This window comes from Dysgonomonas sp. ZJ279 (genome assembly GCF_011039205.1).
Taxonomy (GTDB): Bacteria; Bacteroidota; Bacteroidia; order Bacteroidales; family Dysgonomonadaceae; genus Dysgonomonas.
In genome coordinates this window covers 1-115343 of record NZ_JAAKEL010000007.1, presented here as the reverse complement: position 1 = coordinate 115343, position 115343 = coordinate 1, and the positions used below count along the sequence as shown (strand labels likewise).

General features: G+C 37.3%; 89 protein-coding genes (1 of these 89 running past the window's edge). 39 read left to right on the top strand and 50 right to left on the bottom strand.

The window, feature by feature from the left end:
* The 5 genes from G7Y57_RS10475 to G7Y57_RS10455 form a co-directional block, all read left to right on the top strand.
* Positions 1 to 726 carry the 3' portion of a DUF3316 domain-containing protein gene (locus G7Y57_RS10475; protein ID WP_165023552.1) on the top strand. The gene continues 114 nt to the left of window position 1, outside the view, so 726 of the gene's 840 nt are visible here — the last part of the coding sequence; the start codon falls outside the window, past its left edge; the stop codon is at positions 724 to 726.
* Positions 727 to 736: 10 nt separating this feature from the next.
* The gene (locus G7Y57_RS10470; protein ID WP_165023549.1) at positions 737 to 1219 is read left to right on the top strand and encodes a pyridoxamine 5'-phosphate oxidase family protein; all 483 of its coding nucleotides are present in this window, start codon (positions 737 to 739) and stop codon (positions 1217 to 1219) included.
* Between the two features lie 258 nt (positions 1220 to 1477).
* Positions 1478 to 2869: a GDSL-type esterase/lipase family protein gene (locus tag G7Y57_RS10465; protein ID WP_255491412.1), complete on the top strand. Its 1392-nt coding sequence runs from the start codon at positions 1478 to 1480 to the stop codon at positions 2867 to 2869.
* A gap of 7 nt (positions 2870 to 2876) precedes the next feature.
* Entirely contained in the window at positions 2877 to 4304 is a 1428-nt protein-coding gene (locus G7Y57_RS10460; RefSeq protein ID WP_165023543.1) for a LysM peptidoglycan-binding domain-containing protein, read from the top strand.
* A gap of 53 nt (positions 4305 to 4357) precedes the next feature.
* Positions 4358 to 5875: an MBOAT family O-acyltransferase gene (locus tag G7Y57_RS10455; protein WP_255491418.1), complete on the top strand. Its 1518-nt coding sequence runs from the start codon at positions 4358 to 4360 to the stop codon at positions 5873 to 5875.
* A 59-nt stretch (positions 5876 to 5934) separates the two neighbouring features.
* On the opposite strand, the gene G7Y57_RS10450 is transcribed toward G7Y57_RS10455, so the two are convergent.
* The gene (locus tag G7Y57_RS10450; protein ID WP_165023537.1) at positions 5935 to 6285 is read right to left on the bottom strand and encodes a MerR family transcriptional regulator; all 351 of its coding nucleotides are present in this window, start codon (positions 6283 to 6285) and stop codon (positions 5935 to 5937) included.
* A gap of 4 nt (positions 6286 to 6289) precedes the next feature.
* Positions 6290 to 7261 (bottom strand): M23 family metallopeptidase, encoded by a 972-nt coding sequence (locus tag G7Y57_RS10445; protein WP_165023534.1) that lies wholly within the window; start codon positions 7259 to 7261, stop codon positions 6290 to 6292.
* Between the two features lie 211 nt (positions 7262 to 7472).
* Here G7Y57_RS10445 and alaS point away from each other — a divergent pair, with 211 nt between their 5' ends.
* On the top strand, positions 7473 to 10088 hold the full coding sequence (gene alaS / locus G7Y57_RS10440; protein ID WP_165023589.1) for an alanine--tRNA ligase: 2616 nt from the start codon (positions 7473 to 7475) through the stop codon (positions 10086 to 10088).
* 143 nt (positions 10089 to 10231) lie between these two features.
* Here the strand turns inward: alaS and rsgA are convergent, their stop codons facing one another.
* Complete coding sequence (rsgA, locus tag G7Y57_RS10435) at positions 10232 to 11287, bottom strand: ribosome small subunit-dependent GTPase A (protein WP_165023531.1); 1056 nt, start codon at positions 11285 to 11287, stop codon at positions 10232 to 10234.
* Positions 11284 to 12063: a class I SAM-dependent methyltransferase gene (locus tag G7Y57_RS10430; RefSeq protein WP_165023528.1), complete on the bottom strand. Its 780-nt coding sequence runs from the start codon at positions 12061 to 12063 to the stop codon at positions 11284 to 11286. The genes rsgA and G7Y57_RS10430 overlap by 4 nt, the downstream gene beginning before the upstream one ends.
* 366 nt (positions 12064 to 12429) lie before the next feature.
* Here G7Y57_RS10430 and G7Y57_RS10425 point away from each other — a divergent pair, with 366 nt between their 5' ends.
* The 3 genes from G7Y57_RS10425 (at position 12430) to G7Y57_RS10415 (ending at position 15652) form a co-directional block, all read left to right on the top strand.
* Positions 12430 to 13710, top strand: a complete 1281-nt coding sequence (locus G7Y57_RS10425; RefSeq protein ID WP_185153933.1) for a M20 family metallopeptidase — start codon at positions 12430 to 12432, stop codon at positions 13708 to 13710.
* 198 nt (positions 13711 to 13908) lie between these two features.
* Positions 13909 to 14946: a sensor histidine kinase gene (locus G7Y57_RS10420; RefSeq protein WP_165023524.1), complete on the top strand. Its 1038-nt coding sequence runs from the start codon at positions 13909 to 13911 to the stop codon at positions 14944 to 14946.
* A gap of 1 nt (position 14947) precedes the next feature.
* Positions 14948 to 15652 carry a LytR/AlgR family response regulator transcription factor gene (locus G7Y57_RS10415; protein WP_165023521.1) on the top strand — a complete coding sequence of 235 codons (705 nt, stop codon included), beginning with the start codon at positions 14948 to 14950 and terminating at the stop codon, positions 15650 to 15652.
* Positions 15653 to 15697: 45 nt separating this feature from the next.
* Here the strand turns inward: G7Y57_RS10415 and G7Y57_RS10410 are convergent, their stop codons facing one another.
* From G7Y57_RS10410 to G7Y57_RS10395, 4 genes are all read right to left on the bottom strand, one after another.
* On the bottom strand, positions 15698 to 16156 hold the full coding sequence (locus G7Y57_RS10410) for a hypothetical protein (RefSeq protein WP_165023518.1): 459 nt from the start codon (positions 16154 to 16156) through the stop codon (positions 15698 to 15700).
* 91 nt (positions 16157 to 16247) lie between these two features.
* Positions 16248 to 17345: an LptF/LptG family permease gene (locus G7Y57_RS10405; RefSeq protein WP_165023516.1), complete on the bottom strand. Its 1098-nt coding sequence runs from the start codon at positions 17343 to 17345 to the stop codon at positions 16248 to 16250.
* Between the two features lie 61 nt (positions 17346 to 17406).
* Positions 17407 to 18540 carry a tRNA guanosine(34) transglycosylase Tgt gene (gene tgt, locus G7Y57_RS10400; RefSeq protein ID WP_165023513.1) on the bottom strand — a complete coding sequence of 378 codons (1134 nt, stop codon included), beginning with the start codon at positions 18538 to 18540 and terminating at the stop codon, positions 17407 to 17409.
* Positions 18541 to 18551: 11 nt separating this feature from the next.
* A complete protein-coding gene (locus G7Y57_RS10395; protein WP_165023510.1) occupies positions 18552 to 19895 on the bottom strand; it encodes a hemolysin family protein in 1344 nt (447 codons plus the stop codon).
* A 674-nt stretch (positions 19896 to 20569) separates the two neighbouring features.
* On the opposite strand from G7Y57_RS10395, the gene G7Y57_RS10390 reads away from it, so the two are divergent.
* Positions 20570 to 23626, top strand: coding sequence for a SusC/RagA family TonB-linked outer membrane protein (locus tag G7Y57_RS10390; protein WP_255491411.1), 3057 nt, complete (start codon positions 20570 to 20572; stop codon positions 23624 to 23626).
* A 33-nt stretch (positions 23627 to 23659) separates the two neighbouring features.
* Positions 23660 to 25270, top strand: a complete 1611-nt coding sequence (locus G7Y57_RS10385; protein ID WP_165023504.1) for a RagB/SusD family nutrient uptake outer membrane protein — start codon at positions 23660 to 23662, stop codon at positions 25268 to 25270.
* 75 nt (positions 25271 to 25345) lie between these two features.
* Here the strand turns inward: G7Y57_RS10385 and G7Y57_RS10380 are convergent, their stop codons facing one another.
* The 3 genes from G7Y57_RS10380 to G7Y57_RS10370 are packed head-to-tail and all read right to left on the bottom strand — an operon-like array spanning position 25346 to position 27942.
* Positions 25346 to 25723 (bottom strand): VOC family protein, encoded by a 378-nt coding sequence (locus tag G7Y57_RS10380; RefSeq protein WP_165023501.1) that lies wholly within the window; start codon positions 25721 to 25723, stop codon positions 25346 to 25348.
* An 11-nt stretch (positions 25724 to 25734) separates the two neighbouring features.
* On the bottom strand, positions 25735 to 26457 hold the full coding sequence (locus G7Y57_RS10375) for an MBL fold metallo-hydrolase (RefSeq protein WP_165023498.1): 723 nt from the start codon (positions 26455 to 26457) through the stop codon (positions 25735 to 25737).
* Positions 26458 to 26490: 33 nt separating this feature from the next.
* The gene (locus tag G7Y57_RS10370; protein ID WP_165023583.1) at positions 26491 to 27942 is read right to left on the bottom strand and encodes an amino acid permease; all 1452 of its coding nucleotides are present in this window, start codon (positions 27940 to 27942) and stop codon (positions 26491 to 26493) included.
* Positions 27943 to 28259: 317 nt separating this feature from the next.
* Here G7Y57_RS10370 and G7Y57_RS10365 point away from each other — a divergent pair, with 317 nt between their 5' ends.
* The 6 genes from G7Y57_RS10365 (at position 28260) to G7Y57_RS10340 (ending at position 37397) form a co-directional block, all read left to right on the top strand.
* Entirely contained in the window at positions 28260 to 29669 is a 1410-nt protein-coding gene (locus tag G7Y57_RS10365) for a Gfo/Idh/MocA family oxidoreductase (protein WP_165023495.1), read from the top strand.
* An 11-nt stretch (positions 29670 to 29680) separates the two neighbouring features.
* Positions 29681 to 31033, top strand: coding sequence for a DUF1080 domain-containing protein (locus G7Y57_RS10360; protein ID WP_165023493.1), 1353 nt, complete (start codon positions 29681 to 29683; stop codon positions 31031 to 31033).
* A 149-nt stretch (positions 31034 to 31182) separates the two neighbouring features.
* Positions 31183 to 31968: a pyrroline-5-carboxylate reductase gene (gene proC / locus G7Y57_RS10355; RefSeq protein WP_165023490.1), complete on the top strand. Its 786-nt coding sequence runs from the start codon at positions 31183 to 31185 to the stop codon at positions 31966 to 31968.
* 832 nt (positions 31969 to 32800) lie between these two features.
* Positions 32801 to 34534, top strand: a complete 1734-nt coding sequence (gene recJ / locus G7Y57_RS10350; RefSeq protein ID WP_165023487.1) for a single-stranded-DNA-specific exonuclease RecJ — start codon at positions 32801 to 32803, stop codon at positions 34532 to 34534.
* Positions 34535 to 34554: 20 nt separating this feature from the next.
* On the top strand, positions 34555 to 35364 hold the full coding sequence (locus G7Y57_RS10345) for an MBL fold metallo-hydrolase (protein WP_165023484.1): 810 nt from the start codon (positions 34555 to 34557) through the stop codon (positions 35362 to 35364).
* A gap of 128 nt (positions 35365 to 35492) precedes the next feature.
* Positions 35493 to 37397, top strand: a complete 1905-nt coding sequence (locus G7Y57_RS10340; RefSeq protein WP_165023481.1) for an ATP-dependent DNA helicase RecQ — start codon at positions 35493 to 35495, stop codon at positions 37395 to 37397.
* Here the strand turns inward: G7Y57_RS10340 and G7Y57_RS10335 are convergent.
* The 15 genes from G7Y57_RS10335 to G7Y57_RS10265 all read right to left on the bottom strand — a co-directional run bounded on the left by G7Y57_RS10335 (position 37394) and on the right by G7Y57_RS10265 (position 54076).
* Complete coding sequence (locus G7Y57_RS10335; RefSeq protein WP_165023478.1) at positions 37394 to 37867, bottom strand: GNAT family N-acetyltransferase; 474 nt, start codon at positions 37865 to 37867, stop codon at positions 37394 to 37396. The two genes, G7Y57_RS10340 and G7Y57_RS10335, sit on opposite strands and share 4 nt — an antisense overlap.
* Before the next feature lie 19 nt (positions 37868 to 37886).
* Positions 37887 to 38951 carry a 3-dehydroquinate synthase gene (aroB, locus tag G7Y57_RS10330; protein WP_255491417.1) on the bottom strand — a complete coding sequence of 355 codons (1065 nt, stop codon included), beginning with the start codon at positions 38949 to 38951 and terminating at the stop codon, positions 37887 to 37889.
* 9 nt (positions 38952 to 38960) lie between these two features.
* On the bottom strand, positions 38961 to 39929 hold the full coding sequence (fmt, locus tag G7Y57_RS10325) for a methionyl-tRNA formyltransferase (RefSeq protein ID WP_165023428.1): 969 nt from the start codon (positions 39927 to 39929) through the stop codon (positions 38961 to 38963).
* A gap of 3 nt (positions 39930 to 39932) precedes the next feature.
* Entirely contained in the window at positions 39933 to 40169 is a 237-nt protein-coding gene (locus G7Y57_RS10320) for a hypothetical protein (RefSeq protein WP_165023425.1), read from the bottom strand.
* A 112-nt stretch (positions 40170 to 40281) separates the two neighbouring features.
* Positions 40282 to 42078, bottom strand: a complete 1797-nt coding sequence (locus tag G7Y57_RS10315; RefSeq protein ID WP_165023580.1) for a chloride channel protein — start codon at positions 42076 to 42078, stop codon at positions 40282 to 40284.
* A gap of 354 nt (positions 42079 to 42432) precedes the next feature.
* The gene (locus tag G7Y57_RS10310) at positions 42433 to 43011 is read right to left on the bottom strand and encodes an outer membrane beta-barrel protein (RefSeq protein ID WP_165023422.1); all 579 of its coding nucleotides are present in this window, start codon (positions 43009 to 43011) and stop codon (positions 42433 to 42435) included.
* Between the two features lie 386 nt (positions 43012 to 43397).
* Positions 43398 to 44384 (bottom strand): acyl-ACP desaturase, encoded by a 987-nt coding sequence (locus tag G7Y57_RS10305; RefSeq protein WP_165023420.1) that lies wholly within the window; start codon positions 44382 to 44384, stop codon positions 43398 to 43400.
* 218 nt (positions 44385 to 44602) lie between these two features.
* Positions 44603 to 45670: a 3-isopropylmalate dehydrogenase gene (gene leuB / locus G7Y57_RS10300; protein ID WP_165023416.1), complete on the bottom strand. Its 1068-nt coding sequence runs from the start codon at positions 45668 to 45670 to the stop codon at positions 44603 to 44605.
* 65 nt (positions 45671 to 45735) lie between these two features.
* The gene (locus G7Y57_RS10295; RefSeq protein ID WP_165023577.1) at positions 45736 to 47250 is read right to left on the bottom strand and encodes an alpha-isopropylmalate synthase regulatory domain-containing protein; all 1515 of its coding nucleotides are present in this window, start codon (positions 47248 to 47250) and stop codon (positions 45736 to 45738) included.
* A gap of 93 nt (positions 47251 to 47343) precedes the next feature.
* Entirely contained in the window at positions 47344 to 47934 is a 591-nt protein-coding gene (gene leuD, locus G7Y57_RS10290; RefSeq protein WP_165023413.1) for a 3-isopropylmalate dehydratase small subunit, read from the bottom strand.
* 20 nt (positions 47935 to 47954) lie between these two features.
* Positions 47955 to 49349 carry a 3-isopropylmalate dehydratase large subunit gene (leuC, locus tag G7Y57_RS10285; protein ID WP_165023410.1) on the bottom strand — a complete coding sequence of 465 codons (1395 nt, stop codon included), beginning with the start codon at positions 49347 to 49349 and terminating at the stop codon, positions 47955 to 47957.
* A gap of 31 nt (positions 49350 to 49380) precedes the next feature.
* Positions 49381 to 50871: a 2-isopropylmalate synthase gene (locus tag G7Y57_RS10280; protein WP_165023407.1), complete on the bottom strand. Its 1491-nt coding sequence runs from the start codon at positions 50869 to 50871 to the stop codon at positions 49381 to 49383.
* Between the two features lie 289 nt (positions 50872 to 51160).
* Positions 51161 to 52111 carry a helix-turn-helix transcriptional regulator gene (locus G7Y57_RS10275; RefSeq protein ID WP_165023404.1) on the bottom strand — a complete coding sequence of 317 codons (951 nt, stop codon included), beginning with the start codon at positions 52109 to 52111 and terminating at the stop codon, positions 51161 to 51163.
* A 181-nt stretch (positions 52112 to 52292) separates the two neighbouring features.
* Positions 52293 to 52712, bottom strand: a complete 420-nt coding sequence (locus tag G7Y57_RS10270; RefSeq protein ID WP_165023401.1) for a VOC family protein — start codon at positions 52710 to 52712, stop codon at positions 52293 to 52295.
* Positions 52713 to 52855: 143 nt separating this feature from the next.
* Positions 52856 to 54076 (bottom strand): FISUMP domain-containing protein, encoded by a 1221-nt coding sequence (locus tag G7Y57_RS10265; RefSeq protein ID WP_165023398.1) that lies wholly within the window; start codon positions 54074 to 54076, stop codon positions 52856 to 52858.
* A 401-nt stretch (positions 54077 to 54477) separates the two neighbouring features.
* On the opposite strand from G7Y57_RS10265, the gene G7Y57_RS10260 reads away from it, so the two are divergent.
* Complete coding sequence (locus G7Y57_RS10260) at positions 54478 to 55209, top strand: HAD family hydrolase (RefSeq protein ID WP_165023395.1); 732 nt, start codon at positions 54478 to 54480, stop codon at positions 55207 to 55209.
* 7 nt (positions 55210 to 55216) lie between these two features.
* Here the strand turns inward: G7Y57_RS10260 and G7Y57_RS10255 are convergent, their stop codons facing one another.
* From G7Y57_RS10255 to G7Y57_RS10225, 7 genes are all read right to left on the bottom strand, one after another.
* The gene (locus G7Y57_RS10255; RefSeq protein ID WP_165023392.1) at positions 55217 to 55738 is read right to left on the bottom strand and encodes a KdsC family phosphatase; all 522 of its coding nucleotides are present in this window, start codon (positions 55736 to 55738) and stop codon (positions 55217 to 55219) included.
* Positions 55735 to 56511, bottom strand: coding sequence for a Rossmann-like and DUF2520 domain-containing protein (locus G7Y57_RS10250; protein WP_165023389.1), 777 nt, complete (start codon positions 56509 to 56511; stop codon positions 55735 to 55737). Before G7Y57_RS10250 ends, G7Y57_RS10255 begins: the two co-directional genes overlap by 4 nt.
* Before the next feature lie 3 nt (positions 56512 to 56514).
* Entirely contained in the window at positions 56515 to 56850 is a 336-nt protein-coding gene (locus tag G7Y57_RS10245) for a LiaF transmembrane domain-containing protein (RefSeq protein ID WP_165023386.1), read from the bottom strand.
* Between the two features lie 5 nt (positions 56851 to 56855).
* Positions 56856 to 57389: a nitroreductase family protein gene (locus G7Y57_RS10240; RefSeq protein WP_165023384.1), complete on the bottom strand. Its 534-nt coding sequence runs from the start codon at positions 57387 to 57389 to the stop codon at positions 56856 to 56858.
* A gap of 47 nt (positions 57390 to 57436) precedes the next feature.
* Positions 57437 to 58804, bottom strand: a complete 1368-nt coding sequence (locus G7Y57_RS10235; RefSeq protein ID WP_165023381.1) for a sugar transferase — start codon at positions 58802 to 58804, stop codon at positions 57437 to 57439.
* 134 nt (positions 58805 to 58938) lie between these two features.
* Positions 58939 to 61275: a type I DNA topoisomerase gene (gene topA / locus G7Y57_RS10230; protein WP_165023378.1), complete on the bottom strand. Its 2337-nt coding sequence runs from the start codon at positions 61273 to 61275 to the stop codon at positions 58939 to 58941.
* A 125-nt stretch (positions 61276 to 61400) separates the two neighbouring features.
* Entirely contained in the window at positions 61401 to 62570 is a 1170-nt protein-coding gene (locus tag G7Y57_RS10225) for a hypothetical protein (protein ID WP_255491410.1), read from the bottom strand.
* 44 nt (positions 62571 to 62614) lie between these two features.
* Here G7Y57_RS10225 and ileS point away from each other — a divergent pair, with 44 nt between their 5' ends.
* From ileS to G7Y57_RS10200, 5 genes are all read left to right on the top strand, one after another.
* A complete protein-coding gene (gene ileS / locus G7Y57_RS10220; RefSeq protein ID WP_165023375.1) occupies positions 62615 to 66031 on the top strand; it encodes an isoleucine--tRNA ligase in 3417 nt (1138 codons plus the stop codon).
* Between the two features lie 50 nt (positions 66032 to 66081).
* Entirely contained in the window at positions 66082 to 66462 is a 381-nt protein-coding gene (locus tag G7Y57_RS10215; protein WP_165023372.1) for a TraR/DksA family transcriptional regulator, read from the top strand.
* 100 nt (positions 66463 to 66562) lie between these two features.
* The gene (locus G7Y57_RS10210) at positions 66563 to 67183 is read left to right on the top strand and encodes a lipoprotein signal peptidase (protein ID WP_165023370.1); all 621 of its coding nucleotides are present in this window, start codon (positions 66563 to 66565) and stop codon (positions 67181 to 67183) included.
* Between the two features lie 3 nt (positions 67184 to 67186).
* Positions 67187 to 68020 (top strand): DUF4296 domain-containing protein, encoded by an 834-nt coding sequence (locus G7Y57_RS10205; protein WP_165023367.1) that lies wholly within the window; start codon positions 67187 to 67189, stop codon positions 68018 to 68020.
* A gap of 8 nt (positions 68021 to 68028) precedes the next feature.
* The gene (locus G7Y57_RS10200; RefSeq protein WP_165023365.1) at positions 68029 to 68331 is read left to right on the top strand and encodes a hypothetical protein; all 303 of its coding nucleotides are present in this window, start codon (positions 68029 to 68031) and stop codon (positions 68329 to 68331) included.
* A gap of 2 nt (positions 68332 to 68333) precedes the next feature.
* On the opposite strand, the gene G7Y57_RS10195 is transcribed toward G7Y57_RS10200, so the two are convergent.
* Positions 68334 to 69194 carry a hypothetical protein gene (locus tag G7Y57_RS10195; protein WP_165023362.1) on the bottom strand — a complete coding sequence of 287 codons (861 nt, stop codon included), beginning with the start codon at positions 69192 to 69194 and terminating at the stop codon, positions 68334 to 68336.
* A 194-nt stretch (positions 69195 to 69388) separates the two neighbouring features.
* On the opposite strand from G7Y57_RS10195, the gene G7Y57_RS10190 reads away from it, so the two are divergent.
* Genes G7Y57_RS10190 through G7Y57_RS10180 form a run of 3 tightly spaced genes read left to right on the top strand, consistent with a single transcriptional unit; the run spans position 69389 to position 71951 of the window.
* The gene (locus G7Y57_RS10190) at positions 69389 to 70432 is read left to right on the top strand and encodes a glycosyltransferase family 4 protein (RefSeq protein WP_165023360.1); all 1044 of its coding nucleotides are present in this window, start codon (positions 69389 to 69391) and stop codon (positions 70430 to 70432) included.
* Positions 70433 to 70439: 7 nt separating this feature from the next.
* Positions 70440 to 71243 (top strand): DUF5672 family protein, encoded by an 804-nt coding sequence (locus tag G7Y57_RS10185; RefSeq protein WP_165023357.1) that lies wholly within the window; start codon positions 70440 to 70442, stop codon positions 71241 to 71243.
* A complete protein-coding gene (locus tag G7Y57_RS10180) occupies positions 71244 to 71951 on the top strand; it encodes a glycosyltransferase (RefSeq protein ID WP_165023355.1) in 708 nt (235 codons plus the stop codon).
* Here G7Y57_RS10180 and G7Y57_RS10175 read toward each other — a convergent pair.
* The 6 genes from G7Y57_RS10175 to fabD all read right to left on the bottom strand — a co-directional run bounded on the left by G7Y57_RS10175 (position 71948) and on the right by fabD (position 78057).
* Positions 71948 to 73069 carry a glycosyltransferase family 4 protein gene (locus G7Y57_RS10175; RefSeq protein WP_165023352.1) on the bottom strand — a complete coding sequence of 374 codons (1122 nt, stop codon included), beginning with the start codon at positions 73067 to 73069 and terminating at the stop codon, positions 71948 to 71950. The two genes, G7Y57_RS10180 and G7Y57_RS10175, sit on opposite strands and share 4 nt — an antisense overlap.
* 13 nt (positions 73070 to 73082) lie before the next feature.
* Complete coding sequence (locus tag G7Y57_RS10170) at positions 73083 to 73838, bottom strand: lipopolysaccharide kinase InaA family protein (RefSeq protein WP_165023349.1); 756 nt, start codon at positions 73836 to 73838, stop codon at positions 73083 to 73085.
* Positions 73839 to 73850: 12 nt separating this feature from the next.
* On the bottom strand, positions 73851 to 75431 hold the full coding sequence (locus G7Y57_RS10165; protein ID WP_165023345.1) for a peptide chain release factor 3: 1581 nt from the start codon (positions 75429 to 75431) through the stop codon (positions 73851 to 73853).
* Positions 75432 to 75538: 107 nt separating this feature from the next.
* The gene (locus G7Y57_RS10160) at positions 75539 to 76087 is read right to left on the bottom strand and encodes a hypothetical protein (RefSeq protein WP_165023342.1); all 549 of its coding nucleotides are present in this window, start codon (positions 76085 to 76087) and stop codon (positions 75539 to 75541) included.
* A gap of 44 nt (positions 76088 to 76131) precedes the next feature.
* Positions 76132 to 77019: a dTDP-4-dehydrorhamnose reductase gene (gene rfbD, locus G7Y57_RS10155; protein WP_255491416.1), complete on the bottom strand. Its 888-nt coding sequence runs from the start codon at positions 77017 to 77019 to the stop codon at positions 76132 to 76134.
* 156 nt (positions 77020 to 77175) lie between these two features.
* Complete coding sequence (gene fabD, locus G7Y57_RS10150) at positions 77176 to 78057, bottom strand: ACP S-malonyltransferase (protein ID WP_165023336.1); 882 nt, start codon at positions 78055 to 78057, stop codon at positions 77176 to 77178.
* Positions 78058 to 78485: 428 nt separating this feature from the next.
* On the opposite strand from fabD, the gene G7Y57_RS10145 reads away from it, so the two are divergent.
* Genes G7Y57_RS10145 through G7Y57_RS10135 form a run of 3 tightly spaced genes read left to right on the top strand, consistent with a single transcriptional unit; the run spans position 78486 to position 81645 of the window.
* Positions 78486 to 79403 (top strand): RluA family pseudouridine synthase, encoded by a 918-nt coding sequence (locus G7Y57_RS10145; protein ID WP_165023333.1) that lies wholly within the window; start codon positions 78486 to 78488, stop codon positions 79401 to 79403.
* Positions 79396 to 79950, top strand: a complete 555-nt coding sequence (locus tag G7Y57_RS10140) for a helix-turn-helix domain-containing protein (RefSeq protein ID WP_165023330.1) — start codon at positions 79396 to 79398, stop codon at positions 79948 to 79950. Before G7Y57_RS10145 ends, G7Y57_RS10140 begins: the two co-directional genes overlap by 8 nt.
* A gap of 48 nt (positions 79951 to 79998) precedes the next feature.
* Complete coding sequence (locus tag G7Y57_RS10135; protein ID WP_165023326.1) at positions 79999 to 81645, top strand: AMP-binding protein; 1647 nt, start codon at positions 79999 to 80001, stop codon at positions 81643 to 81645.
* A gap of 74 nt (positions 81646 to 81719) precedes the next feature.
* Here G7Y57_RS10135 and G7Y57_RS10130 read toward each other — a convergent pair whose 3' ends face one another.
* A complete protein-coding gene (locus G7Y57_RS10130; RefSeq protein WP_165023323.1) occupies positions 81720 to 82913 on the bottom strand; it encodes a hypothetical protein in 1194 nt (397 codons plus the stop codon).
* Positions 82914 to 83434: 521 nt separating this feature from the next.
* Between G7Y57_RS10130 and secDF the strand changes: the two genes are divergently transcribed.
* Together secDF and ygiD are read left to right on the top strand one after the other, a co-directional pair.
* Positions 83435 to 86365, top strand: a complete 2931-nt coding sequence (gene secDF / locus G7Y57_RS10125; RefSeq protein WP_165023320.1) for a protein translocase subunit SecDF — start codon at positions 83435 to 83437, stop codon at positions 86363 to 86365.
* A gap of 581 nt (positions 86366 to 86946) precedes the next feature.
* Positions 86947 to 87771 carry a 4,5-DOPA dioxygenase extradiol gene (gene ygiD, locus G7Y57_RS10120; RefSeq protein ID WP_165023317.1) on the top strand — a complete coding sequence of 275 codons (825 nt, stop codon included), beginning with the start codon at positions 86947 to 86949 and terminating at the stop codon, positions 87769 to 87771.
* A gap of 109 nt (positions 87772 to 87880) precedes the next feature.
* On the opposite strand, the gene G7Y57_RS10115 is transcribed toward ygiD, so the two are convergent.
* The 8 genes from G7Y57_RS10115 to G7Y57_RS10080 form a co-directional block, all read right to left on the bottom strand.
* On the bottom strand, positions 87881 to 89017 hold the full coding sequence (locus tag G7Y57_RS10115; protein WP_165023314.1) for a glycoside hydrolase family 76 protein: 1137 nt from the start codon (positions 89015 to 89017) through the stop codon (positions 87881 to 87883).
* A gap of 82 nt (positions 89018 to 89099) precedes the next feature.
* Positions 89100 to 91037, bottom strand: coding sequence for a RagB/SusD family nutrient uptake outer membrane protein (locus G7Y57_RS10110; RefSeq protein ID WP_165023312.1), 1938 nt, complete (start codon positions 91035 to 91037; stop codon positions 89100 to 89102).
* Positions 91038 to 91048: 11 nt separating this feature from the next.
* Positions 91049 to 94447, bottom strand: a complete 3399-nt coding sequence (locus tag G7Y57_RS10105) for a SusC/RagA family TonB-linked outer membrane protein (protein WP_255491406.1) — start codon at positions 94445 to 94447, stop codon at positions 91049 to 91051.
* Positions 94448 to 94533: 86 nt separating this feature from the next.
* A complete protein-coding gene (locus tag G7Y57_RS10100) occupies positions 94534 to 95502 on the bottom strand; it encodes a FecR family protein (RefSeq protein WP_165023309.1) in 969 nt (322 codons plus the stop codon).
* Between the two features lie 54 nt (positions 95503 to 95556).
* A complete protein-coding gene (locus tag G7Y57_RS10095; RefSeq protein ID WP_255491405.1) occupies positions 95557 to 96117 on the bottom strand; it encodes an RNA polymerase sigma-70 factor in 561 nt (186 codons plus the stop codon).
* A gap of 383 nt (positions 96118 to 96500) precedes the next feature.
* Entirely contained in the window at positions 96501 to 98237 is a 1737-nt protein-coding gene (locus G7Y57_RS10090; RefSeq protein ID WP_165023306.1) for a thiamine pyrophosphate-dependent enzyme, read from the bottom strand.
* Between the two features lie 250 nt (positions 98238 to 98487).
* Positions 98488 to 99303 carry an alpha/beta hydrolase gene (locus G7Y57_RS10085; protein WP_165023303.1) on the bottom strand — a complete coding sequence of 272 codons (816 nt, stop codon included), beginning with the start codon at positions 99301 to 99303 and terminating at the stop codon, positions 98488 to 98490.
* 99 nt (positions 99304 to 99402) lie between these two features.
* Positions 99403 to 103425 carry a hybrid sensor histidine kinase/response regulator transcription factor gene (locus G7Y57_RS10080; RefSeq protein ID WP_165023300.1) on the bottom strand — a complete coding sequence of 1341 codons (4023 nt, stop codon included), beginning with the start codon at positions 103423 to 103425 and terminating at the stop codon, positions 99403 to 99405.
* A 284-nt stretch (positions 103426 to 103709) separates the two neighbouring features.
* On the opposite strand from G7Y57_RS10080, the gene G7Y57_RS10075 reads away from it, so the two are divergent.
* From G7Y57_RS10075 to G7Y57_RS10065, 3 genes are all read left to right on the top strand, one after another.
* The gene (locus G7Y57_RS10075) at positions 103710 to 106127 is read left to right on the top strand and encodes a TonB-dependent receptor domain-containing protein (protein WP_165023296.1); all 2418 of its coding nucleotides are present in this window, start codon (positions 103710 to 103712) and stop codon (positions 106125 to 106127) included.
* 371 nt (positions 106128 to 106498) lie between these two features.
* Positions 106499 to 107083, top strand: a complete 585-nt coding sequence (locus G7Y57_RS10070; protein WP_165023293.1) for a DUF3575 domain-containing protein — start codon at positions 106499 to 106501, stop codon at positions 107081 to 107083.
* Between the two features lie 15 nt (positions 107084 to 107098).
* On the top strand, positions 107099 to 108550 hold the full coding sequence (locus G7Y57_RS10065) for a DUF3868 domain-containing protein (RefSeq protein ID WP_165023290.1): 1452 nt from the start codon (positions 107099 to 107101) through the stop codon (positions 108548 to 108550).
* A gap of 91 nt (positions 108551 to 108641) precedes the next feature.
* On the opposite strand, the gene G7Y57_RS10060 is transcribed toward G7Y57_RS10065, so the two are convergent.
* Positions 108642 to 110963, bottom strand: a complete 2322-nt coding sequence (locus G7Y57_RS10060; RefSeq protein WP_165023287.1) for a DUF5686 family protein — start codon at positions 110961 to 110963, stop codon at positions 108642 to 108644.
* 413 nt (positions 110964 to 111376) lie between these two features.
* Here G7Y57_RS10060 and G7Y57_RS10055 point away from each other — a divergent pair, with 413 nt between their 5' ends.
* The 5 genes from G7Y57_RS10055 to G7Y57_RS10035 form a co-directional block, all read left to right on the top strand.
* Positions 111377 to 111937, top strand: coding sequence for a helix-turn-helix domain-containing protein (locus tag G7Y57_RS10055; RefSeq protein ID WP_185153932.1), 561 nt, complete (start codon positions 111377 to 111379; stop codon positions 111935 to 111937).
* A 98-nt stretch (positions 111938 to 112035) separates the two neighbouring features.
* Positions 112036 to 114240, top strand: a complete 2205-nt coding sequence (locus tag G7Y57_RS10050) for a heavy metal translocating P-type ATPase (protein WP_165023284.1) — start codon at positions 112036 to 112038, stop codon at positions 114238 to 114240.
* Between the two features lie 141 nt (positions 114241 to 114381).
* Positions 114382 to 114609, top strand: a complete 228-nt coding sequence (locus G7Y57_RS10045) for a heavy-metal-associated domain-containing protein (RefSeq protein WP_165023281.1) — start codon at positions 114382 to 114384, stop codon at positions 114607 to 114609.
* A 14-nt stretch (positions 114610 to 114623) separates the two neighbouring features.
* Complete coding sequence (locus G7Y57_RS10040; protein WP_165023278.1) at positions 114624 to 115082, top strand: DUF3347 domain-containing protein; 459 nt, start codon at positions 114624 to 114626, stop codon at positions 115080 to 115082.
* A 2-nt stretch (positions 115083 to 115084) separates the two neighbouring features.
* Positions 115085 to 115343: multicopper oxidase domain-containing protein (locus G7Y57_RS10035; RefSeq protein ID WP_255491403.1), on the top strand; the 259-nt coding region annotated here is incomplete at its 3' end.

The window sequence follows — 115343 nt, the reverse complement described above, 5'->3', positions numbered from 1 at the left end:
AATAATTCGTATCTGGTTGGTATTGGTTCTGCCAATATGTACGACACTTATCTATCGCCACTCGAATATAAAGGTACATCCATTCGTGTAATGAATGAGCGAATGCGCCGCACTACATGGTTCGACTATCGTTTTTATAAACAGCAAATCATAGACCTGGAAGTGGCTAAGGGCGATAACCCGGCTAAGAACGCATCAGAATATTGGGTATTAGGTAACTACCGCTTGGGTGGTCATTATCAGTTCTACCAGACTAATAGATTGCGACTTGGGGCAGGTGGGTTGTGGGATATTGCCGGAGGTGTTCTTTACAACGAACGTAATGGCAATAATCCGGCATCAGCCAGAGCATATACCAATCTTAATTTATCAGCTATTGCTTCTTATCGTTTCGATAAATTTGCTGTTCGTTGGCAAATAGATACACCCGTTGCAGGTGTGCTATTTTCTCCACGGTACGGACAATCTTATTATGAAATGTCATTGGGCAATTCGGTCGATGTCGTTAATTTTTCGTCCTTTCACAATCAACGTGCACTGCGTAATTATATAACTGCAGATATTCCTCTTAATAAGTATATTATTAGGGTAGGCTATTTAGGTTCATACTATCAGACAAAAATAAATAGTATCCATACACATCACTATACGCATAGTTTCGTTATCGGATTCCCCATGGAAGGCGTGAAAACACCAAGGAAGAAAACCGAAAATTTATATTGGTAAATAAAGAATTATGTTTAGAGAAGTAAGACGACAAAATAGAATATTGGAAGATCAGGCACGTATCACCGAGCTGCTTCGGACTTCCGAATATGGTTTCCTAAGTCTTGGCACAACTGAGAACGGTTATGCCTATGGTATTCCTCTCAGTTATGCTTTCGATGAGGAAACAAACAGTCTTTATTTTCACTGTGCACCCGATGGGCAAAAGCTCGACGTAATGAAGCAAAATGATAAAGTATCGTTTTGTGTGGTGGGAGTTACTAAGCCGATTGCAAATCAATTTACGACTTTGTACGAGAGCGTGATCTCTTTTGGTAAAGTAATATCGGATTTGTCGGACGACGAAAAGAGAAAAGCATTGCGTCTATTAGTCTGTAAATATTCACCCGGATTTGAAGAATTAGGCGAGAAATATATGGATAAATCATGGGGGAGGACAACTGTATTCAAAATCGAAATAGAGCATATTACTGCTAAAGCAAAATATAATTAGGAATTAATAATCTCTGTCATCTTGGTATGTAGTGACAAATAGATTTCTCCTTTCAGTTTGAAATGACAGCAATGAAAGCAGTAGGTATTCAGAGCCTTCCTTTGGAAGAATGAGAGATCCAAAAATGGACATAGATATATTCTTTTACTTAATTTCACAATCAATATCTTTAAATTTAAAAGAAAGTAATTAGCTTTGCACACCTTAAATGAACTTACTTTTTTTACAAATTAAATTCAATAGATTAAATTGCTGACAGTGAATACATCAGAAGATTCCTATTTTGGGAAAATAATTATATTAATTCTATTAGCCATTGCTGCGTTCTATGGCTTCAAAACGGCATTACCTCCTCGTTTGTTTCCCGATCAGGTAACATCCAATTCTAATATAGTAATGGATAGCATGATGCTCGAAGCAGTATCAGATACAACTGAAATGGCTATTGCTGATACAACAGAAGTGGCTGTGCGGGATACTCTCAATAATAATCAAACAGAAGCGGTCGATGAGACTTTAGACCCTTCTATCCGTGCCCAAGGATATAATAATCTCAAACATTTCTATGCTAAATTACATGTCTTGGAGCAAGACAAAACAGGCAAAGTGCGTGTTGCATATTTCGGTGACTCGATGAACGATGGAGACTATATTGTTCAGGATGTCCGCAGCGAATTTCAAGATAACTATGGGGGGCAAGGTGTTGGTTTTGTTGCAATAACATCACTTTCAGCCAATGCTCGTGGTTCTGTTTCGCATCAGCATTCTAAGACATGGACTACCCAGTCGTTCGTAAAAGTGAAGAAGCCGGCAAGACCTTTCGGAATCGACGGACAGGTTTTCTTTGCTCATGGTGAAGGTAATTGGGTGAAATATAGGGCACAAAGTCAGCGCCATTCAACGTCGTTATTCAGACCGACATTATTCTATGGTCGTTCTGCCAATAATCAGGCTTATGTAACTATTCAATCGGGTAAAGATTCAATCGTAACAAAGGAATTGAATCCGACTAAACTGCTGAATACTCTCCCTGTCGCTTCTACAACAAAATCGCTACAAGTCAATTTCCATAAAACAGATTCTATTCCCATTTATGGATTCAATTTCGATGACGGGCAAGGGGTTCATGTCGATAATTATTCTATGAGGGGAAATTCAGGTCTGCCGCTTTCCATATTGAATGTAAATCTGATGAATGCTTTTGACGATGTGCTGAATTACGATCTCGTCGTACTGCATTATGGAGCTAATGTATTGGGATATGGAACACTCAATTATAGTTGGTATGAGAAGAATATGACCAAAGTTGTTGAGAATCTGCGTGCTTGTTTCCCGAATGCTGATATTCTGATTATATCCACAGCCGATAAGGCGACTAAAATAGATGGTGTGATGCAGACAGATCCTGCTGTTGTGCCTTTAGCCAATGCTCAGAAAAACTACGCACGCAAAACAGGAGCAGGGTTTATCAGTCTTTATAGTCTGATGGGTGGCGAAGGTTCTATGGCTAAGTGGGTAGATGAGAAAAATCTGGCAGGAAAAGATTATACTCACTTCAATGCTACGGGATCTAAAAAGGTAGCTAAACTTATTTACGACGAAATAGGCAAAGGATTTAGCAAGTATAAAGAAGAACATCTAAACGAATAACATTTTGATGGGGCAATTTAAAAAAATATTATCAATATATATATTACTTTCATTTTTTTGTTTGTACACCACTGTTCTGTGGGCAAGCAATCCTGATGAGAAGAAGGAATCTAAGAACGTATATATTGCTAATCAAGGGTTGCTCGATGGTGTTTTTAATAAATTGTATAATCTCGAAAAAAATAAAAGTGGCAAAGTAAATATTGTGCATATTGGTGATTCTCATATTCAAGCCGATATTTTCACGAATACCATCCGCGAATCGTTGCAGCAGATATTTGGAAATGGCGGATATGGTTTTACCTTTCCATATAGTTTGTTGAGAACCAATGGAACACGCAGTGTGCGTTACATAAGCGATGCTACATGGAAAAGTTTGTTGAATGTTTATCCTGTGGCAGATGTTGGGATAGGGCTTAGTGGAATTGCTCTATATACATCTTCTTCAGAATTTGTGGTACAATTGACAGCCGAGGAAAAATATAAATTCAACACAGTAAAGATAATTTATCCGTCCGAAGAACCTAATTTTAAAATGTCGGTATCAGCCGAATTAGCAGAGGTTGCTGCTACGCCTACGATGGTTACAGCGGAAGGGGCTATGAAATCGCACACAATCAAAAAAGGGGAGAGTTTATCAGCTATTAGTCGCAAATATGGAGTTACGGTAGCTCAGATAAAAAAGACTAATAACATGAAGTCGGATATGATTCATCCAGGTAAAAGTCTTAAAATACCGACCAAAGGAACACGGGTTGCAGTACCGACAAAGAAGTTGAAAGTGGAAGATGATGTTGAGTTTGTAATGTTAAAAACCCAGCCATTTTGTTCGTCTTACACTAGTGATTCGCTTATGGATCGTATTATGATCCTCCCTGACGGGCAGCAAACAATGTACAATCTCAATGGTTTTGTAATAGAGAACAATGAGCCCGGTATTATTTACCATACTATAGGAGTAAATGGGGCAAAGATGTCCGATTACAATAAATACCCTTTATTCTTTAAACAATTACCGCTCCTCGCTCCCGATCTTATTATTCTTTCGTTTGGTACTAATGAGTCGTTCGGTAGGCTTTCTGTAACCGAATATATGTATCAGCTGAAAGAATTTGTAGCTAATATAAAGAAATTAAATATCAATGCCACTATTCTGGTAATGACTCCTCCACCTTCGATGTTTCGTCGCCGCCGTCCTAATTCATTCGTTACCAATTATAGCGTTGCGCTTATGGGACTGAATGATATGCCTATATGGGATCTCTATACACGTATGGGGGGGCTGTCGGGCATAAAACCCAAAGGGGAGTATTCAGGCTTAATTGCCAGAGATAATGTGCATTATACATCTAAAGGATATCAAGTGCAGGGAGAAATGTTTTCTTCCGACTTTATCAAAGCATACAATAACTTTAAGGAAACTAAGAAAAATTGAAAACGATTCTAAATATCACCGATATATATTTGCCGGATTATATTGATAAATTGGTGGGCGGTACAGATACTCTTTCGTCATGGTTTAAATACGATCCGACTCATCCTTTACTTTTCAACTCTGGATTATTCTTGGGTCTATTTTTATTCTTCTATGCAGGATATGTTTTGGTCAAATCAGACAGGCACGAATTATTTCGCAAAATATACCTGATTGTTTTCTCCCTCTTCTTTTATTATAAAGCTGGAGGAAATACAATGGATATAGATCTCGGATTTTATACTGTCAAGCTGAATTATTTCTTATTGCTGCTCATCTGTGCTATTGTTACACATATCCTTTCACGGATAATGTATCATCAGGAGGATAAGAAAAAGCAAAAGCTATTATTGGCGACTATTATCGTAGCTAATTTATCGATGTTGGCTTACTTCAAATATACCAACTTCCTGATCGATAATATAAATTCGATGTTTAACGGTGACTTCTCGTTTCAGACCATCATACTACCTATCGGTATCTCATTCTTCGTATTCGAAGCCATAAGTTATGCGATGGATCTCTATCGTAAGGAGATGGAGCCTGCTAAATCGACACTCGATTTTTGCTTTTATATAGCATTCTTCCCTAAATTAGTAGCCGGGCCTATTATCAGGGCGAAAGACTTCTTGCCACAGATGTATAAGAAACTACATCTTACAAAGGAAGATGCAAATAAAGCATTGTTCCTTATACTTATTGGTCTGATTAAGAAAGCTGTTATATCCGACTATATATCGACTAACTTTGTCGATCGTATATTCGACGCACCTCAACTCTACTCTTCGTTCGAAAACCTAATGGCCGTTTATGGCTATACATTGCAGATATATTGCGACTTTTCGGGTTATTCCGATATCGCAATCGGGTTGTCGTTACTGATGGGCTTCACTATTCCTGCCAACTTCCTAACTCCCTATAAGTCACAGTCGATTACCGAGTTTTGGCGTCGCTGGCATATATCACTATCGTCGTGGCTGAGAGATTATCTCTATATATCATTGGGCGGTAACAGAAAAGGAAAAATAAGAACCTACGTCAATCTGTTCCTTACGATGCTTATCGGTGGATTATGGCATGGTGCATCATGGAAATTCGTAATATGGGGAGGGCTTCACGGCGGATTATTGGCAGTCGAAAGATTTACTAAACAATATATACCATTGTCGGGTACAAATGTTTTTGGTCGTTTTATCCGCATCCTTATCACGTTTCATTTAGTGGCTTTTTGTTGGATATTCTTTAGAGCCAGCAGCTTCGAGAACGCAAGCAATGTGATAGCTAATATAGCTAAGCTAACATTTATACCGTCTGAATGGTGGGCTGTAATAGATGGATATAAGAATGTATTTATTCTTGTCGCGATAGGATATATCTTACACTTCCTTCCCGAAAACTTTGTAAATATGATCAAAGCAGGATTCGGCAGAATGCCTTTAGTGCTGAAAGCTGTATGTCTCGGATTGGTTATGTGGCTGATTTATGCTACGATGTCTAGCGGACCACAACCATTTATATACTTCCAATTCTAAAAAGGTTGGTATTCTTTTGATGTTTGATTTTTGTCGTGAGTTACGAATGGGGCATAAAATTATTCCAATCCCTCGAACTCACGCTCAAGGTCTTTCAGTTCATTTCTGATACTTTCCAGTTTATGAATAACTTGTATTTTTCGGCTCTCCTCGTCTTTCTTGTGCTTCAGTGTTTGGCGAGCTCCTTCGAGCGTTAAGCCTTTTTCTCTGACAAGTTGAAATACAACGGCAATATTTTCAATATCATTCTTTGTGTATTGGCGAGTACCGCCCGGAGTTTTGCGGGGATTGATTATATCGAACTCTGTCTCCCAGAACCGAAGGAGCGATTCGTTCACGTCAAAGTGTTGTGCTACATCTCTGAGCGCAAAATATAAACGTTTATCTTTTTCAAAATCGATTCTTGCCATATAATTAGTCCATTACTTGTCCGTGGTTAGCAGCAATCTGTAGCATCTTATCGTATTCGGCAGGAGTAAGATCCATAAAGTAATATTTGGCCGGATTGTCGGGCTGTCCTTTTACATGCACTTCGTAATGTAGATGTGAACCTGTCGATTTTCCTGTATTTCCCACTTCGCCTATCTTTTCACCCCGTGTTACTTTTTGTCCAGCGTGAACACTGTATTCGTTAAGATGGCCATACAATGTTTTGTAACCATATCCGTGGTCTATCATAATACACTTTCCATACCCTTGCTTCCAGTCTGCTAGGATAACAGTACCGTTACCTGTTGCATAGATAGGCGTACCTGTTTGTGCAACAAAGTCCATCCCTGCATGAAAGCGTGGTGTACCATATATAGGGTCGATGCGTGTACCATATCCCGATGCCACTTGTTTCAAACTTTTATCGGATACAGGCTGAATACTCGGAATATGTAGCAAACGATCCTTTTGGTTTTTAGCCATGTTTACAATTTCGTCAAAAGAATTGGATTGTACATATAATTGTTTGGAAATTAAATCCATTTTCTTTGTTGTTTGCACTATTAGATCAGGATTTGATAATTCCATCAAGTAATCATATCTGCCAAGACCGCCTACACCCGAATTACGTATCGAAGAAGAAATAGGATCGGAATGAAAGATAGCTCTATACAGATTGTCATCCCGTTGTTGAATGTCTCTCAATACGTTGGAGACTTCATCCATCCGTTTCGATAGTATCTTATATTGCGCCTGCACCAGTTGATTTTCTTTCTTTAGCTCTTTTTCTCTCGGCGAATCGAGAAAGTATATTGTGACCCAGAAAACCCCGAATCCAATGAGGATTCCCGACAAAAGATGTCGGAGTACAGTAAAGAATCGATCCTTTATACTAGGATATATTCTGTCGTAGGTTAGTGTTTGTGGATTGTATTTATAATATACTTTTCGCTTCATTTTATATTAATCTTGCATATTTATATATGCGAGTTCGGCAAAAGTAAAGTTTTTGAGCTATTTTTGCAAATCGAATATATTAAGAAACTGAAAAACGAATTTAACAGGCTAGTGTTCAATGTTCTATCATATTCATCCGTTTGAGAATTAATTTTAGACATCTATATTTACATTTGCCGGTTTAAATATCGCTTATAATTTATAATTATTGATCATGACTTCTAAAGAAATTAGAGATTCGTTCAAAACCTTTTTCCAATCGAAAGGTCACCAGATTGTACCATCAGCTCCGATGGTTATTAAAGATGATCCTACACTGATGTTTACCAATGCCGGTATGAATCAGTTCAAAGATATTATCTTGGGTAATGTGCCTATCAAATATTCACGTATTGCCGATTCACAAAAATGCCTTCGTGTAAGTGGAAAGCATAACGATTTGGAAGAAGTTGGGCACGATACATATCACCATACCATGTTCGAGATGCTTGGTAACTGGTCGTTTGGCGATTATTTCAAAAAAGAAGCGATTGAATGGGCATGGGAATATCTGACCGAAGTTATAAAACTCGATAAAGACAGATTATATGTAACCGTATTCGAAGGCAGTGCCGAAGATGGCTTGGCTCGTGACGACGAAGCCGCAGGATATTGGGAGAAATACCTTCCTGCCGATAAAATTATCAATGGAAGCAAAAAAGATAATTTCTGGGAGATGGGAGACACTGGTCCTTGTGGTCCTTGTTCCGAAATACATGTGGATATTCGTCCTGATGCCGATAGAGCAAAAGTAAGCGGTGTGTCTCTTGTAAATAACGATCATCCGCAAGTGGTAGAGATATGGAATCTTGTATTCATGCAATTCAATCGTAAGGCTGATAAATCGCTGGAGTCTCTTCCTGCCAAAGTGATCGATACAGGTATGGGATTTGAGCGTCTTTGCATGGCTGTGCAGGGCAAGATATCGAATTATGATACGGATGTATTCCAGATTATAATAAAGGCGATTGCCGAACTTACAAATAGTGAATATGGCAAGGATGAGAAGAAAGATATTGCAATGCGCGTTATTGCCGATCATATTCGTACTATCGCATTCTCGATAACAGATGGTCAGTTGCCATCGAATGCCAAGGCTGGATATGTTATTCGCCGTATTCTTCGTCGTGCAGTGCGTTATGGTTATACATTCCTCGATCAGCATAAATCGTTTATGCACAAGTTGATCCCTGCATTGATAGAAACAATGGGTGATGCTTATCCGGAACTTATAAAACAACAAACACTTATCGAGAAAGTAATAAAGGAGGAGGAAGAATCGTTCCTTCGTACGCTCGAAACAGGTATTAAATTACTCGATAAACAAATAACTGAAACAAAAGCGAAAAACTCTACCGTATTGAACGGTGCAGATGCTTTCGTTTTATATGATACATATGGATTCCCGCTTGACCTTACAGAACTTATCCTTCGCGAGAATAACATGTCGGTAGATAATGCAGGTTTCGATGTGGAAATGCAAAAACAAAAAGAGCGCGCACGTAATGCTGCTGTTGTAGAAACCGGCGACTGGACAGTTCTTAAAGAAGGTGATCCAGAGTTTGTAGGCTATGACTTTACCGAATGCGAAGCCGAAATATTGCGTTATCGTAAGGTAAAGCAGAAGAATAACGAGTTCTATCAGATAGTACTTAACCGCACACCGTTTTATGCAGAAATGGGAGGGCAAGTAGGAGATAGCGGCTGGCTGATAAATGATGATGAGAAAATTGAAATAATTGATACAAAACGCGAAAATAATCTGGCTGTACACTTAGCAAAGAAACTTCCGGGCGATCTGACTGCTACTTTTGTTGCACGTATCAATACAGAAAATCGTACGGCATCAGAATGTAATCATACAGCTACTCACTTGATGCATGAAGCATTACGTGAAATATTGGGTAATCATGTAGAGCAGAAAGGTTCATTTGTATCCCCTTCGGTTTTGCGTTTCGACTTTTCTCACTTTCAAAAGCTGACAGATGAGGAAATCCGAAAAATAGAGCGTTATGTAACAAGTAAGATTCGCGAAAACATTACACTCGACGAAAAACGTTGTGTGCCTATTTCCGAAGCAAAAGCGATGGGTGCAATGGCTCTCTTCGGCGAGAAGTATGGTGACGAGGTACGTGTAGTGCGTTTTGGTGATTCGGTGGAGTTATGCGGAGGTACACATATATCGTCTACTGGTCGTATAGGGTCATTCCGTATAATTAACGAAAGCTCTATTGCTGCGGGTATTCGTCGTATTGAGGCTATTACAGCGGATGTGTGCGAAGATTATTTCTATACACAACAAGATATTCTGACAGAGATAAAGTCATTATTTAATAATGCTCCTAATCTGACACAGGCTCTTCATAAATTCTTCGACGAAAATCTGGAGATGAAAAAGAAGATGGAGGAATATGTGAAAGAAAAGACAGCTCAGCTTAAAGATCTTGTCATCAGTAAAAAACAGTCTATTAACGGGATGGATCTATTTATTCTCAAAGGTTCTTTCCCTGCTGAAGTAGCTAAAGATATTGCATTCCAATTGAGAGGTGAATTCACTCAAAATTCTGTGTTTATAGGTGCTACCGATTCGGAAAATAAACCGATGCTGACCCTTATGATCAGTGACGATTTAGTTGCTGGTGGATTAAATGCATCGCAAATAATTCGTGATGCTGCTAAGCATATCCAAGGTGGGGGTGGGGGACAGCCTCATTTCGCTACAGCCGGCGGTAAAGATGCGGATGGATTGGCTAAGGCAATGGATGAGATAATAGAGAAGATAAAATAAAAACAGTTATAATGTTATATATAAAGCCGATAGAGTTGTTCTATCGGCTTTATTATTTCTTGTAATCTTTATGCTTGACTTTTTACACAAATATAAAGTGCGGGTATTCTAATCAAAGAATACCCGCACTTCTTAAATAGAGATTAGAGATTCGCTTTGCGTTTTTTTACTTCGTCTACAAGTTTAGAAAAGGATTTATCCCTTTTACGCTTTTCGTGTTCCGAAGTAGAAAAATGCCATGCTTCCTTCCGAAGCTTAAGATAACTCTCATAAACTTTAGGGTCTAATATACCACAGTTTACTGCTTCTAAAACGGCACAACCGGGCTCGTTGATATGTTCACAATCCTTGAAACGACATGATTCCGTAAAGTCAGAAATCTCTAACATTTTGGCAAGTGAATCAGGATCGTCAATAGCCAATCCAAATTCCCGAACACCGGGAGTGTCGATTAAGACACCTGATGCGTCCATCAATACCATTTCCCGACGGGTAGAAGTATGTCGCCCTTTTCCCGTAGACACGCTTATATCGGACGTGAGCAATACCGATTTTTCGCAAAGTGCATTAACCAGAGAACTTTTCCCAACACCTGATGAACCGACAAACACAACAGTTTCTCCTTTTGCTATGAATTCCCGTAGTTGGAGAATCGTTTGGGGTTGATGAATACTTGTGAAAAATACAGGCATTTGATGAGCTATGTGTTTAACATGTTCTTCAATTTTCTGTTTATCAAAATCTAAATCGGCTTTATTGAGTACCAATATAGGTTTGATTTTTTCCTCTAATATCTGAACCATAAAACGTTCGGCTCTACGGATATTGAAATTATCGTCAAGGCTTTGTACAATAAATGCCTTATCCACATAAGAAGCAATGGCTTGTTTATCGGCAATTGTTCCGCTTTTTTTGCGATACAGTATCCGTTCGCGGGGCAGCATATCAACTATAATCCCTTTATTCTCATCGAATGGTTGAAAAATAACCCAATCACCCATACAAGGCAATTCAAAGTCTGATTTGCCAAACATCATATTTCCCGTTAATTCACATTGATGCAGTCCGCTTTCGGAAATAACTTCGTAGCATGTTCGATGTACTACTGTTACACGACCATGAGAAAGAGCTTTATATGCTGATTCTTGCTTTAGCTGGTTTAACTTGTCATTCCAACCGTAAGTGTTTAAATGAATCATTGCTCTATCTTTTTTGCAATGAAAAATACATAACCGTAAAATTCTTTATACTTGTGGTATATTTCAGCGTCATAACGTTGAAACGCTACGAATTCTTCGGCGATTTTATTTCCTGCATATTTATCTAGAAATAGCTCTTGAGCTCTACTCAGCGGAGCAAAATAATGCTCTGTCCAGCAAGTTATAGGCAAAATAAAAGTAGCAACAGGAATGTACCCTGCTTTCTGTATCAGAGCTACTTTGGTGGTAATCGTATCCATTTCTGGAAACTGCTGCATACAGTAATTATCAATTTCCGCCGGACGTTTCTCGGTAAACCACGAGACATCAGAAACGGCAATATATCCTCCTGTTTTCAGAAACTTACGCCACTCGTTCAGCCCTCGTCCAAAACCGATATTATAAATTGCTCCTTCCGACCAAATCAGGTCTAACTCTTCATCTTGAAAGGGAAGATTATCCATTGAACGGACAATTCCTTTAACTCTGTCCTGAATATTCAATTGTTCGGCATTGTCGTTGAATATATCTATAAACTTAGGGAACAAATCGAGTCCGGTAATCTTTCCCTTAACATGTTCGGCAAGCGTCATTGTCTGCCCACCTGTCCCACAACCGATGTCGGCGATAAGGGATTTATCGGTAAGATTGTCTATAAAGCTAAGGGCTTTAAGGGTTACTTCGGGACTTCCGGGTCCTTGTCGTTTTGTAGTTGAAAAGAAATCACAGATTAAATTTAATTCGAATTCGTGAATTGTTTTATTTTCGTTACTCATTATTGTTATGTATATGCATACAATAGTAGACATAACAATGCCTTTGATTGTATGCGAGTTTAAAATTGAAATTTTTACAATAGAAGATACTCTCGAAAGATTATTCGAGAACATACGAAAGGACAATCTGTATCAGAAGTACAGATTGTTTATAAAACCAAATCCGATTTAAATGTTTTTGTCATGTTGCAAAGATACATAATATTTTGTTTGACAGAAAATATCTTTTTATACTATTAAGATATGTTTAATAGGAGATAGAGCTTTTTGCATTTCATCAAGTAAATCATTCCGTTCGTCAGATTAATTTGAAAATCGTGTTGCTTCAGATTAGTTTTGAGACTGAAATCAAAAAAACAGTAAGTTATGAAATACAATAAAATGTACATCTTAGTTATTTTACTGATTCAGTCAATCAGTATATCGGCACAAACGGAAATATCAGATAGAATTCATCAATCCATTCGACTTGAAACTGATAGTATTTTTGACAGGTTAGTTGAAATCAGAAGAGACTTTCATAAATATCCGGAACTTTCGAGTGAAGAAAAGAGAACACAGGAGGCTATAAAAAAACATTTATTAGAATTAGGACTTCGTGTTGAAACTGACATCTATGGATATGGCATTGTAGGCATTTTAGAAGGAGAGAAAAAAGGTAAAAATATTGCCTGGCGAGCTGACATGGATGCCTTACCGGATGATTCTCCGGATAATGTTGACTTCAAGTCTATGACAAAGGGCGTTAAACATAGTTGCGGGCATGATGTACATATGACAATTGCATTAGGAATAGCTGAAGTTCTGGCAAAAAACAAAAACTCCCTGCAAGGTACAGTCTATTTTATTTTTCAGCCGGAAGAGGAAACCTTTGAAGGAGCAAAAGGTATGCTTGAAAATGGATTAATTACTAAATTTAAGGTTGATGAAATTTATGGACTTCATGTAACACCAGCATCGGTTGGGCAAATATTGGTAAAGCCGAATGAAATGTTTCCTTACCAGAAAGAAGTAAGAATAGAACTTAAAAACACGCTATCCGAAGAGGAAGCAAAAGAACTCGCAACCAAAATTCGCAATTCATTAATTAGATCGAAAGACGGAAGTAAACCATGGGAACTACAGTCGCTTATTGACCCTGAGATTGGATTAACAAACCCGAACACCATTTTCAAAGACTTTTTAATTGCGGAAGAATATTTTAGAATTTATTCTGAAAACGATAAATTATACATTGAAGCTCAATTATTTGAAACTGATTCAGCCAGATTAAAAAATATCATTCCTACTATTAAGAAAGTAATCGAAGACGAAAATTATTCTCCCCAATTACTTTCCGTTTCATATATAAGAGGGAATCCGATTGTTCAGAACGACCCAAAACTGACAAATAGTTCAATAAATGTACTTGATAGTATTTATGGAAAAGGAATTGTTACAGCTTGTTACGGACAAGTTCCTTATTCGAATGATGATTTTGCTTATTTTCAACAAAAAATACCCGGAGTATATTTTTTCCTCGGAGGTTCTAATTTCGAAAAAGGAATTATAGCAATGATGCACGCTCCTTATTTTGGGGTTGATGAAGAGTGTATCAGGATTGGAGTCAGGGCATTTTCTTCTTTGATATTTGAAAGGCTTAAATAAAAAGAAGAACGTCAGCTAACAAGCGGTTTTGGGGTTTGGCATATGCTCGTTGTATTGTCTGCCCTAATTACAAAATTTAGTATGTATATTTACGCATACAATATCTTTCATTCTAATCGCCCTCGTGTAAGTGTAAAATGAAAATAAAAGAAAGTAAACGAATAGATTTGTAGCATTAAAGATGAAAAATAATAGCAAATGAACTTAAAGCACGAATGGATTAATAGCTTCTTTATCGCATTAACACTTTCAGTGTGTTTATTTATTGTTGTGGATATTGCTTATGATGAACGAATATGGGAGTTCGGTGCTTTTACTTTAAAAGCACGTTTACAGTCTTTAGGTATAACTGTTGTTACTTTCTATTTAGCAAGCTATGGTTATCAACGAATGGCTCAGCTTTTTATTAATAAAAACAAAGATAAAAAGAGAGCAAACTGGAAAGAATACGTGTTTGTTTTTCTGATAAACTTCATCCTCTTAAATTTCATCCATATATTTATTATTTTTTATATAACCGAGATGGATTTTAGATGGCGGGAATCACTATTGATTAATGTGACAGGATCTATTCTATTGCTTCTCTACTATACGATGATACGCAATCGGATTTTATCTAAAAGTTTTGTTGAACAAAGCCTTCAATTAGAAAAAGTAAAAGTCGATCAATTAGAAACCGAACTAAAATTCCTGAAATCTCAATACCACCCACATTTTCTATTCAATGCTTTAAACACGATTTATTTTCAGGTAGATGAAAAAAACAAGGAAGCAAAACAAAGTATCGAACAGTTGTCAGACCTGTTGAGATATCAGCTCTATGATATAGAAAAGGAGGTAACAATGGAACAGGAAATAAATTACCTGAAGTCATACATTGCTTTTCAACAGTTACGGACGAGCGAAAGGCTTGTTCTGGATTTGCATTTCGACCCGGAATTGAAAGAGCAAAAAATACACCCTCTATTGTTCCAGCCTTTGATCGAAAATGCCTTCAAATATGTAAGAGGCGAGTACAGAATACAACTGGAAATGAGGTTAAACGGAAATCAAATTCAGTCTGAGATAAAAAATTCAATATCCCCATCTCAAAATACGAACAACAAAAAGGATAAAGGGATAGGTATTGAGAATTTAAAACGACGCCTCGATCTGTTGTATCCAAATAAATATAACTTAGAGATTAAACAAACAGAAAGTATGTTTGTTGTTAATTTGACGATAAGTACAGATTGATATGAAAATAAAATGCGTCATTACAGATGATGAGCCCATGGCAAGAAAAGGGTTACGGGGTTATATCGAAAAAATAGATTTCCTTACCTTGATAGGGGAGTGTGAAGATGCTGTTCAGCTAAACACAATGCTGAAGACCCAACAGGTTGATCTTATATTTCTTGATATTGAAATGCCAGAGATGACAGGACTTGAACTGCTGTCGAACCTGACAAATCCACCTAAAGTAATTATTGTATCAGCTTATGAGCAATACGCTCTTAAAGGTTATGAGTTTGATGTAGTGGATTATCTTTTGAAGCCTGTGTCTTTTGATCGCTTCCTGAAATCGGTCAACAGGGTTCATGACTTGTTACAAACGGAACAAAAAGAAGAGAATGAGTATATATTTGTGAAGAGCGACAAGCAGTTAAAAAAGATTCTGTTCAAAGATATTCTCTTTATTGAAAGCATGGAGAATTATGTTGTCATTCAGACTGTCTCGTCCAAAGAAGTAGTATATACTACTCTGAAACAACTATACGAATCATTACCTCAGGATATTTTTCAGCAGATTCACCGTTCATATATTGTAAATATTAATCAGGTAGATGCTATTGATGGAAATCAGTTGAACGTAAAATCATATAAAATACCTGTAGCCCGAAATTTCAGAGATGAGATTTATAATTTAATTCTTAAGAACCGATTAATAAATAGAAAGTAACTACATTTTATTGATAAATACTGAATAATTATTGTTAGTTATCAGTTACTTAAATCTACTATTGTCATAATTATACGGAATGCTTGTTCCTACAACTACATCTTCTATCTTTGTTAAAATCAACCAATCATCCATATTCCCTTGATGATCGAAGTCTAGAGTTGGTTCTATTTCTTCTACATTAGTAAATTCAACAAGAATAAGGCATTTTTTGTGCCAACGTTCTTTTTGTTTATCAGTCAGATTGAGTTTATTTTGGTTGGATTCAAGAATATCTTGAGTTTCTGAGTCTGTTAACTTAACATAGTTTTCGACATTGGTTATTGTAGCTTTAGCTGAAATCTTCTTTGATCCTTTCTTTATGAAATATAAAGTATCATTAGAAAATACTCTGCTATGGGGTATTTTTCTTCCTGCTGCACCACGGACTATCATTGTTTTTTTTCGCAAAAGTATCTTTTCTAATACGTTCTCTTTATCATCACAATAAACTAAGTGTACCATAGAATTATTCTTTATAATTTAGTTACTATTTTAATTGCGAGTACAAAATTTAGACATGGATATTTGATTGTCTCTTTTATTTCGAATCTCCTTAATTAGGAGCCTTTCGATACAAGAATGCAGCAATTGTGATAAATACAATATTAGGTACCCACACAGCCAGAAGTGGCGACATAGTACCCGATATAGCAAAAGAAGAACTAACAGTCATAAAGAGGATATAAGATACACTTAAACCTAAACCGATTCCGATATTCAGCCCCATACCTCCTTTTACTTTGCGGGCAGATAATGATGCACCGATAAGTGTAAGAATAAATGCCGAAAATACCGATGCAAAGCGTTTGTAGTACTCTATTTCGAATTGAGTGATACTTACTCCACCGATATTGGCCATACCTCTCGATTTTTGCCTTTTGATGTATTTATATAGTTGTGGTGTAGTCATTTGTTCGAAGTCATTTACCGAAACGAGAAAGTCGCTGGGTGTGACATTTATGGTTGTATCCATCTGCGTTCCAGCAGTGATTTTTTCGCGCATCCCTTCAAAATCTCTTATCGAATAGTTATGCAGTACCCAATGATAAGCTGTATCATATTGAATACGTGTGGCGATAAGACGCGATTTAAGTTCTTTATTTTCAAATTTATCGAGTGCCAGATTAAATCCTTCACGAGATTTGTTGTCGAATCGGTCTATGTAGAGGATAACTCCATCGTCGACCTGCATCTGAATTGAGGTTGCATATTCTACACTCTTATCCCTTACATATTTATTTTGAAAATTGACACGTGTCGAATTTGCCGGCGGAATGATGAAACTTGTCAATATAAAACTAATAAGAGCAATAACTCCTGCCGATATCATATAAGGTTTCATAAGTCGCTTGAAACTCATGCCATTAGAAAGCATGGCTATGATTTCGGAATTATCTGCAAGTTTCGATGTGAAAAATATTACGGCAATAAATACGAACAGCGGACTGAACATATTACTGTAATAGGGGATAAAATTGACGTAGTAATCGAACACAATAGCCTTAAGGGGGGCATTATTGGTAAGGAACTTATCTATTTTCTCATTAATATCGAATACTATCGATATAGACATAAGAAGGGTAATGGAGAATATATATGTCCCCAGGAACTTCTTTATAATGTATCTGTCTAATATCGTTAGTAATTTCATCTATTGGTTTGATAATGCATTTTAAGTAGTGGACTGCAAGATAAGTAAGATATTTAACTGATTATATTCTTCTTGACACATTTTCGATGATTCCCTTTTTCCATGAAGAAAAATCACCAGTAATGATATGTTTCCGTGCTTCTTTTACCAGCCACAGATAAAAAGCCAGATTGTGTATCGAGGCTATCTGAAGGGCTAGTATCTCGTTTACAATAAATAGATGACGAAGATACGCTTTGCTATATAATGTATCAACAAATGAAGCACCGTCTTCTTCTTCTATTCGAGAGAAATCGTCAGCCCATCTTTTATTGCGCATATTCAGTATGCCATTCTTAGTGAATATCTGTCCATTGCGTCCATTGCGTGTTGGCATGATGCAGTCGAACATATCAACTCCCCGTTCTATGGCTTCGAGCAAATTGGCTGGTGTACCGACACCCATTAGATAGCGTGGCTTGTCTTTAGGTAGTATTTCATTTACAACCTCTATCATTTCATACATTTTCTCGGTAGGTTCGCCTACAGCTAGCCCCCCGATTGCATTTCCTTCTGCTCCTTTTGATGCAACATTTTCGGCAGCTCTTTTCCGCAGATCGGTATATACACAACCCTGCACGATAGGAAATAGTGCTTGTTTATATCCATAGCTACATTCTGTTTCATTAAATCGTGTAATACAACGATCTAACCAACGTTCTGTTAGTTCCAATGACTTTTTTGCATAGGTATAATCGGCATCACCCGGTGTACATTCGTCGAACGCCATCATTATATCCGCACCGATAGTACGTTCTATATCCATTACCGATTCGGGGGTAAACATATGTTTAGAACCATCGATATGCGAACGGAAGATAGCACCTTCCTCTGTCAGTTTACGGTTTTCAGCTAAAGAAAATACCTGAAAGCCACCACTGTCGGTCAAAATAGGCTTGCTCCAACTGTTAAACTTATGCAATCCTCCGGCTCTTTGCAGTATATCGAGTCCGGGACGAAGGTATAGGTGATAGGTATTCCCCAGAATTATCTGAGCTTTTATATCGTTTTCCAGCTCGGGCATATGCACAGCTTTTACTGCGCCTTGCGTACCCACCGGCATAAAGATAGGAGTTTCTATTTGTCCATGATCGGTAGTGATAAGTCCAGCCCTTGCTTGAGACTGGCTATCGGTATATTGTAATTCAAAATCCATTTATTGAGTTATCAGGCTTGATTCGATTTGGAAGAATCGGCTTCCTTATTTGTTTCTGTATATAGCAGATCCTTTAACTGAACGAGTACAATCGAAGTTTTATTTTTCTTAAGAACGGTAAATTGATATCCTTCCGATTCCAATTTATCATGTGTGTTGGGGATACGACCAAATTTGTCAATTAAATATCCGGCAAGAGTATCGTATTGTTTTTCTTTATCGATAGAGTGTGGTAATCCATTGTTTATGTCTGTGATAGAAGCTGTTGCGATTACAGAATAAGCATCATCTGCCATTTTTTCTACAAAAGGGATTTCATTGTCGTACTCATCTTGTATTTCGCCAACTAGTTCTTCCAAAATGTCTTCCATCGTGATAACACCTTCAATGCCTCCGTACTCATTTAGTACCATAGCTATCTGTTGATGTTTCACCTGAAACTCTTTGAGTAATTGACCGATGCGCTTAGTTTCCGGCGTAAAAGATACCGGGCGAATAATGGTACTGATATCTACACTGCCGCTTTTACGCATCTTTTTCAGAATGTCTTTTAAGTGGACAACTCCGATGATGTTATCTACACTGTCTTCATAACAAGGAATACGCGAAAAACCTTCTTCTATAATAAATTCGAGCGTTTTCTCATCATAATCGTTTGCATCAATAGCAACCATCTGCGTGCGTGGAACCATGACCTGACGGGCAGTACGTTCCGAGAAATCGAATGCATTTTTTATTATGTCGAAATCCGTATCTGCATTATTTGCACTTTCTTTTACTTGATCTACGAGATAACGTAGTTCGTCGCTACTATATGTCTCCTGTTCTGAAACGGTATGCAAACCGACAAGCTTTAATACCAGATTAGCAATTCCGTTCAAAACCCAGATGAATGGGCGGAAAAGCCAATAAAAAGCGTGCAGCGGATAAGCTACAGCCAGAGTCGTTTGTTCTGAACGTTGTATAGCAAGGGATTTTGGAGCTAACTCTCCAAGTACTATATGTAGAATGGTAATAATAATGAAAGCTGTTACTAACGCTATTGTAGAAATAACATCTGCACTCAAGCTTATATCCAAAAGTGCCAATCCTTGTCTGATGATTTTAGAAACGATAGGCTCTCCAATCCACCCTAAAGCAAGACTCGATATGGTTATACCCATTTGCGTTGCAGCCAAATATCCGTCAAGATGATTGACAATGTGTTTTGATAGAATAGCAGTCCGGCTTCCGGCTTGCGCTTTCATTTCGAGTTGCGATGACCTTACTTTGACAATAGCAAACTCGGCAGCAACAAAGAAACCATTAAGAAAAACAAAGAATAAAGTAACGAGTATCGATAGAAAAATTTCCATATTTAATATGAATGATAATATTGCAAAGATAATATAAAAGTGAAATGAATATTTATTATTCTGCGAAAAGATATGCAATACTCACAGATTCTTATGGTTGGAAATATTCATAATGTTTTCATTTTGAGGAAAAGGATTATTGGTTAGAAATGTAAAATATTATGTTAAAAAATACTTTATAAATAATTTTTTTTACTTCCTTTACAGTACGATGAGAATGACAAAAAGATATTCTCATTGTCTGAATACTGACTAAACGCCTGACTTATTATACCTTAAAGGATACCTGATGATGAAATCTCCTTGCATTAATCTATTGGTTGATGCCATTTTTTCTTCTGAAAATTTGGTAGTTAACTATGTTTTATTAGAGAGAGAAAAACAACAACATAACAAATACTCCTCAGAAAACAAGACTCCGAAACTATTTTACCCTAACAGTTATATCTCAATTGGCATAATGTGCTACTTGAGGTCTTTTTGTTGTGCGAAAATCATACCTGACTACGTCCAGAATCAATCGTAAGATATTGCCAAATAATCATCTAAATCTTTTTAATTATGAAAAAAAGGATCTGTCATCTATTTGTATGTCAGGTCTGAAACCGCAGTGTTAAGCAATTGATATTGCTTCCTAAAACTAAATTAATTCTAATATAAAAATGCAAACAGCTATGAAAATAAATAAATATGTATCTTATCTACATAAAGATTGTTTATGGAAAAGGTTCCTAATATTATTGGTTTTAGTAGGAACAACCAGTCTTTATGCACAAGTTCAGAAAATAAATATAACTGGAGTTGTTAATGACGAAGCAGGCGAACCGTTAATCGGTGCGAATGTTGTGGAGAAAGGTACGACTAACGGTACAATGACTGATATGGATGGTGCCTTTAGTTTAAACGTGAGTGATAAAGGAACTATTCAAATAAGGTTTGTCGGTTATCTTGCTCAAGAATTTCCGGTAAATGGAAAAACTTCCTTTAATATTGTTTTGAAAGAAGATAGTAAGATTCTCGATGAGGTAGTAGTTACTGCTCTGGGGATCAAAAGATCTCAAAAAGCATTGAGTTACAATGTACAAGAGATAAAATCGGATGAGTTGACAACTATAAAAGACGCCAACTTCATTAATTCTCTTACAGGTAAAGTAGCAGGTGTTAATATCAATACATCTTCTGCCGGTGTCGGTGGCGCAACACGTATCGTAATGCGTGGTACGAAATCGATCACTAAAGACAATAATGCATTGTACGTAATAGATGGTGTGCCTATCTACAATTCAAACAATGGTGGTTTGGATCAGAACAACGAGTATGCTGCTCAACCCCGTGGCGAAGGGATTTCCGATTTAAATCCGGAGGATATCGAAAGCCTGACTGTCTTGACAGGTCCTGCTGCGGCCGCCCTATATGGATCGAGTGCAGCAAATGGTGCAGTTCTTATCACGACTAAAAAAGGTGCTTCGGGTAAGCCGAAAGTGATGGTGTCTAACCAAACTACATTTTCCAATCCGTTTGTTTTGCCGGAGTTTCAAAACAGGTATGGAAACGATGGCAGCTACTCTAGTTGGGGTGCAAAGCAAAACAAATATTCGTATGAACCTTCTGATTTCTTCCAGACAGGTGTCTCTATACAGAATTCAGTAACATTATCAGTAGGTACCGATAAGAATCAAACATATGCTTCGATCGGTTCGGTTACTTCTGATGGTATTATAGAAAACAATACATACGACAGATATAATGTTACACTACGTAACACTACATCTATGCTTAACGACAAGCTGATTCTCGATTTCGGGGTTAGTTATGTTAAGCAAAAGAACCAAAATATGATGGCTCAGGGTAAGTATGGTAACCCATTGACAGGGGCTTATACTTTTCCTCGTGGCGAAGATTTTAATGCACTTAGAAACTTTGAAACTATGGATCCTGCTGCTGCTTTTCCTGTCCAAAACTGGGGATGGGGCGATCAGGGTATCGATTTGCAAAATCCATTTTGGGTAATTAACCGAAATATGGATAATGATAAGAAAGATCGTTATATGATCAATGCAAGTCTGAAATATGTATTTAACGATTGGTTGGATATAATCGGTCGTGCAAGATTAGACAACGCCAATACAGTATTTACCCAAAGACGTTACGCATCCACTCTTGCAACGATTTCGGGTCCTTATGGTAGCTATGTTCGCAGAAATATAGAAGATAAACAAATATATGCAGATGCTATTGCCAATATCAACAAACGATGGGGTGATTATTCATTAGCCTCTAATATTGGTGTCAGTATTTCCGATATCAGATCAAATCTGCTTGGATATGGTGGTAACCTTAAAATCCCTAATTTCTTTGCTATCCCTAATATCAGCAAAACAGATGGTAGCAGTAATCCTGAACAATCGGGACAACATGAGCAAATACAATCTGTTTTTGCCAATGTGGAGCTAGGATGGAAAAGTATGCTTTATCTGACTGTTACAGGTCGTAACGACTGGGCATCGGCTTTAGCAAATACAAATAATAGCTCATTCTTTTATCCATCAATCGGGTTATCGGGTGTAATTTCCGAAATGGTAACATTGCCTAGCGCAATCTCATATTTGAAAGTACGCGCATCGTATTCATCGGTAGGTTCTGCTATTCCACTTAAAATATCGATTCCGACTTATCCGTATGACGGACAAAGCGGTGAGTGGAAAACTAATACATACAAGCCTATCGGCGAATTGAAACCTGAAAGAACAAACTCTTGGGAAGCAGGTTTGAGTGCTAAATTCTTCGGAAATCGTCTTAATTTAGAAGCTACATACTATAAATCGAATACCAAAAATCAAACATTTAATGTTCCTATCTCTGCATCGTCAGGATGGTCTAGTATGTATGTTCAATCGGGTGATGTTGAAAATCAAGGTATTGAAATATCATTAAGTGCCGATAACAAATTTGGGAACTTTACATGGACTCCTACATTTACAGCCGGTTATAACAAGAATGAAATCAAATCGCTGGTGGATGACATAACAGATCCGTTTACGGGAGAGCCTATTGTTATAGATATGCTTGCTCAAGGTGGAATCGGTGCTTCTGAAATCCGCTTGATGGAGGGCGGTACAATGGGCGACCTTTGGACTAAAACTAAACTGAAAATGAACGAAGACGGTAGTGTTTATGTGAACCCTACAACCGGAAAACCACAATTGGAAAATGAATTGACTAAAGTTGGAACCCTTCTTCCGAAATGGAATTTAGGATTTAGAAATGATTTCACATGGAAAGATTTCAATCTGGGCTTCCTTATCACAGCCCGTTACGGTGGTGTTGTTATGTCGCACACACAAGCTATTCTCGATGGATTTGGAGTAAGTGAGGCATCTGCTTTGGCTCGCGATAATGGCGGTGTGAGAATTGGTAATCAAGTTATCGACGCTCAAAGCTATTATGAAATAACAGGTAGCAGTCAAGGGCTTCTTTCCGACTATGTTTACAAGGCTGATAATATCAGACTGCAAGAACTTAGCTTCGGATATAATCTTCCTTCAAACTGGTTTAACAATGTAATGAAAGTGAATGTTTCGTTTATCGGACGTAATCTTTGGATGATTAAGAATGATGCGCCATTCGATCCTGAATCTTCGGCTTCTACGGGAACTTATTTCCAAGGAATGGACTACTTTATGCAACCAAGTCTTCGTAATTTAGGATTTAGCATCAAAGCACAATTCTAATCTTGATTTATTAACTATATAAAAAAGAAAATTATGAATAAAAATAAATTTCTATATAAGATAAAGGCTACTGTTGCAGTTGCATTGTGTGCTACAGTATTAGGTGCTTGTACAGATAATTTCTACGACATCAATAAGAATCCAGCCGAGCCTAACGAGGAAGAAATAGAAGTTGGTAATTACAAGCTGGGAGCATTTTTCTCTCAAATGCAAAACATCGTATATCCTGTGCAGGAGAATGCTTATCAAATGTGTCAAAATCTGGTAAGTGACGTTTATGGTCGTTATCTGACAATTACAAATGATGGATGGAAAACCAATTATGCAATATTCAATGCACCTTTAGGATGGTTAAGTTCTCCTTTCAACGACCCTTTCGATCAGATATACGGAGCATGGGGGCTTATCAAAACAGCTTACGATGAAGATGCAAACAGAGCACATTATTTTGCTTTGGCGCAAATTCTCAGAGTAGCTGCGATGCATCGTGTAACAGACTCGTATGGTCCGATACCTTACTCTAAGGTAGCTAATGGAAATATTGTAGTTCCTTACGATACACAAGAAGAAGTGTATAATGCGATGTTTACCGACTTGAATGATGCGATCGCAGTATTGACCGATTTTGTTGAGAAATATCCGGATTCAAAACCATTGAAAGAATTCGATCAGGTTTATGGTGGCGACTATGTGAAATGGATCAAATATGCAAACTCTATGAAATTGCGTATGGCACTTCGTATAGCATACGGAGACCCTGTATTGGCTCAGAAAATGGCAGAGGAAGCTGTTAGTCAAAAATATGGAATTATTCTGACCAATAGTGATAATGCATATAATGTATTCCCTAAGAACCCATATCATAAAGTATGTACAGAATGGGGTGATTCTCGTGTATGTGCCGATATTGTAACTTATATGGTTGGATATAATGACCCGCGCTTAGGACAATATTTTACAACAACATCTCCTGATGAGAAGTTTACAGGTAAATTAGAAGTACCTAAAGATGCATTTTTAGGACTAAGATCGGGTATCACAATACCGAGCAAAAGCTGGGGTATGCAATATTCGAATGTAACATTTACCAACTCTTCTAAAGTATTGTGGATCAGCGCATCCGAACTTGCTTTTGCTAAGGCCGAAGGTGTACTAAGAGGCTGGAATATGGGTGGAGGCACAGCCGAATCTCTTTATAAAGAGGGTATTGTACTTTCGTTCGAACAATGGAATGCCAGTGGAAGCGGTGACTATATGAATGATGATACCAGCAAGCCTGCTGATTATACAGACAAATCATTCCCTGCTAAAGCTTTAAGTACTATTACTATTAAGTGGAAAACAGGTGCTGATTTCGAAACCAATCTTGAGCAAATCATGACTCAAAAATGGATCGCTATGTGGCCATTAGGTATGGAATCTTGGAGCGAGCAACGTAGAACAGGTTATCCTCGTTTCTTCCCTGTTGTGGTGAATGACAATGCTGATCAGAGCTTGACTACAAAATTAGCTGCACGTATTCCTTATCCACCGAGTGAAAAGGAAAATAATTTAACCAACTATAATGCAGCATTACAGTTGTTAGGTGGAGCAGATAACTATAGTACAAAACTATGGTGGGACAAAAAAACTAATAAACCTTGATTGTTTGAGTTTATACTAATAAAAAGAGAGGCTGGTGATCAGTCTCTCTTTTTTTATTTTAGGGTAAAGTAGTGATTATTTTACAGGTAATACTTCAATCCAGTAATCGTCGGGATCGTTGATGAAATATAAACCCATGTCGTGATTTTCGTAACATACACAACCCATCTCTTTATGAAATTCGCGTATTTTATCATAATCACCTTCCACACGTATGCAAAGATGGCTTTCGTTCTCACCTAATTCATAAGCCTCTGTATGGTCTTTGAGCCATGTAAGCTCGAGGCTGAAAGGTGTAACTCCATCGCCAAGATAAACCAGTACAAACGCGCCCGTAGACGATTCTTTACGTCTGATCTCTTTTAAACCTAAAGCTTTTTGATAGAATTCGATACTTTTGTCGAGATTTGTAACATTGATATTAAAGTGGTCGAACCTTCCTTTTATTTCCATTATTTTATTCTTTAAAAATTAATACTTTCACCTCGGTGTTTCCAGCAAATTGATTTACAATCGTATTTCTGTGCTATTTTTTCGAATGCGGCTATTTCTTTATAAGCTTCGTCGAAATGCATAGGTGCAAAAATATCGGTTTTTATTATACTGACAAACTGCTCGGCTCCCTTCATGTAATCTTTGCCTAAACGCGGATCGACAGGGAACATTGCCAGATTGATATCCGTAACCTCATTTGTCAGAAGGTTTAGTTCCGATGAGTAATATGTCTCGGCTTCTTCTATTTCCTGAGGTGTCGATTCTTCATTCCAATGCCAATTGTTGAGGTCTCCGGCATGAAATATCGTTTTATCTTTTGTCCTGATAAGAAAAGAACCGCCTATATCGGTAGAACCGAAGGCTTTTATTTCTAACGTATCGTCTTTGTATATTTCAAGTTTATCTAAGTATATTATACCTTCATCTTTAATTTTGAGATTGTCGAGAATCTCTTTTGAGAAGATATATATAATATCATTTCTTTGCTTTCTCCATTCAAGTATTTCGGGTACAAAGTGATCGTGATGCGAGTGAGTGCATAATATATATAATTTGCCCTCTTTCTGCAATAGTTGTTTATGACCTATTCCCTCAGAAGCATTATCCGCAGAGTCTTTGTAATAATCTATTATAATTGTGAATCCATCACCTTCTATGGCATAGCCGCTGTGATATATGTAAGTTAGTTTCATCAGACGATGTAATATGGTTATATTACTATAACATCATTTCGGGTTGTTTAGTTTATTGTGCTTTATACCGTAGCAGAAATAAATGACAATTCCGATTGCACTCCAGCCTATAAGCCTGAGCCATGTACTCGTTGGTAACGATAGCATCTGCATAATACAAATGCCTGCACCCAAAAGAGGAACAAAAGGTACGAATGGAGTTTTGAATGGGCGTTTTAGATCGGGTTGAGTTTTACACAATACGAGTATAGAAAGGCACACAACGGTAAAGGCAAGAAGAGTTCCTATCGAAACCAGTTCGCTGAGAATATGTAATGGAAACAATCCCGCAAACAGGGCTGTTATCACACTGGCAAATATAGTTGCATTGTGCGGAATACCATGCTTGCTGTGTATCTTCGAAAAGAATTTAGGTAGCAATCCATCCTTCGATATAGCATAATATATACGAGATTGACCAAGCATCATAACCAGTATAACCGAACTTAATCCTGCAATAGCCCCCAACTTAATAAATGGACTAAGCCAAGCCAACCCTTTACCTGTACTATCTATTGCCAGAGCGATTGGAGCTGACACATTCAATTCTTTATAGTTTACAATACCGGTCAACACGGCAGTTACGGCTATATATAGTAATGCGCATATCATCAGGGATATAAGTATTCCTTTAGGCATATCCCGTTGAGGTTTTTTTGCTTCTTGTGCGGCCGTAGATAAAGCATCGAAGCCTAAGTAGGCATAGAAAACTACACCTGCGCCCCTAAGTATACCACTCCAGCCAAAATCGCCGAAGTTTCCTGTATTCTCGGGAATATAAGGTGTCCAGTTGTCCAGATTAATATAGGATAAACCAAATCCGATAAACAGTAAGATTACCCCAACTTTAATTACTACAATTACATTATTTATTATGGCTGATTGTTTGATGCCCCCAATAAGTAAGGCAGACACTATACCGACTATAAACACTGCAGGGAAATTAATAATGCTCCCTGTCATAAACCAACCGTCGGCTGTGTGGTCGAAGGTGGCGTACGATATTTGTGCAGGTAAGGTAATGCCCCATCCTATAAGTAAACTAGTCATATATCCTGACCAGCCAACAGCGACACTCGAACAGGCAAATAAATATTCGAGAATGAGAACCCATCCTATAAACCAAGCTATAAATTCGCCCATTGTAGTATAGCTATAAGAATATACGCTACCTGCAACCGGAATCATTGAAGCAAACTCTGCATAACAAAGTCCTGCCATAACACAACTGATAGCTGAAATAACAAATGATATAGTAAGAGCAGGACCGGCATAAGCTGCAGCGGCTGTACCTGTAATTACGAAAATACCTGTACCAACAATCGCACCGATACCAAGTGTAACCAGATTCGTAGCCGAAAGGTTACGTCTCAATCCCCCGTTTCCGGATTCGGATTCTTTTAATATGGCTGTGATATCTTTTTTTTGACATAATTGTTGATACATAGTTCTTAGAATTTGAAGAATAGAATCGGCAAAAGTAGTAAGATTTTTGGAATGTGTAGACAATGTCTTGTATCTAAAAGCCGAATTGTACTGTCTATTAGCATTTTTTGTCATAAATATACAATGTGGCTTAATTTTATATTGAACTATTTTGTTAAATTTGTTTTTGAGAATATTTAAACCGAATCTTATACCTTCTTCGATAAATCAACACTAAATATTTTCTATTCAGCATATGTGAAATATGTTGATGATAGGTTTCTAAATTATAAGACTCATATAATAAATTTAGATTTTTAAATATAAATATTACTACTATGGTTACACGACGAAATTTCTTAAAAACAGCAGCAATGGCATCCGCCGGACTAGCTGTGGGTAATCTCAGCATGAATGCCGCCAGCTATGGACGCGTTGCCGGAGCTAACAGAAAAGTTAATCTTGCGTGCATCGGTATCGGTAACAGGGGCGAACAAATTATCGGCGACTTTGAACAAACCGGCTTGGCAAATATAGTTGCTCTGTGCGATGTGGATATGGGAGCACCCCATACTCAAAAAAGTATAGGTAAATATCCTAAAGCAAAACAATTTAAAGATTTCCGCCAAATGTTCGATAAAATGGGCAATGAGATTGAGGCAGTTATGATTGCTGTTCCCGATCATTCGCATTTCCCTATCACCATGATGGCAATGGCTTATGGTAAACATGTCTATGTGGAGAAGCCGATGGCGCGCACATTTTACGAAGCCGAACTGATGATGCAAGCTGCAAAGAAATATTCGAATGTAGTCACTCAAGTTGGTAACCAAGGGCATTCCGAAGCCAATTATTTCCAATTCAAAGCATGGATGGATGCAGGAATTATTAAAGATGTGACTGCCGTTTCGGCTCATATGAATAATCCGCGTCGCTGGCATGGCTGGGATACCAATATTTATAAACTTCCCGCAGGAGAACCTATCCCTTCTACTTTAGATTGGAATACATGGCTTTCAGCGGCAGCTTACCACGATTATAATAAACTGTATCATTATGGTGATTGGCGTTGCTGGTACGATTTCGGTATGGGAGCTTTGGGTGATTGGGGTGCACATATATTAGACACAGTACACGAATTTTTAGATTTAGGCTTACCATACGAGATCAATCCAGTGAAGTTGACAGGCCACAACGATTACTTTTATCCAACATCTTCTACTATTCTTTTCCGGTTTCCGCAACGTGCAGGTATGCCACCTGTGGATGTAACATGGTACGATGGAGTGGACAATCAGCCACCTATTCCCGATGGATACGGAGTATCAGAACTAGATCCTAATATCCCGGCATCAGGAGCCGGCGAAATAAAAGCAGCGGCACTCAATCCGGGTAAGATAATATACAGTAAAGATTTAACCTTCAAAGGCGGTTCGCATGGAAGTACACTCTCCATTATACCCGAATCGAAAGCCAAAAGCATTATATTGCCCGAAGTGCCCGAAAGCCCATCTAATCACTTTGCAAATTTCTTGCTGGCATGTAGTGGTGTTGAGAAAACTCGTTCGCCATTCGAAATACATGGTCCACTAAGTCAGGTATTCTCGCTAGGAGTGATGGCTCAACGTTTGAATACAAGGTTATTCTTCGATAGCCGTACCAAACAAATTACGAATAATCAGTTTGCAAATGCTATGCTGACAGGTATACCGCCACGCAAAGGATGGGAAGATTTTTATAAAATATAAATAAGATTGTAATGAAAAAATATGTATTAATACTGTTAACCTGTCTCTTTGCAATAAGCATTTCAGCACAGGATACAAAGTGGGAATCCTTATTCAACGGGAAGAATTTGAAAGGCTGGAAAAAGCTGAATGGAAAAGCCGAATATAAGGTGAAAGATGGAGTTATTATCGGGATATCGAAGTTCGGTGAACCGAATACTTTTTTGGCAACTGAGAAGGATTATGATAATTTTATACTAGAGTTCGATTTTAAGGTCGATGATGTACTTAATTCAGGTGTTCAGTTCAGAAGCCAGAGTCTTAAAAGTTTCAATAATGGTAGAGTACATGGTTATCAGTTCGAAATAGATCCTGCTCCCCGTGCGTGGACAGGTGGTATTTATGATGAAGCCCGCCGTGGTTGGCTCTATCCGATGACATGTAATCCTAAATCTCAGAATGCATTCAAAAATAATGAATGGAATACAGCTCGTATAGAGGCTATCGGCAATTCTATTCGTACGTGGGTAAATGGTATTCCTTGTGCTAACCTTTGGGATGATATGACTCCTACAGGTTTTATAGCATTGCAAGTACATGCAATAGGCAATAAGAGCGAAGAGGGTAAAACTATCTCATGGCGAAATATAAGGATTTGCACTACTGATTTAGAGCAAAACAGAACACCCGAAAGCAAAGCTGCACCCGAAGTAAATGCTATTCCTAATACAATCTCTGTAAGAGAAGCTAAGGATGGCTGGAAATTATTGTGGGATGGTAAAACTACTGATGGTTGGAGAGGAGCTAAACTTACTGCATTTCCGGCTAAAGGCTGGGTTGTAGATAAGGGTATCTTGAAAGTGATAAAAAGCGACGGAGGAGAATCTACAAACGGAGGCGATATCGTTACCGAACGCATGTATAAGAACTTTATGTTAAGAGTCGATTTTAAAATTACCGAAGGGGCTAATAGTGGTATTAAATACTTTGTAAATCCCGGTTTGAACAAAGGTGAAGGATCAGCTATCGGTTGCGAATATCAGGTATTAGACGATTTGAAGCATCCGGATGCCAAGTTAGGCGTGAAGGGTAACCGAACATTGGGATCGCTGTATGATCTTATTCCTGCACCGGATAATAAGCCTTATAAGCCGAATGAATTCAATACGGCACTTATTGTTGTCAAAGGCAATCATGTAGAACATTGGCTCAATGGCGTAAAGATTGTTGAATATGAGCGAAACAATCAAATGTGGAATGCTTTGGTTGCATACAGTAAATTCCGTGATTGGCCTAACTTTGGGAATGCAGAAGTTGGTAACATTCTTTTGCAGGATCATGGAGATGAAGTGTGGTTTAAAGATATAAAAATAAAAGAATTGTAATTAAATCGATCTATAAAATAATGTGAGTTTGATGCTTTATTGTGTCAAATTCACATTATTTGTAAATATCGCATTTAAACTTAGCTATACAGTAATATTATCTGCATTTTTTTTTATTATCTTTGTTTTCTCTAAAAATAGAAGACAGAATGAAAATCACAATTATTGGAGCGGGGAATATGGGGGGTGCTATTGCATGCGGTCTTGTTGCTGGCAATGGTTTTGCACCACAGAATATAACGGTTATTGATCATACAGGAAAAAACGTATCACGACTTAAGGATTTTGACCCGAACATGAATGTTGTGGTGGGTACTTATGATTCGTTGAGTGATGCCGATGTTGTTATTTTAGCTGTCAAACCATGGCTTATTGAAGAGGTGGTCATGGAACATAAAACTTTGTTGGAAAATCCCAATCAGATGCTTGTATCTGTTGCAGCAGGCATTACGTTAGCTCAATTGGCAGGATGGACTAAACTTCAGAAGCCTGTTTACCGTGTGATGCCAAATACGGCTATAGCTCTGCGAGAGAGCATGACTTTTGTCTCTTCTATTAATGCAACAGAAGAACAAGATAGGGTGATAATAGATGTCTTTTCGGAATTAGGAAAGGTTGAATATATTTCCGAAAAATTATTGCCGGCAGCAACGTCACTAGGTTCTTGCGGTATTGCCTTTGCTTTCCGATATGTACGGGCGGCAATGGAAGGTGGAGTCGAAATGGGGCTTTATCCCAATCAGTCGAGAGATATTGTTGTACAGACACTACGTGGTGCGATTGATTTACTTGAAGCAAATAACTCCCATCCTGAGGCTGAAATTGATAAAGTTACTACTGCCGGAGGGATTACAATCAAAGGGCTTAACGAAATGGAGCATGCCGGATTTACATCTGCTGTAATCAGGGGATTAAAAGCCAGTAATGTGAAATAACCAGAATAAATTTAGAAATAATAAAAAGCAGCTATGAAGAGAGTTATAGCTGCTTTTTTGTTTGTTGTTTTCTTAGATCTCACTTCGCAAAAACTCATTGCGTTCTGATTAAGAATTAGGAACAAATGGATACATCCTCTGTCATTGGCTTTGCCGAACGTATTTATTGTGAACTATGAGATGTTCGCTCGTAACAATAAATAAATTACATATAAATTGCTTTTTTCCTTTCAGCACGGCAGAGAGATGCAGCCTCTAAATTAATTCGCCACTAAATTATACAGACTTGATATCGTATAAAAACGGATGAATACTTTGTTCGTATCGGTGTCACTAAACTTAACGTTTTTGTCGCAAATATTTACAATATCAAGTTTAATCTGTCTTTCTTAGAAGATTTTTAAAGTTGTTTTACTATACTCTCTTTTCTTCTCTGTCATTCCGAAACGTAGTGAGGAATGACAGACTGTACAAACGATAGATACTAATTATAACTTATAATTCTTAATTGTTTACACACTCTCTGATCCCTTCTTTATGGAAGGCTAGGGGGCTGTTAGTTTTCGAACTCCCACCAGCCTACTTCATTATTGATAATATCTATATCTCACTTTGTAGTATCATATTGTATTGTAGATTATTATTGAATAAGGTTAAAATAAAAGTGAAATTTGACACATCTGTTTCGCATATATATGTTATCTTTACAAATTAGTAACGGACTGTCCTGACGGATTTGAAGACGAACTATCGAGGCTTATTTATCGCCATCTTTTAAGTAAGATGACCCTCCGAAAGCCTCCCCAGACAGAAGAAAGAAAAACTATATATAATGATTTACAAATGGAATTACGAAGCCCTAAAAAACCAGCAACTAGAGCAAAGAGATAAGCTCGCTAAGGAATTAGGTATCAGCCCTATCCTTTGTCAACTATTAATGAAAAGAGGTATCGCTTCGGTAGATGAAGCGAAGAAATTTTTCAACCCTGACTTGAGAGATTTGCACGACCCCTTTCTTATGCCCGATATGGGCAAAGCCATTGATAGAATAGAACAAGCACTGGGACAAAAACAACGTATATTGATATACGGAGACTACGACGTGGATGGAACCACTGCTGTGGCTCTTGTATATAAGTTTTTACGCAAGTTTACTACCAATCTCGATTACTATATTCCCGATCGTTACGACGAAGGATATGGTATATCGGAGCAGGGAATAGATTATGCCGATGAAACGGGTGTAAAACTAATTATCGCTCTCGATTGCGGTATCAAAGCTATCGAAAAAGTAGCTTATGCTAAAAGTAAAGGAATCGATTTCATCATTGGCGACCACCACATGCCCGATGACGTATTGCCCGATGCTGTGGCAGTTATAGATGCTAAGCGATTGGATTCTACTTATCCCTACGAACACCTTTCGGGTTGTGGTGTGGGGTTCAAGTTGGTACAGGCTTTGGCTCAAAATAATAAAATAGACTTTTCGGAATTAACGGAGCTACTCGATTTAGTGGCCGTTAGTGTCGCATCCGATATTGTGCCTATAACAGGCGAAAACCGCATACTTACTTATTATGGTTTGAAACAGATCAATTCAAACCCTAGTTTAGGTTTGAAGGGGATTATCGATATTTGCGGACTAACTTATAAAAATATCACAGTAAGTGATATTATTTTTAAGATAGGGCCACGTATCAATGCTTCGGGTCGTATGATGAAAGGTAAAGAAGCAGTTGACTTGCTTCTGGCGGGAACAATCGAAGATGCGCGTGAAAAAAGTGCAAATATAGACCATTACAACGATAACCGCCGCGAGCTGGACAAACGTATCACCGATGAAGCCAACACTTTTATCGATGAACACGTAGATATGAGTAAAAAAAACAGTATTGTTATTTATGATGAAAGCTGGCACAAAGGAGTAATCGGAATAGTAGCATCCCGATTGACAGAGAAGTACCTCCGTCCGGCTGTTGTACTTACTAAATCGCATGGATATATCACCGGATCGGCTCGTTCGGTCATGGGATTCGACGTTTATAAAGCCATCGAGGCATGTAAAGATATTCTCGAAAACTTTGGTGGTCATACATATGCTGCCGGATTGTCGCTCAAAGAAGAGCATCTGGCAGAGTTTAAACGCCGTTTCGAAGCGCAATCGATGGAGATGATCGCACCCGAAATGATGCGCCCTCAGATAGATGTTGATGCTGAACTGCCGTTCAAAGAAATAGATGCTAAATTCGCCCACGATTTAGCTCTTTTTGCACCGTTCGGACCCGAAAACCTGAATCCGATCTTTACTACCCGTAATGTGCAGGATTATGGAACTAGCAAACTGGTGGGTAAGGACAGTGTGCATTTAAAATTAGAAATGATAGACCAGACAACGTCTTTTCCTAAAAACGGTATTGCATTCAGACAAAGTGCTTATTATGATATGGTCAAGGAGGGAACTCCATTTGACATCTGTTATACTTTAGAGGAAAATACACATAATGGGAAAACAAGCGTTCAACTTTATGTAAAAGACATAGATACAGGACAATTAGTCAACAAATAAAATACAGAAAGGAGCAAAATATGAAGAGGAATCTATTTTTAATTACTACACTACTATCACTCTCGCTTTTGGCTTGCGGTAGTAAAAGCACATCGACCGAAGACAGTAATAAGAATGCGGTTGATTCATTGAACACGAAACAGAGTAGCAGTTATATTAATTCGGATATATATTTAGATTCGAATAATAAGCCTCTCGAAGTGACTCTTGTAGGTCATGGTTCGGTGATGTTTCAATTCGATGGAAAGGTTATACAGGTTGATCCTTATTCATCCGTAGCCGATTATTCGAGATTACCGAAAGCTGATTTAATTCTTCTTACACACGAGCATAAAGATCATCTTGATAGTGCAGCTATTGCTCAAACGAAAAAGGCTGATACGCATTTTATAGTATCTAAGGTTTGTAACGAGATTTTAGGATACGGTGATATTATGAGTAACGGAAATAAAATAGAATGGAACGGTATTGCTATTGAAGCAGTTCCCGCTTATAATATTGTAAATAAGAAACCCGACGGAGAGCATTGGCATCCTAAAGGCAGGGGTAATGGCTATGTACTTACTTTTGGTACACTAAAAGTTTATGTGGCTGCCGATACAGAAAATATACAGGAAATGAATCGATTGAAAGGAACAATAGATATAGCCTTTTTACCGAAGAACCTACCTTATACAATGTCCGACGAAATGTTTATAGATGCAGCTAAAACAGTTGCTCCTAAAAACTTATATCCGTATCATTTCTCAGAATTTGACGAAGCTAAAATAGGTGCTGCTCTTAAAGATACCGGTATTAAATTAGTGGTAAAACCAATGAGCAATAAGTGAATAATTAGTTAATGTGCCAATATGCCAATGAGTAAATGTCGTTATCGAAGCATATAATTGCAGTTGTTTAATTGGCATATTGGCACATTATCTCATTGACAAATTAATTTATTGGCACATCACTAGAAATGGATACTTTTCACAAGATATTACATCGGTATTGGGGTTATACCAAGTTTCGCCCATTACAAGAAGATATTATCCATTCCGTCAGTCAAGGAAAAGATACACTGGGGCTTATGCCCACAGGTGGAGGAAAATCACTGACCTTTCAGGTGCCGGCAATGGCAATGGAAGGTCTCTGTCTTGTCGTAACACCACTTATCGCCCTGATGAAAGATCAGGTAGATAACCTTCGTCAGCGCGATATAAAAGCACTGGCTGTCTATTCGGGAATGACTCATCAGGAGATACTTACTACTCTCGAAAATGCCATTTACGGCGATTATAAATTTCTGTATGTTTCTCCCGAACGTTTATGTACAGAGCTTTTTTTAAACAAGCTCAAGCACATGACCGTATGCCTGCTTGTGGTAGACGAATCGCATTGTATATCGCAATGGGGATATGATTTTCGCCCTTCTTACCTCAAGATAGCGGACATTCGCGAACATCTGCCAAATGTTCCTGTACTTGCTCTGACAGCGACTGCTACGCCCGAAGTGGTAAATGATATTCAAGAGCGGCTACATTTTGCTAAAAAGAATGTATATCAAAAGAGTTTCGAGCGAAATAATCTGGCCTATATTGTCCGTACGACAGAGAATAAGCCCGAAGAATTGGTCAAAATTGTAGAAAAGATACAGGGTTCAGCCATCATTTATGTACGTAGCCGTCAAAAGACAAAAGAGATTTCTGATTTTCTTGTAGCCAATGGCTTTTCGTCAGATTACTATCATGCCGGATTGAGCGGCAGTGATAAAGTACGTAAGCAAAATGCATGGAAGAATAACGAAAGCCGTATCATTGTCAGCACTAATGCTTTTGGTATGGGTATTGATAAACCTGATGTGCGCTTAGTTGTACATACCGATTTACCTAACTCCATCGAGGAATACTTTCAGGAAGCAGGCCGTGCAGGTCGCGACGGAAAAAAGGCTTATGCTACGATTCTTTATACCAAATCGGATAGTACCAAGCTAAAGAAGCGTATTCGAGATGAATTTCCCGAACGAGACTTTATTGTAAATGTCTATGAATCTTTATCATATTTTTTTCAGATAGCCGAGGGATTCGGTATGGGCATGGCTCATGACTTTAGTATCATGCAGTTTTGTGCTACTTACAAACTTCCTGTTTTACCGACGCATAATGCCCTTAAAATACTCGATCTTGCAGGTTACATAGAATATACCGATGAGGTAGATAACCGCTCACGACTCATGTTTCTTGCTTATCGTGACGAGCTGTACCAATATAATTTCAGCAAAGAGTACGACGAGTTAATCAGTATGATTCTGCGACTTTACACAGGTCTGTTCTCCAATTATACTACTATAGATGAAAAAGCAATAGGGCATCGATTAAACAAAACGCGGAAAGAGGTCTATGAAATGCTCAAAATGCTAAAAAAAAGAAATGTAATAGACTACATTCCCCACAAAAAAACACCTCTTATCGCATATACCCGCCCTCGCCAGAATGTGAAATATGTAAGTATTCCGCAGCTGGTTTATGAAGAACGTAAATCACGTTTCGAGAAACGTATCACGGCTATTACCGATTATGTGGAAGGCAACGATACATGTCGCAGCCGTATGTTAATCAGCTATTTTGGTGAACACGATATAAAAGACTGCGGTCAATGCGATGTTTGTCTTACAAAGAATGATAGTGGTTTGAGCAACAAACGTTTCAATGATATATCTTCATTAATCAAGGATCTTTTAAGCGAGGACAAAATAGTTGGTATAAAATCTATTTTAGATTCCCTGTCCGATTATCGCCCTGATGATGTGAGCAGTGTTATCCGTTTCCTTGTAGATAGGGGAGAACTGCTGCTGCATTTGGATAGGGTGCGACTTCCTGACTAGCCATTAATTAGACGCATGGTTTCGTAAGGAAGAGACGAAAAACCCAGTTGTTTATAAAGATCTTTTCCATCTTCTGTCGCGATTAGATCAATGGTAGTAACCCCTATACTTTTTGCTTCTTCTATAATTGTTTGAATAACTTGTGCGGCTATGCCTTGTCTTTGATATTCCTTATAAGTAAGTACATTCAATAATGTTCCAGTAATACCGCTGATAAACGAAGGACTGGCTGGTCTTTCTTGTGTCATTAAAAATGCAGTCGAAACTATTTTATCATCTTTACAAGCAAGGATAGCTATAAAATCACCAAGTGCAATATGCTGTGAAAAGTAGCTTAGCGATTGATCCCTTATAATACTTTCATCGTTTTCAGACAAATGACCTATTTGTACTTTCAAAAAATCAATACGAAGTTGTACCAGATTTTCTATATCTTTTTGAGTTGCTTTGCGAATATTTATTGAAGACATATTACATCGATATATTATTTTATAGTCCTACACTTTCTCTCAAAAAGTCGATGGATTCGAAGATATCTTCCTTGCTTGCTGTCTGGTCTATTTTCACTTTGCCAACATCAGATAATAATGTGAAGTTTACGGTATCAGCCGATTCGTTCTTCTTATCGTGCTTCATATATTCATACAAACGCTCGTAATCGTCACAGTCAAAAGGGAAACCATCGTAATTGTCTTTTATGAAATAAATGGTGGAATATAGTTTGTCTTTAGGAAAATTACAGAATTTTTGTGATAGGTATAATTCGCATATAGTACCCCATGCTACGGCGTAACCATGTTGTACAGGCTTATTTATTTCGTACGAAAGGCTCTCGAAAGCATGACCGATGGTGTGGCCTAAGTTCAGTGCCTTGCGTAGTCCTTTCTCGAAAGGGTCTATTTCTACAATCCGTTCTTTTACACCTACCGATTCTACAACCAGTTCTTTCAGTTTGCTATAGTCGATTTCTTCGGTATCGAAACTAATAGTTCTTTTCCAAACCTCGTCACTGTCTATTAGCCCGTGTTTAATCATTTCGGCATAGCCCGATAAGAAATTCTGATGATCTAAGCTTTGAAAGAATAGAGAATCTATGAGTACTGTTTCGGCAGGGGCAAATGCACCTATCTCATTCTTCAATCCGTTGAAGTTAATGCCTGTTTTGCCGCCTACGGCAGCATCTACCGCCCCTAAAAGTGTAGTGGGTATATTGATGCATCTTATGCCACGTTTGAAACTGGCGGCAGCAAACCCACCAATATCAGTAAGCATACCTCCACCAAGATTAACAAGTAATGAATGACGTGTTGCTCCATTTTCTGAAAGAAACTTCCAGATGGAAGCAAGTGATTCTATATTCTTATTGTTATCTCCTGCTTTAATAACGATCTTACCTGCTTTAGCTATCTGCTCATTATCTCGAATAAAAGGATAACAAAGTTTTTCGGTATTCTCGTCTGTAAGTACAAACAGTCTATCGAAATGTAGCTGTGTGAGTATGTTTGATAAATCTTTATTTAGATCAGTCGATTTGATTACTTTTTGCATGCTTATTCTCTTTTATTAAAAACAACTACCTTCTTCAAATTTATATCCTCGAAGGAGTTCATCTATTTTCATCGCTTTCTTTCCTGCCAGCTGAATTTCTTTTACATCGATAAATCCATCTTTACAGGCAATATGCAGATATGTTTTATTATCAGTATGTATACTGCCCACGTGATGCGATTCTTCTGAAAACAGAATGTCGGCAGCATATATTTTTACTAATTGTGCATCTTTATCTTTATCGCTCAATTCTGTCCATGCAGCAGGGTAAGGTGACAAACCTCTGATTAGGTTATATATACGTTTTGCTGAATTGTTCCAATCGATACGGCATGTATCTTTAAATATCTTCGGCGCAGCTTTCAACTCACCCTCATCTTTAATAAATTGCTGCTGATCTACTGCATCTACTTTATCTTCTAGAAGCATGTCAACTGTTTTGCGGACTAACTCTGCACCCATATTCATCAGTTCATCGTGAATCTTACCTGCATTATCACTTTCCCCGATCGGCACTTTTTGCTGAAGAATAATCTTACCGGTATCTATCTCATGCGTAAGAAAAAAGGTAGTAGCACCTGTCTCTTTCTCACCATTTATAATTGCCCAATTGATAGGGGCAGCACCACGATATTGAGGTAGAAGTGAAGCATGTAGATTGAATGTTCCTAAACGGGGCATATTCCAAACTGCTTCGGGAAGCATACGAAAGGCTACTACGATTTGCAGGTCGGCATTCAAGGCTTTTAAATCGCTTAAAAAAGCTTCATCTTTTAATTTTTCGGGTTGCAGCAGAGGTAGATTTTGCTCTAAAGCATATTTTTTTACTGCCGAATATTGTATTTTATGTCCTCTTCCACTCGGCTTGTCGGGCATAGTGATAACTCCGACAATATTATAATCGTTTTCGACAAGTATCCTCAAACTTTCTACTGCAAAGTCGGGAGTACCCATGAAAACGATACGTAAATCTTGTTTATTCATTCCTTAGTTTCTTGAACGAGGTGTATTTTCTTTATCTTTATTTCTGAAAATTCCTCTTTGAAAAAATATTGTTTTGATAAGCCATAACATGATCACTGTCACACATGCAACTGCAATAGTTGCGCCCGATCGTAGTATAATTTTCAGCGAGATTGGTTGTATATCCCACAATGCCAATATCAGAAGAGTGGCTCCTGTGAGAATAATAATTGTAGAAAGAACACCAATAAATGATTTCATAAATGTTGATTTTTAATGGTTTATTCAATACAAATATAGGAACAATCAATTGAACTCAATTTGAAAGAATCATTTTTAATTCTTAAAATTTTGCCTATTAGCTCTACTGAATTTATTCTTCGGTAAAATTTTCCACCAATATCTCCCTATATCCATTTAGTATACTTGATTTGGATACAAAACCGAGATATATTCCATTCTCATCTATAACGGGTAGATTCCAGGCTTTAGTTTCGTCAAAGAGGTTCATTATCTTATCTGTCGCCATTGTTATGACAACAGTTGCCGGTGGTGAAGTCATGAAACGTTTTACTTTGAAGCGGTTGTATAGTTCGGGACGAAACATTATATTCCGTATATTATCGATCATAACAATTCCAAGGAAATGATTCTCTTCGTCTACTACCGGAAACACATTTCGCGGCGAACGAGATATTACTTTTACAAGATCTCCCAATGTCATTTCGGGGTTTATCGTTTGGAATTCTGTTTCTATCAGCGATTTTATTTTCATCAGAGTTAGTACCGCTTTATCTTTTTGATGGGTAATCAATTCTCCTTTCTGAGCCAGACGCATCGAGTAGATACTATGTGGTTCGAACATTTTGATTGTAGCAAATGAGCACGCCGAAACAATAAGTAGTGGTAATAACAATTCGTACCCTCCTGTTAATTCTGCAATAAGGAACGTTCCTGTCAAAGGTGCATGCATTACTCCGGCCATAACTCCGGCCATACCCATCAGAGCAAAGTTTTCTTCGGGCAAAAGAGGGATGTATTGCCCTAATGACGAGTTGTTGAGAATAAATGCAAATATAAATCCTGCAATAGCTCCCAAGAATAGCGAAGGTGCAAATATACCACCCGTACCACCACCACCATTCGTTGCGCTCGAAGCAAATACTTTCAACAAAAGGACTGCACTAAGGAATATAACGATTGTCCAACGGGTATCTTGAAATTGGAAAAACAAGCTATTATCGAGCAAATGACTATAATCTCCCGAACCATCTATCAGAGCGTTTATTGTATCATAACCTTCCCCATATAATGGTGGTAATAAAAATATAAGTACACTAAGTATGCTGGCTCCGAGGATGAATTTTCTCCAGTAAGATAATTTTTTGAATTTACCCTCTATCCAGTTCATTGCCCGCGTAAAATATAAGGATACAATTCCACAGAAAGCACCGAGCAGAATTACATAAGGGATACGCTCCATCTCGAATTGATCCGCATGAGAATATGTAAAGAGTGCTTTAGTTCCCATAGTCAGGTAAGAAACGGTAGCAGCTGTTACTGAAGTTACAAGTAAGGGTAATACGGTAAAGGTTGTCAGATCGAGTAAGAGAACTTCTACCACAAATACCAATCCTGCAATAGGTGCTTTAAAAATACCTGCAATGGCACCAGCTGCACCACAACCGATGAGCAGCATCAGGTAGCGTTGCTCGAGCTTGAATAAACGACCAAGGTTAGAGCCGATTGCCGAACCGGTCAACACGATAGGAGCCTCAGCTCCGACCGATCCCCCGAATCCGATCGTGATCGAACTCGCTATTATCGATGTATATGTATTATGCAGCTTGATAAAACTTCTGCTTTGCGATATCGCATATAAGATTTTGGTAACCCCATGGCTGATATCGTCTTTTACTATATATTTTACATACAGCCCTGCAATAAGGATACCTACAACCGGATATATCAGATACAAATAATTCGCTTTATCTTCTATCAGATTAGAAGTAAGCAGATGTTGTATAAAGTGGATCATCGTTTTAAGAACAAACGCAGCTAAAGCGGTGAAGATTCCGATTAGAAAACTAACGAATAAAACGAGCTGTTTTTCTTTTACATTCTTCGTTTTCCAAATAATAAAACTACTGTAGATATTTTTGAGAAGCATCATTGTTAAAGGTCAGAGACCTATTTTTCGCTTTGAAGAGTGTAATAATCAAAGCTTGTTGTTAATTATAACTAGGCAATATAGTAAATATTTTTCACATTATATAATCGCGTATCAAAAGTAGAAAAAAATGAGCATATTCAATAATATTTCAAGGATAAGTGAGTGTTAAAAGAAGGGAGCGGATAATATAGGAAATTTAACCTGCTATACCAGCTATTTAGATTTAAGATATATGTGTTGCTAAGAATAACGAAATGGAGTAAGATTCGGTTCATACAAAAAAAAGGATGTCGCTTACAGGCGACATCCTTTGCTAATTCAGCTAAATATGTTCTCTATTATTTGCCAATTTTAGAATCTCGTAAACAATCCAAAATTAAATAGTCCTTTATACCCGAATCCCATTTCACCGAAGAAACCCAATCTGTCGCCATATTTCACGCCTATAGGGCTTATTTGGAAATTTAGATTTGTATGACTTTTGGTGTCTTCGCCTCCGTCGTTCATTTTATACTTCTGATCGTATATTGTACCTCCCAGACCAACGGTACTATAAAATGTGAAATTCTCTCTTCGGAAATAAATATAATCAGCTTCAGCTGCAATTGTATAATAGTGGCTCTTAAGTTCACCACTTTTCATAACATCAACAAAAGCTGTGGCTCCGGCTCTCTCATACGAAAAATTGGCACCCACATTAATTTTTTCGTTTAAACTATATTTGTATCCCAAATTAAATGCGCCGTTAAAAGTTTTATCGCCTCCGACTACATTCTTTGTTGCATCTGTAATCAGAATGTCTGATAAACTGTTTATAGCCTCATTTGATGTACCCACACCGTATCCGCCTCTTAATTCGTGTCTCCTATTTTGTGCTGATAGGTTAAAAGCCAAGCATACTAAAAATAGTCCCAATATAATCTTTTTCATATATTTTTTTGTTTAGTGTTAAATAATTTTTAAAAACTAGCATATATTAATATAACAAAAGATTATTTTAAGAGTTTTCAGTATAGACTTATTTTTTGATAGAAAAAATCTAAGCGTGTTATGAGAAAAACGATACCTATGCATCTTATCCATTTACAGACTATTACACTTAATTATATGGCGAGTCGATTCATTGGGGATAAGTTGCAATGGTGTATGCCAAACAAAAAGGGTGCGAAGTATACTTCGCACCCTTTTTGTTCTTACCTTATCTCTTAATGACCAATTTAATTAAACGAATACACGACTCTGTCATCCCGAAATGTAGTGACGAAATGGAGGATACTGGACGATAGCAGAGACGAATATTGTGGGTTCTCCTGTTATTATTTTACAGCAGGCTGTACCCATTTGAATATATAAGAGTCAGGTGGTACAACCAATCGTTCCGAAATTTTAGTCATACGTGCAGGTAGCTTCATTAGAAAATCGCGGGCACGTTCGGCTTCGTCCGTCAATCCTGTAATTTTATCTATATTCCATTTACTTATCAGTTTTTGCATGATGTCTACATAATCGGTGGCAGTATATACTCCGATACGTTGTGCTGCATTCGAGAATTGTTCGAAGGCCGTGCTTATCTTTTGTCCCGATTCTCTTAAAAAATGGGCAGGCATAACAATCTTTTGCTTCATCATATATTGAAAAGCAAGCATCATTTCGCTCGCATCTACCTCGAATATAGAATTGACAAATTCACTGTATGCATGGTGGTGTCTCATCTCGTCGCTCGCAATGCGTTTACACATTCTCGACAACTTATCATCTCCGGCTTTTTTAGCCAGTTCTGCGACGCGATTGTGCGACACAAATGTAGCGAGTTCTTGAAAACTGGTATAAACAAAATTTTTGTAGGGATCGCGCCCTGTACCAATATCGAATCCGTCACTAATAAGATGTTGAGTGGTTTGCTCGATTTCTCTCATATTCACTCTGCCAGAAAGGTAAAGATACTTATTTAGCAGGTCGCCATGGCGATTTTCCTCACTCGTCCATTGTCTGATCCATCTCGACCAGCCGTTACGTTCCACATTGTCTATGCCTTCTACCTGCATCAGCCACGATTCGTATGTGGGTAGGGCTTCCTCGGTAATGGTGTCGCCTACCAGCACCACCCAAAAGTCGTAGGGTAAATCTTTGGCCAGTTCGCGTAATTCTTTTACATCATCGAAAAACGTTTCTTTTTCCGAATTGGGTAAATAGTCGGTTGGCTGCCATATTTTTTCGACAGGTATTAAATATTGATCGATAAAGGTATCGACATTTTTCTCTAAGAAGCGCATGACTTCTAAGCGGATATTTTTTGTGGACATTCTATTGTGTATTATGTATGTTAGGCCTTTATAGTAAAGGGCTCGTGTTTGTAAAGGTAGGATTATAAATGAATGGTAATCTGTAAGGGGTCGGATTTCTTTTTTTTATAACTTATTTTATGATAAGAGTGGTGTCGTTATGTTTGTAATTAGTTTTTTATATACAAAAAGAGGCTGTGTAACATTACACAACCTCTTACATATTCTATTTTCTCTATTTATTTCTTCACAAAATTAACGATCCAGTCGCCAACATCCGATGTCGAATAAGCTTTTCCGGCAGATGAAATATCTTCGGTCACTACTCCTGCATCCATAGAAGCATCTACAGCTTTGCGGATAAGCGCACCTTCTTCTTTCAATTCGAAAGCGTACTCGAACATAAGAGCTGCCGATAAGATTGTAGCCAACGGATTAGCTATATTCTTTCCTGCCGCTTGCGGGTACGATCCGTGGATAGGTTCGAATACAGATGTTTCTATTCCGATAGATGCTGATGGCAGCATGCCCAGCGATCCTGTAATGACAGAAGCCTCGTCGGTAAGGATGTCACCAAACAAGTTTTCGGTAACAAGTACATCGAATCGTTTAGGCCATTGTATTATTTGCATAGCAGCATTGTCTACAAACATATATTCTGTTTCTACATCAGGATATTGTTTTTCAATTTCTTGTGCGACTTGCCTCCAAAGGCGTGATGTTGCTAATACATTCGCTTTATCTACTACCGTCACTTTTTTGCGGCGTAGCTGTGCATATTTGTACGAAAGATGTAAAATTCTTTCTACTTCTTCGCGTGTATATACACATGTGTCGTACGCTGTATTCCCGTCTTCGCTACGTCCTTGTGGGCGTCCGAAGTACATTCCTCCTGTCAATTCACGTATACACATAAAGTCAGCGCCTTCTATTAATTCGGCACGTAATGGCGATTTGTGGATTAATGAAGGAAAAGTTGTAACAGGACGAATATTAGCAAATAATCCCAATTTTTTACGCATAGCCAATAGTCCTTGCTCGGGACGTACTTTTGCCGAGGGATCATTATCATACTTAGGATCGCCTATAGCTCCAAATAAAACAGCATCAGCCGACATACACAATTCGTGCGTGCTATCGGGATAAGGATTACCTACCTCATCGATAGCCGAAGCTCCTACGATAGCATATTCATACGATAGTTCATGCCCGAATTTTTCACATACGGCTTCTGTAACTCTTAATGCTTGTCCGATTATTTCAGGACCTATACCGTCTCCGGGAAGTACTGCAATGTTTAATTTCATATCAATTTATATATTTTGTTTTAGCTTATTTCTGTCATAGAATAATATTAATAAAGCGCTACTTATTACTGCATTCCCTCTATGAGGTTCAACATCTTTTCTGTAGCCTTTACAGCGGCTTCTGTCTGGTCGGCATCCAGCCCTCTGGTTTTGAAATCTTTCCCGTTAAAATTCCATGCAATGACAGTTTGTACCAAAGCATCTGTTCGTCCGCCCGGTGGAATATATACCGTATAGTTGGTTAATGCCGGTTTTGGCTTGCCCAGATTGTTGTATATTTTCCATAAAGCTTTCGAGAAAGCATGATATTGTCCGTCTCCGGGAGCTGTTTGCTCATATTCTTCACCATCTATTTCGATACGCACGGTAGCGGTTGGTCGTAAACCTTTGGTCAAGACAAAAGCAAAAGAAATGATCTTTATTCGCTTGTTTTTTTCGTTGTGTTTCAATACATCCGAGATGATATAAGGAAGATCGTCTTGTGTAATGATTTCTTTTTTGTCGCCTAACTCCGTTACCCTGTTGGTAACTATTGTCATTTCATTTTCGTCGAGTTCTATACCAAGAGCCTCGATATTTTTACGAATGTTAGATTTGCCCGATAATTTACCTAATGCATATTCTCTTACACGACCAAACCGTTCGGGGAACAATTCATTATAATACAAATTATTTTTATTATCGCCATCGGCATGAATGCCTGCACATTGTGTAAATACATTGTCGCCGATAATAGGCTGATTGGCAGAGATCGTTAGTCCTGAATAGGTTTCTACTACACGGCTAACCCTATTGATATTATTTTCTTTTATAGATGTCTCTATCTTCAATTGATCGTGAAATACTGCTATCACACTTGATAATGAAGCGTTTCCTGCGCGTTCGCCTAATCCATTCATAGTAACATGTACACCTTTTACGCCTACTTCGGCAGCTACCATTGTATTGGCAACCCCCAGATCGTAATCGTTATGCGCATGAAAATCGAAATGAAGATTAGGATAACGGCTTATCATTCTTCGGCAGCATCTCCATGTAGAGTGGGGGTTAAGTATCCCCAGTGTATCAGGTAGCATAAACCGTCTGATAGGCATATCCTTTAGTCCGTCCATCATAAAGTACACATAATCCTGAGAATTTATTATTCCGTTCGACCAGTCTTCGAGATAGAGATTGACGGATATACCTGCTTTATTTGCAATTTCGATTTCCCTTTTTATATCTCCGAGATGTTGCTCGGGCGTTTTCCGAAGTTGTTCGGTTACATGCTTGTACGAACCTTTGGTTAGCAGATTTATTACCTTACAGCCTGCATCTTTTATCCAGTTGATAGATGCACCATTGTCTATAAATCCAAGTATTTCTACCTTGTCTATATGACCTGCAGCCGAAGCCCAGGCAGCTATCTTCTTAACAGTTTCGAACTCTCCGCTCGAAACGCGTGCCGATGCAACCTCAATGCGGTTAACACCAAGATCTACCAATAGTAGATGAGCTAAACTCATTTTCTCCTGAGATGAAAACGAAACCCCAGAGGTCTGTTCTCCATCTCTGAGAGTTGTGTCCATTATTTCTATCATAGCCAATATTGATGTGCCCGTATGCTGATATGCCAATATGCCAATTATTTGATTTCAAATATTGGCATATAGGTATATTAGTTCATTCGATTGTTAAAACGTATGTTTCTTCTCGTATTGTTCTATTTGCTCTCTTTTCGATAGCAGATAGTCTATATCATCCAGTCCATTTACAAGGCATTCCTTTTTGTAAGGATTGATCTCAAAACTTTCCGATTTTCCTGTCGCATTATTTGTTATTGTTTGCTTTTCAAGATCGATAGTCAATGTTGCTTTCGGGTCTTTATTCACACTAGCAAATATCTCGGCTAGGAATTCTGTTGTAACTACTACGGGTAGAACACCATTGTTCAATGCATTGTTTTTGAAGATATCTGCAAAAAAGCTAGATACTACTGCTTTGAATCCGTATCCACCGATTGCCCAAGCTGCATGCTCACGGCTCGATCCGCTACCGAAGTTTTTTCCAGCAACAAGTATTTCACCACTGTAAGTTGGGTTATTCAGTACAAAGTCGGCTTTCGGAGTGCCGTCTTTGTCGTAGCGCCAATCGGCAAAAAGGTTGTCTCCGAATCCTTCGCGAGTTGTTGCTTTTAAGAAACGTGCAGGGATAATTTGGTCTGTATCCACATTCTCGATAGGTAGTGGAACGTATGTTGATATTAATGTTTTAAATTTTTCCATTATTTTCGATGATTAAAAGATTAAAAACTTCTTGGGTCTGTAATTTTACCTGTAACAGCAGCAGCAGCTGCAACTAATGGTCCGGCAAGGATTGTGCGGGCACCCGGTCCCTGACGTCCTTCGAAGTTACGATTAGAAGTCGATACAGCATATTTTCCGGCAGGAACTTTATCATCGTTCATCGCCAGACATGCAGAACATCCCGGTTGACGAAGAGCAAAACCTGCTTCGGTAAGAATTTCGTACAGACCTTCGTCTTTGATTTGTTTCTCAACCATCCAGCTACCCGGTACGAGCCAAGCAACTACATTGTCGGCTTTTTTCTTTCCTTTTACAAAGTTTGCAAATATACGGAAGTCTTCAATACGTCCGTTAGTACAGCTACCAAGGAATACATAGTCGATTTGTTTGCCTTCTACTTTCTCTCCCGGTTTGAATCCCATATAGTCCATCGATTTTTGGAACGAGATACGACCTGCTTCATCTATCTGATCAAGAGTCGGTATGCTTTCGTTGATACCCATTCCCATACCCGGATTTGTTCCGTAAGTAATCATCGGTTGTATGTCGGCAGCATCGAATGTCAGTTCTTTATCGAATTTAGCTCCTTCGTCTGTTTTCAATGTTTTCCAATATGCGAGAGATTTATCCCAAGCTTCGCCTTTCGGTGCAAACTCACGGCCTTTCACATAATTGAAGGTTATTTCGTCGGGAGCTATCAAGCCACCACGTGCGCCCATTTCGATACTTAAGTTACACAATGTCATACGTTCTTCCATCGACATGCTGCGGATGGCTTCACCTGCATATTCTACAAAATAACCGGTAGCACCACCTGTTGTCAGTTTAGAGATCATGTACAATGCTAAATCTTTAGCAAGCACACCTTTTCCAAGTTTTCCGTTGAAAGTAATGCGCATCGTTTTAGGACGACTTTGCAGTACACATTGTGTAGCGAGAACCATTTCTACTTCGCTGGTTCCGATACCGAAAGCAATAGAGCCGAATGCTCCGTGAGTAGATGTGTGGCTGTCTCCACAAACGATAGTCATTCCGGGGTGAGTAAAACCGTTTTCAGGTCCTATGATATGTACTACACCATTCTTTTGATGACCTAACGGATAAAATTGTTGTATACCGAAATCAACGGCATTTTTAGATAGTGTATCCAATTGGTTTTTAGATATAGCATCTTTTACCGGTTGATCTTGATGGATAGTCGGTGTATTATGATCGGCTGTAATGGTTGTTTTATCAGGGCGAAACACAGTCAACCCTCTGGCACGAAGTCCATTGAATGCTTGCGGACTGGTTACCTCATGACAGAAATGTCGGTCTATATATAATTGAGTAGGACCGTTTTCTACTGATGATACAACATGTGCATCCCAAATTTTGTCGAATAAAGTTTTCATACGTTCTTTCTATTGAGTCTTTTTATTTTGATTACTTTACAAACTTATTTATAGCATTGATAAATGCTTCGGCCGAGGCTGCCACGATATCTGTATTGGCCGAGAATCCATAGTAGTTTACACCATCGTATTCTACTTGCATATGTACTTTTCCTATATCATCGCTACCTTTATTGATGGCTTGTATAAGAAATTCCTGTATTACTGTCTGACGTTTTATGATCTGTTTAATTGCACCGATTGCTGCATCTACAGGGCCATTGCCCGATGCTGATGCCTCGAACTTTTCGCCTGCAATATCTAAACCTACATTGGCAATATTGCGGATGCCGATACCTGATGTTACTTGTAAGTAGTCAAGTTTGATACGGTGCATTTTATCGGTTTCTTTACCGGCAAGGATGAAGATATCTTCGTCGTTGATATCTTTTTTCTTATCAGCCAATTCTAGGAATCGGTCATATATTTCGGCTAATTCGTCGTCGTTAACTTCGATGCCTAGTATATTCAATCTGTTGTTCAATGCGGCACGCCCGCTGCGTGCAGTAAGTACAATTGCATTGTCGTCTATACCTACATCTTTAGGGTCGATGATTTCGTAAGTCGAAAGGTTTTTCAGTACACCGTCCTGATGAATTCCTGATGAGTGAGCAAAAGCATTACGTCCTACAATAGCTTTATTTGGTTGTATCGGCATGTTCATCAAACTCGATATCATGCGGCTCATCGGATAGATGCGTTGTGTATTTATATTGGTATCTATGCCCAGTTCTTTATGACTCTTTATTGCCATAACCACTTCTTCTAATGAAGTATTTCCGGCACGTTCGCCAATACCATTGATGGTGACTTCTACCTGACGGGCTCCATTGATAACTCCCGAAATAGAATTGGCAGTAGCCATACCTAAATCCTGATGGCAATGTGTAGATAGAATAGCGTTTTTCATATCCACATTATCTATAAGGTATTTTATCTTAGCTCCATACTCGTGAGGGAAGCAATATCCCGTAGTGTCGGGAATATTTACCACTGTAGCTCCTGCATTGATAACAGCTTGTACTACACGCGCCAAATAAACATTATCGGTACGTCCTGCATCTTCGGCATAAAACTCTACATCCTCTACATATCTTTTAGCATACTTAACGGCAGCAATTGCCCGTTCTACGATTTCGTCTTGTGTAGAATTGAATTTGTACTTGATATGATAGTCAGATGTTCCTATACCTGTATGTATACGTTTCTTTTTAGCATACTTAAGGGCTTCGGCAGCCACATCTATATCTTTTTCTACAGCTCGTGTCAAAGCACATATAGTAGGCCAAGTAACAGCTTTAGATATTTCAACTACAGAGTTGAAGTCGCCTGGACTGGATACCGGAAAACCGGCTTCGATAACATCAACACCGAGAGTTTCGAGGGCTTTAGCTACTTCAATTTTTTCAATTGTGTTCAACTGGCAACCCGGAACCTGCTCTCCATCTCTCAATGTGGTGTCAAAAATAAATAACTTGTCCATACTTTTTCTACTAAATTATTAAACTGATTTTATAACATAAAAAAAACCTTTCCCATCATTTACGAGTGAGAAAGGCCTTAGTTTTTTCCTATAATTAACCGCATAGCAATACTCACTCTAAATTTTTCCAGAGCAGAATGAGCGTACTAATAATTGAACTATGCAATGTCATTTCCATTTTCTTAATTAATCGATTGACAAAGTTATTCTATTTTTTCAAAATTACAAATAAAAGGATTTATTTTTTGATATATTATGACATTTTGAGGTTGGTGTCTGTGTCAACGTTTTATTTAATGTCCTGTTTTACTTTGATTTGGTCGATCAGCAGGCTGATGTTTTCTTTTAATGATTCGGGGCTGATAATCTGAGCAACGTCAGCATAAGATATGAGCCAGCGAGCAAAGCTGTTTAGATTGAATGTAGAGAAATATAAGTCTGTATGTTCTTTATTATCTACTTGTTTCACCCAGCCATGATAGTGCTTGTAATTATATATATTATGAAGATTACTTGTCTTAATTCGTATAATGACCTCTGTATGAGATGAAAGTTGCTTGTGCTTTTTTATAAACTCGTCTAAAGACGGGTGAATATCAGAAAATACCTCGTCAGTCAGTTTAAAGTTCTTAATTCTATCGACACGAAAACTACGGTAATCCTTTCGTGTTCTGCAAAAAGCAATCAGATACCAGTTACTTATACTGTGAAAATAGCCTATTGGTTCTATATCACGTTGCGATAGGGACTGACTTTCAGGTGCAAAGTATTCGATGTGTATGACCTTGTGCCCTGATATACTTTGCAGGATACATTGGGTTATATCGGCAGGCAGATCTTTATCCGGATTATTGTTGCTGAATACTTTCAGATTGTCATCCACATTTGCCAGATAGTTTTTTTCTACCTGTCTTAGTACAGCCCTTACTTTATTCATTCCCGAGCTGTAATGCTGTGCATTTTTTGCATCTGTAAGATTTTCTATAAACTTTTCAGCAGTGAGAAAGGCAATAGCTTCTTCGCGTGTGAACATCAAAGGTGGCAGCTTATAGCCATCTATCAACGAATATCCGACACCTACATTCCCGATAATGGGTATGCCGGCCTCTTCGAGGGTTCTTATATCACGGTAGACTGTTCTGAGGCTGATGTCAAATTGATTGGCAATTTGTTGTGCAGTGATTACAGGGCGTGATTGAAGTTGAATAAGGATAGATGAGATGCGTTCTAATCTGTTCATCGCTTTGGCTTTATTACGGAAGTAAAGATAAATAAAAGCATGTGGTAAACAAATTCTGTAATTCCTCTTTTTCTCTCTGTCATCCCGAACTTAAAGGGAGAATCTGGTTACTTCATAATGGGAAATAATCGAGATCTCTCACTGCATTTCGAGATGACAGGAAAAGATTAATTCATAATTATCACATTTGCATAATATTCCAACAGATGCCAAACTTATCGATAAGTATACCATAATTTGGGCTGAAGAATGTAGCAGTAAGAGGCATTAGTATTTTTCCGCCTTCCGAAAGTGAAGTAAATATCTGACGAATTTCTTTGTCATCATGCAACACAATATCCATTGTAATATTATTGCCCGCCACTACTTTTACACCGGGAGCAGTATCGCAGATATTGAATACACTTTTTCCCAGATTAAGGCGGGAATTCATAATCCTCTTTTTGTCCTCCTCTTTTAAACTGCTTACAGGCGGATAATCTTTTGCATCCACATCACCAATGCGAAGCAACTCTTCTACGCTTCCATTCAGAATCTTACTATAAAAAGTGAGAGCTTTTTCTGCATCCCCATCAAAAACTAAAGTCGGTTTTACTAACATAATTTGTATGTATTAAAAATGAAACATTTTGTTTACTAATACAAATATAGAGGTGACTTATGACAGCCTTATGTCAGTAGGTAAAGGATATTTTGTTTTAAGAGAACATTGTTGTGAATTGGTTTTGCCTTATATTTTACATTCTAGTTGTGTTTGCATCTCACAGAGGATAGACTTCCACGCTCCAAACTATATCGGCTTACTTTTACATTATCGTAAACAAGTCGTCTGTGCCATGAATTAGCTGCGGAGTTGGAGCTGCTTGACCAAAAAAAACCGTTGGCGCCATAATTACTGATTGCAGTACCAGCTACATAACCTGCAAGTATTCCTTGAAATCCGCTTTGCGCTATTGAATTACTTGTGCCACTTGTACCATTGGTATTGGCGTAGGAGCTATTTTTCGGGGCGAATTGACTTTTCATAGCAGAGCCGTGACCTGCTGTTGTAGACGAACCTCGTGGACCGAAGTTAGTATTCCAGATGGTACTCCAGCTTGTAGGAGCAAATGTACTTGTTGATGAACTACTATAAGCACAGGCATTGGTATAAATTTCTTCTTCCAACTGGTTCCATTCCCGATCGCTAGGTAGATGCCATCCATTTGGACAAATGCCTTGTACATATTTATTGGGTGCAGTGCCAAGAGGACCTGTATTCTCTACTTCGTTTACTCCGGGTATATTTCCTTCTGTTGTTTGTCCTTGATTTGCAGTGGACGTATTGCCACTAGCTGCAGCAGCGAAGGTGTAAAGTAATCCCTGGCTAATATCCCATGTCTCAGGCGGAGTATTCCAGGCTGACGCTTTGGCATTGGGATAAGTGTAAGCGACTGCTGTTGCAGTTGTACCTCCTGCATGTGGCGAAATACTTCCTCCTCCTAAATTTGAAGCAAAGTTTTTAGCTGACAGATTTTCGATCATCCAAAGACCGGCTTTGCCAAAGCGACGAGCTTTGAATTCATTACCATCCTGATCCTTATAAACAGTGACTTCGTAAGGTGTTGTATCTTCTTTGCCTATATATTGCCATGCATCACCATACCACACATAGATACCTTTATGGATAGGAATCGTTGAACAAAAATCTTCATTAACATTGTATACTACCAACCCGGTATGGTCTGTTTCTCCACCAATAAGCACACCTGATATATCAACTCTAATATCAGATAAATTGGTAAGAGCTACACGTGGCATCAGTAAGCCTTTGCTGGATGAGCCATCTGTATTGTTTTTCAGATCGAGTAGGGCTCCTTTCATTGGTTCTTGGCCTATACCGATAGTCACCTGTGCATTTAATACCGCACTATAATATGAGAGTAGGAGAATAAGAAAAAGCTGTGATAATTGTCTCGTTTTCATAAAATGTTAATTTGTGAGAGGCTGAATGGGAGTGTGTAAACGTATTTTGTTAATTATCAATCGAGTGGTGTGAATTTAGCTGTTATTTTCGAAGGAGAATGATAAAAAGATAATAGAATAAAGAAATAGAAGTAGAAATTAATAACTGCTAACTTTCCGCATGAAAAAAATAGTAGAAAATTAGCTTTTTTAGTGAAAAATGCCTTCTTTTCTTGAAAATACTTTAAACTCAGTAAATATAATACGTAGGATTAAATGACACAATATGTCAATTGCAAATTATATGTTTTTAACTTCAAATAGTTCGTTTGGGAAATACGACTATTGGCATATAGGTGGACTCATAAGACTCAGTCTTAAAATAATGGTTATCTTTGTCAATCATTCAAAAAGACTGAAAAATGGAAACCGCTTTTAAGGAATACCTGACTAAAAATAATTATTCTGGTTTTGATCTCAAAGCTATATTATTCGATATGGACGGTGTATTATACGACTCGATGAAATGGCATGCCAAATCGTGGAATGAAGTAATGACAGAATTTAATCTGAACAGTACTCCCGACGAATTTTATTTATATGAAGGGATGGTCGGACATAAAACTATAAACCATGTCATAAACAGAGAAAAGGGTAGGGATGCTACCGATTTGGAGAAGGAAGCGATTTATAAGCGGAAGACTGAACTTTTCAATCAATATAACAATGGTGATTTAATACCTTATGCATACGATTTTGCTAAAAAGGTAAGTGACGAGGGCTTAACCTGTGTCGTGGTTACCGGATCGGGGCAAGGTGCGTTAATAGATAAACTGGATAACGGATTCCCCGGGTTATTTCAAAAAAGCCTGATGGTCACGGCCTATGATGTGAAACATGGTAAACCGCATCCCGAACCATATCTGATGGGATTGGAAAAAGCAGGTCATTTAAAGCCTAATCAGGCGATTGTAGTTGAAAATGCCCCTCGGGGCGTGGAAGCTGCTGTTGCCGCAGGGATATTTACAATAGCAGTAAATACCGGCCCACTCAATAATAAAATACTTGCCGATGCAGGTGCTAATATCGTACTATCGTCTATGGAAGCATTGTATAATAATTGGGAAGCGTACTATCGGATTATAAAAGGATAGTTGGTATTTACCACCCGAAGGCTTCATCGCCCATCCATTTACCTTGTGTTTTCATCACTTGTTCGATAACATCGCGAGCAACACCATCTCCACCTTTGCGATGTGAAATGTATTTGGCAATGCTCCTTATCTCAACCGCAGCATCGGCTGGTGCAACCGACAATCCTACGGTTTGCATTACATGATAATCGGGCAGGTCGTCGCCGGCATATATTATTTCTTCGGGTTTGTACCCTGTCTTTGCAATATAGTCGTTGAAATCGTTCATTTTCGTATGTGATTTCATATAAATGTGTTTGATACCCAGTCGTTCGAAACGAAGCCTTACAGCCTCCGTATCACCGCCTGTAATGATGGCAAGGCCATATCCGTGGCGTGCAGCCAGATTGAGAGCATATCCATCTTTGATATTTACCATTCGCATAGGTACTCCTTCGGGCGAAAGAGGAATTGAATCGGGTGATAGTACACCATCTACATCAAATACAAATGCTTTTATCTTAGTTAAATCGTAATTTATAGTGCTCATATCTTATTGTTTTTATTGCTTATTGCGTGTATATTTTCACTGATCAATTTGTAGATCTCTCTTATTTTTTCATCCTCTATAAGGGAAAGATGCTTATTCATTACATTCTCATCAAAGCGCACAGCAGGTCCTGTCTGTGCATCTATTGGCGACAGCGTGTGAACTTTCAGGCTAGTTTCATCAATCAAAGGTAGGGCTACATCGAAAGGTAAACCGGCCTCTTTTAGAATTTGTTCCGAAAGTGTGTACATATGATTCACAAAATTGCAAGCGAATACACCTGTCAGATGAATATATTTTCTTTTATCGGAAGATAGTTCAGCTACTTTGTCCGATATTTTATTCGCTATTTCTTTAAGAACTGCTAGTGTTTGGGAATTGGATGCTTCAACAAATACAGGGATTTCTTTCCATACCATCTCTCTGCCTTTGGTAAACGTCTGAAAAGGGTAGAGTACCCCATATCGGGAAGTATAAGGGCTAAATATTTCATGAGGAATACTGCCTGCTGTGTGAATCCAAAGCCCATTGTTAGCAGGTATCTGCGAGGCAATGTCAGCAAGTACCGAATCTTTTACCGAAAAGATATAGAGGTCGGCATTATCTGCGATAGTACTGAGGTCGGTTGTGGCAGCAGCGTTTACTAGCTGTGCCAATGTCGTAGCCGATTGGGTTGTCCGGCTATATATTTGTACAATATCGAAGTCGTATTTATATAGTTCAATTGCCAGCGCAGAGGCTACGTTTCCTGCTCCTATAAATACGACTTTCATAATTTAGTTTTTATTTTTGCTGGATGTGAATACCATTATGATACCTACTATAATCAATGCCAAAGGAACAATATATATTGAATAATTGTCCATCCTTCCGAAGAACAGATCGGCATTGAGGATTACACCTACAGCAGTAAATACCCATCCAAGTATTTTTTTAGGTTGAGTGATAAGAAATATAATACCTGCTATCAGGAAGAATGCACCGACACTCATTAGTTTTCCTCCGTAAGGAATCTTGTCGAGTATACCTATTTTGTCTAATAAAAATATTATTCCGAATACAAGGATCGTTACACCATACGATAAGCGATCGTTAATTTTGCTGACTGCCATACTTGTTATTGTTTATAGTTACCAATATGTACTTTTTCCCATTGTAGTTTTTCGTCATCGAATGGCGGACGTTCTTTTTCTTTATTTCCAAATGCTATTACCGACAGAACCTGTAATTGCGATGGGATATCAAACAGTTTTCTAACATATTCTTCCGACGAACCATCTTCTGCTGTATGTCTTTGTCGTACCTGAACCCAGCAACTGCCCAGACCAAGGTCTTCGGCTTGCACCTGCATCATAATAGAAGCAATAGAAGCATCTTCTATCCATACATCGCTCTCAGATGGATCGGCTAATACTATAACAGCTAAAGCACAGTTTGAGATTAACTTGCTGGCCATTTTTTTGCAAAGAGATAGTTTTTCTAGCTGTTCTTTATCTTCTACTACTAAAAACTGCCAGCAATTTGCACCTTTAGATGTAGGTGATTTAAGACCGGCTTTCAATATTAGTTCGACTTGCTCGGGCGTTAGTTGCTCTTCCGTAAATTTACGTGTACTGCGTCTGCGGCTTATAAGATCGTGAAAATAGCTCATTATATGATATAAGTAAAGTGAAATACTAAATAATTATCCTATTGTTATTATCCGCGAGAAAGCTTCTTTATCTCTTCTCCGAAATTTTTCTCGTCTTTCAGCCCTTGCGTACTACTCTTACGAAGCAATATATTTAAGGTTTGCATAACCAGTTTTATATCGAGTACTAAGGAATATCCGTTGATATATAAAAGATCGTATTTAAGTTTATCGCCCACTGTGGTATTGTATCTGCCTTGTACCTGAGCCATTCCGGTTAATCCTGCTTTCACACGGTGTCTAAGATTATATTCGGGTAGTTCTTTGCAAAATTGTTCTACAAAAAACGGACGTTCGGGCCGGGGACCTACAATACTCATATCTCCTTTCAGAATATTGAATACCTGAGGGACTTCATCTATACGTGTTGCCCTTAAAATGTGACCGAGTTTGGTAATCCGTTTATCAACATCCTGTGCCAATACCGGGCCTGATTTAGCTTCGGCATTTTCGACCATTGTCCTGAATTTGTATATTTTAAAGATTTTTCCACCACGGGTTATTCTTTCCTGTACATAAAAAGCTGTTCCTCCTGTAATCTTAAGAGTGAGGTAAACAACTATGAACGGAATAGCAAAAACGACTACAGCCAGACTGCCCAAAACGATATCCATGATCCGTTTGATAATCTCACTTCCGGGTTGTATGCCAAGTTCTTTTACGTCAAGAACGGGCGTATCATCTATTTGAATGAAGCGTGCATTAAAGAGTAAAATTTCAGGATTCTTAGGCTCATAAAGCATTATCTTATTTTCATTAACGCAGTATCGAACAAGATTCTGTTTAATATTTTCATCTACATCTTCTGTTAGGAAGGTAACATCGCATTCATTTATATATTCATATACTTTGGGATTGGCTGGTTCGCATATATGCAGTATTCTTGACCACATGCCATTCGATTCGAGTAGTTTATAAGCTAAGTCTTTCGATTTCTGATAACCGATAATAACCACTGTCTTTTTCTCATTAGCCCTGCGATACATTTTGTTGGTAAACCAGTGCCAGAGCGATATTACGATTATTTGCAAGCCCGAACTGAATAACAAAATACTTCGCGGATATGCAAATTCCCGAGCAAGGAAACTTATCGCCATTGTAGCGCCAAGAAGCGACAGAATAGTTAATGATACAGTGTACCCAACACCTATCAGCGAGAAGTCTTTAGGTTTGTCAAGTTCAAATATATGGCTTAGTATCAGGTAACAAATCCCGATGTAGGGCCATATTGATAAGAAGGCATAATAGTTGCCTGTAAAGTCGTTAAGTGTATCTTTAAAAAGATAGTAGGATAATAAAATAGAAAGATATATGAAAGCAATATCTATCAGAGGTATTAATATCCTAAATCCTTTGCGTCCGAATAATATGTCCATTGCAATGAGTCAAGTTTATTAAAGCGAAAAATCAGAAAGTTTATATTAAGTACAAAAACATAATTTAATGCTGCATCGAGCTATAACTATAAATCCTTGTTATGCATGGATGGACAATAAATAGGTCTGTGACCTTATTTTTTCTTCCCTTTTGCTTTTGCTTTCGTTTTTGGTTTCTCGTCAGCCGAGTTAATTAATTTCATACATTCCTCGTACGTCAACTCAGCAGGAGTCATCGTTTTTGGAATTTTGAAATTGCTTTTCTTGTAACTGATATATGGCCCGTAGCGCCCATTCAGTATTTGCAGACCTTCGTCTTCAGTAAAGGCCTTAATAAGTTTTTGCTCTTCTTTTAGTCTTTTATCCAATATCAAAGGAGTAACTTCCTCTAGCGTAACACTATATGGATCATAACCTTTTGGTAAAGATACAAATAAATTGTTATGTTTGGCATAAGGGCCAAATCTTCCGACTGATACTGTTACTTCTTTATCTTCAAACTCACCGATACTACGTGGAAGATCGAACAACTTCATAGCCTCCTCCAGCGTAATAGTAGAGATAGATTGATTTTTTTGAAGTCCTGCAAATAGTGGTTTCTCTTCCTCCTCCTGCGTTCCTACCTGAACCATTGGCCCAAATCGACCGATTTTTACCGAAACCTGACGTTTGGTCTTTGGGTCTATGCCCAAAATGCGCTCGCCTACTTTATGGTCGGTTTGCACATTCATAGCTTCTTCTACCACCGGATGGAAGAATTTGTAAAACCTATCTATCAGGTCGGCCCAGTTCTCTTCGCCTTCTGCTACCTGGTCGAATTCTTTTTCTACATTTGCCGTAAAGTTATAATCCAGAATGGTAGGGAAGTACTCTGTCAGGTAATCGTTTACAACGATGCCTGTATCTGTAGGTATCAGTTTGCCTTTGTCAGCACCTGTTATTTCGGTTTTCTCCGTATCGGATATTTTGTTATCCTTAAGAGCCAATATGTTATATTTACGTTCTACACCTTCCAATTCAGATTTCTCTACATATCCGCGATTCTGAACGGTAGAAATAGTCGGAGCATAAGTAGATGGTCGGCCTATGCCTAGTTCTTCCATTTTACGAACCAAAGATGCTTCGGTATAGCGGGCGGGTCTTTGAGTAAAACGTTCCGTAGCTGTAGTCTCCTTCATCTGAAGTACTTCTTTTATTGCTACCGGAGGCAATAATCCAGCTGCTGCCTCTTCGTAGTTCTCGTCATCTGTACCTTCCAGATAAACATGAAGAAAACCATCGAACTTAAGAACTTCGCCTTCGGCAACGAATTTAAGAGTCTCATCAGATATACCTACGGTTATAACTGTTTTCTCTAACTTGGCTTCCGCCATTTGAGAAGCGATTGTTCTTTTCCAGATCAATTCATACAATTTCTTTTCCTGTGGAGTGCCTGAAACCGTTTGATTTGCCATATAAGTAGGGCGGATGGCCTCATGGGCCTCTTGTGCACCCTTGCTCTTAGTCGAGAACTTGCGTGTTTTAGAATATTGTTTTCCGTAAGCCGTTTCTATCTGAGTCTTTGCAGCGTCGATTGCCAGCGATGACAGATTAACGGAGTCGGTACGCATATATGTGATTTTCCCCGATTCGTATAGCTTTTGTGCTACAGACATTGTCATCGAAACAGGGTATCCTAATTTACGGGATGCTTCTTGTTGAAGTGTAGAAGTGGTGAACGGAGCTGCCGGCGACTTGGTTACTGGTTTAACGTCTATACCTTCTACTTCGAAGTTAGCACTTTTCAGTTTTTCCAAAAATGCCATAGCCTCTTTCTTAGTTTTGAGGCGCTTATTAAGTTCTGTCTTAATCTCGTACGATGTGCCTTTTTCATTTTTATTGAAAATGGCAACTACACGATAAGAAGCTTCTGATTTGAAATTTTGTATGTCGCGTTCGCGTTCAACGATTAGCCTTACAGCTACCGATTGTACTCTACCGGCAGATAATGACGGTTTTACCTTTCTCCACAATACAGGAGACAGCTCGAAACCTACAATACGGTCTAGGATTCGACGGGCCTGTTGTGCATCAACAAGGTTTATATCTATTTTTCGAGGATTTTTTATCGCATTGATAATTGCATCTTTCGTAATCTCATGAAATGCAATTCGTCTGGTCTTACTTTCATTAAGCTCAAGAGTTTGAAATAGATGCCACGAAATAGCTTCTCCTTCGCGGTCCTCATCGGATGCGAGCCATACCGTGCTTGCAGCTTTAGCCTCCTTCTTTAAATTATCTACAATTTTCTTTTTGTCTTCCGATACTTCGTATATCGGTGTGTAGCCATTCTCGAGGTCAATCCCTAAGCCTTTTTTCTTTAAGTCTCTGATATGTCCATAACTAGACAATACTTTGTAGTTTTCACCAAGAAACTTTTCTATTGTTTTCGCTTTGGCCGGCGACTCGACTATAACTAGATTTTTTTGCATATTTTACTTGTCTTGCTAATTCTGGTTTTTTATGTACATTATTATAAACCAGACTCCTTTTGAACGGCAAAAGTAGTGATTTTGTTCTGAAAAACTAATATTTAAGTATTTCTTTATAAAAGACTTCAATTAAATAGTATGGGTTTATCGCCTAATACAAAGCGAGAAAAGCCCACTTCTTCAAACTTATAATGCGATAGAATTTCTTTCGATACTTTGAGGAATGTATCTATATCGTATATAATAAAATCAATGTATGAAAAATGAAATCCGGTTGCACCTCCTGTGCTATTGGCTACACTGTAATTTACTATTTCGCTCATTATCTTATCCTCTATATCGGCTCTGAATTGTACGATGTTTTCTTGTGGGACATTTGTATTCTCGAAGAATATGAACCCATAAACGATGCCATCCTCTTCAAATCCCTTTATAGCTTCTTCTGTACCACCATAAAAATCATTAAGGATAGGAGAACATGATGTATAGCCCACCTGAATGTCTTCTCTCAGTTTCCATTCTTTATTCTCTGTAGGGTTCATTTTGTAGCCGCTGTATAGCTCGCATGGATTGTCTATTTTAGGCCAGTCCTCATCATCTGACATTGCCTCTTCTATAACCGATGTTAATCCACTAATCTTTACCGCGTGCTTATCCGATTTCTCAGTAATGAAGTCTATATAGCCGATAATTTCCATTGTGAAAACCTCGCCGATAAATTGGTCGAGATATATGAAAAATATCGAATAGCGTTTGTTTTCTTCAAGAGTCATTAATACAGGCGCATAAACTTCGAGATTGATTTTTTTTCTGTCTTGGTCAACTTCAGCATAAATCTCGATATTGTCTTCTGTTAAATTTATATCATACATGCTTATTGTAGAGCCCGGACTGGCTTTTCCAGGTTTCGAAGCGTAGAAATTCCATTTTTCCCACAGGTGTGCGGGTGCATGTTGTAGCCAGTAATATAGAGGTATGAGTTTAGCTCTGTTGCCTTCGGGTGTCAGAATCAACTCGTATTTGTTTTCTTTATTTATTCCCATTTCGAAATAAACAGTGTGAAAAGAAATCTGTAAGATGCTATCAACAAAATTAAGGAGAGTCTGACCTTCCACTTTGTTATCCATCATTTCTCTAATTTGACTTTCCTCTTCGGTAAAGGTTTTCCAAAATTTAGTCACTCTGTTTTTAAATGATTCTTGCATCGTTTTGTATCGTTTATTTATTTGGAAACAAAGATAGATATAATCTTTAAATGTAAATACGGGATGTATATATTGTATCTTATTTTTCACTATCTTTGCACTTATTTTTTGAATAAAGCGAAATCTAAAGTACGATGACTAAGAAATTTACAGAATATAACCAATTTAACTTATCTGATATCAATAAAGAGATACTGGACAAGTGGGACAAAGAAAATGTATTTCAAAAGAGTCTGGACATACGTAAAGATGCTCAATCATTTGTATTTTACGAAGGGCCTCCTTCTGCGAATGGTATGCCGGGCATCCATCACGTAATGGCACGCTCTATTAAAGATATTTTTTGTCGTTACAAGACGATGAAAGGATTCTTGGTGAACCGCAAAGCAGGGTGGGATACCCATGGTTTGCCGGTAGAACTAAGTGTCGAGAAGAAGCTCGGAATTACTAAAGAAGATATTGGGAAACCGGGGAAACCAAGTGTTGACGAATATAACAAGGCTTGTCGCGAAGAGGTGATGAAATATACCCGCGAATGGGAAGATCTTACTCGTCGTATGGGTTATTGGGTGAACATGAAAGACCCTTATGTGACTTACGACAGCCGATATATCGAAACGCTTTGGTTCTTACTGAAAGAATTATACAATAAGGATTTCCTCTATAAAGGATATACTATACAGCCTTATTCGCCGGCAGCGGGTACAGGATTGAGTTCGCATGAGTTGAACCAACCGGGCAGCTACCGTGATGTGAAAGATACTACGTGCATTGCTCAATTCAAGATAAAAGGACCAAAAGCAGAAATGGCTCAATTTGGTGAACCTTATTTCTTGGCTTGGACTACTACCCCTTGGACTTTACCTTCTAATACTGCTCTTGCAGTAGGTGCGGATATCGTTTATGTTGCTGTACAGTCTTATAACCCGTATACAAACGATAAGATGACTGCTGTGGTAGCAAAATCGCTTATGTTCAGTTTGTTTAATCCTAAGGCGGAAGAAATCGCTTTAGAAGATTATAAGCAAGGTGATAAGCTGATACCATATAAAGTAGTGGGAGAGTGGAAAGGTTCGGAACTGGCAGGAATAGCTTACGAGCAACTTATACCTTGGATGAATCCGGGAAAAGGTGCATTTAAAGTAGTGACGGGCGATTTTGTAACTACCGAAGATGGTACGGGTATCGTCCATATAGCACCTACATTTGGTGCAGATGATGCCAAGGTAGCCAAGATAAATAATGTGCCTGCTATGATGCTGACTGATAAGGATGGAAATCTCCGTCCGATGGTCGATCTTACAGGTAAATATTTCAAGCTGAAAGATCTCGATGAGGCTTATGTAAAAGCAAATGTAAACGTAGATTTATATAAAGAATTTGCAGGTCGCTATGTGAAGAACGAGTATGACGACACATTGCCTGCCGATGCCAATACTCTTGACATCGATTTAAGTGTAATGCTAAAATTGGCAAATAAAGCTTTCAAGATAGAACGTCATGTGCATAACTATCCGCACTGTTGGCGTACCGATAAGCCTGTGCTTTATTATCCATTGGATAGCTGGTTTATCAAAACTACAGCTTCGCGTGACCGTTTGATAGAACTTAATAATACAATCAACTGGAAACCTCAATCGACAGGTACAGGTCGTTTTGGTAAATGGCTGGAAAATCTACAGGATTGGAATTTGAGCCGTAGCCGTTATTGGGGTACTCCACTTCCAATCTGGAGAACTGAAGATGGTAAGGAAGAAAAATGTATCGGTTCGATTAAAGAGCTTTATGCCGAAATGCAAAAGGCTGTGGATGCCGGACTAATGAAAGAGGTACTTTGGAAAGATTTCGAAATAGGCAATCTGGATAAAGCGAATTACGAAAAGATAGACCTTCATCGTCCGTATGTAGATAATATTATACTTGTTTCGGATTCGGGCAAACCGATGAAACGTGAGACTGATCTTATCGATGTGTGGTTTGATTCGGGGGCTATGCCTTTTGCGCAAGTATTCTACCCGAATATCAGTGAAGAAGAATTCGCAAAGGTTTATCCTGCCGACTTTATAGCCGAGGGTGTAGACCAGACACGAGGATGGTTCTTTACGCTGCATGCTATATCTACCATGTTCAAAGATAGCATTGCATTCAAAAATGTAATATCCAACGGATTGGTGTTAGATAAGAACGGCAACAAGATGTCGAAACGTCTTGGTAATGGTGTCGATCCTTTTGTTGCAATAGAAAAATACGGTTCAGACCCTTTACGTTGGTACATGATAACTAATGCTTCACCGTGGGATAATCTGAAATTCGATATAGAAGGAGTAGAAGAGGTGCGCCGTAAATTTTTCGGTACACTTTATAATACGTATTCTTTCTTTGCATTATATGCTAATGTGGACAATTTCACTTTCGCAGAAGACTTCGTGCCTGTCGCTGAAAGACCGGAGATAGACCGTTGGGTTATATCGTTGCTCAATACGCTCGTAAAGGACGTAGACGAGTACTATGCAGCCTATGAGCCTACTAAGGCAGGGCGTGCTATATCAGACTTTGTGAACGATAATCTGAGTAATTGGTATGTGCGACTTAACAGGAAGCGTTTCTGGGGTGGTACGATGACTAAGGATAAATTGTCGGCTTATCAGACATTATATACTTGTTTGGAGGTTGTCGCTAAATTGATGGCTCCTATCTCTCCGTTTTATGCAGATAAATTATTTAATGATTTAATTGGTGCTACCGAGCGTGAAAAGATATCGTCTGTTCATTTGTCAGACTTCCCATTATCAGATAGTTCCGTTATAGATAAGAAGCTCGAAGAGCGTATGAAAATAGCACAGGATATATCGTCGGTGGTACTTGCTCTTCGTCGCAAAGTGAACATTAAGGTCCGTCAACCGTTAATGCAAATAATGGTTCCTGTAATTGACGACGAACAAAAGAAAGATATTGAAGCTGTACGTGATCTTATTTTGAATGAAGTGAACGTAAAAGAACTGAAATATGTCGATAATACAGCCGGTATTTTAGTGAAGCGTATCAAGCCTGATTTTAAAAAATTAGGGCCTCGTTACGGTAAAATCATGAAACAATTGGCTGTCGTTATTCAGGGGATGGATCAGGTAGCTATCGGAGCATTCGAGAAAGCAGGTAATTATACTTTGGATGTTGAAGGGCAACCTGCAACGATCGAATTGTCGGACGTAGAGATAATATCGGAGGATATACCGGGCTGGCTGGTAGCTAATGAAGGTCGTTTGACTGTTGCTCTCGATATTACGATTACAGACGATTTGCGTAAGGAAGGTATTGCCCGCGAGTTGGTGAATCGCATACAAAATATACGTAAATCGAGCGGCTTTGATATCACAGACCGTATAAGCGTAAAAATATCGAATCTGGAACAAATAAAAGATGCAATTTTGGAATTTAATGATTATATTGCATCACAGGTTTTGGCGGACAAAGTCGAATTGAGTGATAATGTTGACGGTCAAGATATTGATATGGATGAATTTGTATTAAAACTTTCAATAGAGAAGGTTTAACCAAAATAAAACCAAACTAAACAGGATGTCTAACTTAAAAAAATAAAGTTATGTCAGAGAAAACAAGATATTCAGATGAAGAGTTGAACGAATTTCGTGATATTATTCTTGATAAATTGAATAAAGCAAAAGATGAATATGAGCAATTGCGTGCAGCTATAACTAATGCTGATGGAAATGATGTAACAGATACATCACCTACATTTAAAGTATTGGAAGAAGGTGCATCGACGCTATCGAAAGAAGAGGCCGGACGTTTGGCGCAACGCCAGATGAAGTTTATACAGAACTTACAATCGGCTCTTATCCGTATCGAAAACAAGACTTACGGTATTTGTCGCGAAACAGGCAAATTGATACCGAAAGAACGTTTACGTGCAGTACCTCATGCTACATTAAGTATCGAGGCAAAAAATAGTGGTGTTAAATAAGAATGAGCTTATCAGGAAATAAATGAATAATGAAAGAAAAAACGGAGATTAGTCTCTGTTTTTTCTTTAGTTTCATTATCAGGAGGCGAAAATAAAATTTATGGATAACAAAAACAGAGGGTTGATTGCAATCCTCGTTATAGCTTTGGTTATTATTATCGATCAAGCTTCTAAAATATGGGTGAAAACCAATATGTCTCTCTATGAGTCTATTGAAATAGCTAGTTGGTTTAAGATTTACTTTGTAGAGAATAACGGGATGGCCTTCGGGATGGAAGTGATAGGCAAACTATTCCTTTCGTTGTTTCGTATAGTTGCCATTGGTTTTATAGGATATTATTTATATACACTGGTAAAGAAACAATACTCGAAAGGTTATATTGCCTGTATAGCACTTATTTTAGCGGGCGCTTTTGGTAATATTATCGATAGTGTGTTTTATGGAGAAATATTTTCTGCCAGTTATCAGGGTCATGTAGCATCATTTGTCTCTTTAGGCGATGGTTATTCTAGCTGGCTGCATGGTAAAGTGGTAGATATGTTATATTTCCCTCTTATCGAAGGAACTTTTCCTTCGTGGTTACCAATGTGGGGTGGAGAGAATTTTATTTTCTTCAGTCCTATATTTAATATTGCCGATTCGGCTATTACAGTCGGAATCTTTATACTCCTGCTGTTTTATAGAAAGACTCTAAGCCAATCTTTAGAAAAGAAAGCATAACGCATGCCAAAGAATACCTTTATTTGTACAGTCCTTATTTGTCTTACCGTGGTCGCATCATGCAGTAGGAAACCGAGTAATGTGCTTGACGAAGAAAAAATGGTAGATGTTTTATACGATGTGCAAATGGCTCAAGCTATATATAATAGTTACGATCAAAATCTTAATACTCTTGAGAAAAAGGATGCTCTTATTGCCGGAGTCCTCGAAAAACATAATATAACAAAAGCAGACCTTGATTCTTCTCTTGTTTGGTATTCTGATAATATAAAACTCTATTTGAATATAAACGATTCCGTCGTTTCCCGATTGAAATCTAAGACAGAACTATTGTCTAAAGCGCGGGATTTGGCTGATCCGAATCTTAATGGTAAAAGGGATTTGATTTTACCATCTTTATTTTACCTTAATGCAATTAATTCGACATTGTCGTTTAATGTTGATTCGGCAAAAATAAAAACAATGGACTTGTCGTCATTTAGAGTTTCTTTTGATGTCTTGGGTTTAAATAAAAATCAAACAGTAAAAGCAGGAATCTATTTTACTTATAGAGATACAATCATAAAAAAAATAATCCCAATAGATCAGAATATCCATTATGTTCTTGATAAACCGCAGTTGCCAGATAGTCTGTTGAAAAGTATATCGGGTTATATCCATTTGCGGAAGCCGAAGGATAGCTTTTTATCCGATATTATGCTGTATAATATTAGGTATCAGGATTCTATTCCGGCTACAACTGATACTCAACTTGATATTATTACTCCTGGAGGAAAAGGTACTAAAGTAATAGAAGATAATCGGAAAGTTACATCGCAGATGCCGAAAGAAAATTAACTAGTGAAATGAAACGCTATTATTCGCATTTTACTTTTATTTATCCGGATATTTACCTCAAAAATCATGTGGTTGAATTAGATTCAGAGAATAGAATTGTCAAATGTTTTCCATTCGAGAAGGAAATAGAAAAAACTGAGTTTTATTCGGGCTGGTTGATGTTTATACCACAGATGGTACAACTTAATAATGATTTAATAGAATCACTAAGAAAAGGACAGTTTTCAGCCTCAAGTATTATGGTGGGTAATGAAAATTATCAGACTTTCTCGGTTGACGTTGATTCTAAACTATTTTTCCCTTTAAAATAAAGTTATCTCTTTTTTTTCTTTTTTGAAAAAGTTGATTTAAATCTGTTAAAGAGTCTATTATTCTTAATCTTAATAGCTTCAATTTCTTTTACTTTTTCTATCAAGATTGTTATATTATCTGCTTCTACACATTCAAGTGATTTCCAAAGAGGAGGGTTCATTGGGTGGAAATTGGCAAGATATTTATACGTATATCTATCTAGCACTTTCCATAAATTGAAATAAGCATCGACATTGAAATCTTGAGCATGGCTCCAGTTTTTCAATTTAAATGCTAATTCGTCTTCACTTCTAGCCCAGCTTTGATGTATGACTTTAAATTTAGTATATATGTTCTTTTTTAGCTTATCTGTAAATCTTGCCTTTTTATATACAGGTCTGTTTGTTGCAAGGGGAAAGATTTCACAAGAATCTATAAGAAGAGTATCATTGCCACTTTGTTTGAACATTGTTATCCATTCAGCATAAACAATTGTTGATATATTAATGTCCAAAGATTTAATGTATTGTATAAATTTACTAAAATCCAGAAAATATTCATCTGTATCTATTTGTATATGCCATCCATCATCACCCATAAATCGGGCAAGCATATTACGTTCTCTAGTGTCGCATTCTATTGTGGAGAGTGTTGGGTCGTAAAATGAATCTTCGTAGATATGTATTTTTTTATCAATATCAATTTCTTTTATCCAATTAAAAAAAGAATCAGGGATGTTGAAACTTGTCCCACTCCACGTCTTCCTGTCTTTATCTATAGCCAATGCAATATAGTCTGCATTTTTATAAATTGTAGGAAGAGATATTTCTAGATATTGATAATCATAAGAAATTAGATAACCTACCTTTATTTTATTGTTCATCTTTTAGATTCAATTTTATGATCTGGCAAAGGTAATAAAATTGGAAATTGAAATATCATTAAATTATTACTAAAATTAATTTCTTTCACAATAAATCTGGCTGATGTATTGTTTATATTTAGAATTATGATAAATATTTAGACTTGTGCTGCATTGTTTTTTTTATCTATCTTTGTATAACTTAAAAATCATATATGAATATCGTTCTGGATTGCGAGAGAATGAAATATCCTAATACCGGATTATATACATTCTGTGATAAATTATCAATTTCGATGCAAAAGGTGATCAATGGAACAGACCATTTATCATTCTTTATATATCCTAAGTCTGGTAGTTTTAGGGGAGATAATGCTACTTATATTAAAAGGCAGATATATAATAAACTATTGCCTGTATATGTACATAATCTGGATATATGGCATACTACTTATCAGCTATCAAAGTTTAGGGGAGGAGATATTCATACTAAAAATGTTTTGACCGTTCATGACCTGAATTTTTTGTATGAAGACTCATCATTAAAAGATAAAACAAATGCTATAAAAAAACATCAGCAACGTATTGACCGTGCGGATCATATTGTAGCCATATCGGAGTTTACCAAAAAAGATATTTTAGAACATTTAGATATAAAAGGAAAACCATTGAGCGTTATTCATAATGGAGCCAGTATAATTGAATATACTGATTTTGAAGAACCCCGATACAAACCAGAGAGGAAGTTTATCTTCTCGTTAGGTACTATCATTCCCAAAAAAAATTTTCATGTTTTACCAGCTCTCCTGAAAAATAACGATTATGAATTGATAATTGCAGGTATTCCGAGCTCATATTCTGATAGAATAAAGGAAGAGGCGAAAAAGCATGGGGTAAAAGACAGGGTGAAGATAGTAGGAGCAATATCAGGAGAAGAAAAATACTGGTATCTAAAGAATTGTTTGGCTTTTGCTTTCCCTTCTTTAGCAGAAGGATTTGGAATTCCAGTTGTAGAAGCGATGAGTTTTGGTAAACCGGTTTTTTTGTCTACTCATACATCATTACCTGAAATTGGAGGAGAATATGCTTATTATTTCGATGACTTTGATGCAGAATCGATGCAAAATATATTTGATAAAAATATGAGTTCTTTTTTTGAAAAAGATTTATCTGAAGCTATAAGAGCCCATGCTGCTAAATTTAATTGGGATGAATGCGCCAGAAGTTATTACAAAGTATATCAGAGTTTATTAAAATAGGACTGTTGTGGTAGACAATAAACAATGCATAGTTATTTTTCCTGTTTATACATCTATAACAGAGTCGGAGCGATATTTTTTCGAACAAGCGATAAGAATGACAAGTGGATTTCGACATGTATTTATCGCTCCTAGGAGCATGCATTTGGATGATTCTTTTGGCGATTTGAGGGCATTAGATGTTATATGTTTTGATGAGTTCTATTTTAAGGATATTGTTGGATACAATCTCTTGATGTTATCAAGAGAATTTTATGAAACATTCACTGATTATGAATATATGTTGATTCATCAATCCGATGTATATTTGTTTAAGCCTGAACTGAAATTTTGGTGTGAAAAAGGTTACGACTATATTGGAGCTCCGTGGTTAAAACCCAAGAAAATAAGAAGAGGTATATTCTATCAGAAATTAATAGATATTTTCCCGAAATTATATCCGTCAGAAAAGAAAAAGCTTCATGAGTGTTACAATGCAGTTGGCAATGGGGGATTGTCATTACGCAGAATAAATTCATTTCTTACAATATTCGAATTGCCCGATTCAAGCAAAATATTGAATGTTTATAGAGAAAAACTCCTTACAAATTCATTATATAATGAAGATATTTTTTGGAGTATAGAGGCTCCACGTATGTTAAAATATTTCTCGAAGCCATTGTGGAAAGAGGCAATGGCATTTGCTGTCGAAACACACTGCTATTATGCATACCGATTATTGGGTGAAAAACTTCCATTCGGATGCCATGCCCCATCTGTTTACGAACCTGAATTCTGGCAGAATCATATTCCGTCATTTAAAATATGTTAGATGGGAAATAAATCCAAAATATCAATTATTTGTGTAACTAAAAATGCAGGGAAGCATCTGTCTTCGTGTATAGATAGTATTATTTCTCAAAAATATTCTGATATAGAGCTTGTTATATTTGATGCTTTAAGTACCGACACAACCATTGATATATTAGAATCTTATGGAAACAAAATTTCTTATTGGAAAAGTGAGCAGGACGCTGGGATCTATGATGCAATGAATAAAGCCCTTAAATGCATAACCGGTCAATGGGTCTATTTTTTAGGAGCAGATGATACTCTATTACCTGATTTTTCGGCCTTTGCTGAAAATGAATTAAAAGATAGTACTTGTATTTATTATGCAAATGTCTTATATAAAGGAAAGAAGACAAAAGGAGAAGTTAATTCTTATGAGCAAGCTAAGCATGGAATTTTTCATCAATCGATAATCTACCCTGCGAGTGTATTTAGAAAATATAGCTATAATCCTTTTTATAAGGTCTCAGCGGATTACGCTTTGAATCTAATGCTCCATGGTGACAAGAGTTTTAAATTTGTATATAGGGATTATATAATTGCAAATTATAATGATGATGGCCTGTCTTCCTATTTTGTGGATGAGGAGTTTAATAAAATTCATTATAGTCTTGTAATGAAAAATTTTGAATGGAGTGTTAAATTTCGCTTTTGGTTTAGAAATTTAAAAGCAAAAAGGCGGAGTTAGGAATTTTGATGGCTCAATCTTCTATACACCTCCATCAAATCATCAGTACATTTTTGATCCGAAAATCGTTTTACGTATTCCATACCTTCTTGCACCATTTTTTCTTTTAGATTATTGTCATTCAATACCCTATCTATCTCGGTAGCTAGTTCGTCCTCATTATGCGGATCGATATATATAGAATGGGGACCTCCGGCTTCCTCCAGGCACGATCCTTTGGCAGCTATCACAGGAACTTCTGAACTAAGAGCCTCTATAATAGGTATCCCGAATCCTTCGTAAAATGATGGATATATAAATATTTCGGACAATTGCAGTATTGCGGGAAGATCCTCTAGTGCTACATTACTTAATAAATGTACTCTGTCTTCCAATCCATGCTCAAGAGCATATTGTTTAACTTTCTCGGCATATTTACGTTGTTTACCGATAGCCACAAAGTGAATATTGGGTATGGATTTTAATGCTTTTACTATAAGAAGTATGTTTTTTCTTTCTTCAATGCTACCGATAGATAACAAGAATTTAGGAGGTAAATTATACTTATCGATTACTTGCTGTTTTTTTGACCCATCTGCTCTGTTTCTAAAAATAGAAAAGCAACCTTGGTATACAATATCTATTTTATTCGGATCGGTTCCATAATATTCTATTATATCTCTTTTTGTACATTCGCTTACAGCTATAATTCGATCTGCAACCTTGCAGGCATAACGAGCTTTAATGTTGTATATCTTTCGATCAATAACAGGGTAAAACTTTGGGTGTCTCAAGAATATAAGATCGTGTATTGTAACAATTGATTTAGCTCCACTCTTATTTATTTTATAAGGTAGTTCGTTACTTAATCCGTGGTATAGCGTAATATTTTCGTTCTTGATATCTTTTACAATGCCCAATGTTCTCCAGAATAATTTGAAGCCTTCTTTTACAAAAATCTTGACATTATTCCCTTTAGAAATTTCTGTATCTACTTTACCTACCGAAGGTTTAGGGCTAAATAATTCATAAAAATTGTCAGGATAGAACTTTACAAGGTTGTTAATTACAAAACGACTATAATTACCTAATCCTGTAAAATTCTGTGTTGCCCGTTTCGCATCAAATCCTATTTTCATTGTCCAGATTTATTTATTCAGCTATGTAAGGGCTTTCGAAAGGATGTTTTCTGTTGAAGAATTTCCAAAAACGCTCTCTATATTTGAACGTTTTTTCAAGACATAATTTTTCATTAAAATGACGCGCTTTAGCATACTCTTTGATGAAAAATATAATCATATCATCACTACCCCATAGTCGTCTGAAATTATGACAAGCAGTGTCGAGACTAATTTTTCCGTCAAATTTCATTCTGTTGAGATCAACCAAGTAGAAGCTGTAATCTTCACCGTTCTTTTTATATAGTATATTTCCTGATGAATAGTCGAGATGCAGCACTCTTTTTTTATGTAATTCAGCTGTAAATAATGCAAATTGGCGGATAAGATTCTCTCGTCCTTCCAAGGTTCCGTGACGTAATTCCTGCATTTTTCCATCGAAGTCTTCATTTATAGATATGTAAGCACTTCTTTTGAGCAGAAATGCAAATTGCTGTTCCATATATGCCAATGGAGTAGGCGTATTGAATCCTCTTTCTTCAAGTTTATGAGCATATTTGTAAGAGCGCTCAGCTTTCGATTTTCTAAAAGTAGCATACATCAATTGATTAAACAGATGTGGTTTTTGAAAAGATTTGACATTAACTCTCATTCCATTGACATCAAAAACTTTAATTATGTTGCGTGCAGCGAATATAGTTTCCCCGGATTCATTGAAAATCTCAGGCAACTTTATTATAAAGCTTTTTAATTCCTTTTTGAAATGTTTATTAATAACTACTTTTAGCATAGCTGTTTTTGTTTAGAATTCAGAAGTAAAATGAAATTTTATGTCTTTGAAATCTTGTTGAGCCATCATTAGCAAATAGTTTGAATCAGCGAGGAATACATCCCGGTCATTCTTATCTTTTGCCATATATTGAGCTTTACGCCTTTTAAAATCTTCCAGTTGTTCAATATTGTCGCTTTCTATCCAACAGGCTTTATATAGATTGATTGCTTCCCATCTACATTGTGCTCCGTATTCGTGTAACAATCGGTATTGAATAACTTCGAACTGAAGTTGTCCCACAGTTCCTACAATCTTACGGCCATTGAATTGATTTGTGAACAATTGAGCAACACCTTCGTCCATTAACTGATCAATACCTTTTTGAAGCTGTTTAGTCTTCATTGGGTCGGCATTCTCTATATATTTAAACATCTCAGGAGAGAAGCTAGGTAATCCTTTGAAATGTAGGTTTTCGCCAGATGTCAATGTGTCCCCAATCTTAAAATTACCTGTGTCGGGTAATCCGATAATATCGCCTGCATAAGCCTCGTCTACAGTCTCTTTCTTTTGAGCCATAAATGCTGTAGGTGAAGAGAACTTCATTTGTCGGTTAAGACGTATATGTTTATAATTTACATTACGTTCAAACTTACCCGAGCATATTTTCACAAATGCTATACACGAACGATGGTTCGGGTCCATATTAGCATGTATCTTGAATATAAAACCACTGAAAGCATCTTCTTCGGGTCTGATCTCTCTCTCTATAGCTTCGATAGGGCGAGGTGAAGGTGCAATTTTCACAAAGCAGTCAAGTAATTCTTTTACTCCGAAATTATTTAAGGCAGAGCCAAAGAATACTGGAGCTACTTTTCCCTGAAGATAAGTTTCTACATCCAATTCCGAGTATACACCGTCTATTAATTCTATATCGTCTCTTAGTTTGGCTGCTAATGTTTCTCCAATATGTTTTTCCAGATCTGGATTGTTTATGTCTTTAAATCCAATCGATTCGGTGACAGTCTGTTTGCTTGGAGTGTACAGATCGAGTTTCTGTTGGTAGATATTATAGACACCCTTAAATCGTTGTCCACTATCTATGGGCCAACTAAGAGGGCGTACATTTATTTTTAGTTCCTCTTCGAGTTCATCGAGTAATTCGAAAGGGTCTTTACCCTCTCTGTCCATCTTGTTGATGAATATCATCACCGGCGTGTTACGCATACGGCAAACTTCCATTAGTTTGCGAGTTTGCGCTTCCACTCCTTTTGCCGAGTCAACAGCTATTATAACGCTATCTACAGCAGTAAGGGTTCTATATGTATCTTCAGCAAAGTCTTGGTGACCGGGTGTATCGAGTATATTTATCTTATATCCATCGTATTCGAATCCCATAACGGAAGTCGCAACAGAGATACCACGTTGTTTCTCTATTTCCATCCAGTCGGATGTCGCTGTCTTCTTTATTTTATTTGATTTTACGGCACCTGCTACATGTATAGCTCCACCAAATAACAATAGCTTTTCGGTGAGTGTCGTTTTACCCGCATCGGGATGGCTAATGATCGCAAAAGTGCGTCTTTTATGTATTTCCTTTTCTAATTCGCTCATTACTATTTTTATGTATAGTACAAAGATAATAAAAAAAGGAAAAGCATCTACTGTAATTACAATAGATGCCTTTACTTAATGCTTTAAGTTTGTATTTTTTTTAACAACTAGTCAGCTATGAATTTTAATTCAGGGCTTATCGAGTAGCTAATGGTTGAAGTGTCAGATAATTCTACTTCTTCTCCTTTCGAGTTTTCATAGCTAAAATTGACTGTTTGTATTATTACTTTATTTGAATTGATTTGCGATGTAATTTGGCTGTAATATTCAACCATATCCTCATATGCAACAATAAGATTATCTACCAGATTGCCATTTCTATCATAACTCAGCAGGTATTCGGTTATTTCACCATCGGTAATAACCTGAATAGTGATAATCTTTCCATTTTCATTCGAAAGTAAAGTCCTTCCCATCGACAGGTAGCTGATATCGTAATCCTTAAGATCCTTTATCTTATTTATCTGGAGACTGTCGTACTGCGCTATGCTTAAATGTGGCGGTTCCTTAAAATTTGGACTGTCGGGTTTGATATTTAACTTATCTTCGTTTAATTCTACATGGAGCTCTTCCGCCGTATTTTTATCCCCTGATTTAGTTTGGCAAGAGATCGTCAAAATTGAAATGAGTATAGCCGAAAAATAAATCCTTTTCATTTTAAGATTTAGATAGCATATTTATTATAAAGTTTATCTGTATATTAAGATAACAGTTCTCTAACACAAATGTTTAAACTTTCTTCCCAATTTGGGATAGTAATACCGAATGTCGTCTTTATTTTAGTTTTATCAAGTACGCTGTATTGCGGACGAGCAGCCTTGGTAGGGTATTGGTCAGTAGTGATCGGACTTACTTTACAACTTGTGATACCCGCATCTTTGTGTATTGCTAGAGTAAAATCATACCAAGTGGTAACTCCTTCGTTCGAATAATGATATATACCGGCTTTGAAATCGTATGCTTCGCTATGATCCAATATTTTGATAATAGCTTTTGCTAAGTCGGCAGCATTTGTAGGAGTGCCGGTCTGATCGGCAACAACATTAAGCGTATCCCTTTCTTGACCTAGCTTTATCATTGTTTTCACAAAGTTGTTTCCAAAGATGGAGTATAGCCATGCCGTACGGATGACGATTGAATCCGCACATGCATCCATCAAACTGCTTTCGGCTTCCTGTTTCGATTTGCCATATACCGATTTGGGATTAACGGGATCTGTTTCGATATAAGGTCGTGTATTTGTGCCATCGAACACATAGTCGGTAGACACATGGATTATTTTTGCTGCATTGTTCGTCGCTGAAATTCCTAGATTGATTACAGCATCTCTGTTGATCTTATAGCATAATTCAGCATCATCTTCAGCTTTATCAACAGCAGTATAGGCAGCACAATTAATAATATATTTGATCTTGTTTTCTTTGATGAAATGATCAATAGCTTTCAGATCTGTGATATCTAAAGTGTCTACATCCGTAAAAAAGAATCGAAAGTTATCCTCGTGAACATCGGCTATTCGTCTGATTTCACTTCCTAGCTGACCGTTGGCTCCTGTTACAAGAATGTTTTTTTGAACTAGCTCAAACATAAATATGTTTTTAGCAGTTTCATCTTGATCGTCTGCTTGCTTATTTCCTGAAAAAAATGCCATAATACAGAGTTTTTATATTATATATAAAATAAGTTGAAAATAAATGATGTCATTAATTTTCAACTTATCCTTAAATCTGAAAATTATAATTTCTTATTGTTTCCCGCTAGTTACAACGTCTTTAGCTATTTTCTTAACTAAGCCTTGCAATACACTACCGGGTCCGAGTTCTATAAATTCTGTTGCACCGTCTGCCACCATATGTTCAACCGATTGAGTCCATTTTACAGGAGCAGTTAATTGAGCAATCAAGTTTGCTTTTATAGTTGTAGGGTCTGTTTCTGCTATAGTGCTTACATTCTGATAAACAGGACATATCGGAGTAGTAAATTCGGTCGAGTTGATCGCTTCCGATAATTCTACTTTAGCCGGTTCCATTAATGGAGAGTGAAATGCACCACCTACTTTTAGTTTCAAAGCACGTTTAGCACCCGCAGCAAGTAATAGTTCACATGCTTTGTCGATACCTTTATCCGAACCCGAAATTACAATTTGTCCAGGGCAGTTGTAGTTTGCCGGTACTACCACTTCGTCAGTAATAGAGGCACATATTTCTTCTACTTTCTCATCAGCTAAAGCAAGTACCGCAGCCATTGTGGATGGGTTCATTTCGCATGCTTTTTGCATTGCAAGAGCACGTTTGTAAACAAGTTTCAATCCATCCTCGAATGATAGTGCGTTAGCAGCTACCAATGCCGAAAACTCACCAAGAGAATGGCCTGCAACCATATTTGGCTGGAAATCTGCTCCCATAGTTTTTGCTAATATTACCGAATGAAGAAATATAGCAGGTTGAGTTACTTTTGTTTGGCGAAGATCTTCGTCTGTTCCTTCAAACATTAGATCTGTGATACGAAAACCAAGAATTTCGTTTGCTTTTTCAAACATTTCTTTAGCAAGAGGAGATGTTTCGTACAAATCTTTGCCCATTCCTACAAATTGAGCTCCCTGACCTGGAAATACAAATGCTTTCATTTTATATAGTCTAAATTATTAATTATAAGTGTTTAAGGTCATAGACCTCTTGATCTTATTTTTAAGTATTTCACTGTAAACTAATTTGAAATAAATGTTTAATATCAAATTAGTTTGCAATACTAAAACCGGCTGCAAAATTAGTAAAAAAATGATAATATAGATAATATTAGAGAATGAAGTTTTTCTTCCCAAGTACGCAGTGTAAACAAATGGCAAGAAGTTGATAATAAATTAACTTATGTTTAACTGATCTGTTGGCTGTAATTATTTAAGGAAGCAATTATTCGGCAGAATTTCATTCGCCGGAATAGAATAGCTCAGAAACGCCTTATTCTTGCCAATCATACGATTATTAAAGAAAATATAATATCGGTAATAATTTAAAAACACTTATCTTTGTTGCTATAATTTATGCAAAAAATAGAATGAGAACTAACTCCAGAGATAAAGCCTTACAGGAAATAAAAGTGTCAGAACCAAGTCAGTTACTAGAGTTTCTTGTAAATAAGAATGTTCGTAAAAGTCGTACCGCTGCAAAATCGCTACTAGCTCACAAACAAATAAGGATAAATGGTAAATTGATTACTCAATTCGACTTTGAGTTGAAAGAGGGTGATATGGTGGCTATAATGAAATACGATCAGAGTCGTAAGGAGAAAAGGCTCAAAGGTCTTAAAATTGTTTACGAAGACGATTATATAGTTATTGTCGACAAAGAAGTCGGCCTTCTATCGGTATCTACCGAAAGGGAGAAATTACGTACAGCTTTCGGTATATTGAACGAATATGTGAAAAAGCAGAATAAGCAATCGCGTGTATATGTACTTCATCGCCTCGATAGGGAAGCGTCGGGTCTGATGGCTTTTTCTAAAGATCAGGATATACAAAGCCAGTTTCAGAAAAACTGGGATAAATTCGTACCTGTTTATACCTATACAGCTGTGGTAGAAGGTGAAGTTAATCCTAAGAACGGTACAATTGTGTCTTGGCTTACCGAGAACAAGAACTATCAGGTATTTTCTACTTCGTTCGATAATGGCGGATTAAAGTCTGTGACTCATTATAACACGGTGAAAGTTGGTGGTCGTTACTCGTTAGTCAATTTTAATCTCGAAACTCGTCGCAAAAACCAACTTCGTGCGCAAATGCAACAATTGGGGCACCCTGTAGTAGGGGATAAAAAATATGGTGCTGCAAATAAACCTATCAAGCGGATAGCACTTCATGCTCAGGATATGGCTATTAAACATCCTGTAACAGGAGAAATGCTTGAATTTAAAAGTCCTATACCAAAAACGTTATTGGAATTATTAACTGATAATACTAAAATAAAACATGAGTGATGAAATTAGACAAATAGGTCAGCGATTAGCAGGCTTACGTGAAGCCCTGGATCTGTCTGCCGAAGATTTCGCTTCATCGTGTAATATTCCTTTAGAGGAATACAAAAAATACGAATCGGGCGAAAAAGATTTAACGATTAGTGTGCTTAAAGGGATATCGACAAAGTATAATGTCGATGTTTCTGTTTTGATGTTTGCAGACGAGCCTCGAATGAGCAGTTATTTCCTTACGCGAAAAGGGAAAGGGCTGGCAGTTAAGAGGGTAGAAGACTACCAATATCAGACATTGGCCGGAGGATTTAATAACCGTAAGGCGGAAGTGTTTGAAGTAACGGTGGAGCCTAAGAACGATGCTGTTGAAGTCCATCATAGTTCGCATGCCGGTCAGGAGTTTAATTTAGTTCTTGAAGGGCGTATGATGTTAGAAATAAATGGGAAACAACTTATTCTGGAGACAGGAGATAGTGTTTATTTCGATTCTAGTCTGCCACATGGCATGAAGGCATTAGATGGAACAACAGTACGCTTTATAGCTGTTGTTTTGTAATTTTATAAATATAGTACAACTGATTTGTTTTATAAATACTAGAATATAATGTTAGAAAAATTCTTAAAACAAACAACTTTTACATCGACTGACGATTTCAAAAATAACTATCATGTTCATATTCCCGATAATTTCAATTTCGGATACGATGTTGTCGATGAATGGGCGAAAACCCATCCCGATAAAAAAGCCATTTGTTGGGTAAACGATAAGGGTGAGCATGTCGATTTTACATTTGCTCATATTAAAGATCAGAGTGATAGGGCTGCATCTTATTTCCAATCGCTCGGTATCGGTCGCGGAGATATGGTGATGCTGGTTTTGAAGCGTAGATACGAATTTTGGTTTGCTATAATAGGTTTACACAAGATTGGTGCTATTGCAATTCCGGCTACCCATTTGCTGACTAAAAAAGATATAGTATATCGCAATAATGCCGCAGGTATAAAGGCAATAGTGAGCACGGACGATGGTGTTGTGATTGAACACGTTAATGAGGCTATGGCTGAATCACCAACAATTAAACATCGTATAGTCTGTGGAGATCGTATCCCTGAAGGATGGGACGACTTTCATAAAGGGCTTCGTTTTGCCAAACCGTTTGTTAAGCCTGAACAGGTGAATGTGAATGACGATATCTCGTTATTATATTTCACTTCCGGCACTACAGGTGAGCCGAAGATGGTAGTTCATGATTTCACATATCCTTTGGGGCATATAGTTACAGCCAAATACTGGCATAACCTGAATGAGGATAGTTTGCATCTGACTGTAGCTGATACAGGATGGGCTAAAGCTGTTTGGGGGAAACTATATGGACAATGGATTGCCGGAGCATGTATTTTCGTATATGATCATGAAAAATTTAATCCTGAATCTATGCTCCGTCTTATCGAGCAATATAAGATAACTTCATTTTGTGCACCTCCTACGGTGTATCGGTTTATGATACGTGAGGATTTGTCAAAATTCGATTTATCATCACTCAAATATTGTACTACTGCGGGTGAAGCATTGAATCCATCGGTGTTTGAAGCTTTTTATCAAGGTACGGGCATTAAAATGATGGAGGCTTTCGGGCAGACAGAGACTACGCCTACTATTATAACTTTTCCTTGGATGGAACCTAAGCCGGGAGCTATGGGTGTACCTAATCCTGCTTATGATATGGATTTAATTCACGCTGATGGTCGTTCGGCAGAAGATGGTGAAATAGGAGAGGTTGTCATTAAAACAGATAAGTGGAGACCTTTAGGTCTTTTCAAAGGTTATTATCGTGATGAAGCTCTTACTAATCAAGTGTATTCGGATGATGTGTATCATACGGGAGATGTAGCATGGCGAGACGAAGATGGTTTCTACTGGTTCGTTGGTCGTATGGATGATGTGATTAAGAGTTCGGGTTATCGTATCGGACCATTTGAGGTGGAAAGTGCTTTGATGACACATCCGGCTGTTGTAGAATGTGCTATAACCGGTGTTCCCGACGAAATAAGGGGTCAGTTGGTGAAAGCAACCATAGTTCTTGCTAAAAACTATAAAGATAAAGCAGGTGAGAATCTTGTAAGAGAAATACAAGAGCATGTTAAGAACGTGACAGCTCCTTATAAATACCCGCGTATAATAGAATTTGTAGATGAATTACCTAAAACTATAAGTGGTAAAATAAAGCGGGCAGAGATCAGACGATCGTAAATTTTGCTTGTTGATAGATACAAAGAAGCCTGTTTAAATATTACTTAAGCAGGCTTTTTTTGTATCGGGTATGTTTAAATATTTTTTCTTCTTAATCTTGATAGAATAATCGAGAAGCAGACACCTATTACCAAAAAACCATAAAGTAAAAATGGCATATACCAGATGATTCTGTCAAGGCTATGTTTTGATACATGCTCGGTGAAGATTACAATCCAGGAAATTGGAGCAAAGGATGATAGTATGGTGGTGGCCAATAATGCTTTACTCTTACTCTTATTGGTCGTGTCTATTTTCTTAGAAAGGAAATAAAGCGAGATGCACATAATAAGCACAATAAGGATAGTTGTGAAAAGAGTCAATGTGATATTATAAGCGCTATGACCCCATATAACAAGATCCATACCAAATAAATGTTCATTTAGAATTTCTGGTATTGTTGGGGGAAATTCGTCTACATCTAATGATGATCTTCTCGTAAATGCGTGTATTAAATATTCAATACCTTTAGCATAAGAACCTTCTATTGATTTTATCTGATTTATTAGCAAAAATACTTCTGCTAAAAGAGCCGTGACAGAACAGATGATCGTTTTGCAAATAAATATAAAAGTAGTCTTTATCTTTTTTCTCTCTAAAATATGATAATATATAATAGGGCATAGTATAGCAGCCAGCGTAGGTGTTATGTATTCAAAACCTGTAAAGAAGCACTTTGCAAAAACGGAAATAAATAGAAATGCGAGAATTTTATTTTCCGAATATCTTCCCGGGCTTTTATTATTTCGTTCGAGGATCAGGAGCATTGTAAGAAAAGGTATATAATAGCTCCATAAAGTCCACCACAAACTAAAAGCGAAGTTATGAATGATTGGCGAAAACAGTAATAAGAGGAAAGTAATAAAGCTGCTTAGTAATCCATAATTACGATAGCACCATCCCAAAAATAAGATAAAGCAGAATGCTAAAAGGCATATATTGATAGCTCTATATATTCTTATTTTAACCTCATTTTTGAAAGGTAGTATCTTTTGCAGCACACTATAAGACAAGCCTTGTCCTCCACTTTGGCTATAATATGCAGCAAATTTATCTCCGGGCATTTTTCGATCGGTCAGGTAGTAATCGTATTTTTCGTTTACTTCCTTCATATAGTCATAGTTCATTTTAGCGATACTATCGCGAGTGGGATGAGCAGATCCCGGCAAGCCACCGTAGCTTAATATTCCCTGATATGTAGCTGCATCTAATCTGCCAATAACAAACATTTCGTCCGATCGGTCGAATGTGGTGTAGTATTTGGCTGCTACACCTAAAAAAATTGGTAGAGTAGCTAAAAAAGAAAATGATGAATAGTGCTGATAAATATATTGTTGTTCTTATTCTATGGTTTTTTTCATTATAAAGCCTATGTGAAATCGTAAGATGCAAAAATATATATTATTTTCTCACAACAATGACTCCTAACGCGAAAATCGTTTTAGCTTAACTTGGCGTAGTATTTAAGTTTAAATTGATAAATCAGCAAAATGGTCTGATTATTCTGTAGATAACACTATGTTTAAGTACCAGCTATTACTTGTTAAAAAGCCTGCTTACATTTAAAACTTCTTTTCGTTTTATTATGATTTGTAAAGAATAAAAGATTATATTTGCACGCCTGAAACTGTGTGTATGTCTATGATTTATGCGGAATTAAGATTCTCAACCATTGGAAAGCACTATTATACAGGACTCATTTATAGTGGAATAGTAATAAATATTTAAATAACAAAAAGTAAATTCTAAGATGCAAAACAAAGGCTTTGTAATGACATTTGCCATTCTGTTGACATTGGTTTGCTGCTTCTATTTGTCGTTTTCTTTTGTAACGAGAAGTTATGACAAAAAAGCAGAAGCATATGCAGCAGCGTATGCCACAGAAAAAGCAAATGGCGATACTGATCTGTACAATGAATTGTATAACAAGCAGTATAGTTATTATTTAGACTCAATGTCTACCGAGAAAGTATGGTTCAATTTCACAGATTCAGTTGGTTATTCTCTTAAAGAATGCCGCGAAAGAGAGATTGGTTTAGGACTAGACCTTAAAGGTGGTATGAGTGTTATTGTCGAGGTAGATGCAGCAGCAGTACTTCGTTCACTAGGTGATGTCGATAATCAGGCTTTCATTACAGCTTTGAATGAAGCTTCTGAAGAAAACCGCACAGGCAGTAACAAAGATTATATCTCAATATTTGTAGATAAGTTTACAAAAGCAAATGGCAACAATAAACTTGCTGGTATTTTCAGTACGAAACTTATCGATAGAGTTACAGCTACAGACGATGATAAGCATGTTATTGCTGTACTTAGAGAAGAACTTCAAAGTGTAGCCGATAACTCATTTAATGTACTTCGTACACGTATCGACCGTTTCGGGGTGGTAGCACCTAATATACAGAAATTAGATCGTGCAGAACGTATTATGATTGAGCTACCGGGGATTAAAGAACCGGACCGTGTAAGGAAACTATTACAAGGTAGTGCAAATCTTGAGTTCTGGAAAACATATAGTGCAACAGAAATACAAGGAGATTTAAATGCCTTGGATATGGCGTCGAGAAACGCTCTGGCTTTAAATGCTACAGTTGATTCTCTGGCAGCAACAGATTCTTTAGCTATTCCTGTTAAACTAGGATTTACTAAACCTTTAAAAGACTACCTGATCACTTTTAACGGAGGTCCTGTAGTTGGTGTGGCTCACAAAAGTGATACAGCAGCAATTAATGACATCCTATATAGATTTAGAAATGAAACAGGTAAACCTGATTTAAAGTTTGCTTGGGGTTTCAAAGCAGAGGATTTGAAAGAAACTCAGTTTTACCTATATGCGCTTCGCGGAGGTGTTAAAAACGAAGCTGCTCTGGATGGTAGTTCTGTCGTTTCGGCTAAAGCTGACCAATCACAAAAAGGATCTGCTTGGGAAGTTAGCATGCAAATGAACTCTCAGGGTGCTCAACGTTGGGCTGCAATCACAGGTGCTGAAATAGGCAAGAGTATTGCTATTGTACTGGACGGACATGTATATTCTGCACCTAATGTGGGTGTTAAGATAGAAGATGGACGTTCTCAAATTACAGGTAATTTTACTGTTGAGGATGCGAAAGATTTAGAGAACGTTTTGAAATCGGGTAAAATGAAAGCCGGAGTTCATATCGTTCAAGAAGATATAGTAGGACCTTCTCTTGGAGAAGAGGCTATTGATGCGGGTATTATATCATTTGTATTGGCACTGGTATTGCTTATGGCATACATGTGTTTAGCTTATGGTCTTATACCGGGATTAGTTGCTAATACGGCATTGATTCTTAATTTATTCTTTACGATGGGTATTCTGGCATCGTTCGGTGCTGTGATGACATTGCCTGGAATAACGGGACTTGTACTTACTTTGGCTATGGCTGTGGATGCTAATGTGCTTATCTATGAGCGTACGAAAGAAGAGTTGAGAGCCGGTAAAAATGTTCGGGTAGCATTGATGGATGGTTATAAAAATGCTTTTTCAGCTATTTTTGATGCCAATGTTTCGCAAATCATAACAGGTGTTATCCTTATATACTTTGGTACAGGTGCTGTACAAGGATTTGCTACTACATTAATTATCGGTATTATAGCATCGTTCTTTACTGCTGTATTTATGACTCGTATGTTCTACGATTATATGTTATCGAAAGGCAAACTTCGTAATATGACATTTACTACTCCGATTACTAAAAACTTATTTGTAAATACTAAGATTAATTTCTTGGGTATGACAAAGAAAGCATATATTATATCGGGTATTATCGTTGTAGCGGGTATCGGGTCTTTATTCTATAATGGTTTGAACAAAGGTATTGACTTCACAGGTGGACGTAATTATTTAGTACGTTTCGACACGAATGTGAATGCCAATGATGTAGAAAAGGCTTTGATTCCGGAATTTGAAGGATCAACAGTTCGTGTATTGACAAGTGGATCAGCTAGCCAGGCTTCAACATCGAGTCAGGTACGTATTACAACAAACTATAAAATTGATGTTCCCGGTGACTCGGTAGAGACTGAAATCAGAGCTAAGATGACAAGTGCATTGAAGAATGATTTAGCTCCGAATACTACAATTGATAATTATATTCAAAGTTCACAACGTGTAGGACCAAGTGTCGCAGACGACTTGAAGACTGCTGCCAGCGTAGCTGTAGTTGTCGCCGTTATCTGTATGGCTCTCTATATCCTGCTTCGTTTCCGCGATGTAGCCTTCTCTGTAGGTACATTTGTAGCTGTAGCACATGATGCTGCTATTGTAATCTTCCTATATTCGTTGATGTACAAGTTTATGCCATTCTCGATGGAAATCGACCAAGCATTTATAGCGGCAATATTGACGGTGGTTGGTTATTCAATTAATGATAAGGTTGTTATTTTCGACCGTATTCGAGAATTGAGACATCTATATCCGAAACGTGATGTTACTGAATCTATCAACGAGGCATTGAACTCTACATTAGGACGTACAGTGAATACATCATTAAGTTCATTATTGGTAGTATTCTGTATATTCTTACTGGGTGGTGATACTATTCGTAGCTTTACGTTTGCTATCTTTATCGGTATCTTTATCGGTACTTATTCATCAGTATTCATTGCAACTCCTGTTGCATGGACAATGTTGAAGAAGAAACAAGAACAAGGAAAGTAAATAAAATCTGATTACTTTATAATATAAAAGCGAGGCTGTCCAGTTGATATGGACAGCCTCGCTTATTTATTATACAACTCATTTGATAAACTAGCTATTGTATTTGTCGGAAACGCTGTAATCAGACAGGGAGTTTATTCTTTCTATCTTCTACAGATAATCTTTCTGAATTTATATTTTTCAAGTTCATAATAAAATGGGATATAGACTTGTGGATACTATATCTCAAATATCTTAGTAAGAATCTATCACTCATGCTTTTTTATTTTTTAATGATTACTTGTGTATTTGTAATTATGAAGAGGAATTAAATAAAATTCCAATAACCTGAATCTTATAGTTCTGGTTTAATGTATGATTTTATTTTATTGAAAATTACTAATAAAACTAAACTTCTTTTTGTCCTCTTTGTATATTAAACATATAGAATTAGTTATATGTTCATGGTTGTCTTTCTTTTAACAAGTGGAGATGAGATATAAAAATATTTTATCAAAAACCCAAAAGTGAAAAACAAGAATATCGTATCTTTGTTAGTACTTAAATATTCACAGAATTATTCTAATTAATATATAACTGAAATGATTGATTTTCAACAAATACTCCCTTTGGAGAATACACATTCTATGCCTGTTCTATTTGTAGGACATGGCTCTCCGATGAATGCAATTGAAAACAATCTGTTTACAGATGAGTGGATACGTCTGGGGAAAGAATTGCCGCGTCCCAAAGCTATACTTTGTATTTCAGCTCATTGGGAGACAGGCGGAACTTTTGTTACAGCAATGGAAAAGCCAAAGACAATTCACGATTTCGGTGGATTTCCACAGGAACTCTATGCGCAGCAATATCCGGCTGAAGGATTACCTCTTCTGGGTGAAACAATACGCCGTGAGGTAAAAGATATAGAGATAGGGGTTGATTATGACTGGGGATTAGATCATGGAAGTTGGAGCTTTCTTAAACACATGTACCCCGAAGCGGATATTCCTGTGGTTGAATTGAGTATCGACTTTACAAAGGGACTTCAATATCAATATGATCTAGCAAAGGAATTGCGATTTCTTCGTCAAAAGGGAGTTCTAATAATAGGGAGTGGTAATATGGTTCATAATTTGCGTATGCTGCGTATTGGGGAAGCTGGTTTCAATGCCGAATACGGTTATGATTGGGCGATGGAATTGAATCAACTATTTAAGGAGAAGATTTTAGCAGGTGATCATAAATCACTGATAGAATATCATAAACTTTCTAAATCAGCACTTTTAGCTATACCTAGTGAAGAACATTATATTCCGCTCTTATATGCATTAGCTTTGCAAACTGAAAATGATGAGGTGAAATTGTTTAACGATAGAGTTATAGCGGGTTCATTATCGATGACTTCCCTTATTATAGGAAATTGAAAGAATAAGAGGAAACCATACAAAAAAACGTGCCATTTTTATGTGACACGTTTTGAAAAATAATTGTTAAGAACTAATTAAAATATAGAGAAATGCATTTTATATCGTTTTATTTCGGAGAAATAACCTGCATCAATGCCGGACATCCACTTACATCATAAACCTCCAGTATGCCCGTTGGGCAAGGCACATTGAAATTCTTATATGTCAGGTTTCTTTTATCCTTGTTTGCCCATCCTTTATTTATATTGTAGCGCAACCATTCATTATATTGTGGTTGGTTACAATCTTCTATAAGCCTGATCACATATTGTGCAAATATAGCAGTGTAGATACCTTGCTCTATCCCTGTTTTAAATGGGAGTATACCATCTTTACCCGACATCGTATTTTTAGTATAATCTGTAGCAAGAATGGCGTCATTCAGATACATTTTATCACCTGTTTCTTTATACAGCATCACGGCTGCCCCGATACATGTCGCCTGATTATATACTTGAGTTGTCCAGTTAGTTGGTTCTTCTTTATATTTATGATCGCCTACTTTACCATCTTTTGCATCGAACAGTTTATCCTGAGACCAACTGAATATTTCCTTTGCTTTATTAAGATATGAAGGCTCTTTGGTAATATTATAAAGAGTCATGGCAGCTACTACCGTAGGATAGTTTATGCACGCTGTTTTACCTCTCTGATCGTCTTTCCATCCCCAATACATTCCTCCATTGACAGGATCGTAAGAACCGGTATCTCCAACTACCGGACTACCTTCCCATACACGCTTGAATCCCGAAATTGAAAGGTCTAAATATTTCTGGTCTTTTGTTATTTCATAAGCTCTGGCCAGCGATATAACCCACCACATAATATCATCGTAGATAAACCATTCGACATCGTTGTTCCAGTTGTATTTGTCATATTTGTTATATCCTCCCTGATAAATATCATCAATTAATTTGAGGTATTTTTCGTTTTTAGTCCTCTTGTAAGCATTCATTACCATATCCCAGTAGATGGCCTGTGTCCAGATTGCTGCAACACCTCGCTTGTCGCTGGTAGTGTAATACAACTGCATATCTTTGTTGTAGAAGTTTAGATTGAAAGCGTCTATGGCTTCAGTTGCATCCTTGGTGGTAAACTCTGCTGGTTGGTTAGGTACAGGTATATCAACATTGTTGTCATTCGATCCAGAACAGTTTATGATTGACGGTGCAAATAGGATTAAAAAGAATATTTTTTTTATCATAGCGAATAGTTTATATGTTTATCAATAAATAGGGGCAGGAAGAATACCCCTATTTATTACAATTGTAATATAAAAAAATCAATTACCAGCCCATATTCTGAGTAAGTGCTCTATTTATATTTATATCTTTCTCGGGAATAGGGAAAAAGTAATGTTTCTTTTGAAATATTCGGTTTTCAACTACAGTCCTTTCGTAAAACTCATCCCCGTCTTTGGCTATATTCATACCATGTATCGGTCTGTTCTGCGTTTCTTCTGCGATACCCCATCTTCTGACATCAAAATATCGGGCACACTCGAATGCTAGTTCAACACGGCGTTCATCTCTTATTGCCTGACGCATATCAGATGGAATAGGCAGAGCATTCGATCCTGTTCCATATTGAGGAACTCCGGCTCTCTCACGAATATAATTCACGTATTTCAAAATATTAGGATTCGAAGGTTCACTCTCGTTCAGGGCCTCTGCATAATCTAAATAAATCTGGGCTAAACGAAGCAAAATACAAATTCTGTCGCCATTACCCCAAGGGCCGAGAGGTGCGGTTTTGCGGACTACATATCCTGTTTTCGAATAGTCGTTCGAATTGCCGATTCCTTTTCCCGAGTTACCTGTAAAGTTGAAGTATGAATATACATCGCCTTCTCCATCATACAACCATTTTTGTCCTGAAAATGTAATATCGGCATAGAAGCGTGGTTCTCTGTTTGCCCATGCTTTAAGAACTCCCTTAGGAGCGAAAATACGACCTGTAACAGGGTCTAAATAATCTTCCGTAGTGAATCCATTGTCAACATATCCTGAAGCCGGATTGATAATGGGAGTTTTATAATCAGATTGGTATCCGGTAATAGGCTTTATTCCATTAGCCATAGCATAAGCATCTACTATTTCTTGTACAGCGCCACAACCGCCCGATGCTGTATAGTTACCCGGGTAGCCAAAGTGTTTAGGGGTTCTGTCGTATTGCATAGTACTGGCGTTACATTCTTGTCTGAAGAATATCATTTCTCTGGAAGATGACCTCGAATCAAAATTAGTAAGGTCGTTTTTATTTCCTCTTACAGCTTCACGATATGATAAATACGGGTCTAAATCGCCGTCTGTATATACTTTTGTCAGTCCATAGTTTTGACCATCATATTTTGTTAAAAACTCTTCGGCTTCTTTAGCCGCTGCAGCCCATAGTTGCTTTTTCTCACCTTCGCTGTAATTAGGAAATAGTTTTTTACCATCGGGATTTGCCATCGATGAATAATATTCGTTGCTCCCATTAAATAAATGACTTGCTGCCAGCATTCTGGTTTGAATTTTAAATGCTTTGGCTATAGCCTGATCTATATGACCGAGACCTTTTTCGGTTACACTTACGTTAGAGCTTGTCTTAATATTGTCAATAAGACCATTATCCATGGCTGTCTGCAATTCGGAGAGAATATAATTTGCTACTTCTTCTACACTGTTTCGAGGGATTTGTAGATCAGCACTACTAGCCTGTTCCGACAATGGTGTGTTTATAATAGGTACAGGGCCATATAGTCTGAACAAATAATAATAATAAATGGCTCTTACAGCTCTCGCTTCTGCAGTCCACTGTTCAAGATCGCCTGCCGATAGAACTTCACATAGATGAGCATTTTCGATAAATAGGGTAGCTACACGTATTCCTTTATAATATCTACTCCAATAGTCCCAAACAAAACCTGTAGAAGGCGTCAGGGATCCGTTATTAATAGTATTGGCACCATTGCCATCCCATACATATTCTGCTTCATCTGAGCCTGCTGTCCAAGCTCCGGATGTACCTTGTCCGTTTCCGCGGGCAACATCCCGCTGTTGAAACTCGTCCGGCATGAATGTATATGCTGTATTTAAGTATCTCAAAGTGGTTTCTCGTGTTTCAAAAACTTTATCGAGAGTGAGGAGGTCATTTGGTACCTGATCAAGATAATCGTTGCACGAATTTGATCCGAGTAGCAACACGATTCCTATTAAGAATATTGTTAATGTTTTTTTCATAATTATTATTTTTAGAAACTAAAGTTAATTCCTAGAGTTACTGTTGTTGTATTAGGATATCTATTTCCGCTGTCAGTGTTCAATTCAGGATCCCAAAGTTTCCATTTGGATAGGGTGAAGATATTCATCCCCATCATATATATGCTTGCATTCTTTAGGTTTGCCTTACGGGTCCACGATTCGGGTAATCGGTATGCTAATTGTAATGTTTTAAGTCTTAAGAAACTCATATCTTTGAGCCACCATGTGCTATTCTCAAAGTTATTCTGGTTACCGGGTTCATCACCTCCGAAGGCTAATCGGGGATAGAATACATCCTGACTTTGATTCTCTTCGGTCCATCGGTCATAAATATTACTGTATACATTTGCTGTCCCTGATCCATTCAATGGTTTTACTATACCACTCACAAAGCGGTTCGCTTTAGCTGTTCCTTGAAATAATACACCAAACGATACTGCTTTATAATCTACATTGAAACCAAAACCATAGTTAAGTTTAGGGATATCTCCCTGTCCTAACCAAGAGATATCATTATCGTCTATTTTGCCGTCACCATCGAGGTCTTTATATTTAATATCTCCTGCTCGCACCTGACTCAGACCTACCTTGTAAGGTGTGGGGAACGGTTGTTCCATTCCGCCGGGATTTGCAATCCATTGGTTTATCAAGTCTATATCTGCTTGTGTGTATAATCTGTCGGCAGTGAAACCTTCGATAGAAACAAGGCTCGATCCTTTTCTGTTTCTCCATGAAAAGCTTTTATCTGGTATATCGTTATCTACCCATGTCGGATCAGCATAAGTTATGTTTCCTCTCACCGATATATTCCAATCTTTGTTTATCTTTTTGTTATATTCAAAATTGGCATCATAGCCCAGTGTCTTAGTTTCTCCGACATTGCCGTAAGGAGTTTCCTGAAATCCTGCAAAACCAGGGAGAGAATTGTCTCTGTTGAGCAATATATTTGTTCTTCTTTCTTTGAATAGATCGATAGATATGGATAGGCTACTTTTGAATAGTTGTATGTCGAAACCTAAATCTTGCTTATGTGCAACTTCCCAGCCCAGAGAGGTTGCCGGATTCTTAACCTTAACTCCATCTTTACGACCATTACCGCCATAGCCATAACCCCAATCGCCATTCCATTCATACTGTTCCATATACATAAAGCGACGGTCTCTGACATTGCTATTACCGACTTTTCCATTTGTGTAACGAACTTTAAAGAAAGGAATAATATCGCTTAAAGGTTTCCAGAAAGGTTCATTAGAAGCTACCCAACCCACACCAAAAGCGGGGAATGTTCCGTATCTTCTATCTTTAGGGAAGTTTTCGCCTCCATTGTATCCGATATTAAACTCTCCGAAATAACGATCGTTCCATGAGTAAGTTACTCTACTGGCAATACCTTGTATTCTATATGGAAGATAGTCTATTGCATTACGGGCACTGTTATCTATTCTGTTTTGTTGTGTATAGATAGCCATAGCACCGAATCTGTGATTTTTGATTGCTTTATCGTACACTAATGATACTTCGAAGTTATCCTTTCTTTCACCGGTAAGTTTTCGATCGTCGCTACCATCAAATCCTAATACTGAGCTTCCATTATCCCATGTCCTTGTCAGAATCGGATTGCCATCGGCATCGTAAGGATTATTTCTGTCAGCAAAATAATAGGTGTTTTCTCTTTTTCTAAACCATGCATCGCGGCTATTCGATACATCGTAAGCAAACAAGGCGACCGCCTTAAGCCCTTCGGTTATGATACTTAGGTCTTGGGTAACTTTTATATTTGACTGAACTTTATTGTCCATTTTATTTCGGTAACCGCGCATTGTAGCATCTGCATAAGGATTACGGTCTGCTCCTTGCGAGTGAAGTCCCGGAACGTAATTTTTACCATTGATTACAAACATTTTCGGGAAAATAACAGGATTAACATCCACTGTCGACCCGAAGATAGTACCGCTATCTTCTCCGGGGCTGTTTCCGTCACCTAAGAATCCTTGAGTGCCGACATCGACTGTTGTAGTCTCTGTTATTTTCATACTTAAGTTTGCAACGATATTGTACCTTGTATATTCAGTCTTTGAATTATAATCTTCGAGAGGATCGGTTTTAATTGTACCTTTCTCATTATAGTAACTCACTGATGTATAGAACTGAGCCATCGGGCTACCTCCTCTTATATTGGCGTTTACCCTTCGGGCATGTCCCCAATCGTTGAATACTTCTTTTTTCCAGTCTACATTCGGATATAAAAGTTTATCTACACCCGATGCCGTATTTGCGATATACTGATCGTCGTATTTATGAGCTTTCCCTGTATTTCGTAGTCCTTCATTTACAACATCCATATAGACAAGCCCATCTGCTACCTGTGGCGATTTAGTGAAACGGGTAAATCCTTCATAATAGTCGATACTTACTACCGGTTTTCCTATTATACCGGGTTTTGTCTTTACTACAATTACTCCGTTCGCTCCCCTTACTCCAAATACAGCAGTAGCAGATGCATCTTTCAGTACTGTTACTGATTCAACATCTTCGGGATCCAGATCGTTAAAACTGCGCTCCACTCCATCTACCAGAATTAGCGGATTGGCGGCATTCGGAGTGCTAAGCCCTCTAATCCAGATATCGGCAGCATCTCTTCCCGGTTCGCCTGTACGTTGTACTGCTACTACACCCGCTAATCTTCCTGATAAGACAGTGGTTAAACTGGCTGTAGGAGTTTTAAGGTCTATTTGCTTTAATGTCGATTGAGAGCCTATCGAACTTATTTTACGTTGTTGTCCATATCCAACTACTACCAGCTCATCCAACTCATTAACTGCTTCTTGCAGTGCTACGTCATATACCGAAGAACCCCCTATATTTACTGTCGCCGATCTAAATCCTACATACGATAGTACAATTTGTGCATTTCGGGTTTCAACCTGCAATTCATACAAACCGTCTATGTCTGTAATTGTACCATTGGTTGTACCACTCTCGACAACACTAACACCGATTAGAGGCTCTCCCTTCACATCGGTAACACGACCTGTAATACGTCTCTTTGTATTTGCTTGTTGTGGTGATTGTTCTTTGTAAATATTTACGTTGCGCCCATCTATATTATATTTGAGGTTTGTATTGGATAGGGCCAAATCTAAGATTTCATTTACCTCTTTATCTTTAGTATTTATATCCACAGTCAAATTTGCAATATCGGCATCGATATAAAAAAAGAGCAAATCGGTTTTGGATTCAATAGTTGTGAATAGATTTCTTAATGATGTTTGTTTTACATTTAGAGATAGCTTTGTTGTCTGTGCAGCAGTGAGTGCCGAGGTAAAACATAACAACATCAAAAAAAGAATAGCCTTCTTTTTGAAAAGAATCTTAATTGTATTTGTCATAGATTAATTAGTTTAAGTTGATTTATAAGATAATTCTTATTTTACGTGTTGCGAATGGTCGTGTTATTTCATAGGCATTTCATGCGTTAATTAATAATTATTTTATTGTTATTGTATTTCCATTTTATAGGTAAGCTTCGGGAAATAACGGATAGGATCTCATCTATTGTTTGGGTATTGTAGAATGCACCCGATACCATTGTATTGGCTAGTTCTCTATCTTTTAATTGTATCTCTATATTATATATCTCTGATAAGATAGTTACTAGCTTTTCTAAAGAAATTGTTTGATATTTGTATATGCCGTTTAACCAAAAAAGTATATGATTGGAGTCGGATTCAATCACTTTCACTTGTTTATTTTCCTTGTTATACAGGAGTTTTTGGTTGGGGCTTAATGTTATTTGATTCTTATCTGACTGGAATCTGACGCTTCCACTTAGCAGGTTTACATTAATAATATTGTTTTGAGTATATGAGTTTATACTGAAAACTGTACCCAGAACCGTCACACTTGTATTGTCTTCCAGTTCGATAACAAAAGGAATACTCTCATCTTTCTTTACATCGAATAGAGCTTCACCTTCTAATTTCACAACTCTATTCTCTTTACTGAATATATTCGAATAGGTTAAGCAGCTATGTTTGTTTAGTATAACCTTAGATAAATCGGGCAATACGATGGTATCGATTTTAGAGGTTGTCTTAAATTCATAAAATATTACTTCCTCTTTACCTTGTTGCATTACATAAAATAGCCCTAGCAAGCAAGCAGCGGCAGATACAATAGCCGATAGTATGCGTATATATTTACGTCTATTATTAGGACGCACTGTTTCATATTGTTGTATTCTGTCCAATAATTTATTACGGGCATCTTTTAAATCAATAGAATGATTGAATTTGATTGAAGAACACCAATATGCTTTTATTTCTAAAAATTTATGAGAATTCATTTCATCGGATTCAATCCATTTATCAAATACTATCGCTTCTGAATCGGTGGCTTCACCGGACAGTATTTTCGCTATTATATTGTCAATATTATTTTCCATAGTTATATTTTAGTCGTAATTCTGAATAAGAAACCCTTAGTCTGTCATCAAAAATTATATTCTGTCTTCTAATAATCTTCTTAATATTTTAGTTGCCTTTGCCATATGGGCCTCCACAGTTTTTACTGAAATGTTGAGGATAACTGCCGCATCTTTGTATTTTAATTTGTCTTCTCTTATTAATATAAATACAGTTTTGCACTGTGTCGGTAGAGAATTTACTGCTTCGTTAAATTTTTCTATAAGTTCTTTGGATATGAAATCGTCTTCGGGGGTTGTCTCTGTATTCTTGTAAATATCTACTGTCGATTGCTTCTGCATATTGTAATGTTTCTCTTCTTTTCTGAAATAGCTAATAGCTTTGTTTCTGGCGATTGTAAATATGTAGGAATTGAAGTTCTCTATATTGACCAGCTCTTTTCTTCCTAGCCAAATTGAGATAAATACATCTGCTACAACTTCTTCCGCACTATTCTCAGATTGGACATATACATATACAAACCGGATGAGGCGTTCGAAATATAATTCATATAAAGAACCTAGAGCAGCTTCAGAATCTTCTGAAGCCAGTTTGTTGACTAATACAAATGTGTTATTCATAAGTAAATGATCCATAGAAAAATAGCTCTAACCTTTATTGCTTAGATATTATAATAGTAAAGCATTCATTATTATAATCGCATAAAAACGATAATACCCTTACTTGGTTGGTCCCTTTTTATTCATTAATTAATTTTATTAAGAAATGGTGAGTTTTCCAGATGTTAGATTTAGTAGAATTCGTTTTCTTCCTAAAGCCTTTTTAGTGTGTTGAAGAAAATTGAGGAATGAGACTGCAAAAGTAATATAATACAAGCATAAGTAATCGGTAGAGCTGCTTATAACCTATATAAATAAAAAATGCGAATCGATAAATATCCGATTCGCATTTAATTAAATATGCTGTACTATTTCAGATTAGCTTCAGAAGAAGGTTCTCCGACTGTTTTATTCTGGAATTAAAGTACTTCACGCAAATGTTTCAGGTTGCTTTTGGCAGTATCCCATACTTCATCTACTCGTCCGGATAATATCAATTTGGTCATCGATTTGGCAAAGCCTTTCATCTGATCGAATTCTATTTTAGGAGGCATAGCTAAAGCATTAGGGTCCGTTTGTACCGAAACCAGTACAGGGCCGGGTATAGCAAAAGCTTCTTTAAGTACCTCTTCTACTTTATTTGGGTCGCTTACTCTAAACGATTGCATTCCCATTGCACTAGCGATTGCTGAGAAATCGGGGTTAAACATATCCGTTTGCCAGTCTGGTAATCCGGAAACTTCCATTTCAAGTTTCACCATTCCTAACGACCTATTATCGAAAACAACAAGCTTAATCGGCAATTTATATTGGACGATAGTAGCTAAATCGCCCATCATCATAGACAGACCGCCATCGCCGCAAAAGGCGATAACTTGTTGATCGGGGCGTGCAAAAGCTGCACCGATAGCCATCGGCATAGCATTAGCCATAGAGCCATGGTTAAACGATCCTAACATTTCACGTTCGCCGGTAGCTTGCAGGTAACGGGCTCCCCATACACAACACATACCTGTATCGACTGTGAAAATGGCATCCTTATCGGCTATTTTATCGATCACGGTTGCCAGATATTCGGGTGCGATTGTATTTTCACTACCCGATGCATTGGCTGCCATTGCCAAATGCTCTTTTACTTTAGCATATACTTTGAGTTGGGTTTTCAGGAAGTCATCGTTCGATTTTTCATTAATCAAAGGGAGTAAAGCATCCAATGTGTCTTTTACATCGCCACCCAGAGCCATATCGACTTGTGCACGTCGTCCTATACGTTCGGGACGAACATCCACCTGAACGATTTTGCATTTCTCGGGCATGAAATTCTGATAAGGGAAATCAGTACCTAATAATATTAACAAATCAGCGTCGTGCATAGCCGCGTAAGCAGAGGGCAAACCTAGTAGGCCTGTCATACCCACTTCAAACGGATTGTCGTACTGAACAGCCATTTTACCTCTGAAACTATATCCAACAGGCGATTTTATCAGTGAGGCTAATTTTACGACATGGTCGTGAGCGCCTTTTGATCCAATACCACAATAAATGGTTATTTTTTCTGTTGAATTGATCAAGTCAGCCAAAGCTTCTAATTCCGAATCTTGCGGGCGATATACACCTCTCGATGGCAGTAAGTTCAGCGTTGTTGGTCCTTCATCTGCTGGTCCGGCTGCAATGTCACCGGGTAAACCTATGACTGCTACTTCCTTTTTATGAACAGTGTGCTGTAATGCTGCTTGCAGCATCCGTGAAAACTGGACAGGTGTTGTCGCAACTTGGTTATATCCGCTGCAATCGTCAAACAATTTCAGGGTATTGGTCTCTTGGAAATAAGACATCCCGAATTCGGATGTTGCACAAGTGGAAGCTATCGCCAATACTGATGCATTGCTTCGATGAGCATCATACAATCCGTTTATCAGATGTACGTGCCCGGGACCGCTACTACCGGCACAGCAGGCAATACCGTTCAGTTCGGCTTCAGCCATTGCTGCATAGGCTCCAGCTTCTTCGTGTCTGACATGTACCCACTTTATAGTATTGTGTGTCCTTACCGAGTCATTCACTTCATTCAGACTATCACCTGTTACTGCATAAATACGTTTAATTCCAGCTTTTTCGATTGTTTCGACTAGCTGATCCGCTACTTTTTTAGCCATGATTTCTTATTAAAGTTTATATTCTTCATTGTTGTTATAGTAAGTTATAAACAAACAAGAGATAGGTTAGAGGTTGATGTAATTAATAATTTAACGTTTGTTATCAATTATAAATCAATCTATTATATAAATGAAATGTTAAAAAGTTACAAAGGTGACACTTTTTACCTTGTGTTTGAATGCCACTTTCTGTAACTATTTACTTATTATCTTCTGTTTACCATATAGATAAATAAAATAATGCTCTATCTTATTTACTGTATTTTTTTATCCATTCGAGCATTAAAAAACATCCCGGCGCACATACACTTCCGTGATCGAATCCTTCTAATTCATAGAGTTTTACATTGTCATTCCCTACTGCTTTAAGAATAGCCTCCAGATGTGCATTTTCTTCGTATCTGGCAGTCATCTCAAGATTGCGATCACCTGTAATCAATAGGGTAGGAGGAATTCCTTTTCTAGCATGGTTGATAGGAGCGTACTTGTCTATTATTGGAATATCGATTGGCAAATCTCTTTCTTTACGGATAGTGTAATGCGTATTTGTCTGTCCGCTTATCGGTATTAATCCTTTTATCTTATCTGCGTCGATACCATATTTATCAAGGTAACTTTTATCTAAACCAACCATCAAAGCCAAATATCCTCCGGCCGAATGCCCCGATACATAAATATCATTTACACTACCGCCATAAGAGGCTATATTTTTGAATGCCCATGCTACAGCGGCAGCCGCATCTTCTGTATATGCAGGATTCTTAGCCACAGGACTTAAGCGATAGCTTACAGCAATTACAGCCACTCCTTTGTCCATCAATTCTTTTGGGATATGTTTTTCACCACTTTCGAGTCCACCTCCATGAAACCAGACAATAGTAGGGAAATCTTTCATGTCGGTAGGGTAGTACACATCTAATTTACACCGTTCTCTTCTGTATATATCTTCCGTTGTACTCCCTATATACGAAATATTTTCTTCGGTAATATACTTTACACGAGAAACATTTTGCGCAGTCATGGAAACAGCAAAGCACCAGATAGCAATATTAAGGATCAATTTCATAATATGTATTTTATTTAGTGGTTATATCTTCTGCTAAGTTATATATTTTTGATAGATCATTGAAAGATCTAGAAGCACATTTGATACATTAAAATTCATTTAAGATGGTTTGCTATTTTGCTTTCTATACTCATTCGGCGTGCATCCGTATTTTTTAGAGAATGCTTTGAAAAAGCTTACACGATTGGCAAAACCAGATTTAAAGACAATTTCATCGACTGTGAGTTTCGACTTTATAAGTAGATCCTGCGCAATATACAATTTGCAGTCGCGTATCATATCACTGATACTTACATCTCCGATTTCGCCTATCTTGCGATAAAGGCTTCGCGTACTTATATTCATTTTGGTTGCAATGAAATCTGCGGATAAGTCTTTGTCCTGAATATTTTTATTGATAATATTAAATATTTCTTTGATTAGCTTTTTATGCTCTTTATGTGTCATTTTTCCGTTTGTGAGTTCGAATGCACTAAGAGGAGACGTAAAATAATCTTTCAGTGTTTCTTTTCTCTCTATGAGTTTATTCACCGAAGACTTTAGATAATCTATGTTGAACGGTTTTGTAATATAAATATCGGCTCCTGCATTTATGCCCTTTATTTGTTCTTCGACCTCTTGTTTGGCTGAAATAAGGATAAGCGGAATATGGGCTGTCTTTTCATTCAGCTTCAATTCTTTTGTAAGGGCTATACCATCTATACCTTGCATCATAACATCGCATAAAATTATATCGGGATGAATATCGTTGAGTTTCAACAATGCTTCATCTGAATTATTAACGGGTATTACATTAAAATCATCTGCAAATATGTCGCAGATCAGCCATAATATTTCTAATTCGTCGTCAATAATCAAAATTGTAGGTTTTGATTCATCGTCCGATTTATATTTTGGCAAGGTTGCTATTACACTACTGTCGTTCTTTATGCCCTCTATTTTTAGCGTGTCATATTTGATAAAATCTTTTGCATTTGTTTCTTCAAGATAAGGGAGTGTTATTTTGAAGTGGGTCCATTCTCCCGGTGTACTTTCTATATCTATTGTTCCTTTGAGCAGGTTTATCATGCCATAAGAAATAGCCAGCCCCAATCCGTTTCGTGACCATGATTTAGAATTATCCTGATATTCGAAATCATGCAGGATATTATACCTGTCGAATATCTTGGATATATTTTCGGCTTTTATACCTTTTCCTGTATTTGATATTACCACATACAAATAGCCTTCTATCAGCCTTACCTTAACTTTTACTTTTCCGTTATGTGTAGTATATTTAAAAGCATTAGAAATGATGTTTGTAATTATTGTAATTATAAAGCTTTCATCTGAATTCCATATAATAGATGGCGAAACGTCTTTTTCGAAGTGTGTATTCTGCGATTCGGCAATGTAGTTAAATGAATTTATTATTTTATTTACTATTTCCGATAATTGTAATTTTTCTATCTGAGCTTCTTTATAACCTGTTTCTATCCGTTTAAATTCAATTAAATCCTGGATTAAAGAATTTAATCGTTCGGCATTTTGCTCTATTATCTGAGCATATTTAGTGATAGAACTATCGATATTTTTATAGTTGAGAATACGGTTACATGGTCCTGATATGAGGGTGAGAGGTGTGCAGAACTCATGTGCTATATTGGTGAAAAATTGTAGTTTAGATTCATATATATCTTCTTTGTGCTGCTGTTCCAGTTTTACTAATAGGGCTGCTTTTCTTTGTCTGTTTCGGATGCCAAACCATCTTATAAGGAGTAATACGCATAATACCGCAAGTAACGAATAGACCGAATACGCCAGCTTAGACTGATACCAAGGCGGTAATATTTTCACTTTGATGGTGTAAACATAGCTTTCCTTACCAAGTATATTATTATAATATTTGACCTGCAATTTATATTCACCCGGTTTGAAATCTACAAAAGAGATAATATTGGAGTTGCCGTTATCGACCCACTGTCTGCTAGAACCGTCTATTTTGTAGAAGTAAGTATAATTATTGCCATTCAGATGATCTATGGCACTAAACGAAATCGAAAAGAAATTCTGATTATGATTCAAACTAAGAACCGGTATTTTCTCTTTTTCGGAAAGAAATTCATGGATATTATAATCTTGCCCGAATATAGATAACCTATCAAGGTTTATAGGCGGCATGTAGTCGTTAGCTTCATCATAATAGTTTTGGGTTATGGTAACGAACCCGTTTACACCACCAAAGAAAAGAGTTCCACTGTTTTCATCCTTAAATGAGGCTCCGGTACTGAACTCGATAACAGATAATCCGCCGAGCTGATCGTATGTTCTGAGAGAGCCTCGCTGCGAATTGTAAAAAATAAGCCCGTTATTACTGCTTAGCCAGAAATTAAAATCGGATTCTTGTAATATGCTATGAATTCTGTTGTTGGGAAATCCATTTTCTTCGTTAAGAACTGTATAACTGTCGGAAGTATATCTTATTAAACCGGAATTTGTTCCTATCAGATAGTTGTGCGGCCTGTTGTTGATTATACAGTTAATTTCGTTTAATATATTCCCTTCAAACCGTATTATTTCGACTTCAGATGTCGCTGTATTGATCTTAAATATACCTTCTCCCTTGTTTGTCACCCATATCGTGTTATCGTTTTCAGGATAGATAGAAAAGAAAGAGTTTGAAACTATATCTCCTTTTTTTATTGTGAATCGTTTTATTATTTTTAGTGAAGGTGTATCGCCGTGCCAATCAATCTGTGCTTTTATTATGCCCATTCCCGCAGAAGCAATCCAAAGAAGAGAGTCTTGTTCATAGACATCATGTATGTATTTTATATCTGTATTATCATCAGATAAAGCAACTTTCTTAATGGTTTTATCGTGATTAGAATAATAGTTAAGCCCGTTTTCGTTTCCTATCCACAGAATGTTACGTTTACTTTTAGAGAATGAATAAACAGAATTTCCACTTAATGCACTGTTTGCATTGTTTATATTTTCCATCTTGCAATCAATCAGGTTTTTATTTAACTCATAATCGTATATTTTCAGAATCCCATCACCGTTACTACCTATCCAAAGCGTATTTTTATCATCCAGAAATAGAGCCTTGATCGGTTGCCTGACTTTCAGTGTAAAATCATTAAGTAATGTAGAGTTTATAGAATGTCTGTCGATAGAGTAGGTGTATAGGCCTTGTCCATCGGTACCAATCCAGATCATATCCTGATGTATATCTTTAAGAAGAGACAGTATGCCGCTGTTGATAGGAATTTTCTCGAATAACACTTCGCCGTTATTATCTTTTAGTAGGAAGAGCCCCTCTTTTCTGAATCCAAAAAAATAATCATTATGGAATTTTAAAATAGAGCTTATTTCACCTTTATTGCTTAATTGATCTTTCAAATTGTTTATTAATAAACTTTTACGGTTCTCTGTATCAAATTCGTATAAATTGTAATCTGTATCAATTAATAATACTCTGTTTTTATCAGTAAAGGAGTATAGCAGACCATCGGTCTGTTTATATTCTTTCTGCAACTCGAGTCTAACTATTCCCGATTCATTTGTTTGAATAGTGTAACAGAAGCTGACTCCATTCGATTTGAATATCCACATCCGATCTTTATTATCAATAAAGAAATTTACAATCTCATTAGCTATGAGATTTGACATATATATTTCTTCAAACTGATTTTTGTCTTTCAGATAGTAATAAATACTGCTATTCCCCTGTATGATAAAGAAGTTGTCTTTACTGTCTTTTTGTGAAAAAGCAACTCTATTGAACATCTCGAACGATTGGATTGAGTTTGCTTTTCGGTCTATTCTGTTTAAACCGTAATAGGTTTGGATCCATATCACATTGTCGCTCATTTCTGTTATCTTGTCTATCTGATTTCCATTAATGACGTTACTACTATCCGACAGATGAAATGCAGATATTTCTCTGCCGTTGTAATTATTCAGACCGTTATTTGTACCTATCCACATAAGCCCTCGCTGATCTTGATACATAGAAATAACAGACCTGTTAGAAAAGTTCCCCTTATCTGTTATCTGCTTCAGATTATAAGCATATACAGATATATTGAGTACCTGAAAGATGCAGAATGCTATCAGTAAAAATGTTTTTTTATTCATGGCAGTAATCGGATATATTACAAGTAAACAAATATATCGAAAATATACTGTGTACCGCTTTCTATTATCACACGTTTAAGCACAAAACACCCTTATTTATTGGTCGATAAGGCTCTATATGACTTGTTTTGAGCTAATCGTATCATAGTTAATATTTGTGACAAAAAGGTAAATCTTTGTGCCACCTGCTTAAACTAAAGATTCATTCGTTTTTTTAGAGATTCTAATCCGTTTAGTTTTGCCTTTGAATAGAAATAAGGGATTAAAACTAATATCGGAACATAATGAAAAACACGCGACTAACACTTCTATTATTAATGCTACTTACTTGTTCATTTATTATAGCATCGCCTATAATAAGAATTGAAGGAAAATTGGTGGAGAGCGGAAAGAAAATTCCGATAGAATTTGCCGATATTATCCTATGTAAAAAAGGCGAGACAACCGCTATTGCACATGTATATTCTGAACAAGACGGGCATTTTGCTTTATCGGATATACAACATGGTGAGTATGACCTTATGGTCAGGCTGGTTGGGTACGATATATACAACCATTCGCCCATAGTGCTGACACCTGCAACGACCATTCTGGATATTGGTATAATAGAATTGGTTCCTTTGGAAACAGAACTTGCAGAAGTGGTTATCGAAGCCGAAAAAAAGCAGGTTATTTATAAATTGGATAAAAGGATTATTAGCGGCTCTAATAATCTGATGAGTGCTGGCGGAACAGCAATCGATATATTGGAGAACACTCCGTCTATACGCATAGATGCTAATGGTGATCTTACATTCCGTGGAAGTAGTGGTTTCATGGTGTTTATAGATGGGCAGCCAAGCTTATTAAAAGGTTCGCAAGCCTTACAGCAAATCCCGGCCAGTATTATAGAAAATATTGAAATAATAACAACACCTTCAGCCCGTAACGATACGGATGGTGATGCCGGTATTATCAATATTATTACAAAACGAAATGGTTTACAGGGACTTAATGGTATTGTAAATACATATGGGAGCACCGTACTATCTAATGGAGCTGATTTTTTAATCATGGGACAAAATAAAAAGCTGCAATGGAATCTGGCGGGCTACTGGAATCAGCCGATACGTAAGAGTAATTTCGAGCAAGACAAAACAACTATTGTGGATGGTATTACAACAACATCACATTCCGAAGGTCCGAGAGGCAGTAAAAATTATCATTATGGTGTGAGAGGAGGTATGAATTACAAGCTGACTAATACGACTCTGAATCTTGGACTGGAAATAGGGTATAATAAGTTTACGCGTGATGGTGATTTAAATTATATCGAAACCAAATTGGATGCAAGCGGTATAATTGAAAAATCAGAAAATAACAGTCGGGATAATTATGATTTGCATTCCACTATTAATCAGGGAAATATTGGGTTCGATCATAAGTTTAATAAAGATGGACACAAGTTATCGGGCAATTTTATGCTGGCTTATGAAGGAGATGCTCTCGAATATTTCCAAAGCGACCTGTTTGATGAAAATAATGTACGCCAACAAGGGCACAGGGCGTGGGAAAAAGAAGTCCGATGGACTGTCAGAGGCAATTTAGATTATGTTATTCCATATAGCAAAACGGGAAAACTTGAGGCAGGATATCAATATTTCTCATATCTTGAAGATGGCGATTATAAAATGAAATTCTGGGATCCGGCAAAAAAAGAATTCTACTGGAGAGATGATATTTATAATACGTTTTATTTTCAGCGAGGCATCCATTCTGTTTATACTATGGCATCACAATCGTTTAATGATTTTGAGATACAAGGCGGATTGAGAGGTGAGCATACGCATCAGGTATTATGTAGTTCGAAGGACTGGGCTAACCGTGAGAAAAATTATTTTGAAGTCTATCCATCTGTTCATATGGGTTATACACTTCCCAAAGATCAGCGAATAACTGCGTCATATTCTTATCGTATCAATCGTCCCGAGCTCTTTTTTATGGAACCTTATATTACTTACCGTGATTATTATACAGCCGAAATCGGGAATCCCGATATACGTCCCGAATACATACATTCGTTCGAACTGAACTATAAAAAGAACTTAAATGAACATGTACTGGCTACAAGTCTATTTTATCGCAGTCGCAAAGATAAAATAGAACGTCTGCGTGTTCCTTATGAAGCTGGCGTAACCTTAGACTCTATGGCAAATGTAGGGAATGACCAATCGATGGGTATTGAACTGAATGCGCAATTAAAAGCTTGTCGTGGATGGAATATTAATGTGAACGGTAATGTATATTACTATAAAGTTGAAAATAAATTTAAACTGGATGCTAAAAATGAAACCAGTACGAACTATGATATTACAATCAATAATTTAATCGATGTGCATAAATATACACGTGTTCAACTAGATGGTAATTTTGTAGGACCTTCGGTTACAACACAAGGGCGTTCGGACTCTTTTTGGTTTATAAATCTTGCTGTTCGTCAACAATTGCACCCGAAATTGATGTCTATCCTTTCTTTTCGTGATATACTCAATACTGCCCGATATAAGAGTGATATAACTACAGCCGATTTGCAGTCAGTTACACACATCCGTCCGAAGTATCCGGTCATAATGCTGACCCTTAGCTACACATTCAACAACTTTAAGAAGAAGTCTAACGATTCTCGCGATAACCGTGATTTATTTGAAGGTACCGGTTACTGAAATATCTGGTTAATGGTCTTAATCTTTTTGCTCTTTTCAAATCTATTATGCTATATCTAATTCTAATCTGAAAACACGGAGATAGTGAAGAACGACATATCACTATCTAAATAAATCCTTCTGAGTAATTTATTCGGAAGGATTTCATCTTGAAGCAGCTTTGTTTTTTTATTTAATTATCCTGTTTCGGAACGATAGTGAGTGTATCAAATTCTGTCTGGTGATCCGAATAAAGCCTAAACGGAATAAATGTTATTCTTTCACCAAACATTTCTACCTCGACATTGTTTTTATAATAAATTAGCTTAACAAAACTAAATTGGTTAAGATGTTCTTTATCCAAGATATAACTATATAACGATCTGAATAAGATGAAAAATAAGACCTTTTGTATATGCATTATTATCCTTCTGTTTACAAGCATTGCGAATGCTCAAAACAAAAAGGATGGATTGTATATGCCTACCATTGCACTAAAGACAAATGCTCTCTATTGGGCAACAACAACGCCTAATATTGGCTTGGAAGTAGGTTTGTCTGAGAAAACAACACTTGACATATCGGGTAATTACAACCCATGGGAGTTTTCTGATAATAGACAAATAAAGCACTGGTTGATACAACCCGAGTTTAGATATTGGTTGTGTGAAAGATTTAATGGGCATTTTTTCGGGGTACATGCTCATTATGCAGAATATAATGTAGGTGGTATCAAGATGCTTGGATTTAAAGACTATCGCTATCAGGGTAATCTTTACGGCGGTGGTATCTCTTATGGCTATCAATGGATTTTGAGTAATCGTTGGAGTTTGGAAGCAACAGTAGGTGTGGGTTATGCCCATCTGGATTATAAAAAATATGAATGTAAAGAATGTGGTAGCCAATTGAAAGACGATACGAAGAATTATTGGGGTCCGACCAAAGCTGGTCTCAGCATTATTTATATACTTAAGTAAATGAAGTAAAGAAAGATGAAAAAGACTATATACTGTATTTGTTCAATAGCCCTATTGCTAACAGCGAGTACACCGATTTTAGCCCAGCATATTTATAAAGAACAAATAACTGTTAATTCGCGGCAATTGCAACAAAAAGGTGATTCGCTATACCTACATATGGAGATGGATGTGAGTAAAATAGATATGGATTACAATCGTTCGCTTACTCTGACGCCCATCTTAATCGCTACTGATAATCAATTGGAGTTTCCTGCGATCTTGATTAATGGCACTAATCGTCATAGGGTTTATCTAAGGTCGATAGCGCTGAAACCCTATCAACTTGATGATCTAAATCTTTATAAGGTGGTTGGGATTGGTAAGAAAAACGATAATATACTTCATTACGAAGTTGTAATTCCATATACAGAATGGATGAATTCAGCCAGACTTGATGTCAAAGAAGATTTGTGTGGGTGTGGAGGACATGAACAAGAAATCGCAATGGAGACGGTAATAAATAAAGTTGATCTTGAAAAAATAATTATTCCGGAAGTAAAACCAGAATTAATATATGTAGAACCCAAAAAAGAAATCGTAAAAGTTCGTAGCGAAGAGTGGGAAACAAAATTGAATTTCCCTGTAAATAAGACAGTAATTTATCCTGACTATATGGGTAATCGCGATGAACTTGTGAGAATAGAATCAGGAATAAACTCAATTAAAACTGATTCTAATATTACAATTACACGTATCGAAATTATCGGCTTTGCCTCGCCAGAAGGACCTGTTGCTATAAACGAAACTCTGTCGCGTGGACGTGCTAATGCCTTGAAAGAATATCTTGCAAGTAAGTTCGATATGCCATCTGATTTATATAGTGTTGAATATGGCGGCGAAAACTGGGACGGATTGATTACTATGCTCCAAGCTTCAGATATAAACGATAAAGACAAAATACTTTCTATCATAAATAATACAACCGATATAGCGACTCGGAAGAGTAACCTGCAAACATTCAATGGTGGAGTTCCCTATCGCGAGATGTTAACTACTATTTATCCGACGTTGAGGAAAGTAGTCTGTAATGTATATTATAATGTAAAGAGTTTTAGTGTCGATGAGGCGAAAGCGGTCTTAAAGACTAGCCCTCATCAACTAAGTCTTAATGAGATATTTCAAATAGCCGGCACATATCCCGCAGGGAGTGATGCGTCTTTATGGGTATTTGAAACTGCAGTTAAAATGTATCCTAACGATTCTATTGCGAATCTGAACCTTGCGGCAGCCGCTCTAGCTCGTGAAGATTTAGAAACAGCACAAATATATTTAGATAAGAGTAACAATAATACGCCCGAATATTCAAATAACAAAGGTGTATTTTATATGCTTAGAGGGGAAGCTGAGAAAGCAAAGATTGAATTTGAAAAAGCCATAAAAGGAGGTGTAGAAGCTGCAAAGTTTAATCTGAAAAAGCTTGAATAAGGTAGCATACAAAATAGAATATTTATACGGAAGGCTTTAATTGAATATGCATTTTCAATTGAAGCCTTTTTGTTTTTCTATGAGGTAAGGATCAGAAAGAGAAACTCCCCGAAAACAGTATAGTCCCTTTTGTAATATCTTCCCCATAAATATCAGAAGTATATGTTAGTCTGCGGGCATAATCTACACGTAGTACTTTAAATATATTGGCGATTCCGATGCTGGCTTCAGCATACGGCACATTACCAAGAGCCCTGATCCCATTATTAAACATAAATAATTCGGGGTGAGTTTCAGGGTTATTCCTTTCCGAAAGGGGGCCGTAAATCATCTTGGCTCCCAGGCAAATTTTCATCTTGTCGTTTTCGAGGAACAGTCGTATCGGAGTCCAGTTGAGAGTTGTATTTATACTTGTCGAAACAAATCTGTCGGTTACAAACTCGTAGAAATTCATACAGTTATAAGCATTATGACTAAATACATAACTTTGATTACCTTCGGGTATAAATAATAATGGAAAGGGAACCTGCCCCCATATCTTGCCTCCTGAAAAATAAGTGTCGATTTGCCCTATATTTTTATCGAAAGAGAACCTTTTAAAAATATTGAAGTTAGAAACCTGATAACTGTTATCGGAATCGAATATCCTTTTGATACCTATACGGTGTGTAAAATCGAATTCGAATGATGCGCGACGAATGGCCGTACGCCTTTCCTTCCTTTGGAAGAATTTTTCGCCGGGTGCATAACGTACCGATACTTGAAGTTCGCTGCTTGTTATATGATTGATAACGGTTGTATCGTTATCATTCCGTACTTGTATATATTTAACGACACCCATGGGGCGGTCGTAAGTAAACTTGCCCGCTATTTTATATGTAAAGTTATGGCTGTTCTCGCTCTCAAAAGCTAATAAAGCTACTTGCTGATGCGACATATTATCAGTAGGGGTGTGAGCAAAAGACTGGGCAAAGTGATCCCTGTTCATAAGCAATACATCCTGTCCGGGGATATTCAAATCTGAAGCGTATGCAAAAGAAATTACCTTTTTAGGATACTCCCATAAGTATTTGCTTTTGGGTAACAGCGAATAGGCTATGTTTGCCTGATATTTCAGTGTTTGATCTTTTGTTCCGTAAGCTGCATATCCACCCAATTGGAAATGGTTGGATAGATTTATTGTTGTATTTCCTCCTACACGCAGCCTTAATCCTTCCATATCGTTATGGCTTATAAAGTGGGTTAGGGGACCTATGTCTGCTTTTTCATCAGCAATACTGATAGACCCACTAAGAACCAGTCGGATCATACTTTCGAGACGACGGAAGCTTTTATCCTCATCGGCTGCCAGCTTTAGGCTATCCAATTGAATTTGAGATGCAGTAAGAGGAATAGGACGTATTTGTTCCCAAAATGAAGGATCATTTTTTCTGCTATCTCTCGATTGACTTCTTCCTGTTTTTTGTTCCGCAGACACCGGTTTAAAACTATAGTTAAAATATAAATCTTTTCGGGATGCGACGATTGTTCCCTTGTTATCACTTCCTATTTGTAATGTGTTTTCTTTTTCAACAGGAATTATCAGATTTTCTTTTTCGCCGAACCTGTGTCTTATGGCCACTTTTCTCAGAAAATTAGTGTTTTCAGGATTATTAAACATAAATTCGGCTTCGACCAGTCTCGGATTATCGCCGGGGGTTATATACAGATATCCGGAAAAAGCGTTTTCTTGCATATGTTTACTGTAAAAAACGATCTCCACACATTCTTCTTCACCGATTATTTTTTTCTGCCCGGTAAATTTATAGGTATATATTTCTGTATTAGCTTCGTTTAAAGGCCCTTTGAAAGAAAGTAACATCACATTACTATTGTATTTGAATAGATCGATATCTCCAAAGGCTTCATCTAGAAAAGATTGAATGTTTTTGTGTCCTAAAACCTGAAAAATACCATTATCTGTAGATGTCTGAATTATACGGGGTTTTTTGCTTTGAAGCTTATTTGTAAAAACAGATTTGTGGTCTTCAAATAACAAAATGGTAACAGATTTCATATCCGAATCCGGATTTGGTTTTACATGTTCGAAACAAAACCCGAATGGACGGATCAGATATTTGGATATAAGGTCATTGCTGTTGCGAACCCGATCTATTTGTGAGCCAACGGAATCTTTGTGAACAACAATATCCACTGATGTTTTTCGATAGAATTCATAGTTATGTACAGGTTGATTTGTGTATTTGTTCTGATTGTAGTTTTCAATGGCGTTTAGTATATATTCTTTTGCATCAGGCAATTCGTCTTTATTCGGGAGCGAAAGGGTATATTTTATATCCCTTCGTTCCTCTTGTGCCGAAGAATAAATATATAAAAACAGCAGGCAAAAAATAAGAATATATCGTAAAAACATTGGGAGCCTTTAAATTATTTTGTTCTGATGAATGATAATATTTATTGTTAATATATCATTCATGTCATTTGAAACTTAATTTAGAAATTCAGTTTTTGTTTTATTTTTCGTTTCTAATTTATTTTAGTTGTAAAAATAGACTTTTTCTAAGTTTCAATAGTCGTTTTTTGAAATATTTTGGGGGATGTATTAAATAAATTGAACCTAATTAGATAAAGATAGTTAAAGTGGAACGGATAAGAGGAAGATTGAATTTGAGAAAGCAGGAAAAGGGTGTGCATTCTGCATATATTATAGATGTTAAATTCTCTTTTATTTATAATGTGAATTTCATTTAAAAAATAAATAGTTTAGTTTTTATCCAAACTAATCTCCTTCATTAATTGTATATTTAGAGAATCAATTGAAGAATTATGAAACTCTATATAAAAAATATGGTATGCAACCGCTGTAATATGGTTGTACAATCGGAATTAGAAAAGCTTGGTCTTAATCCATTGAAGGTTAGCTTGGGAGAGGTTGAGCTGGATCGCGATTTGACTGATGATGAAAAACAGCGATTGAGCGATGTGCTTGAGTCGTTGGGTTTTTCATTAATAGATGATAAGAAAAGCCGTTTGATAGAACAGATAAAAACAAATATTGTTGAATTAGTACATTATGATAATAATGATTTAAAAATCAATCTGTCAGATTATCTAAGCAGTAAAATTCATCACGATTATAATTATATCAGTAATATCTTTTCCGAAGTAGAGGGCACTACTATCGAAAAGTATTTCATTGCTCAGAAAATAGAGAAAGTAAAAGAACTATTAGTATATGATGAACTAACATTGAGTGAGATAGCCTATCAGCTCAATTATTCGAGTGTCGCTCATTTAAGTGCACAATTTAAAAAGATAACAGGCTTGACACCTAGCCATTTCAAAAATATAGGGATGGATAGGCGCAAACCGTTGGATAAAGTGTAAATGATGTAAACCTATCAAAGAATAATGTAACATACGGAAGTCTATTTATAGCCAACTTTGCATTGTAAGAAATACAATATCTTAAAATACAATATAATATGGCAACTATAAAGAAAACTTATCCTGTACTCAATATGAGTTGTGCTTCGTGTGCAGCCCATGTAGAGAGTACACTGAAAGCACAAAAAGGTATTACCAATGCATCTGTGAATTATGCAACGGCAAATGCTAACATCGAATTTTCCCCCGAAACGATCAATGTAGAAGATATAAAGAAAGCAGTTCAGGATTCCGGTTACGATTTGCTTATTGATGATAGCGAGCATAGTGCCGAACTTTTGGATGAACTGCATACAGCTAAATTCAAAAGTCTGAAACAAAAGACTATTCTTGCTATTATTCTTTCCGTTCCTGTGGTTGCAATTGGTATGATATTCATGGATATGCCTTATGCCAACTATATTATGTGGGTTTTATCTACCCCTGTACTCTTTTGGCTGGGGAAAGACTTTTTTGTGAATGCGTGGAAGCAAGCCAAGCATCGATCTGCTAATATGGATACGCTTGTTGCTTTAAGTACGGGAACAGCCTATCTTTTTAGTGTATTCAATACCCTTTTTCCTAGTTATTGGAGCGAAAGAGGCTTAGAGGCACATGTCTATTTTGAGGCAGCAGCTGTTATTGTGGCTTTCATTTTGTTAGGGAAATTATTGGAAGAGAAGGCGAAAGGTAATACATCGACCGCCATAAAGAAATTAATGGGTTTACAACCTAAAACAGTAACTGTTATTCGCGATGGAGATCAACAAATGCAAATTTCGATAGAAGATGTAAATAAGGGCGATATAGTAGTTGTGAAACCCGGTGAACGGATAGCTGTTGATGGTCAGGTCGTAAATGGCATGTCGTATGTAGACGAAAGTATGTTAAGCGGCGAACCTATTCCTGTTTTGAAAGAGGAAAACGAAAAAGTATTTGCCGGAACAATCAATCAGAAGGGTAGTTTTCAGTTCCGTGCCGAAAAAGTAGGTGCCGAAACTATGCTTTCACACATTATAAAGATGGTACAAGATGCACAGGGAAGTAAAGCGCCTGTTCAGAAATTAGTAGATAAGATTGCAGGAATATTTGTCCCCGTAGTAATCGGAATAGCTTTGCTTGCTTTTGCAATATGGATGATATTCGGTGGTGAGAACGGATTTACACAAGCGTTGCTGGCTTTAGTTACTGTCTTGGTTATCGCCTGTCCGTGTGCATTGGGATTAGCCACGCCGACAGCAATTATGGTAGGAGTAGGTAAAGGTGCAGAGAATGGCATCCTTATAAAAGATGCTGAAAGTCTTGAATTAGCTAAAAAAGTAAATGCTATTGTACTGGATAAAACAGGGACTATAACCGAGGGTAAACCTGTTGTTACAGATATTGTCTGGCTTAATAACGATGACAGTTCCAAAGTTGCTTTATTGAGCTTGGAAAAACAATCGGAACATCCTTTAGCTGATGCAGTAACAAACTATTTTTCTCAGTTATCGGCAATAGCTGTATCGCAATTCGAGAGTATCACCGGGAAAGGAGCGAAAGCTATAATTGATAATATGACCTACTTTGCAGGGAACAGTAAATTGCTGCTGGAGAATGATATTCAGATAGATAAATTATTACAAGATAAGTCGATCGGATATACGAATGAAGCGAAAACTGTTATTTGGTTTGCAAACGAGACGGAAGCCTTGGCTGTAATTGCTATTGCCGATAAGGTTAAGACCACTTCGAAAGAAGCTGTGCAACAGATGAAAGAACTGGGTATAGATGTCTATATGCTTACAGGAGACAATGAGGCCACCGCAAAAACTATTGCAGAGCAGACGGGCATAGATCATTACAAAGCTGAGGTATTGCCGCATCAAAAAGAAGAATTTGTAAAACAATTGCAGGCTGAGGGAAAAACGGTAGCAATGGTTGGCGATGGAATAAACGACAGTGCGGCTTTAGCTCGTGCAGATGTAAGTATAGCGATGGGTAAGGGGAGTGATATCGCTATGGATGTTGCGAAAATGACGATCATATCATCAGACTTGAACAAGATACCGATGGCTATAAAACTATCGAAACAAACGGTAGCTACTATCCGTCAGAATCTATTCTGGGCATTCATTTATAATATTATCGGTATACCTATTGCTGCCGGAATTCTTTTCCCGATCAATGGTTTTTTGCTTAACCCAATGATTGCAGGTGCTGCTATGGCATTAAGTAGTGTAAGTGTTGTGACTAATAGCTTAAGACTGAAATGGAAAAAATAAATAGTAATCAATGAAATTTTTCAGAAGACCCTGTCATCCCGATATGTAATGAGGGATCTATTGGGCGCATGCCATAAGAAATACTTCGTTCCTCAGTATGACAAACGGATAAATAGTAATAATTAAATAAAAATAGAAATTATGGAATCAAAAGATAAAACAACTTTCACATTCAAAACAACTATTAACTGCGGTGGATGTGTCGCAAAAGTAACTCCTGTTCTTAATGCATCTAAAGGCATAGAAAGCTGGACAGTAGACACCGAAAATAAAGATAAAGTATTGTCTGTAACATCAAACGGCATTACAGAAAAGGAAATTATAGATACTGTGCAAAAAGCAGGATTTAAAATAGAACGTATTAATTAAAAACAAAAAAGACAATGAAAATATTATTAATATTTCTTGCGGCACTATTGGTTAGTGGTGCTGCTTTCTCTCAAAATCAGGAAGCTTCGGCTTCGGCTCTTTTGAAGAACTATTTAGATATAAAAGATGCTTTAGTAAAAAGTGATAGCAAGCAAGCTGCCGTATATGCAAGTGAGATGCAGGCTACGCTTGAGAAAGAAACATCGCTAAATGAAAAAGAAGCCTTACTTCAAGCAGTTCAGCAAGTAACCAAAGAAAAAAATATCGAAAAACAACGAACAGCTTTTATGAATTTGTCTACTTTAATGTGGAATGTCGTAGAGAGTTCCGAAGGTTTGACTCAGGATGTTTATTACCAGTATTGTCCGATGAAAAAAGCTTACTGGTTAAGTACCGAAAAAGCGATAAAGAACCCGTATTATGGTTCTAAAATGCTGACTTGTGGTAGTGTTGAAGCAACTAAAAAGAAATGATTATGAAATGGTATCTGCTCATAGTTTTGTTTTTCGTTGTGTCTATGGGAGGATATTCTCAAAAACTGGTTCATTATGATTTATATATCAATGACACCATTGTAAATTATACGGGGAAAAATAGAAAAGCAATCGCTGCTAACGGTCAAATCCCGATGCCGACACTTTATTTCACCGAAGGAGATACGGCAGTAGTGGATGTGCATAACAATATGATGCACGAAACATCTATTCACTGGCATGGTCTGCTTTTACCCAACG

Coding starts and splice junctions, on each gene's coding strand:
- G7Y57_RS10090 (WP_165023306.1), bottom strand. CDS start 98,237: ATGGCTAAAAAAGTAGCGGATCAGCTAGTCGAAACAATCGAAAAAGCT.
- G7Y57_RS10110 (WP_165023312.1), bottom strand. CDS start 91,037: ATGAAAAAAACATTAACAATATTCTTAATAGGAATCGTGTTGCTACTC.
- G7Y57_RS10170 (WP_165023349.1), bottom strand. CDS start 73,838: ATGCTAAAAGTAGTTATTAATAAACATTTCAAAAAGGAATTAAAAAGC.
- G7Y57_RS10080 (WP_165023300.1), bottom strand. CDS start 103,425: ATGAATAAAAAAACATTTTTACTGATAGCATTCTGCATCTTTCAGGTA.
- G7Y57_RS10065 (WP_165023290.1), top strand. CDS start 107,099: ATGAAAAAGACTATATACTGTATTTGTTCAATAGCCCTATTGCTAACA.
- G7Y57_RS10195 (WP_165023362.1), bottom strand. CDS start 69,194: ATGAACAATAAAATAAAGGTAGGTTATCTAATTTCTTATGATTATCAA.
- G7Y57_RS10210 (WP_165023370.1), top strand. CDS start 66,563: ATGGATAACAAAAACAGAGGGTTGATTGCAATCCTCGTTATAGCTTTG.
- ygiD (WP_165023317.1), top strand. CDS start 86,947: ATGATTGATTTTCAACAAATACTCCCTTTGGAGAATACACATTCTATG.
- rfbD (WP_255491416.1), bottom strand. CDS start 77,019: ATGTTTGAGCTAGTTCAAAAAAACATTCTTGTAACAGGAGCCAACGGT.
- G7Y57_RS10215 (WP_165023372.1), top strand. CDS start 66,082: ATGTCAGAGAAAACAAGATATTCAGATGAAGAGTTGAACGAATTTCGT.
- G7Y57_RS10280 (WP_165023407.1), bottom strand. CDS start 50,871: ATGGACAAGTTATTTATTTTTGACACCACATTGAGAGATGGAGAGCAG.
- leuC (WP_165023410.1), bottom strand. CDS start 49,349: ATGAAAACTTTATTCGACAAAATTTGGGATGCACATGTTGTATCATCA.
- G7Y57_RS10160 (WP_165023342.1), bottom strand. CDS start 76,087: ATGAAAAGGATTTATTTTTCGGCTATACTCATTTCAATTTTGACGATC.
- G7Y57_RS10375 (WP_165023498.1), bottom strand. CDS start 26,457: ATGAAACTAACTTACATATATCACAGCGGCTATGCCATAGAAGGTGAT.
- G7Y57_RS10450 (WP_165023537.1), bottom strand. CDS start 6,285: ATGGCAAGAATCGATTTTGAAAAAGATAAACGTTTATATTTTGCGCTC.
- G7Y57_RS10240 (WP_165023384.1), bottom strand. CDS start 57,389: ATGAGCTATTTTCACGATCTTATAAGCCGCAGACGCAGTACACGTAAA.
- G7Y57_RS10175 (WP_165023352.1), bottom strand. CDS start 73,069: ATGAAAATAGGATTTGATGCGAAACGGGCAACACAGAATTTTACAGGA.
- G7Y57_RS10105 (WP_255491406.1), bottom strand. CDS start 94,447: ATGACAAATACAATTAAGATTCTTTTCAAAAAGAAGGCTATTCTTTTT.
- G7Y57_RS10415 (WP_165023521.1), top strand. CDS start 14,948: ATGAAAATAAAATGCGTCATTACAGATGATGAGCCCATGGCAAGAAAA.
- G7Y57_RS10135 (WP_165023326.1), top strand. CDS start 79,999: ATGTTAGAAAAATTCTTAAAACAAACAACTTTTACATCGACTGACGAT.
- G7Y57_RS10040 (WP_165023278.1), top strand. CDS start 114,624: ATGAAAATATTATTAATATTTCTTGCGGCACTATTGGTTAGTGGTGCT.
- proC (WP_165023490.1), top strand. CDS start 31,183: ATGAAAATCACAATTATTGGAGCGGGGAATATGGGGGGTGCTATTGCA.
- G7Y57_RS10380 (WP_165023501.1), bottom strand. CDS start 25,723: ATGGAAATAAAAGGAAGGTTCGACCACTTTAATATCAATGTTACAAAT.
- secDF (WP_165023320.1), top strand. CDS start 83,435: ATGCAAAACAAAGGCTTTGTAATGACATTTGCCATTCTGTTGACATTG.
- G7Y57_RS10060 (WP_165023287.1), bottom strand. CDS start 110,963: ATGTTTTTACGATATATTCTTATTTTTTGCCTGCTGTTTTTATATATT.
- G7Y57_RS10255 (WP_165023392.1), bottom strand. CDS start 55,738: ATGAGCACTATAAATTACGATTTAACTAAGATAAAAGCATTTGTATTT.
- G7Y57_RS10345 (WP_165023484.1), top strand. CDS start 34,555: ATGAAGAGGAATCTATTTTTAATTACTACACTACTATCACTCTCGCTT.
- G7Y57_RS10360 (WP_165023493.1), top strand. CDS start 29,681: ATGAAAAAATATGTATTAATACTGTTAACCTGTCTCTTTGCAATAAGC.
- G7Y57_RS10320 (WP_165023425.1), bottom strand. CDS start 40,169: ATGAAATCATTTATTGGTGTTCTTTCTACAATTATTATTCTCACAGGA.
- G7Y57_RS10335 (WP_165023478.1), bottom strand. CDS start 37,867: ATGTCTTCAATAAATATTCGCAAAGCAACTCAAAAAGATATAGAAAAT.
- G7Y57_RS10390 (WP_255491411.1), top strand. CDS start 20,570: ATGAAAATAAATAAATATGTATCTTATCTACATAAAGATTGTTTATGG.
- G7Y57_RS10430 (WP_165023528.1), bottom strand. CDS start 12,063: ATGAGTAACGAAAATAAAACAATTCACGAATTCGAATTAAATTTAATC.
- G7Y57_RS10365 (WP_165023495.1), top strand. CDS start 28,260: ATGGTTACACGACGAAATTTCTTAAAAACAGCAGCAATGGCATCCGCC.
- G7Y57_RS10420 (WP_165023524.1), top strand. CDS start 13,909: ATGAACTTAAAGCACGAATGGATTAATAGCTTCTTTATCGCATTAACA.
- G7Y57_RS10130 (WP_165023323.1), bottom strand. CDS start 82,913: ATGTTTGTTATTGGCAGATTAGATGCAGCTACATATCAGGGAATATTA.
- G7Y57_RS10095 (WP_255491405.1), bottom strand. CDS start 96,117: ATGGATCATTTACTTATGAATAACACATTTGTATTAGTCAACAAACTG.
- G7Y57_RS10460 (WP_165023543.1), top strand. CDS start 2,877: ATGGGGCAATTTAAAAAAATATTATCAATATATATATTACTTTCATTT.
- topA (WP_165023378.1), bottom strand. CDS start 61,275: ATGCAAAAAAATCTAGTTATAGTCGAGTCGCCGGCCAAAGCGAAAACA.
- G7Y57_RS10425 (WP_185153933.1), top strand. CDS start 12,430: ATGAAATACAATAAAATGTACATCTTAGTTATTTTACTGATTCAGTCA.
- G7Y57_RS10445 (WP_165023534.1), bottom strand. CDS start 7,261: ATGAAGCGAAAAGTATATTATAAATACAATCCACAAACACTAACCTAC.
- fmt (WP_165023428.1), bottom strand. CDS start 39,929: ATGAATAAACAAGATTTACGTATCGTTTTCATGGGTACTCCCGACTTT.
- leuD (WP_165023413.1), bottom strand. CDS start 47,934: ATGGAAAAATTTAAAACATTAATATCAACATACGTTCCACTACCTATC.
- G7Y57_RS10100 (WP_165023309.1), bottom strand. CDS start 95,502: ATGGAAAATAATATTGACAATATAATAGCGAAAATACTGTCCGGTGAA.
- G7Y57_RS10410 (WP_165023518.1), bottom strand. CDS start 16,156: ATGGTACACTTAGTTTATTGTGATGATAAAGAGAACGTATTAGAAAAG.
- G7Y57_RS10205 (WP_165023367.1), top strand. CDS start 67,187: ATGCCAAAGAATACCTTTATTTGTACAGTCCTTATTTGTCTTACCGTG.
- G7Y57_RS10295 (WP_165023577.1), bottom strand. CDS start 47,250: ATGATAGAAATAATGGACACAACTCTCAGAGATGGAGAACAGACCTCT.
- G7Y57_RS10310 (WP_165023422.1), bottom strand. CDS start 43,011: ATGAAAAAGATTATATTGGGACTATTTTTAGTATGCTTGGCTTTTAAC.
- fabD (WP_165023336.1), bottom strand. CDS start 78,057: ATGAAAGCATTTGTATTTCCAGGTCAGGGAGCTCAATTTGTAGGAATG.
- G7Y57_RS10265 (WP_165023398.1), bottom strand. CDS start 54,076: ATGAAAACGAGACAATTATCACAGCTTTTTCTTATTCTCCTACTCTCA.
- G7Y57_RS10275 (WP_165023404.1), bottom strand. CDS start 52,111: ATGAACAGATTAGAACGCATCTCATCTATCCTTATTCAACTTCAATCA.
- G7Y57_RS10085 (WP_165023303.1), bottom strand. CDS start 99,303: ATGAAATTGATCCTTAATATTGCTATCTGGTGCTTTGCTGTTTCCATG.
- leuB (WP_165023416.1), bottom strand. CDS start 45,670: ATGAAATTAAACATTGCAGTACTTCCCGGAGACGGTATAGGTCCTGAA.
- G7Y57_RS10385 (WP_165023504.1), top strand. CDS start 23,660: ATGAATAAAAATAAATTTCTATATAAGATAAAGGCTACTGTTGCAGTT.
- G7Y57_RS10200 (WP_165023365.1), top strand. CDS start 68,029: ATGAAACGCTATTATTCGCATTTTACTTTTATTTATCCGGATATTTAC.
- G7Y57_RS10315 (WP_165023580.1), bottom strand. CDS start 42,078: ATGCTTCTCAAAAATATCTACAGTAGTTTTATTATTTGGAAAACGAAG.
- G7Y57_RS10145 (WP_165023333.1), top strand. CDS start 78,486: ATGAGAACTAACTCCAGAGATAAAGCCTTACAGGAAATAAAAGTGTCA.
- G7Y57_RS10340 (WP_165023481.1), top strand. CDS start 35,493: ATGGATACTTTTCACAAGATATTACATCGGTATTGGGGTTATACCAAG.
- G7Y57_RS10140 (WP_165023330.1), top strand. CDS start 79,396: ATGAGTGATGAAATTAGACAAATAGGTCAGCGATTAGCAGGCTTACGT.
- G7Y57_RS10075 (WP_165023296.1), top strand. CDS start 103,710: ATGAAAAACACGCGACTAACACTTCTATTATTAATGCTACTTACTTGT.
- G7Y57_RS10270 (WP_165023401.1), bottom strand. CDS start 52,712: ATGTTAGTAAAACCGACTTTAGTTTTTGATGGGGATGCAGAAAAAGCT.
- recJ (WP_165023487.1), top strand. CDS start 32,801: ATGATTTACAAATGGAATTACGAAGCCCTAAAAAACCAGCAACTAGAG.
- G7Y57_RS10405 (WP_165023516.1), bottom strand. CDS start 17,345: ATGAAATTACTAACGATATTAGACAGATACATTATAAAGAAGTTCCTG.
- G7Y57_RS10395 (WP_165023510.1), bottom strand. CDS start 19,895: ATGGAAATTTTTCTATCGATACTCGTTACTTTATTCTTTGTTTTTCTT.
- rsgA (WP_165023531.1), bottom strand. CDS start 11,287: ATGATTCATTTAAACACTTACGGTTGGAATGACAAGTTAAACCAGCTA.
- G7Y57_RS10260 (WP_165023395.1), top strand. CDS start 54,478: ATGGAAACCGCTTTTAAGGAATACCTGACTAAAAATAATTATTCTGGT.
- G7Y57_RS10050 (WP_165023284.1), top strand. CDS start 112,036: ATGGCAACTATAAAGAAAACTTATCCTGTACTCAATATGAGTTGTGCT.
- G7Y57_RS10165 (WP_165023345.1), bottom strand. CDS start 75,431: ATGAGCGAATTAGAAAAGGAAATACATAAAAGACGCACTTTTGCGATC.
- G7Y57_RS10070 (WP_165023293.1), top strand. CDS start 106,499: ATGAAAAATAAGACCTTTTGTATATGCATTATTATCCTTCTGTTTACA.
- ileS (WP_165023375.1), top strand. CDS start 62,615: ATGACTAAGAAATTTACAGAATATAACCAATTTAACTTATCTGATATC.
- G7Y57_RS10190 (WP_165023360.1), top strand. CDS start 69,389: ATGAATATCGTTCTGGATTGCGAGAGAATGAAATATCCTAATACCGGA.
- G7Y57_RS10370 (WP_165023583.1), bottom strand. CDS start 27,942: ATGTATCAACAATTATGTCAAAAAAAAGATATCACAGCCATATTAAAA.
- G7Y57_RS10245 (WP_165023386.1), bottom strand. CDS start 56,850: ATGGCAGTCAGCAAAATTAACGATCGCTTATCGTATGGTGTAACGATC.
- G7Y57_RS10305 (WP_165023420.1), bottom strand. CDS start 44,384: ATGTCCACAAAAAATATCCGCTTAGAAGTCATGCGCTTCTTAGAGAAA.
- tgt (WP_165023513.1), bottom strand. CDS start 18,540: ATGGATTTTGAATTACAATATACCGATAGCCAGTCTCAAGCAAGGGCT.
- G7Y57_RS10115 (WP_165023314.1), bottom strand. CDS start 89,017: ATGATAAAAAAAATATTCTTTTTAATCCTATTTGCACCGTCAATCATA.
- G7Y57_RS10235 (WP_165023381.1), bottom strand. CDS start 58,804: ATGGACATATTATTCGGACGCAAAGGATTTAGGATATTAATACCTCTG.
- G7Y57_RS10180 (WP_165023355.1), top strand. CDS start 71,244: ATGGGAAATAAATCCAAAATATCAATTATTTGTGTAACTAAAAATGCA.
- G7Y57_RS10055 (WP_185153932.1), top strand. CDS start 111,377: ATGAAACTCTATATAAAAAATATGGTATGCAACCGCTGTAATATGGTT.
- G7Y57_RS10045 (WP_165023281.1), top strand. CDS start 114,382: ATGGAATCAAAAGATAAAACAACTTTCACATTCAAAACAACTATTAAC.
- G7Y57_RS10250 (WP_165023389.1), bottom strand. CDS start 56,511: ATGAAAGTCGTATTTATAGGAGCAGGAAACGTAGCCTCTGCGCTGGCA.
- G7Y57_RS10470 (WP_165023549.1), top strand. CDS start 737: ATGTTTAGAGAAGTAAGACGACAAAATAGAATATTGGAAGATCAGGCA.